The sequence below is a fragment of the Salinivibrio sharmensis genome (assembly GCF_001995985.1).
In the GTDB taxonomy this organism is placed as follows: domain Bacteria; phylum Pseudomonadota; class Gammaproteobacteria; order Enterobacterales; family Vibrionaceae; genus Salinivibrio; species Salinivibrio sharmensis.
This window is the reverse complement of the sequence record NZ_MUFC01000009.1, coordinates 1-115,343: the sequence shown is the minus strand read 5'-3', so window position 1 is coordinate 115,343 and position 115,343 is coordinate 1. Positions and strand designations below refer to the sequence as shown.

Annotated in this window: 110 protein-coding genes (1 of these 110 running past the window's edge); 49 read left to right on the top strand and 61 right to left on the bottom strand. The window is 49.5% G+C overall.

From position 1 onward, the window contains the following. The 3 genes from BZG74_RS10295 to BZG74_RS10285 form a co-directional block, all read left to right on the top strand. Positions 1 to 224: the 3' end of a hypothetical protein gene (locus BZG74_RS10295; RefSeq protein ID WP_077772508.1), read on the top strand. Its footprint begins 1,342 nt before the window's first position; 224 of the gene's 1,566 nt are visible here — the last part of the coding sequence; its start codon lies off the left edge, out of view; its stop codon occupies positions 222 to 224. Positions 225 to 348: 124 nt separating this feature from the next. After that, positions 349 to 1,350, top strand: coding sequence for a response regulator (locus BZG74_RS10290; protein WP_077772507.1), 1,002 nt, complete (start codon positions 349 to 351; stop codon positions 1,348 to 1,350). Positions 1,351 to 1,354: 4 nt separating this feature from the next. Beyond that, positions 1,355 to 1,822 (top strand): PAS domain-containing protein, encoded by a 468-nt coding sequence (locus BZG74_RS10285; RefSeq protein ID WP_077772506.1) that lies wholly within the window; start codon positions 1,355 to 1,357, stop codon positions 1,820 to 1,822. Positions 1,823 to 1,850: 28 nt separating this feature from the next. Here the strand turns inward: BZG74_RS10285 and BZG74_RS10280 are convergent, their stop codons facing one another. Then, the gene (locus tag BZG74_RS10280; protein ID WP_162274014.1) at positions 1,851 to 3,401 is read right to left on the bottom strand and encodes a diguanylate cyclase domain-containing protein; all 1,551 of its coding nucleotides are present in this window, start codon (positions 3,399 to 3,401) and stop codon (positions 1,851 to 1,853) included. Positions 3,402 to 3,545: 144 nt separating this feature from the next. Then, on the bottom strand, positions 3,546 to 4,364 hold the full coding sequence (locus tag BZG74_RS10275; protein ID WP_101494695.1) for a M48 family metallopeptidase: 819 nt from the start codon (positions 4,362 to 4,364) through the stop codon (positions 3,546 to 3,548). A gap of 190 nt (positions 4,365 to 4,554) precedes the next feature. Between BZG74_RS10275 and BZG74_RS10270 the strand changes: the two genes are divergently transcribed. Together BZG74_RS10270 and BZG74_RS10265 are read left to right on the top strand one after the other, a co-directional pair. After that, positions 4,555 to 5,007, top strand: a complete 453-nt coding sequence (locus BZG74_RS10270; protein WP_077772532.1) for a hotdog fold thioesterase — start codon at positions 4,555 to 4,557, stop codon at positions 5,005 to 5,007. Continuing rightward, on the top strand, positions 5,007 to 5,231 hold the full coding sequence (locus BZG74_RS10265; RefSeq protein ID WP_077772503.1) for a DUF3389 family protein: 225 nt from the start codon (positions 5,007 to 5,009) through the stop codon (positions 5,229 to 5,231). Before BZG74_RS10270 ends, BZG74_RS10265 begins: the two co-directional genes overlap by 1 nt. A gap of 107 nt (positions 5,232 to 5,338) precedes the next feature. Here BZG74_RS10265 and BZG74_RS10260 read toward each other — a convergent pair whose 3' ends face one another. From BZG74_RS10260 to BZG74_RS10250, 4 genes are all read right to left on the bottom strand, one after another. Further along, the gene (locus tag BZG74_RS10260; protein ID WP_077772502.1) at positions 5,339 to 6,166 is read right to left on the bottom strand and encodes a DUF2797 domain-containing protein; all 828 of its coding nucleotides are present in this window, start codon (positions 6,164 to 6,166) and stop codon (positions 5,339 to 5,341) included. A gap of 100 nt (positions 6,167 to 6,266) precedes the next feature. Beyond that, the gene (locus tag BZG74_RS10255; protein ID WP_077772501.1) at positions 6,267 to 6,584 is read right to left on the bottom strand and encodes a hypothetical protein; all 318 of its coding nucleotides are present in this window, start codon (positions 6,582 to 6,584) and stop codon (positions 6,267 to 6,269) included. 92 nt (positions 6,585 to 6,676) lie between these two features. After that, on the bottom strand, positions 6,677 to 6,820 hold the full coding sequence (locus BZG74_RS15610; protein WP_158020643.1) for a hypothetical protein: 144 nt from the start codon (positions 6,818 to 6,820) through the stop codon (positions 6,677 to 6,679). Positions 6,821 to 6,936: 116 nt separating this feature from the next. After that, positions 6,937 to 7,788: an endonuclease/exonuclease/phosphatase family protein gene (locus BZG74_RS10250; RefSeq protein WP_158020642.1), complete on the bottom strand. Its 852-nt coding sequence runs from the start codon at positions 7,786 to 7,788 to the stop codon at positions 6,937 to 6,939. 351 nt (positions 7,789 to 8,139) lie between these two features. Here BZG74_RS10250 and nrdD point away from each other — a divergent pair, with 351 nt between their 5' ends. The 3 genes from nrdD (at position 8,140) to BZG74_RS10235 (ending at position 12,052) form a co-directional block, all read left to right on the top strand. Further along, entirely contained in the window at positions 8,140 to 10,281 is a 2,142-nt protein-coding gene (gene nrdD / locus BZG74_RS10245) for an anaerobic ribonucleoside-triphosphate reductase (protein ID WP_077772499.1), read from the top strand. Between the two features lie 8 nt (positions 10,282 to 10,289). Beyond that, on the top strand, positions 10,290 to 10,787 hold the full coding sequence (gene nrdG, locus BZG74_RS10240) for an anaerobic ribonucleoside-triphosphate reductase-activating protein (RefSeq protein WP_077772498.1): 498 nt from the start codon (positions 10,290 to 10,292) through the stop codon (positions 10,785 to 10,787). A 74-nt stretch (positions 10,788 to 10,861) separates the two neighbouring features. Next, positions 10,862 to 12,052 (top strand): amino acid aminotransferase, encoded by a 1,191-nt coding sequence (locus BZG74_RS10235; RefSeq protein ID WP_077772497.1) that lies wholly within the window; start codon positions 10,862 to 10,864, stop codon positions 12,050 to 12,052. A gap of 75 nt (positions 12,053 to 12,127) precedes the next feature. Here the strand turns inward: BZG74_RS10235 and ylqF are convergent, their stop codons facing one another. Beyond that, on the bottom strand, positions 12,128 to 13,072 hold the full coding sequence (ylqF, locus tag BZG74_RS10230; RefSeq protein WP_077772496.1) for a ribosome biogenesis GTPase YlqF: 945 nt from the start codon (positions 13,070 to 13,072) through the stop codon (positions 12,128 to 12,130). 330 nt (positions 13,073 to 13,402) lie between these two features. Next, the gene (locus BZG74_RS10225) at positions 13,403 to 14,299 is read right to left on the bottom strand and encodes an NAD(P)-dependent oxidoreductase (protein ID WP_077772495.1); all 897 of its coding nucleotides are present in this window, start codon (positions 14,297 to 14,299) and stop codon (positions 13,403 to 13,405) included. 116 nt (positions 14,300 to 14,415) lie between these two features. Here BZG74_RS10225 and BZG74_RS10220 point away from each other — a divergent pair, with 116 nt between their 5' ends. Further along, on the top strand, positions 14,416 to 16,164 hold the full coding sequence (locus BZG74_RS10220) for a bifunctional metallophosphatase/5'-nucleotidase (protein ID WP_077772494.1): 1,749 nt from the start codon (positions 14,416 to 14,418) through the stop codon (positions 16,162 to 16,164). A gap of 229 nt (positions 16,165 to 16,393) precedes the next feature. Here the strand turns inward: BZG74_RS10220 and BZG74_RS10215 are convergent, their stop codons facing one another. After that, complete coding sequence (locus tag BZG74_RS10215) at positions 16,394 to 17,326, bottom strand: hypothetical protein (RefSeq protein WP_201247378.1); 933 nt, start codon at positions 17,324 to 17,326, stop codon at positions 16,394 to 16,396. A 347-nt stretch (positions 17,327 to 17,673) separates the two neighbouring features. On the opposite strand from BZG74_RS10215, the gene BZG74_RS15705 reads away from it, so the two are divergent. The 10 genes from BZG74_RS15705 to BZG74_RS10170 all read left to right on the top strand — a co-directional run bounded on the left by BZG74_RS15705 (position 17,674) and on the right by BZG74_RS10170 (position 26,795). After that, complete coding sequence (locus tag BZG74_RS15705) at positions 17,674 to 17,847, top strand: hypothetical protein (RefSeq protein WP_167369488.1); 174 nt, start codon at positions 17,674 to 17,676, stop codon at positions 17,845 to 17,847. 140 nt (positions 17,848 to 17,987) lie between these two features. Further along, positions 17,988 to 18,269 carry an HlyU family transcriptional regulator gene (locus tag BZG74_RS10210; RefSeq protein WP_077772493.1) on the top strand — a complete coding sequence of 94 codons (282 nt, stop codon included), beginning with the start codon at positions 17,988 to 17,990 and terminating at the stop codon, positions 18,267 to 18,269. A gap of 312 nt (positions 18,270 to 18,581) precedes the next feature. Then, positions 18,582 to 20,135 carry a Re/Si-specific NAD(P)(+) transhydrogenase subunit alpha gene (pntA, locus tag BZG74_RS10205; protein ID WP_077772492.1) on the top strand — a complete coding sequence of 518 codons (1,554 nt, stop codon included), beginning with the start codon at positions 18,582 to 18,584 and terminating at the stop codon, positions 20,133 to 20,135. 9 nt (positions 20,136 to 20,144) lie between these two features. Further along, positions 20,145 to 21,521: a Re/Si-specific NAD(P)(+) transhydrogenase subunit beta gene (pntB, locus tag BZG74_RS10200; RefSeq protein ID WP_077772491.1), complete on the top strand. Its 1,377-nt coding sequence runs from the start codon at positions 20,145 to 20,147 to the stop codon at positions 21,519 to 21,521. Between the two features lie 141 nt (positions 21,522 to 21,662). Next, positions 21,663 to 23,102: an ATP-binding protein gene (locus tag BZG74_RS10195; RefSeq protein ID WP_077772530.1), complete on the top strand. Its 1,440-nt coding sequence runs from the start codon at positions 21,663 to 21,665 to the stop codon at positions 23,100 to 23,102. Continuing rightward, positions 23,074 to 23,739 (top strand): response regulator transcription factor, encoded by a 666-nt coding sequence (locus tag BZG74_RS10190; RefSeq protein ID WP_046075870.1) that lies wholly within the window; start codon positions 23,074 to 23,076, stop codon positions 23,737 to 23,739. The genes BZG74_RS10195 and BZG74_RS10190 overlap by 29 nt, the downstream gene beginning before the upstream one ends. Then, on the top strand, positions 23,739 to 24,653 hold the full coding sequence (locus BZG74_RS10185; RefSeq protein ID WP_077772490.1) for a DUF2861 family protein: 915 nt from the start codon (positions 23,739 to 23,741) through the stop codon (positions 24,651 to 24,653). Before BZG74_RS10190 ends, BZG74_RS10185 begins: the two co-directional genes overlap by 1 nt. Before the next feature lie 124 nt (positions 24,654 to 24,777). Beyond that, on the top strand, positions 24,778 to 25,908 hold the full coding sequence (locus BZG74_RS10180; RefSeq protein ID WP_077772489.1) for a conjugal transfer protein TraF: 1,131 nt from the start codon (positions 24,778 to 24,780) through the stop codon (positions 25,906 to 25,908). A gap of 88 nt (positions 25,909 to 25,996) precedes the next feature. Next, positions 25,997 to 26,155 carry a YoaH family protein gene (locus tag BZG74_RS10175; RefSeq protein ID WP_077772488.1) on the top strand — a complete coding sequence of 53 codons (159 nt, stop codon included), beginning with the start codon at positions 25,997 to 25,999 and terminating at the stop codon, positions 26,153 to 26,155. 85 nt (positions 26,156 to 26,240) lie between these two features. Continuing rightward, positions 26,241 to 26,795 (top strand): HD domain-containing protein, encoded by a 555-nt coding sequence (locus BZG74_RS10170; protein WP_077772487.1) that lies wholly within the window; start codon positions 26,241 to 26,243, stop codon positions 26,793 to 26,795. A 43-nt stretch (positions 26,796 to 26,838) separates the two neighbouring features. Here the strand turns inward: BZG74_RS10170 and nadE are convergent, their stop codons facing one another. Beyond that, positions 26,839 to 27,678 (bottom strand): ammonia-dependent NAD(+) synthetase, encoded by an 840-nt coding sequence (gene nadE, locus BZG74_RS10165; protein ID WP_077772486.1) that lies wholly within the window; start codon positions 27,676 to 27,678, stop codon positions 26,839 to 26,841. Between the two features lie 197 nt (positions 27,679 to 27,875). Here nadE and BZG74_RS10160 point away from each other — a divergent pair, with 197 nt between their 5' ends. Then, positions 27,876 to 28,394 carry a nicotinate-nicotinamide nucleotide adenylyltransferase gene (locus BZG74_RS10160; protein WP_077772485.1) on the top strand — a complete coding sequence of 173 codons (519 nt, stop codon included), beginning with the start codon at positions 27,876 to 27,878 and terminating at the stop codon, positions 28,392 to 28,394. Between the two features lie 51 nt (positions 28,395 to 28,445). Here the strand turns inward: BZG74_RS10160 and BZG74_RS10155 are convergent, their stop codons facing one another. Then, positions 28,446 to 29,117, bottom strand: a complete 672-nt coding sequence (locus tag BZG74_RS10155) for a cupin domain-containing protein (protein WP_131825632.1) — start codon at positions 29,115 to 29,117, stop codon at positions 28,446 to 28,448. 194 nt (positions 29,118 to 29,311) lie between these two features. Between BZG74_RS10155 and BZG74_RS10150 the strand changes: the two genes are divergently transcribed. Further along, positions 29,312 to 30,475 carry a lysophospholipid acyltransferase family protein gene (locus BZG74_RS10150; RefSeq protein ID WP_077772483.1) on the top strand — a complete coding sequence of 388 codons (1,164 nt, stop codon included), beginning with the start codon at positions 29,312 to 29,314 and terminating at the stop codon, positions 30,473 to 30,475. Between the two features lie 5 nt (positions 30,476 to 30,480). Here BZG74_RS10150 and BZG74_RS10145 read toward each other — a convergent pair whose 3' ends face one another. Then, on the bottom strand, positions 30,481 to 31,401 hold the full coding sequence (locus BZG74_RS10145) for a LysR family transcriptional regulator (RefSeq protein ID WP_077772482.1): 921 nt from the start codon (positions 31,399 to 31,401) through the stop codon (positions 30,481 to 30,483). Positions 31,402 to 31,868: 467 nt separating this feature from the next. Between BZG74_RS10145 and chrA the strand changes: the two genes are divergently transcribed. Next, positions 31,869 to 33,014, top strand: a complete 1,146-nt coding sequence (gene chrA, locus BZG74_RS10140; protein WP_077772481.1) for a chromate efflux transporter — start codon at positions 31,869 to 31,871, stop codon at positions 33,012 to 33,014. 138 nt (positions 33,015 to 33,152) lie between these two features. Here the strand turns inward: chrA and BZG74_RS10135 are convergent, their stop codons facing one another. The 3 genes from BZG74_RS10135 to BZG74_RS10125 form a co-directional block, all read right to left on the bottom strand. Further along, positions 33,153 to 34,187 carry a Gfo/Idh/MocA family oxidoreductase gene (locus tag BZG74_RS10135; RefSeq protein WP_077772480.1) on the bottom strand — a complete coding sequence of 345 codons (1,035 nt, stop codon included), beginning with the start codon at positions 34,185 to 34,187 and terminating at the stop codon, positions 33,153 to 33,155. A 555-nt stretch (positions 34,188 to 34,742) separates the two neighbouring features. Then, positions 34,743 to 35,282: an RES family NAD+ phosphorylase gene (locus tag BZG74_RS10130; RefSeq protein ID WP_077772479.1), complete on the bottom strand. Its 540-nt coding sequence runs from the start codon at positions 35,280 to 35,282 to the stop codon at positions 34,743 to 34,745. Next, positions 35,275 to 35,637 (bottom strand): hypothetical protein, encoded by a 363-nt coding sequence (locus BZG74_RS10125; protein ID WP_046075841.1) that lies wholly within the window; start codon positions 35,635 to 35,637, stop codon positions 35,275 to 35,277. The genes BZG74_RS10130 and BZG74_RS10125 overlap by 8 nt, the downstream gene beginning before the upstream one ends. A 232-nt stretch (positions 35,638 to 35,869) precedes the next feature. Between BZG74_RS10125 and BZG74_RS10120 the strand changes: the two genes are divergently transcribed. Continuing rightward, on the top strand, positions 35,870 to 36,760 hold the full coding sequence (locus tag BZG74_RS10120) for a TPR end-of-group domain-containing protein (protein ID WP_235605744.1): 891 nt from the start codon (positions 35,870 to 35,872) through the stop codon (positions 36,758 to 36,760). A 64-nt stretch (positions 36,761 to 36,824) separates the two neighbouring features. Here the strand turns inward: BZG74_RS10120 and yciH are convergent, their stop codons facing one another. Together yciH and BZG74_RS10110 are read right to left on the bottom strand one after the other, a co-directional pair. Then, a complete protein-coding gene (gene yciH, locus BZG74_RS10115) occupies positions 36,825 to 37,148 on the bottom strand; it encodes a stress response translation initiation inhibitor YciH (RefSeq protein ID WP_077772478.1) in 324 nt (107 codons plus the stop codon). An 89-nt stretch (positions 37,149 to 37,237) separates the two neighbouring features. Continuing rightward, positions 37,238 to 37,606, bottom strand: coding sequence for a DUF3319 domain-containing protein (locus BZG74_RS10110; RefSeq protein ID WP_077772477.1), 369 nt, complete (start codon positions 37,604 to 37,606; stop codon positions 37,238 to 37,240). 213 nt (positions 37,607 to 37,819) lie between these two features. Between BZG74_RS10110 and BZG74_RS10105 the strand changes: the two genes are divergently transcribed. Beyond that, on the top strand, positions 37,820 to 38,773 hold the full coding sequence (locus BZG74_RS10105; RefSeq protein ID WP_077772476.1) for a tyrosine-type recombinase/integrase: 954 nt from the start codon (positions 37,820 to 37,822) through the stop codon (positions 38,771 to 38,773). Here the strand turns inward: BZG74_RS10105 and BZG74_RS10100 are convergent, their stop codons facing one another. Continuing rightward, positions 38,774 to 39,778 carry a D-alanine--D-alanine ligase gene (locus tag BZG74_RS10100; RefSeq protein ID WP_077772475.1) on the bottom strand — a complete coding sequence of 335 codons (1,005 nt, stop codon included), beginning with the start codon at positions 39,776 to 39,778 and terminating at the stop codon, positions 38,774 to 38,776. Between the two features lie 231 nt (positions 39,779 to 40,009). Further along, complete coding sequence (locus tag BZG74_RS10095; RefSeq protein WP_167369487.1) at positions 40,010 to 40,495, bottom strand: SPOR domain-containing protein; 486 nt, start codon at positions 40,493 to 40,495, stop codon at positions 40,010 to 40,012. A gap of 283 nt (positions 40,496 to 40,778) precedes the next feature. Between BZG74_RS10095 and BZG74_RS10090 the strand changes: the two genes are divergently transcribed. Next, positions 40,779 to 43,484 (top strand): bifunctional acetate--CoA ligase family protein/GNAT family N-acetyltransferase, encoded by a 2,706-nt coding sequence (locus BZG74_RS10090; protein WP_077772474.1) that lies wholly within the window; start codon positions 40,779 to 40,781, stop codon positions 43,482 to 43,484. Positions 43,485 to 43,563: 79 nt separating this feature from the next. On the opposite strand, the gene BZG74_RS10085 is transcribed toward BZG74_RS10090, so the two are convergent. After that, complete coding sequence (locus BZG74_RS10085) at positions 43,564 to 44,475, bottom strand: LysR family transcriptional regulator (protein ID WP_077772473.1); 912 nt, start codon at positions 44,473 to 44,475, stop codon at positions 43,564 to 43,566. Between the two features lie 198 nt (positions 44,476 to 44,673). Here BZG74_RS10085 and BZG74_RS10080 point away from each other — a divergent pair, with 198 nt between their 5' ends. Continuing rightward, complete coding sequence (locus BZG74_RS10080) at positions 44,674 to 46,305, top strand: DUF2813 domain-containing protein (protein ID WP_077772472.1); 1,632 nt, start codon at positions 44,674 to 44,676, stop codon at positions 46,303 to 46,305. 26 nt (positions 46,306 to 46,331) lie between these two features. On the opposite strand, the gene BZG74_RS10075 is transcribed toward BZG74_RS10080, so the two are convergent. Genes BZG74_RS10075 through BZG74_RS10025 form a run of 11 tightly spaced genes read right to left on the bottom strand, consistent with a single transcriptional unit; the run spans position 46,332 to position 55,544 of the window. After that, on the bottom strand, positions 46,332 to 46,880 hold the full coding sequence (locus BZG74_RS10075; protein WP_101494694.1) for a DUF3833 domain-containing protein: 549 nt from the start codon (positions 46,878 to 46,880) through the stop codon (positions 46,332 to 46,334). Then, positions 46,877 to 47,410 (bottom strand): chalcone isomerase family protein, encoded by a 534-nt coding sequence (locus BZG74_RS10070; RefSeq protein WP_235605743.1) that lies wholly within the window; start codon positions 47,408 to 47,410, stop codon positions 46,877 to 46,879. Before BZG74_RS10070 ends, BZG74_RS10075 begins: the two co-directional genes overlap by 4 nt. Next, complete coding sequence (locus BZG74_RS10065; protein ID WP_077772471.1) at positions 47,407 to 47,925, bottom strand: DUF2878 family protein; 519 nt, start codon at positions 47,923 to 47,925, stop codon at positions 47,407 to 47,409. The genes BZG74_RS10070 and BZG74_RS10065 overlap by 4 nt, the downstream gene beginning before the upstream one ends. A gap of 3 nt (positions 47,926 to 47,928) precedes the next feature. Then, on the bottom strand, positions 47,929 to 49,170 hold the full coding sequence (locus BZG74_RS10060) for an SAM-dependent methyltransferase (RefSeq protein ID WP_077772470.1): 1,242 nt from the start codon (positions 49,168 to 49,170) through the stop codon (positions 47,929 to 47,931). A 2-nt stretch (positions 49,171 to 49,172) separates the two neighbouring features. Next, entirely contained in the window at positions 49,173 to 49,919 is a 747-nt protein-coding gene (locus BZG74_RS10055) for a DUF1365 domain-containing protein (protein WP_235605742.1), read from the bottom strand. Continuing rightward, complete coding sequence (locus BZG74_RS10050) at positions 49,916 to 51,175, bottom strand: NAD(P)/FAD-dependent oxidoreductase (RefSeq protein WP_077772469.1); 1,260 nt, start codon at positions 51,173 to 51,175, stop codon at positions 49,916 to 49,918. Before BZG74_RS10050 ends, BZG74_RS10055 begins: the two co-directional genes overlap by 4 nt. A gap of 3 nt (positions 51,176 to 51,178) precedes the next feature. Further along, positions 51,179 to 51,904 carry an SDR family NAD(P)-dependent oxidoreductase gene (locus tag BZG74_RS10045; protein WP_077772468.1) on the bottom strand — a complete coding sequence of 242 codons (726 nt, stop codon included), beginning with the start codon at positions 51,902 to 51,904 and terminating at the stop codon, positions 51,179 to 51,181. Further along, on the bottom strand, positions 51,901 to 52,341 hold the full coding sequence (locus BZG74_RS10040; RefSeq protein ID WP_077772467.1) for a nuclear transport factor 2 family protein: 441 nt from the start codon (positions 52,339 to 52,341) through the stop codon (positions 51,901 to 51,903). The genes BZG74_RS10045 and BZG74_RS10040 overlap by 4 nt, the downstream gene beginning before the upstream one ends. Continuing rightward, on the bottom strand, positions 52,338 to 53,780 hold the full coding sequence (phrB, locus tag BZG74_RS10035) for a deoxyribodipyrimidine photo-lyase (RefSeq protein ID WP_077772466.1): 1,443 nt from the start codon (positions 53,778 to 53,780) through the stop codon (positions 52,338 to 52,340). The genes BZG74_RS10040 and phrB overlap by 4 nt, the downstream gene beginning before the upstream one ends. After that, positions 53,771 to 54,601 (bottom strand): MerR family transcriptional regulator, encoded by an 831-nt coding sequence (locus tag BZG74_RS10030; RefSeq protein WP_077772465.1) that lies wholly within the window; start codon positions 54,599 to 54,601, stop codon positions 53,771 to 53,773. Before BZG74_RS10030 ends, phrB begins: the two co-directional genes overlap by 10 nt. Next, positions 54,591 to 55,544 carry a YbgA family protein gene (locus BZG74_RS10025; protein WP_077772464.1) on the bottom strand — a complete coding sequence of 318 codons (954 nt, stop codon included), beginning with the start codon at positions 55,542 to 55,544 and terminating at the stop codon, positions 54,591 to 54,593. The genes BZG74_RS10030 and BZG74_RS10025 overlap by 11 nt, the downstream gene beginning before the upstream one ends. Positions 55,545 to 55,822: 278 nt before the next feature. Here BZG74_RS10025 and BZG74_RS10020 point away from each other — a divergent pair, with 278 nt between their 5' ends. Beyond that, positions 55,823 to 58,066 carry a putative bifunctional diguanylate cyclase/phosphodiesterase gene (locus tag BZG74_RS10020; protein ID WP_077772463.1) on the top strand — a complete coding sequence of 748 codons (2,244 nt, stop codon included), beginning with the start codon at positions 55,823 to 55,825 and terminating at the stop codon, positions 58,064 to 58,066. Here the strand turns inward: BZG74_RS10020 and BZG74_RS10015 are convergent. After that, positions 58,063 to 58,341 (bottom strand): GIY-YIG nuclease family protein, encoded by a 279-nt coding sequence (locus tag BZG74_RS10015; RefSeq protein WP_077772462.1) that lies wholly within the window; start codon positions 58,339 to 58,341, stop codon positions 58,063 to 58,065. The genes BZG74_RS10020 and BZG74_RS10015 overlap by 4 nt on opposite strands. Positions 58,342 to 58,346: 5 nt before the next feature. After that, positions 58,347 to 58,985, bottom strand: a complete 639-nt coding sequence (locus BZG74_RS10010; RefSeq protein WP_077772461.1) for a YceH family protein — start codon at positions 58,983 to 58,985, stop codon at positions 58,347 to 58,349. A gap of 219 nt (positions 58,986 to 59,204) precedes the next feature. Between BZG74_RS10010 and BZG74_RS10005 the strand changes: the two genes are divergently transcribed. Both BZG74_RS10005 and BZG74_RS10000 read left to right on the top strand, forming a co-directional pair. Then, on the top strand, positions 59,205 to 59,645 hold the full coding sequence (locus tag BZG74_RS10005) for a bactofilin family protein (protein WP_077772460.1): 441 nt from the start codon (positions 59,205 to 59,207) through the stop codon (positions 59,643 to 59,645). Between the two features lie 12 nt (positions 59,646 to 59,657). Continuing rightward, a complete protein-coding gene (locus BZG74_RS10000) occupies positions 59,658 to 60,083 on the top strand; it encodes a DUF3069 domain-containing protein (protein ID WP_077772459.1) in 426 nt (141 codons plus the stop codon). 78 nt (positions 60,084 to 60,161) lie between these two features. Here the strand turns inward: BZG74_RS10000 and aroG are convergent, their stop codons facing one another. Continuing rightward, positions 60,162 to 61,244 carry a 3-deoxy-7-phosphoheptulonate synthase AroG gene (aroG, locus tag BZG74_RS09995; protein ID WP_077772458.1) on the bottom strand — a complete coding sequence of 361 codons (1,083 nt, stop codon included), beginning with the start codon at positions 61,242 to 61,244 and terminating at the stop codon, positions 60,162 to 60,164. Positions 61,245 to 61,521: 277 nt separating this feature from the next. Here aroG and BZG74_RS09990 point away from each other — a divergent pair, with 277 nt between their 5' ends. Together BZG74_RS09990 and BZG74_RS09985 are read left to right on the top strand one after the other, a co-directional pair. Further along, a complete protein-coding gene (locus tag BZG74_RS09990; protein ID WP_235605741.1) occupies positions 61,522 to 62,061 on the top strand; it encodes a hypothetical protein in 540 nt (179 codons plus the stop codon). 199 nt (positions 62,062 to 62,260) lie between these two features. After that, positions 62,261 to 62,458, top strand: coding sequence for a hypothetical protein (locus tag BZG74_RS09985; RefSeq protein WP_131825352.1), 198 nt, complete (start codon positions 62,261 to 62,263; stop codon positions 62,456 to 62,458). A gap of 672 nt (positions 62,459 to 63,130) precedes the next feature. Here the strand turns inward: BZG74_RS09985 and BZG74_RS09980 are convergent. Further along, a complete protein-coding gene (locus BZG74_RS09980; RefSeq protein WP_077772524.1) occupies positions 63,131 to 64,450 on the bottom strand; it encodes a DEAD/DEAH box helicase in 1,320 nt (439 codons plus the stop codon). A gap of 133 nt (positions 64,451 to 64,583) precedes the next feature. Between BZG74_RS09980 and BZG74_RS09975 the strand changes: the two genes are divergently transcribed. Together BZG74_RS09975 and BZG74_RS09970 are read left to right on the top strand one after the other, a co-directional pair. Then, positions 64,584 to 65,129 carry an NUDIX hydrolase gene (locus BZG74_RS09975; protein ID WP_077772456.1) on the top strand — a complete coding sequence of 182 codons (546 nt, stop codon included), beginning with the start codon at positions 64,584 to 64,586 and terminating at the stop codon, positions 65,127 to 65,129. 92 nt (positions 65,130 to 65,221) lie between these two features. Beyond that, positions 65,222 to 65,704, top strand: a complete 483-nt coding sequence (locus tag BZG74_RS09970; RefSeq protein WP_046075817.1) for a PaaI family thioesterase — start codon at positions 65,222 to 65,224, stop codon at positions 65,702 to 65,704. A gap of 308 nt (positions 65,705 to 66,012) precedes the next feature. On the opposite strand, the gene BZG74_RS09965 is transcribed toward BZG74_RS09970, so the two are convergent. The 5 genes from BZG74_RS09965 to BZG74_RS09945 form a co-directional block, all read right to left on the bottom strand. After that, a complete protein-coding gene (locus tag BZG74_RS09965; RefSeq protein ID WP_077772455.1) occupies positions 66,013 to 69,078 on the bottom strand; it encodes an efflux RND transporter permease subunit in 3,066 nt (1,021 codons plus the stop codon). After that, positions 69,075 to 70,169 carry an efflux RND transporter periplasmic adaptor subunit gene (locus BZG74_RS09960; RefSeq protein ID WP_077772454.1) on the bottom strand — a complete coding sequence of 365 codons (1,095 nt, stop codon included), beginning with the start codon at positions 70,167 to 70,169 and terminating at the stop codon, positions 69,075 to 69,077. The genes BZG74_RS09965 and BZG74_RS09960 overlap by 4 nt, the downstream gene beginning before the upstream one ends. Beyond that, positions 70,166 to 71,203, bottom strand: a complete 1,038-nt coding sequence (locus tag BZG74_RS09955; protein ID WP_077772453.1) for an efflux RND transporter periplasmic adaptor subunit — start codon at positions 71,201 to 71,203, stop codon at positions 70,166 to 70,168. The genes BZG74_RS09960 and BZG74_RS09955 overlap by 4 nt, the downstream gene beginning before the upstream one ends. A 123-nt stretch (positions 71,204 to 71,326) precedes the next feature. Then, entirely contained in the window at positions 71,327 to 74,791 is a 3,465-nt protein-coding gene (locus BZG74_RS09950) for an ATP-binding protein (RefSeq protein WP_235605740.1), read from the bottom strand. Positions 74,792 to 74,793: 2 nt separating this feature from the next. Next, the gene (locus BZG74_RS09945; RefSeq protein ID WP_077772452.1) at positions 74,794 to 76,002 is read right to left on the bottom strand and encodes an EAL and HDOD domain-containing protein; all 1,209 of its coding nucleotides are present in this window, start codon (positions 76,000 to 76,002) and stop codon (positions 74,794 to 74,796) included. Between the two features lie 183 nt (positions 76,003 to 76,185). Here BZG74_RS09945 and BZG74_RS09940 point away from each other — a divergent pair, with 183 nt between their 5' ends. Beyond that, on the top strand, positions 76,186 to 76,374 hold the full coding sequence (locus tag BZG74_RS09940) for a restriction endonuclease subunit S domain-containing protein (protein ID WP_077606591.1): 189 nt from the start codon (positions 76,186 to 76,188) through the stop codon (positions 76,372 to 76,374). A 168-nt stretch (positions 76,375 to 76,542) separates the two neighbouring features. Here the strand turns inward: BZG74_RS09940 and BZG74_RS09935 are convergent, their stop codons facing one another. Together BZG74_RS09935 and phhA are read right to left on the bottom strand one after the other, a co-directional pair. Then, positions 76,543 to 76,884, bottom strand: a complete 342-nt coding sequence (locus tag BZG74_RS09935) for a 4a-hydroxytetrahydrobiopterin dehydratase (protein ID WP_077772451.1) — start codon at positions 76,882 to 76,884, stop codon at positions 76,543 to 76,545. Next, positions 76,877 to 77,749 carry a phenylalanine 4-monooxygenase gene (phhA, locus tag BZG74_RS09930; protein ID WP_077772450.1) on the bottom strand — a complete coding sequence of 291 codons (873 nt, stop codon included), beginning with the start codon at positions 77,747 to 77,749 and terminating at the stop codon, positions 76,877 to 76,879. Before phhA ends, BZG74_RS09935 begins: the two co-directional genes overlap by 8 nt. A gap of 221 nt (positions 77,750 to 77,970) precedes the next feature. On the opposite strand from phhA, the gene BZG74_RS09925 reads away from it, so the two are divergent. After that, entirely contained in the window at positions 77,971 to 78,276 is a 306-nt protein-coding gene (locus BZG74_RS09925; RefSeq protein WP_077772449.1) for a DUF6482 family protein, read from the top strand. 17 nt (positions 78,277 to 78,293) lie between these two features. Here BZG74_RS09925 and BZG74_RS09920 read toward each other — a convergent pair whose 3' ends face one another. The 4 genes from BZG74_RS09920 to BZG74_RS09905 form a co-directional block, all read right to left on the bottom strand. Beyond that, positions 78,294 to 79,028 carry an SDR family NAD(P)-dependent oxidoreductase gene (locus BZG74_RS09920; protein WP_077772448.1) on the bottom strand — a complete coding sequence of 245 codons (735 nt, stop codon included), beginning with the start codon at positions 79,026 to 79,028 and terminating at the stop codon, positions 78,294 to 78,296. A gap of 87 nt (positions 79,029 to 79,115) precedes the next feature. Continuing rightward, positions 79,116 to 81,083 (bottom strand): Fe(3+)-hydroxamate ABC transporter permease FhuB, encoded by a 1,968-nt coding sequence (gene fhuB, locus BZG74_RS09915; protein ID WP_077772447.1) that lies wholly within the window; start codon positions 81,081 to 81,083, stop codon positions 79,116 to 79,118. After that, positions 81,080 to 81,943, bottom strand: a complete 864-nt coding sequence (locus BZG74_RS09910; RefSeq protein WP_077772446.1) for an iron-siderophore ABC transporter substrate-binding protein — start codon at positions 81,941 to 81,943, stop codon at positions 81,080 to 81,082. Before BZG74_RS09910 ends, fhuB begins: the two co-directional genes overlap by 4 nt. Beyond that, a complete protein-coding gene (locus tag BZG74_RS09905) occupies positions 81,940 to 82,719 on the bottom strand; it encodes an ABC transporter ATP-binding protein (RefSeq protein ID WP_077772445.1) in 780 nt (259 codons plus the stop codon). Before BZG74_RS09905 ends, BZG74_RS09910 begins: the two co-directional genes overlap by 4 nt. Before the next feature lie 239 nt (positions 82,720 to 82,958). Between BZG74_RS09905 and BZG74_RS09900 the strand changes: the two genes are divergently transcribed. Together BZG74_RS09900 and BZG74_RS09895 are read left to right on the top strand one after the other, a co-directional pair. Further along, entirely contained in the window at positions 82,959 to 84,551 is a 1,593-nt protein-coding gene (locus tag BZG74_RS09900) for an FAD-binding domain-containing protein (RefSeq protein ID WP_077772444.1), read from the top strand. Continuing rightward, positions 84,541 to 84,702: a DUF2256 domain-containing protein gene (locus BZG74_RS09895; RefSeq protein WP_077772443.1), complete on the top strand. Its 162-nt coding sequence runs from the start codon at positions 84,541 to 84,543 to the stop codon at positions 84,700 to 84,702. The genes BZG74_RS09900 and BZG74_RS09895 overlap by 11 nt, the downstream gene beginning before the upstream one ends. Here the strand turns inward: BZG74_RS09895 and BZG74_RS09890 are convergent. Next, on the bottom strand, positions 84,638 to 85,570 hold the full coding sequence (locus BZG74_RS09890) for a LysR family transcriptional regulator (RefSeq protein WP_077772442.1): 933 nt from the start codon (positions 85,568 to 85,570) through the stop codon (positions 84,638 to 84,640). The two genes, BZG74_RS09895 and BZG74_RS09890, sit on opposite strands and share 65 nt — an antisense overlap. 99 nt (positions 85,571 to 85,669) lie before the next feature. Here BZG74_RS09890 and BZG74_RS09885 point away from each other — a divergent pair, with 99 nt between their 5' ends. From BZG74_RS09885 to BZG74_RS09875, 3 genes are read left to right on the top strand one after another with little or no spacing between them, the layout of a single operon-like run. Beyond that, positions 85,670 to 87,037, top strand: coding sequence for an NADH-quinone oxidoreductase subunit L (locus BZG74_RS09885; protein WP_069589408.1), 1,368 nt, complete (start codon positions 85,670 to 85,672; stop codon positions 87,035 to 87,037). Next, positions 87,037 to 89,484 carry a DUF2309 domain-containing protein gene (locus tag BZG74_RS09880; RefSeq protein WP_077772441.1) on the top strand — a complete coding sequence of 816 codons (2,448 nt, stop codon included), beginning with the start codon at positions 87,037 to 87,039 and terminating at the stop codon, positions 89,482 to 89,484. Before BZG74_RS09885 ends, BZG74_RS09880 begins: the two co-directional genes overlap by 1 nt. An 8-nt stretch (positions 89,485 to 89,492) precedes the next feature. After that, the gene (locus tag BZG74_RS09875) at positions 89,493 to 90,464 is read left to right on the top strand and encodes an L-threonylcarbamoyladenylate synthase (protein WP_077772440.1); all 972 of its coding nucleotides are present in this window, start codon (positions 89,493 to 89,495) and stop codon (positions 90,462 to 90,464) included. On the opposite strand, the gene BZG74_RS09870 is transcribed toward BZG74_RS09875, so the two are convergent. The 7 genes from BZG74_RS09870 to BZG74_RS09840 all read right to left on the bottom strand — a co-directional run bounded on the left by BZG74_RS09870 (position 90,457) and on the right by BZG74_RS09840 (position 96,957). Next, the gene (locus tag BZG74_RS09870) at positions 90,457 to 90,876 is read right to left on the bottom strand and encodes a PaaI family thioesterase (protein ID WP_077772439.1); all 420 of its coding nucleotides are present in this window, start codon (positions 90,874 to 90,876) and stop codon (positions 90,457 to 90,459) included. The genes BZG74_RS09875 and BZG74_RS09870 overlap by 8 nt on opposite strands. Then, positions 90,869 to 91,378 (bottom strand): NifB/NifX family molybdenum-iron cluster-binding protein, encoded by a 510-nt coding sequence (locus BZG74_RS09865; RefSeq protein WP_158020641.1) that lies wholly within the window; start codon positions 91,376 to 91,378, stop codon positions 90,869 to 90,871. Before BZG74_RS09865 ends, BZG74_RS09870 begins: the two co-directional genes overlap by 8 nt. Positions 91,379 to 91,718: 340 nt before the next feature. After that, positions 91,719 to 92,000 carry a DUF134 domain-containing protein gene (locus BZG74_RS09860; RefSeq protein ID WP_021023566.1) on the bottom strand — a complete coding sequence of 94 codons (282 nt, stop codon included), beginning with the start codon at positions 91,998 to 92,000 and terminating at the stop codon, positions 91,719 to 91,721. Positions 92,001 to 92,127: 127 nt separating this feature from the next. Then, positions 92,128 to 93,576, bottom strand: a complete 1,449-nt coding sequence (gnd, locus tag BZG74_RS09855; protein WP_077772437.1) for a decarboxylating NADP(+)-dependent phosphogluconate dehydrogenase — start codon at positions 93,574 to 93,576, stop codon at positions 92,128 to 92,130. An 11-nt stretch (positions 93,577 to 93,587) separates the two neighbouring features. Continuing rightward, on the bottom strand, positions 93,588 to 94,313 hold the full coding sequence (gene pgl, locus BZG74_RS09850; RefSeq protein ID WP_077772436.1) for a 6-phosphogluconolactonase: 726 nt from the start codon (positions 94,311 to 94,313) through the stop codon (positions 93,588 to 93,590). After that, positions 94,310 to 95,812, bottom strand: coding sequence for a glucose-6-phosphate dehydrogenase (gene zwf / locus BZG74_RS09845; protein ID WP_077772435.1), 1,503 nt, complete (start codon positions 95,810 to 95,812; stop codon positions 94,310 to 94,312). The genes pgl and zwf overlap by 4 nt, the downstream gene beginning before the upstream one ends. A 221-nt stretch (positions 95,813 to 96,033) precedes the next feature. Continuing rightward, complete coding sequence (locus BZG74_RS09840; protein ID WP_077772434.1) at positions 96,034 to 96,957, bottom strand: LysR family transcriptional regulator; 924 nt, start codon at positions 96,955 to 96,957, stop codon at positions 96,034 to 96,036. Between the two features lie 223 nt (positions 96,958 to 97,180). On the opposite strand from BZG74_RS09840, the gene BZG74_RS09835 reads away from it, so the two are divergent. Then, on the top strand, positions 97,181 to 98,812 hold the full coding sequence (locus BZG74_RS09835) for a glycoside hydrolase family 13 protein (protein ID WP_077772433.1): 1,632 nt from the start codon (positions 97,181 to 97,183) through the stop codon (positions 98,810 to 98,812). A gap of 109 nt (positions 98,813 to 98,921) precedes the next feature. On the opposite strand, the gene BZG74_RS09830 is transcribed toward BZG74_RS09835, so the two are convergent. From BZG74_RS09830 to BZG74_RS09810, 5 genes are all read right to left on the bottom strand, one after another. After that, the gene (locus tag BZG74_RS09830) at positions 98,922 to 99,443 is read right to left on the bottom strand and encodes a GNAT family N-acetyltransferase (protein WP_077772432.1); all 522 of its coding nucleotides are present in this window, start codon (positions 99,441 to 99,443) and stop codon (positions 98,922 to 98,924) included. Between the two features lie 159 nt (positions 99,444 to 99,602). Next, positions 99,603 to 100,247 carry a Type 1 glutamine amidotransferase-like domain-containing protein gene (locus BZG74_RS09825; RefSeq protein WP_077772431.1) on the bottom strand — a complete coding sequence of 215 codons (645 nt, stop codon included), beginning with the start codon at positions 100,245 to 100,247 and terminating at the stop codon, positions 99,603 to 99,605. 22 nt (positions 100,248 to 100,269) lie between these two features. Beyond that, positions 100,270 to 100,506: a hypothetical protein gene (locus tag BZG74_RS09820; protein ID WP_077772430.1), complete on the bottom strand. Its 237-nt coding sequence runs from the start codon at positions 100,504 to 100,506 to the stop codon at positions 100,270 to 100,272. A 349-nt stretch (positions 100,507 to 100,855) separates the two neighbouring features. Further along, on the bottom strand, positions 100,856 to 101,353 hold the full coding sequence (locus tag BZG74_RS09815; protein WP_077772429.1) for a hypothetical protein: 498 nt from the start codon (positions 101,351 to 101,353) through the stop codon (positions 100,856 to 100,858). A gap of 159 nt (positions 101,354 to 101,512) precedes the next feature. Then, the gene (locus BZG74_RS09810) at positions 101,513 to 102,604 is read right to left on the bottom strand and encodes a DUF485 domain-containing protein (protein ID WP_077772428.1); all 1,092 of its coding nucleotides are present in this window, start codon (positions 102,602 to 102,604) and stop codon (positions 101,513 to 101,515) included. 891 nt (positions 102,605 to 103,495) lie between these two features. Here BZG74_RS09810 and BZG74_RS15835 point away from each other — a divergent pair. Both BZG74_RS15835 and BZG74_RS15830 read left to right on the top strand, forming a co-directional pair. After that, positions 103,496 to 104,062 (top strand): hypothetical protein, encoded by a 567-nt coding sequence (locus tag BZG74_RS15835; protein WP_235605739.1) that lies wholly within the window; start codon positions 103,496 to 103,498, stop codon positions 104,060 to 104,062. A gap of 47 nt (positions 104,063 to 104,109) precedes the next feature. Next, positions 104,110 to 104,958 carry a hypothetical protein gene (locus BZG74_RS15830; RefSeq protein ID WP_235605738.1) on the top strand — a complete coding sequence of 283 codons (849 nt, stop codon included), beginning with the start codon at positions 104,110 to 104,112 and terminating at the stop codon, positions 104,956 to 104,958. A gap of 69 nt (positions 104,959 to 105,027) precedes the next feature. On the opposite strand, the gene BZG74_RS09800 is transcribed toward BZG74_RS15830, so the two are convergent. Further along, positions 105,028 to 105,333, bottom strand: a complete 306-nt coding sequence (locus BZG74_RS09800) for a hypothetical protein (RefSeq protein WP_077772427.1) — start codon at positions 105,331 to 105,333, stop codon at positions 105,028 to 105,030. A gap of 16 nt (positions 105,334 to 105,349) precedes the next feature. Beyond that, complete coding sequence (locus BZG74_RS09795) at positions 105,350 to 105,829, bottom strand: GNAT family N-acetyltransferase (RefSeq protein ID WP_077772426.1); 480 nt, start codon at positions 105,827 to 105,829, stop codon at positions 105,350 to 105,352. 257 nt (positions 105,830 to 106,086) lie between these two features. Here BZG74_RS09795 and BZG74_RS09790 point away from each other — a divergent pair, with 257 nt between their 5' ends. From BZG74_RS09790 to BZG74_RS09765, 6 genes are all read left to right on the top strand, one after another. Further along, positions 106,087 to 108,090, top strand: a complete 2,004-nt coding sequence (locus BZG74_RS09790; RefSeq protein ID WP_077772425.1) for a hypothetical protein — start codon at positions 106,087 to 106,089, stop codon at positions 108,088 to 108,090. Between the two features lie 465 nt (positions 108,091 to 108,555). Next, positions 108,556 to 110,385 carry a M4 family metallopeptidase gene (locus BZG74_RS09785; protein WP_077772424.1) on the top strand — a complete coding sequence of 610 codons (1,830 nt, stop codon included), beginning with the start codon at positions 108,556 to 108,558 and terminating at the stop codon, positions 110,383 to 110,385. Between the two features lie 348 nt (positions 110,386 to 110,733). After that, on the top strand, positions 110,734 to 111,393 hold the full coding sequence (locus BZG74_RS09780; protein WP_392397591.1) for a substrate-binding periplasmic protein: 660 nt from the start codon (positions 110,734 to 110,736) through the stop codon (positions 111,391 to 111,393). 66 nt (positions 111,394 to 111,459) lie between these two features. Beyond that, positions 111,460 to 113,010: a methyl-accepting chemotaxis protein gene (locus BZG74_RS09775; RefSeq protein ID WP_077772422.1), complete on the top strand. Its 1,551-nt coding sequence runs from the start codon at positions 111,460 to 111,462 to the stop codon at positions 113,008 to 113,010. A 27-nt stretch (positions 113,011 to 113,037) separates the two neighbouring features. After that, positions 113,038 to 113,769 carry a substrate-binding periplasmic protein gene (locus BZG74_RS09770; RefSeq protein WP_077772421.1) on the top strand — a complete coding sequence of 244 codons (732 nt, stop codon included), beginning with the start codon at positions 113,038 to 113,040 and terminating at the stop codon, positions 113,767 to 113,769. A gap of 72 nt (positions 113,770 to 113,841) precedes the next feature. Continuing rightward, complete coding sequence (locus BZG74_RS09765; protein ID WP_162274013.1) at positions 113,842 to 115,197, top strand: diguanylate cyclase domain-containing protein; 1,356 nt, start codon at positions 113,842 to 113,844, stop codon at positions 115,195 to 115,197. Positions 115,198 to 115,343 lie beyond the last annotated feature (146 nt).

Here is a 115,343-nt window from a genome sequence, read left to right as displayed (position 1 = left end):
GCCTGGTTAAACAAGACGTCGATGTGAGCATGATTGATGAACTCGCACAAGATTGGCGCGCCTTGCTCTCTGGCGAGTTTGACGCCCCTCCTGAAATTGTTAGTGAAAAAGTGTACGCCTGTGTTCAGCTTTGCTTAACGTGTTTGCATCATTTCTATTTGACTGCCCCCGAACTGATTAGTCGCGCCGATCGTCTTACCTATTTGTGTCAGGAACAAAGCTAGTCCGCTGACGTGAAAAGAATCATTAGATTTTGACTGGTTTGCCCTCATTCCTCGCGATATTGGTTTATGCTTACAGTGTTTACCCAGCCATACTCTCAGTAAAGATGTAGGAAAGGAGAGGCTTTTGACCACACAAATTCTGATCACTGACGACTCTGCGCTCGCGCGTAAGCAATTAGCGCGAACCTTACCCAACGATTTGGATGCCGATGTACACTTTGCTGAAAATGGCAACGTGGCGTTGGACGTTTTAAGTAGTCAGTCGATCGACATCATGTTCCTAGACCTCACTATGCCCGAACTTGATGGATACCAAACGCTCGAAGCAATGCAAGAGGCTGGCATGACGGTACCCGTGGTGGTGGTATCTGGTGACATCCAACCGCTTGCCCAGCAGCAGGTCTTAGAGCGTGGCGCCAAAGACTTTGTTAAAAAGCCCATCAGTCGTGAGCGCGTCGATGCATTGATCAAGGCGTATTTACCTACTGCTTCTGCGTCAGAGACCGAGCGTTCACACGCGCCCAAAGAAAAACTCAGTCGCCGAGACATTTACATGGAAGTGGTGAACATTGCGATGGGGCAGGCAGCAGATAAACTTGCCCGACATTGCGGGGTGTTTGTGCACATGCCACTGCCACAGGTCAATGTGTTTGAAGTGACAGAGTTGACCATGACTATCCGGCACTTGGCCCAATCAAATACCATGAACGGTGTGTGTCAGGGTTTTAGTGGGGAAGGGATCGCTGGCGAAGCGCTGATGCTGATTAGTGATTCCAGTATTACCGAGATGGTGAAATTGTTGGACTATCCCGAGGATGGGTCGGTCGACAACGAGCTCGAATTGCTGGTCGATATTAGCAATATTCTGATTAGTGCCTTTTTAAAGGGCTTAGGCGATCAAGGCGCGTTAGAGTTTTCGCAAAGCTATCCGGCGCTCTTGGGTCAGCACGCTGAAGTGGATCAGTTGATTGCCGCGATGAAAGGGTCATGGAAACGTACAGTGACCATTGAAGTCAGTTATCAAATTGATGGGACAGATATAAAATGCGATTTGTTACTATTGCTACTGGATGAGTCTTTGCCGCTGCTCGATGCGAAGTTGGCCTACCTAATGGATGAGGAGTAATGCGATGAGCACAGAAGATTTTGACCAATTCCATTGGATGCTCGACATGGTACAGCACATCGACATGGGATTGATTGTGTTAGACAGAGATTTCCACATTCAAATGTGGAATGGCTTTATGGTTCACCATAGCGGTAAACACGCTAAAGATGTGCAAAACCGCTCGTTATTCGAGGTGTTTCCGGAGATCAATGAGCCTTGGTTTCGTGCCAAGTCCCAACCCGTGTTCGATCTCCGTTGTCGCAGTTTTATTGTCTGGCAGCAACGCCCGTATTTGTTCCGTTGTCGTCATGTTCGCCCGATCACCGGTCAGCTCCCCTTTATGTATCAAAACGTCACCATGCACCCAATGGCGAATACGCGCGGGGAGGTCAATCACATGTTTATCTCCATCCAGGATGTGACTAATGAGGCGTTGGCGAGCCAAACGCCGCGTGCCACCGCATCATCACAACAAGCCGCGCAAAAATAAGCCTCTCAAAATAGCCAACCGTGAGTATCTAGAGTGATTGTTTCCCGCGGTTGTTACTCGTGGTTGCATGATTATCAGGGTCACAGACGGCATAAGTGCCGCCTTTTAGCGATTTCTTCGCATAATACATGGCGGCATCTGAGCAATTGAGCAGCTGTTCGACCGATTCTCCATGATCTGGATAGCAAGCGATGCCGATGCTGGCGGAAAGGTGTGCGTGTTGCTGGTCATCTATTGCAAATGGCTGATTGAGACTCGAGATAATTTTCTCAGCGACGCGTGCTGCGTCTTCTGAGTGGCTGGTATACTCTAAAATCACCGCGAATTCGTCGCCGCCCAGGCGAGCGAGGGTGTCTGAGTTACGGATGCTTTGGCCCATCCGCTTAGTCGTTTCCACTAACACACTGTCTCCAGCGTCATGGCCATAGGTATCGTTTATTTTCTTAAAGCCGTCGAGGTCGATAAACAGTAGGGCAAAATGTGCGCCTTGCTGACGTGCTTGCGCCAGCACAATATCCGCACGCTGATTAAAGGAAACGCGGTTAAGCGCGCCTGTCAGGGTGTCGGTATGCGCCATATGCTCAAACTGAAGGTAAAGCCGCTTGGTTTCGTTGATATCTTGGTGCGTGCCCGCCATGCGAATTGGGTTTTGGTCGCGATCCCACTCCATGATTTTACCCTTGGCCAAGATCCAAACCCAAAACCCATCTTTATGTAGCATGCGAAATTCACATTCATAAAAAGGATTGGAGTCGTTAAAGGCGGCATCAATTTCTTTAGACGCGTGCGCAAAGTCTTCGCTATGGCAAAGCTTTTTCCAGGTTTCAAATGAGGCAGGTATCAGCTCGTGTTTTTGATACCCTAAAATTTCTGCCCAGCGCTCGTTGATAACCAGTTCTCCGCTAGGAATATGCCACTCCCAAGTGCCGACATGGGTGCCGCGGATTATTTCATCTAGGCGTTTACGCTCCAATTGCAGCTCATATTCGGTACGTCGTGATTTAGTGAGAACAAACCACATTGTCGCGAGCCCTGCACCGAGCACAATGATAATCAAGGATGTAATAATCAGTTGGTGATTTTTTTGCGTGGCGATTTGCTCGGTCTGTTGTGCCACCATTTGCTCGAGCCGGTTTTGATAGTGCCACAGTGATGCCTGTGTGGCTCGATAATCACTGATATCGGTGATAATTGAAAAAAGGGTTGGTTCATCGCGGTAGATAATGGGTATCGAGGATACCCTTACGGTTTTGGTCGTGCCGTCCGATAATATATGGCTAAAAACGAAATAGTTTCGATCCTCTAATGCCGCCAGCTTACGTTCTTCAGCGACGGCATCAGGGGGCAGGGCATTAATGCTGGCGATATTCATTTGGGTCAGCGTCTGCCGTGAATAGCCGTAAAAGTCACTAGCTGCTGGGTTGGCGGCTTTGATTTCACCGGTATCTGGGTCAAGGAGAAGCATGACTAGTGCATGTTCTTCAAATAGCTGTTCGAAAAGATCGTTTGACTCTTGTGTCGTTGCGAACGCAAACGGCACCTGCAGTATAAAAAAAAATAAGATGAAAAACGGCTTCATCACGCGTGTCGTCACTCGTCCCCAATCAAAACTTAAGCGTAACATATAGGTGAAGTTTTTGTGTGACGGCGACGAGCTGTTCTCACGCGACGACGCTTTGTCCTTGTTTGTATGAAGGCTTTGTGATGATGCTCACTATGTTATTTAAATGTTTTTACTCTGTTTCTGTGATGGCGGTCGAGGGCACGACGACGTCAAGCGATGGGGCACGTTAGGCAGTTGATTGACACCTGTTTGTAACGCAATAATACGCGTATCGGGTGATGGATGGGTTGAAAGCAACTCCGGCGGCGCGCCTTTGGACGCTTTTGCCATATTTTGCCACAAGGTAACGCTGGCGCTTGGGTCAAATCCTGCTTGATGCATTAGCTGCAGACCAATCTTGTCGGATTCTGATTCTTGAGCGCGGTTGTAAGGAAGCAGTATCCCCACTTGGACGCCAAGCCCAAGCCCTGCGAGGGCGATATCGCCATAGGGGTTATCAGAAAGAGTGATGCCGGTGATGGTCAGCCCTAAAGCCGTGAGCTGTGAGCGGGATAAGCGCTCATTACTGTGATCGGCGAGGACGTGCCCAATTTCGTGACCGATCACCGCAGCCAATTGATCGGGCGTTTGTGCCACATCGAGCAGTCCGGTATAAACGCCGATTTTGCCGCCGGGAAGCGCAAAGGCGTTGACTTGATCACTGTCGAATACCACCACTTCCCATTCTGAGACGTCAGCTTGTGGGGGAACCACTTTTAAAATCGCGTGAGTGACGCATTGAACGTAGGCGTTGATGGCTTTGTCGTCGCTGATAGGTTGTGACTGTTTCATCTCTTCAAACGAGCGTTGTCCGAGGTTCGCCATCTCATCACCGGAAAAGAGCAACAGCTGGTTTCGTCCCGTCGGTGAGTGAGAGCATGATGAGAGGGTAGCCGTCATACACAAGGACAGAATGACTGTTTTAACAGTGCGTAGCATGGTCATTTCCTGTATCGTTTTGCGCCACAGTCGCAGTGAATATAAGCAAAGATATCAGAGTGCTAATGTACTGGCTTCTTGGCTTAACGTCTACTGGTGCGAGCAGGCAGCGTTAGGCGCGGTGTGATCGTCACTGTTTCGTGTAGCGACTTTCTTTCCATCGGGACAAGTAGCAATGGGTGAGAGTATTGTGAGTATTTGGAAAAAAGATATGTCATTAGTGGGGTTAAATGCCTCTTCAGCCAATACATTGGTCGCGCATTTGGGTATTGAATACACCGCATTTGACGATAACAGCTTAACGGGCACCATGCCGGTTGCCCCGCATACTCATCAGCCGCTTGGCATGCTCCATGGTGGGGCGTCAGTTGTACTTGCTGAAACACTGGGCTCCTTGGCGGCAAACATGTGTGTACCAGAAGGAAAATATTGCGTTGGGTTAGACATCAATGCAAATCACCTGCGTGCGATGCGAGAAGGCACGGTCACCGGTGTGGCAAGCCCTATACATCTCGGAGCGACAACACAGGTGTGGAATATCACCATCCAAGATGAACGAGGCCGGGATGTGTGCGTGAGCCGACTTACGATGGCGGTGCTCAGCGATAAACGCGCCGATAAGTCTTTGGAGGAACGCGCTTAATGGTGGTTGATATCGAGCAGGGCAAGTTGATCGTGACCGCCCATGAGGTGGTGATCAAATTGCCCGCAATGAAATTGAGCATGCAGGTTCAATCTGACTCGCTACAGATTATCGCCGACGCCAATGTGCTGGTGGCTGATGCCGGTGACGTGCGTTGGTCACTGCCGTTAAGTGCACAGCATATCGCGCTGATCTCAGATATTACGGGTATCCAACCGCAATAAGCTGACTGAAACGAACAGACAGTATCGTCCTGTGTAGGTCGCGAGAAAGATGCACCGTGCAAGTGTTAATCATCACTTGCACGGTGGGTGGCGGACTGGGCGCGCGGTTAACTGTGCGACGCACTGATTTCGTAGCTGGTAAACTTACGCACGTTGATCACGCCTGTATCAAATATCAGATACTGACCTTTAATGCCTTGCAACACTCCACCCACTTCCGGATTTTTATCAAAATTGTGTGAGTTTATCTTGGTAGGGTGTTCAGTGACAGGGTAACTAAAGCTCAGGGCGTCCAGCTCGGCAGGCAAAACAGCATCGCTACCATACTGTAGGCGAATATCAGCGAGCTCTGACTCAATGGCTTGGGTCAGACGCGTCGCTTCAGCGTGGAGATCAAGCTGACCATTATCGCCTTTTAAAAGAGCACGCCAATTGGTTTTATCCGCCACATGTTGTGCGATTGCCACTTCAACTAATCCTGATATGTGGCGAGTCTTAACCCGAAACAAAGGGAGAGCTTGCGTCGCCCCTTGATCATGCCAACGTGTTGGCATTTGGTTGGCGCGAGTAATGCCTACTTTCAATCCCGATGTGTTGGCAAGATAAACAATATGATCGGTCATACAAAATTGTTCTCCCCACTCGGGCTCGCGACAGGTTCCTTGCGCATAGTGGCAGGTTTCCGGCTTCATTATGCACATATCGCAGCGCGCGAGTTTTTTCATGCAAGGGTAGCAGTGACCTTGCGAATAGCTTTTCTTGGTTTTTCGCCCACAGGCATCGCAAAAGATATTGCCAGTGTGGGTCAGGGTTAGTGTTTGTCCAAGAAGAGGGTTGAGATGCAGCTCTTCGTCACCGACACGCAGAAAGTATTGTACCTCTGCGCCGGCTTCTGTGCGCATCTTATCTAAGGTTCCAATCACGGCATTGCTCATTCTAGTTTTATTAAGAGCGGCAAGTGTAGCAAATGGGAGAGAGCGGAGTAAGGCAGAGAGGAAAACAGGCAAGCGACAACCTGCCTGTTACAGAACGAGATTAGCCTAGACGCGCTTCTATGCTTTTTTGTGTGTCAGTGGTGCGTTCACGGTATAGGGTTACCGATACGACGAGAAGATCGTTTTTAGTGTCTTCGCTAACCTGATCAATCACGAAATAATCCGCTTGTTCTTTTTGCACCCCGCGCTCGGCTAAGCGCAAAACATCTTCTTGAATATCACCTTGTATCTCCACGTTGGTAGTTTCTTCAAAGTCGCCAAAATCGAGTGTGGATTTGGCGATAAGTTCAGGCGCGGCAGAGGCGTGGAATGATAAAAAAGAAAGAACAAATAGCGCAGTAGAAAGACGTTTTTTCATAGTGCATCAGGTATGTGGGTGAATGTACTAACAACCTACTACGGCACGAGAGTGTGGTTGTCAGCGTGATGTTAGAAACGCAGCATCGATGCCTATCGTGTGGCGTCCTCGATGTCGTCGCTGAATACGTCATTGTGACACAGCGCATCTGGCTGAGGATGTGCGCCTGTATCGCCGAGGTAATCTGCTAATAAATCGTCATCGGTTGGGATCACTTGATGTTGTAAAATATCCATTTTTTCTCCTAGGGTAATCTGAAACGCCCTTATGAGATAGGAGGCTAACGACCCTTTCTGTCATCACCATGACAGTACGCTAGCCTCTCGCAATCTTTTGGGTAGGTCAATCGCTTTTAGCGCTCATTGGCTTTAAAGGTCGTCACTACCGGGCAGTGATCGCTCAGTCGATAATTCATCACCTTGTGATAAGCAAAATGGTGTTGATAACTATATTGCCACTGAGATGCCAAGTATTCAGACACCAAAATATGATCGACCAAACGGCTATACATCACTTGATTCCACGTCTGGGTGCGCCAGTTATAGCGCCTCGCTTTGCACCGTGCACGCACACTTTGAGTGACATTAACAATATCTGTTGGGGTGGAGGTATTTTCAAGGAGGGTTTGGCGAAATTGTTGCCAATAGGGATCCTGTTTGTCACTGATATAGCGATTGAAGTCGCCAGCAATGAGGATGTTTTTATCACCATGTTCACGCACCCAATCGGCTAACACACTGAATTGCTTGCGTAGCTTTGCGCAGCTTCGTGAGGCTTGAGCTTGCTTAAAACAGCCGGACTTAAGATGCACCGACAGCATATGAACCGGTTCTTGACCCGGCGGTGTGACCACAACATAGGTGCCATACCGCAGCGATGGAACACCAAAAAAGCCCGGTAGTGCGATTTGACGCAGATCCTTGGGATCTTCCACCTTCCAACCTTTGCGTACGGCAATCCCGGTGAGTTGCTGGCTTTGGGCTCGTGCTTTAAGTTCTGCATAGCGGTCGGAAAAATAGACCGTATAATCCTCTGTGGGAACGACACGTGCCAGCGCCTCAGGGCTATCAGCCTCTTGAAAAGCCAATACATCGGGGGCGAGTTGAACAAAGATCGACGAAAGCTGTTGATAATCATCTTGATGGCGAATGCCTGCACGCTGATCGTCTTTTAAGGTCAGCCACTCAAAATTCCATGTTGCCACTGTCAGTCCATAACTAGGGGCTGAAAATACCCCGACAAGCACGAGCAGACTTAAAACTCGAAGTACGATGGTGGATACCTCATTATTACGCGTTCCACTGTGATCCTACTGGAAATGTTACGCCTTCAGTGGAGCATTGTAGCAGTTTGCGGACAGTCTTTGATTTTAACTGATAACCATCACAACAAAGATCAGTCAGTTTGCGGCATAGATAGGCATTTAGTTCGCGTCGCGGTGGTTATTCGAGACTTCGATGATCTGTGTCAACACAATGGATCCCTTAATTGCTATCTAATGCCACATCTTGTGTTTTTAGTCTATTGTGTATCCTATATATGGTGTGGAGGGCATATGCCAGCGGTAATTAAGCGCGATGGAACACGCGTCCCATTTGATGCAGATCGAATCGTCCAGGCGGTGACTTGTGCGCGTGAGTCGGCGCAATCGATGCGTGATGCTGAGCAATGTCAACTGAGTGACAATGAGATTCGACAGTTAGCCGATACCATTGCGACACAGTTTACCGATGATGCCGAAGTGGATATCGATCATATCCAATATGCCGTTGAGGATGTACTGATGGCTGGGCCGCACAAAGCGGTGGCACGTGCCTATATTGAGTACCGTCATGATAGAGACATTGCTCGTGAGCGCCGTGGTCGCCTGAACCACGAAGTACAAGGGCTGGTAGGACAAACCAACACCGAGCTACTGCACGAAAACGCCAACAAAGACAGTAAAGTGATCCCGACGCAACGCGACTTGCTTGCGGGGATTGTGGCCAAACACTATGCCAAGCTACATATGCTGCCCAGTGCGGTGGTAAGAGCCCATGAGTCAGGTGAAATTCACTATCATGATTTGGACTATTCGCCTTTCTTCCCAATGTTTAACTGCATGCTGATTGATTTGGCGGGCATGTTGCAAAAAGGCTTTAAGATGGGTAATGCGGAAATTGCGCCGCCCAAATCTATCTCAACCGCGACCGCGGTGACCGCACAAATCATCGCACAAGTGGCCAGCCATATATACGGTGGCACCACGATTAACCGCATTGATGAAGTGCTGGCACCCTATGTGGAAGCCAGTTATCAAAAGCACTTGCTGGTCGCGCGTGAGTGGGCAATTAAGGAGCCCGAAGCGTATGCGCGTGCGCGCGCCGACAAAGAGTGTTTTGATGCCTTTCAATCGTTGGAGTATGAGGTTAACACCTTACATACCGCCAATGGGCAGACTCCTTTTGTGACCTTTGGCTTGGGCCTCGGTGAGTCCTGGGCGGCGCGTGCGGTGCAACGTGCTATTTTAGCCAACCGCATTGCGGGCCTGGGCGAAAATCGTAAAACAGCGGTATTCCCAAAACTCGTATTCTGTATCCGAGAGGGATTAAATCGGCAGCCCGATGACCCCAATTACGATATCAAGCAATTGGCGCTCGAATGCGCGTCTAAGCGTATGTACCCCGATATTCTTAACTATGACCAAGTGGTATCAGTCACGGGGTCTTTCAAAACACCAATGGGGTGTCGAAGTTTTTTAAGCGCCTATGAAGAAGACGGCGCACTGGTGCATGAAGGGCGAAACAATTTAGGGGTTGTTAGTGTAAACCTGCCGCGTTTGGCCATTGAAGCGGAAGGGGATGAAGAAGAATTCTATGCGCGTCTTGATGCGACACTAAATATAGCTCGCCAAGCACTTGATACCCGGATTGCTCGTTTTAAAGGGGTGAAAGCGCGCGTGGCGCCGATTCTTTATATGGAAGGCGCATGTGGTATTCGTTTGAAACCAGATGATGATGTCAGTGAGATTTTTAAACACGGGCGCGCGTCTATTTCGTTAGGCTATATTGGCTTACACGAGACCGTCAACGCGCTGTACGGCAACACGCCACACATCTATGACAGCGCGGTAAAACAGAAGAAAGCTAAGGCGATTGTTGCTTATCTACACGATGCTACTGAGTGTTGGAAAGATGAAACGGGTTACGGGTTTAGTTTGTACAGTACTCCAAGTGAAAACTTATGCAGCCGCTTTTGCCAACTCGATACACAAGCATTTGGCGTGATTGAGGGTGTGACGGACAAAGGCTATTACACCAACAGTTTTCATTTAGATGTAGAAAAGCAGGTCACCCCTTACGATAAAATTGACTTTGAGATGGATTACCCGCGCTTGGCCAACGGCGGCTTTATTTGCTACGGCGAATACCCAAACATGCAGCACAATATCGAAGCGCTCGAAAATGTCTGGGACTACAGCTACGATCGCGTGCCTTATTACGGAACCAACACGCCCATAGACGAGTGCTACGAGTGCGGGTTTACCGGCGAGTTTGATTGTACGAGCAAAGGCTTTACCTGTCCGGCTTGTGGCAATCATGATCCGGCACGTGTGTCGGTGACACGGCGGGTATGCGGTTATTTAGGAAGCCCAGATACGCGGCCTTTTAATCCGGGCAAACAACAAGAAGTGATTCGCCGTGTGAAGCACATGTAGGGGGAAGCGTGAATTATCACCAATACCTTCCCGTTGATGTGGTCAACGGGCCCGGCACACGTTGTACCTTGTTTGTATCGGGGTGTGAACATCAATGCCGTGGTTGTTACAACAAAGCCACCTGGCCGCTGAAGAGCGGCCATCCTTTCACCGATCTGATGCAAGAGCAGATTGTTCAAGACTTACTCGATTCTCGGATCCCGCGACGAGGGTTATCATTAAGCGGTGGTGAGCCGCTTCACCCTGCTAATCTTGACGACGTAAAAAAATTGTTACAAGAGGTGGTCAGCCGCGCGCCGAGCAAAGACATTTGGCTGTGGACAGGCTATACATTGGCAGAATTGTCGTCAAAACAGCGAGATGTTATTGCGTATGTCGATGTACTGATTGATGGAAAATATATCCAAGACGAAGCAGACCCCAACTTGGTGTGGCGTGGAAGTGCCAACCAATGCGTACACTTTCTGTCCGAGCGTGCGCGAAAAGGGCAAGAGAATCACTGTTGAGAGGTTGCCAATTTTCCCGCATGGGGTAGGGTATAGCGTATCTTGAGCATCCAAGCTTAAAAGGACGTAATACTATGTTAGATCTGCTCTCGCCTGCTCAGCAGGATCCGATTCTCTCCTTGTCATTGGCGTATCGTGACGATCCACGCGAGCATAAAATGGACTTGGGCATTGGCGTTTATCGTGACAGTCACGGTCAAACGCCGATCATGCAAGCGGTTAAAGCGGCGCAACAATCACTGGCACAAAACCAACAAACCAAAGCCTATGTTGGGCTGGCAGGTAATGAAAATTTCAACCAAGCCATGGTCGATCTTCTGCTCAAAGGGACAGATGCCTATGATCGCTGCGCTGCGGTACAAACACCAGGCGCAAGTGGTGCGCTGCGTATGCTGGCCGATTTGATGAACTTGGCTAAGCCGGTGACCACTGTGTGGCTGACTGATCCTAGCTATGTGAATCACAAACCTGTCATGGAAGCGGCAGGCCTGACGGTAAAATTCTATCCCTACTTTAATCGCGACACCAAAATGGTGGATACCGATGCGATGCTTAACGCCTTGTCACAGGCCGGTGCTGACGATGTGGTCTTGCTACACGGTTGTTGTCATAACCCAACCGGGGCAGATATCAGCCTGAAAGAATGGGAAGCGATTACCGAGCTTGCTAACCGTAATGGCTTTACACCGTTTGTTGATATTGCCTACCAGGGCTTCGGTGATGGGGTAGAGGAAGATGCGCGTGGTTTACGTATTCTTGCCGATAACGTTGAAGAGATGCTCATTGCCACGTCTTGCTCAAAGAGCTTTGGTCTCTATCGTGAGCGTACAGGGGCGGCGATTGTGGTGGGTAAGTCCGCCAAAGAAGCACAAAACGCAAAAGGTCGTATCCTTCAGCTTGCGCGAAGCACCTATACCATGCCGCCTGATCATGGTGCCGCGATTGTTGAAACCATCCTCACCGACGATGTCCTCACCAAACAGTGGCGTGATGAAATTGAAGCGATGAACACTCGGATCAATACATTACGTGAAGGGTTAACAGCAGCACTGCGCGACCGTACCGGCGATGGTTATTTTGACTTTATTCAGCACCACCGTGGTATGTTCTCTGTCCTCGGATTAACGGTTGATCAGGTGAATCAGCTACGAGACCGACATGGCGTGTACGCAGTGGGTGATAGCCGGATTAATATTGCTGGCTTGGCTGAGCGTCACATTGATAAACTGGCCGATGCGCTGGTGGATGTGACGCGCAACGGCTAACTGTCGTCGCGCGCGACGGGTCGAGACGGAAAAAAAAGGGGCATTGCGCCCCTTTTTTCATCCTTAATTTTTACATCACCGTTTGTTTTTGAGGTACCGCTTGCGGCGCGCCTCTTTTTTAGCGGCTTTTTCTTGCTCTCGGCGGGCGTTGTCTTCTTCAACCTGCACTAGCTCGGTTTCAATCATGTCCGGTTTCTCTAAAGTGAGGCCACCTAACGCACCGGCGCGTAAGTCGTGCAACAGCACTTCTGAGGCTTTATGCAAGTCAACCCGTCCACCCGCACGCAGACAACCGCGCTTGGCACCAATCGCTTCCATCAACTCAATATCTGTTTCGGGTAACGCATCAAGTTGATAGCGTTCTTTTAGCCGCTCGGGGTAGGCGCTAGCCAAGTATTCCACGGTATAAAAGGCGACTTCGTCATAATCCATTGCCGTGTCTTTCACGGCGCCGGTTGCCGCGAGGCGGAAGCCGCTGTGTGGGTTTTCTACCTTTGGCCACAAAATCCCCGGGGTATCGGAAAGCACCACGCCATTTTGCAGGTTGATCCGCTGTTGCTGGCGCGTCACCGCGGGTTGGTTGCCGGTTTTTGCAATCACTCGGCCGGCAAGGCTATTAATGATGGTGGACTTCCCGACGTTGGGGATCCCCATGATCATTGAGCGAATGTTTTTCCCCATGGTTTCGCGATGCGGAGCGAGAGCACGGCAGCGGTCCATAATTTGGTTCACTTCATGCTGGTGCGAAGTAGTGATTGCCATCGCTGATACGCCTTGCTCTTTTTCTAGGTGCGCCATCCACACCTCGGTCATCGCCGGATCGGCCAGATCGCGTTTATTTAGGACTTTGATCACCGGCTTTTCGCCACGCAGCGTGCGGATCAGGGGATTTTCGCTACTAAACGGAATACGCGCGTCGATCACTTCGATGATCACGTCGATCTTAGGGATGACTTCTTCGATCTCCTTGCGCGCTTTATGCATATGCCCAGGAAACCACTGGATCTTGTTGTTAACCATGTTTGTACAACCTTGCTGATGCTAATGCGCCAACACGATACCAGTCAGTGGCGCGATAATGGCGCGCATCATACCACTTAATCAGAGGGATGAGAAAAGCGAGGGCAGCCTTGAATAGTTACTTATCTTTCTTTCCCGTACTCAACTGCTTATCACACCATTTTTCAATAGAAGGTGCGTATAAGGTGAACAGGCCAATCATCATGGCGATGACGCAGATTACATAGATAGCTGTCATTGCAACCCTCCTTATTGGTTAACTTTAGTATACACCTTGTTTAGCCTTTCCTCGGCCTCAGGTGCCGAGGATTGCCGCTTTGTGGGTCAGGTTTATGAAGATGGTTTGGTATCTGTATCAAACTGCTTGATCAGGACCGAGGTGTCACAACGACCATAGCCGCGCGCTTGTAACTTGTTGTATTGTTGATCCACTTGCTCGGTTAAGGGAAGCCCCACGCCTAACTTGGTGGCTTCTTCTAAACAAAAGCCCAGATCTTTACGCATCCAATCAATCGCAAAGCCAAAGTCAAACCTGTCTTCCGCCATGGTCAAAGCACGATTTTCCATTTGCCAAGAGCCTGCGGCACCATGCTTAATGGCATTGATCATCTTTTCGATATCGAGATCAGCGGATTGCGCGAAGGTGAGTGCCTCGGATAAGCCTTGTAAGACACCGGCAATACATATTTGATTGGCCATTTTACAGCGCTGGCCACTGCCATGCGGGCCTATATGCTGGATGGCGCTGGCATAGACGTTCATTACTGGTTCAACGTCACTGAACACAGTCGGGTTGCCACCGACCATAATGGTGAGTGCGCCTTTTTCCGCACCGGCTTGGCCGCCTGAGACGGGGGCATCGAGAAAGCTCAGGCCTTGACGCTCGCATACTTGTGCCAACTCAAGGGCTAGCTCGGCAGAGGTGGTGGTGTGATCGACCAGCGTACTGCCTTTTTTCATATTGGCTAACACACCAATATCGCCATACACCACACTGCGTACGTCATCATCGTTTCCCACGCACATAAAGACGATATCAGCATCAGCCACAGCTTCGGCGGGCGTCATTCCATATGTGCCTGAATAGGTGTCGCACCACGCTTCGGCTTTGCGGGTGGTGCGGTTATAGACGCGAGTTGGGTAGCCGTGGCGTTGAAGGTGCCCGGCCATTGGAAAGCCCATCACGCCTAGGCCAATAAAGGCTACCTTGGTATTGTTGAGTTGCATGGTTATCTTGCTTCCTTGTCGTTAATTTGGGGTTAATTTATCAGAAACTTAACCTTTGTTGTATTTGTCGATGATAAGCTTGTATCATCTTCTTTTGTGTTGTGGCACGGATAATTATGACAGCACGACAACCTTTCTCGTTAACGATCGCGCATATTAACGACACCCACTCTCACTTTGAGTCCACCCCTGTCTCACTGAACCTGGACGACAAGGCGACACCGGTTTATGCCAATAGCGGCGGGTTCGCACGCATTGCATCTGCGGTATCACATTTTCGCGAGCAGGCTAAGCAGGATGATCATGCCTTCCTTTTTTTACATGCTGGGGATTGCTTTCAAGGGACTCTGTATTACTCACTATTCAAAGGTAAAGCGAATGCAGATTTGCTGAATCGACTCGGCATTGATGCGATGGCGATTGGTAATCACGAGCTTGACCAAGGGAATGGACCCGTGGCCGACTTTCTTGATGATATTCAATTCCCATTGCTTGCGGGTAATTGGCATGTGGCGGATGAATCAAAAGACAAGGATAAGCGCGTCAGTGATAAGCCTGCTTTACTGCCATACATTGCTCCGGAGGAGCGTGCGAGTACACTCATCAAAACCTATGCCGGGCACAAAGTGGGCATCTTTAGTTTGGCGGTCGAGCAAATGGCCGCATTGGCACACCCTGATCCCGATACCCCTTTCTTGCCGGCAACACGCATCGCCGAAAACACCGTGGCTTTTTTGCGTCAACAAGGCGTGAACACCATTATTTTGTTGAGTCATTTGGGTTATGACAAAGACAAGGAGTTAGCGGCTGCGGTCAAGGGGATTGATGTGATTGTGGGAGGCCATACCCATGTGTTGCAAGGCGATTTTCAAAACCTTGGTTTGGCGAAAGAAGATCCCTACGGCTATAAAGTCAACGATACCTGGATTGTGCAAGCGGGCTGCCATGCGCAAGCCATTGGACGGTTTACGTTATCTATTGATGAAAACGGTCGACCAGCTGCCTTTGATGGCCAAAACTACTTGTTGCTCGGTCGCAGCCTTGCGATGGATGCCTCGCGGGAGCAGCAATTGACCGAAGGCTCGTATCAAGCAGTGAGAGCCTATCTCAACCGACAAGACAATGTATTGATTTTACCCAGTGATCTCGCGTTGAAGCAGTATATACAGCGGACCTACCGTCCCCATGTGGCGCAACTAGAAAGTGACATTGTCACACATGTGCCGCAACGACTCCGTCATGTGCGTGTGCCTGACAGCGAGGGGGGCAGTGAAGTGGCCCCATTGGTGACAGAAAGCTTTCTGTGGGCCGCGCGTGAGCAAGGGATTGAAGCCGATTTTGCTATTCATAATGCAGGTGGCGTGAGAGTCAGTTTAAACGCCGGGCCACTCTCGGCCGCTTTAATTGCAGGCGCGTTGTTACCGTTTGCTATCGACGTGATCGCCTACCAGGTAACCGGCGCACAAATACGTTGTGCAATAGAAGGGGCGATCAATAATGCCACTGATAATGGTGTCATCGGCCTTGGCTCGGGCAGTTTTCCGTATTGCGCCGATATACGCTATCGCTACGAAGCGTGGCAGCCGATGGGCATGCGAGTAACGCAACTGGAGATAAAGCGCGGCAATCACTGGATAGCCATGGATGATGAGCGACAATACACGGGTGTGTCGTCATCTTATACCGCGCAAGGAAAAGAAGGGTACGATGCTATTCAAACCGGTGAACGTCGCTCTATTGGCCTTTCAATGGCAGAGTGCTTTATTCACTATGCACGTCAGCAGCCGGTTTTATCACTGCCCACAGCGCCTTTAGTGTGTTATCTCCCAACACCCGGTGAGATGAAAAACTGTTGGGGAGAATAACTTGGCCTACCCCTTGCTTATTGATAGTGAACTTGGTGTTGACGGCAGACAATTGCCGTTTAAGTTTTTGACAAGATTGTCGATACAAAGAGTGAACCTGAATTGTTCGACACACTATCGAAAGGTGAGGGGTTATGGAAAAACGTGACTGGTTTGATATCGGCTTGATCAGTTTTTGGTTGGTGGCTTGGGCATCGATTGTCTACTTTGTGCCGGTCATTTAACCCATTTACTGATCCGCGGATTGCGGGGGAACCTGTTTGAGCCGGGTTCCCCAACGCACTAACAACGGTTGTAAATAGATTGGCAGCTGTATCGCGCCGATTAATGGCAGAAATGCCGGCCCGAGCGCGGCACCGGCAACGGTGTACGTTAGCAGTACATTCCGATTGACCGCCGACACCGCGGCGATCATGCTCGCCTCCCGCCCCCGTTTGCGATATAGCCCATACGCAATGATGAAAAAAAGTATGCAAATTGCAACTGAAATGGCTAAAAGTTCTAACGCATAGCCAGAATCGTTTTGCCACATTGCCCCGAATGGACCGACCAGACCCAAAGGAAAACTGAATACCAGCACAATCGTAAACTGTGACAGTTTGCTGTGAATGCGTTTGAGTTTTTCTGGTTTGATCAGCGCGTGAAAAAGCGCGGCAAACAGCATGGGACCAAAAATGAAGATCACCAATCGCACGGCATAGCTTTGCAGATCCAGTGAAAATGAGTCACCGGATAGCACCGTGAGATTAATAAACAAGACCACGGGCATCAGCAACGTTGAAGCAATGGTATAGGCCATGGCGATGAGCGCATCCATCCCCAAAGAACGAATGATAGCTGGCGTTGCAAACAAAGACCCAGTGGCGCAAATTCCACTGATTGCAAGCAACAAAGGTGCAGACGCGCCGAGTAGCCACGCGAGAGAACAAGTGAGTACGGTAAGTAGCACTGAGTGAACCAATGCGTACACCCAGACCTGCCACTGAGCTAACGCTTTCACTAATAGGCCTTGATGAATGCCAAGTAGAGTAAACAGCATCAAGGCGAATAGTACATAAGGTAAAAACGGAAATAAGGCTAACGAGACGCTCGGAAAGGCAAAGCCAATCAATGCGGCAATAAAAAGACACAACGCTGAATGTTTGGCGAGAAACGCGAGCATGGTCAACACCTTGGTCACATGTGTAATCACGATGTTATCAGGTTTACACAACTAATCGAGTGAAAAATAGTCTTTTCAATGATTAATACACTGTGTCGTATAAAAAGTCAGACAGGATAAGGGAGCGAGCAGTGAATTCAAACAGACAAACTGAATTCATTGATGGTTTGTATGTCAGGTAAGTGATTAGCTTATTTTACTGCAACTTAACATAATGAATACGTGATAACCGGCAAGCACTTTAGATTAGAAAAACTAATCCACTGGTTTAATTTTCATCAGTTTAAATCTCGGGGCAGCACCTTATAATTTGCGGCGAGTGATTAAGACAACAAAGCGAGGATCTTATGACGACTGCAACGGTTAATATGCCCCGTTCTCGTCGATCTTACGCGGTAACAATCAAAGGACTGATCGCTCACGCCATGGATGTGCTGTTTACTCGCAGCACGCACGCTCCCGCTTATGATGCCAGTCGTTTACCGGCACATTTGCAGCGTGATATTGGTATAAACCGATAAGACGACTTAAAACGGATAGAACACGAAACGCCACATCACCGAGATGTGGCGTTTTTTTTATGGTTTAATCGTCCTCAAGCGTTAACTTAAAATAAGTGGCTCACCAGCCGACGAATGCGATCAATTGAGGAGTACAAAAGATGGGATGGTTCTCTGCACTGTTTTCTAAGGGAAGCGACAAACAATCACAGGCGTCAGTCACCCCGACAGAATACCAAGGCTATTTAATTTATCCTGAATCGACCGCCGAAAACGGGCAATATCGTGTTAGTGGCCGTATTTGCAAATCACTTGATGGCAAAGTGCTCACCCATACGTTTATTCGCTCAGATTTGCTGGGAAGTCAGGAAGATGCCAACAGCTTGATGGTCACAAAAGCAAAAATGATGATTGATCAAAACGGTGATCGACTATTTGATTGAGGGGCGTCAACGAATCGCGCGATAGCAAAAATAATGCATAAATATGAGCAATTAATTCGGATAAAGTGTAGCCCAGATCACATTTATGCCCCAATAGCGATCCTCGCCCTGTGGTGATTAAGGAATAAACTCGTTAAGTTAACACTGTTGCGTTGCTAAGCACGAAACACTGACAACAGACCGCAACAGTGTGATAAGCGAATAAAACCGCTTGGAATGCTTATTTTTGTCAGTGAACCTATTTCAGGCCGCGGTTTTAGCGCCTGTGATAACCAAAAAAATTTCTTATAAGCCAACATTCAGGGAATAGCTATGCAGATTGGTGTTCCAAAAGAGAGGCTCGTTAATGAAACGAGGGTAGCTGCGACACCTAAGTCGGTTGAGCAGCTTATCAAGCTCGGTTTTGACGTCGTAGTAGAGAAGGGAGCAGGCGAAAAAGCAAGCTTTGAAGACACTGCGTACGAACAAGCTGGGGCGAGCATTGTTGATACAGACGCTGCCTGGCAGTCTGACATCATCTTTAAAGTTAATGCACCAGGCGTGATTGAAGAAACTGGCCAAGATGAAGTGGCATTGCTGCAATCAGGTACCACCTTGGTGAGCTTTATTTGGCCCGCTCAAAACGAAGAATTACTCGAGCGTCTGTCAGCGCAGAACGTGAACGTGATGGCCATGGATGCGGTTCCACGTATTTCACGAGCGCAGTCATTGGATGCGCTAAGTTCGATGGCGAACATCGCCGGTTATCGGGCAGTGGTGGAAGCGGCGCACGAATTTGGACGCTTCTTTACCGGACAAATAACCGCGGCGGGTAAAGTGCCGCCTGCGAAAGTGTTTGTTGCGGGGGCCGGCGTTGCCGGGCTGGCGGCAATTGGTGCAGCCGGTAGCTTAGGGGCGATTGTTCGTGCTTTTGATGTTCGCCCTGAAGTAAAAGAACAAGTCGAGAGCATGGGCGCCGAGTTTTTAGAAGCCGATTTTAAACAAGACAACTCAGGTAGTGGCGATGGATATGCCAAAGAAATGTCTGATGAGTTTAATAAGGCGGCGGAAAAGCTGTATGCGCAGCAGGCTGAAGATGTTGATATTATTATCACAACCGCGCTCATCCCAGGGAAGCCGGCACCGAAACTGATCACCAAGGAAATGGTCGACAGCATGAAGCCGGGCAGTGTAATTGTTGATTTGGCAGCAGCCAATGGCGGTAACTGCGAGTACACAGAAAAAGACCAAGTGATCACCACGCCCAATGGCGTGAAAGTGATCGGCTACACCGACATGGTGGGCCGTTTGCCAACCCAATCGTCACAGCTTTATGCGACTAACCTAGTCAACCTCACCAAGCTGCTGTGTAAAGAAAAAGATGGCAGCATCAACATCGACTTTGACGATGTAGTTGTGCGTGGCGTTACCGTGATCAAAGAGGGTGAGGTCACCTGGCCGGCGCCACCGATTCAAGTCTCCGCGCAACCTAAAGCTGAGCCCAAAGCGGAACCTGCTGCGAAGCCGGAAGCTAAAAAAACCTCTCGTGCCACCAAATATGGCCTGATGGCCGCGGCGGCCGGTGCGTTTGGTTGGCTGGCGAACTACGCTCCCAGTGAATTCCTCTCACACTTTACCGTTTTCGTACTGGCCTGTGTGGTGGGCTACTACGTGGTATGGAATGTTACTCACGCGCTGCATACCCCGCTGATGTCCGTTACCAATGCGATCTCAGGCATCATCATCGTTGGGGCCTTATTGCAGGTAGGACAAGGCATTGGCTTTGTAACCTTCCTTGCTTTCATTGCCGTGTTGATCGCCAGCATCAATATATTTGGCGGCTTTACAGTTACAAAGCGCATGCTTGAAATGTTCCGTAAAGGGTAAGGAGAAACAATGTCTGAAGGATTGGTACAAGCTGCGTATATTGTCGCTGCGCTTTGTTTTATTCTCAGTTTGGCTGGGCTATCAAAGCAAGAGTCAGCACGCGCAGGTAACTATTACGGGATTACCGGGATGGCGATCGCATTGGTTGCGACCATCTGGGGGCCAGAAGTACAAGGTGTGGGCTGGATTATTCTAGCCATGGTCATTGGTGGCGCGATCGGTATTTATTATGCAAAACGCGTGGAAATGACCGAAATGCCCGAGCTGGTGGCAATGCTGCACAGTTTTGTGGGTCTGGCTGCGGTACTCGTGGGTTTTAATACCTATATTGACCATCCACCATTAACCGGTGCGATGTTGAATATCCATTTGGTTGAGATTTTCCTCGGTGTCTTTATCGGTGCGATTACTTTCACCGGCTCGATTGTCGCCTTTGGTAAGCTACGTGGGGTGATTTCTTCCAAGGCGCTGATGTTGCCACATCGCCACAAGCTTAACTTGGCCGCTGTGGTTGTGTCGTTCCTGTTGCTAATCAGCTTTGTCAACGCAGAAGGTTCAACGGCGGCACTGCTGATTGTGACCGTGATTGCGTTAGCGTTTGGTTATCACCTGGTAGCCTCGATTGGTGGTGCAGACATGCCTGTGGTGGTATCGATGCTCAACTCCTATTCAGGCTGGGCGGCTGCGGCTGCTGGCTTTATGCTAGCGAACGATCTGTTGATTGTCACCGGTGCCTTAGTCGGGTCGTCGGGTGCGATTCTGTCTTACATCATGTGTAAAGCGATGAACCGCTCTTTCATTAGTGTTATCGCCGGTGGCTTTGGCTCCGATGGTGCCGCATCTTCGGGTGATGATGAAGTCGGTGAGTACCGTGAGAGCACCGCTGAAGACGTGGCTGAAATGCTCAAAGACTCAAACAGTGTGGTCATCGCGCCTGGTTACGGGATGGCGGTCGCGCAGGCGCAGTATCCTGTGTACGAGGTGACAGAAAAACTGCGTAGCATGGGCGTTGAGGTTCGCTTTGCGATACACCCTGTAGCAGGCCGTTTGCCTGGTCACATGAACGTGTTGTTGGCGGAGGCGAAAGTCCCGTATGACATCGTATTGGAAATGGATGAAATTAATGATGATTTTCCTGAAACCGACACGGTTCTGGTGATCGGTGCTAACGACACTGTTAACCCAGCGGCCACAGACGACCCATCGAGTCCGATTGCAGGCATGCCGGTCCTTGAGGTTTGGAATGCCAAAAATGTTGTGGTGTTTAAGCGCTCAATGAACACAGGTTATGCCGGGGTGCAAAACCCGCTGTTCTTTAAAGACAATAGCAGCATGTTGTTCGGTGACGCGAAACAAAGTGTAGAAGCGATTTTTAAAGCGCTATAATTAGCCCTAATGCTTGATACGCTGTGGTAAAGAGCCAGTTTCGACTGGCTCTTTTTTGTTTGGTGTTATCGAGTCAACGTCCGATGATGGAACTTACACGGTACTGACATTTTGATAAAAATCGATGGTAAGCTTGCGACCATGCGAATTCTGCTGCTAATCATTCTCACACTAACTGGCTGGCCATCGTTGGCGGCAAGTACATTTTCAGAGCAGATGACTGCCTTTCGCGCGCAGTTATTGCTTGCCGATCCTATCGCTCGCTATAACCTGATCGGCATTAACCGAGCGTTTCCACGTGTATTGCTAAGCCCAGAGAGTTTGCTGCCGCAGAGTGCTAAATACCCGTTAAAAGACATCCGCCGCCTGTATCAAGCCGCCCAAAAGTGTCAAGGGCCTTGGCCAGTTAATCCGCAAGTGACAGAGCCGTTGGTGTTCACGCGAGCGATGTGTAATAACACCCAGCTCCCTGTGGCATGGTTTTCTCGATCGGGTTTTATTCATCCTGGCGGTGGTAGCTATGCGGCAAAATATGCCGAGCAGTTTCCTGAGCGCCGCAGTGAACTCATGCGCTTTTTTCATATACAGGAACGCCCTCAGGCGGAAGCCGATAGTCTATTGGGTCGTTTACAGCGCATGGAATCCGACGCCGTGGATGCCTTGAACAGTGGCGCTAAGTCGCTGATGAGCCAAAATGAAATGTGGGTGCGTGTTGGCAGCTACTATCATTTGTACAAAGCGTCGCAATGGCAGCCGTTGCTTGCCGAATTTGACCTAACCGTCACACCACGAGGAGCGCAAGATTTTTGCTTGGCACGCGTGGGTAATCTGTGTTGGAACGAAGAAAAAGCGCCCAGTTATTGGCCTTACTTAGTGGGGGCGTTAATCGTCATCAACCTTGTGGCGCTGGGAGGATGGGCGTTTAACCGCTGGACAGTCCAGCGCCGTTTGATGCAAGAGCGTATGCTGGTGTTGCAAATCCTCACTCATGAGCTTCGTACCCCGATTGCTAGCTTATCCATGACAGTGGAGGGCTTTCGGCGCAAATTTGATAGTTTACCCGATGATTTTTATGAAGAATTTCGCCGGCTTTGCGAGGATTCGCGACGTCTAAAACAATTGGCGGAGGCAAGTAAAGATTATTTACAATCCAACCAGAAGCCTCTCAGTAAAGAGACAATTCCGTCTGTTGAAGAGTGGTTGGGTTATATTTGCGATGAACACCAAGTTACGTTACACGTAAGCCAAGATGGGGCGGTGCGAGCGAATGTTTATTGGTTAACAACATCATTGAACAATTTGATTGCTAATGCGGTCAAATATGGCGTAGCACCTGTCGATGTTCATGCTCACGTGTTTGAGGATCGTTTTACGATCGCGATACGCGATCAAGGGGAACTGACGGCCAAGGACTGGAAACATATACGTAAACCGTTTGTCAGCCAAAGTGGACTTGGACTGGGGCTGACGATTGTAGAATCCATGATTGAGCGAATGGGGGGGAAGTTAATTCTATCTGGCCCACCCACCACATTTACTTTGGAGATTCATTGTGACGCAAGCGACGTTACTTCTGGTTGAAGATGATGCCAACCTGGCTGACGGGTTACTGGCAAGCTTGGAACAAGCAGGCTACCGCTGCTTATATGCAGAGAACGCGACAAAAGTGGCCGAATTATGGAGAGATGCTGATCTCGTGATCCTCGACCGCCAATTGCCAGAAGGAGATTCAATTGAGTGGCTAGCGGATTGGAATAAGCTTAAAACTATTCCTGTGATTTTACTGACAGCCATGGTCTCGGTACGCGATCGTGTTGGCGGCTTGGATTCGGGAGCCACTGATTATATCACCAAACCTTTTGCCGAAGCAGAGCTGCTCGCGCGTGTGCGTGTGCACCTTCGTCATCCCGTGGGCGAGGTAGAGGTCTCAAGCGATGACCTCATTATCAATGATGTGCGTATTGATACCGCGAGCCGAGCGGTATTTTGTGGCGAAGAAGAGATGACTTTGACACGAACTGAGTTCGACCTTTTACACTTTTTGGCCAAGAATGCGGGACGGGTATTTACGCGTGATGAACTATTGGATCAAGTGTGGGGCTATAACCATTATCCTACCACTCGCACCGTGGATACCCACATATTACAGTTGCGGCAAAAGCTACCTTCGGTCAATATCGAAACATTGCGTGGCGTTGGCTACCGTATGAAAGCATGATGAAAAAGTGGGTCGTTTCTGGAACATTACTGACGATTTTGACTGCAAGTGGCGTGCATGCAGCATGGTTTGATGGCAATGATGCATTAACCAGTGCCCATCAGCGCCTGTTGGAGGGGAAAACCGCGGCCAGTATCGAATCGATGATTGAGGCTTGGCAACAGCCTAGCCTTTCAGCGTCGCGTCAGGATCATCTGGCTCAGTTATTGGCACTGGCTATTACTGAAGATTGTGGCCGCAGTTTGAGTCGTCAGACATTGCCAGATTGGCTGAATAATGTCTCCATTCGTCGAGAAACGGTGCAGACTACCAGTCGCGTTTATTATCGCGTCCAAGTGGCGGGAGAGTCGCAGCCTGGCGTTGAGGCTTTTACATTGAAAAAATGGCCAGATGAGGTTGTCATCAGTGACGAATTAGCCGCTGAGCAACAACATCGCTGGCGTCTTGTGAAAGATGGGCTATCAGAGCCGGTTTCTGAAGGGCTTTATCAGTTAACCGCGGAATCAGTGGAGGGGGATACCTGGTCTAGCTGGCTGTTGATGACCCAACCTCAGCCGCGGCAAACGCTAAGTTGGAAAGACACTCGCAGTTGGCATATTGCACCTTTTGATGATTTTAACTCAACCTGTCAGCGTCCTTTTTTGACGCTTAATCTTTATCCGCAAAACCAAACTGATGGCGCACCGATTTGGTCGGCAGAGAAGCACAAACGACTGCCGACTCAGTTACCCATGCTGGATGTACCCAATGGACAGTATTGGTTCAGTGTTGCCTTGATTGAGCGTCGCTGGCAAGGCGCGTTATCGATAGAAGAAGTGCAACGTATCGGGCGTGCGATTGATTTACCGGACTTGGAGCCTGGTGCTTTAAATAGGATAGCGCCGAGTGACTCTGACAAACAAGGTGACGAATAAATAGACATTATCGTTGTAGTTAATTTGATAAAGTTCACACTTTTTTAGTGAGGTCGGTCTAATTATTCACTTTTACCTATACAATCGCGTGTTAAATAGCAAGTCAAAACATAAGGGTAACGCAATGACCTTTAAAACAAAAGCGCTTGTTCTAGCGTTAGCCACGTGCTCTGCCAGTGTGATGGCCGCGACCAATCCAACCGATGCGCGTGGCAATGCCATGGGCGGAGTGGGCGTGGCATCGGGCGACTATCTCTCTGCTGGCTTTCATAATCCTGCACTGGCGGCGCTCGATCCGGAGAGCGCGTTTGGTGTCCTCGTGCCTTATCTCGGCGCTGAGGTACGTGATCCCGATGAACTCGTCGATGGACTCGGTGATGTGGCAGACGCCTATGATACTAACGATGCCAATCAAATTGAACAATCATTACGAGCGGTGCAAGGTGATAAAGCGTATCTGGATGCCGGTATAGGCGCGGCGGTGGGGATTCCCACAGGCTCTGTCTCTGCCACTCTTTATACATTGGGGCTAATTGAAGGCGCGGTGTTACCTGATATCGACCCCAGTGACTTTGGCCTCACCTCCAAGCCCAATTCAAATGCGACGATCATTGCCGCCGGTATCAGTGAATTGGGCGTTGCGCTGGCCACTAATCTAGAACTGGCTGGACAACGTGTAGCCGTGGGTTTGACGCCTAAACTACAACGGTTCAATACCTATAACTATGGTGTCTCGGTTGATGATTATGATACCGATGACTGGAATGATAGTCGTTACCGTGAGGAAGATAACACTTTTAATATTGATGTTGGGGCGGTGTGGCAGACAGGTCCTTATCGCGTCGGCTTAGCCGGTAAAAACCTGATCAGTAACGATGTGGACACAGTGACAAGTAGTACAACGGGTCACAGCTTTACCTATGAGGTAGGGCCACAGTTTACGCTTGGCTCGGCGTTTGTGTCTGACTTTGTCACCTTGGCGGCAGACTTGGATCTGAACAAGAAGAAAGGTTTCAAAGGTTCCTTGGATGTGGATGATGACACCCAGTTTTTCCGCGTTGGCGCAGAATTTGATGCCTTTGGCCATGCGCAGTTACGTACTGGTTACCGTGCAGACCTTGAAGATAACGTCGATAATGCGTTTACGCTCGGCTTAGGCTTATCTCCCTTTGGTGTCGCTAACTTCGATATTGCTGCCAGCATTATCGATAGCAACAGCTATGGGGGCTCGGCACAGCTGGCGTTTACGTTCTAACGCTGCATTTGGGATGACAAATGAAAAGGCAGGCCCTAAAATGGCCTGCCTTTTTTGATCACGATTTACTACCAAGAGAGCCCCACCTATGTTTGATGGCGTCACGTTAAACCATGAACAACAACAAGAAGCGGCAGAGCGTATCCATGCGCTGATGGCGGAAGGGATGAGCAGTGGCGAGGCCATCATGCAGGTTGCCAACGAAATCAGGACACAAGCGGCTCAGGCATCTTCGTCTGAACAGTGAGACAAGCTGCAAACAAATCGCCTTTTTATTTACAATTCCTCCGATCCCTGATTTATTTAAAGGAGAGCAGTAAAAGGAGTGTCGGATGAGCAATCGGCTTGAAAAGGCACGCGAGTGGGCGAGAGTAAGGCATGCCCTTCAGCGCTATGGCGCGCAGCCTTATCGTTGTCACCTCGATCATGTTGAGCGAATTGCTGCCCCCTTTGGCGAACAGGCGTGTATTGTGGCGCAATTGCATGACATTTTGGAAGACACGGCAACACGTGTTGATGAAATCTCAGCACTGTTTGGCCCAACCGTCGCCAGAGCGGTGATGTTGGTCACTGACCCGCGGCGGCCTAGCCGTGAAGAGAGAAAGCGAGCGCTGAACCAACGGTTGATCGCGCTTGATCCAAGTGATGAAGCCGCGTGGTTAGCGTTAGTGGTGAAAACTTGTGACCGTTTAGCTAATGTGATTGCCAGCAGTGAGCATAGCCCACCACGCTTTCAACAATATCAGCGCGAGCATGGTGGCTTTCGGATTGCCGTTTATCGACCGGGACTGTGTGATCATTTATGGCGTGAGCTTGATGGCTTGATTGATGCCGGCCAACAGGCAGACCGGCATCCCGATCATCAGCTCCACGCATCTATCTCATGATACAGAGTCATAGCGATAGGCGTCCCTCTTTGCCCCATATCTATCAGCTATCAAGGTCGTAAATTGTCGGAATCGGTTGGCGCTTGTGCTGTGTGGCTTGATAAACCCGAATAATCTTCTCTTTAACCGCGTCTTCAACCGGCTTACCTTCAAGAAAATCATCGATTTGATCATAGGTCAGTTGTAGGGCCTCTTCATCGGCTTTTTGCGGCGACAGATCCTCCAGATCAGCCGTCGGTGTCTTGTTCACCAACACCTCAGGAGCCCCCAATGTGGCCGCCAGTTGGCGCACTTGGCGCTTGCTTAAGCCAAACAGTGGGGCCAGGTCACATGCACCATCACCGAATTTGGTATAAAAACCCGTGATGTTTTCGGCGGAATGATCGGTGCCGATCACTAACCCTTGGGTTAACCCAGCAATCTCATATTGGGCGACCATTCTTGCGCGTGCTTTGACGTTACCTTTGGCAAAATCGATACGGCTGTCGCTATCGGGTAAAAGCCCTACCTCAGACACGGCGTCTAATACCGATTGATGGGTACCATCAACACCCGGTTTGACGTTGACGGTGACGGTTTTACTTGGCTTGATAAAAGACAATGCCAACTGTGCTTCGTCTTCATCTTTTTGTTCGCCGTAAGGAAGCCTAACCGCGATAAACTGATAATGCTCGTGATTGGCTTCGTGATTGAGCTCTTCAACCGCTAGTTGGGCGATACGTCCACATGTTGAAGAGTCGACACCACCACTAATACCTAGCACTAGGCTACGCGTGCCTGAACGTTGCAACATGGTTTTGATAAAGGCGATACGACGGCGGATCTCCGTTTCCGGATCGATATTGGGTTGGACGCGCATTTCTTCGCGGATCTGGTGTTCCATTCTATGTTCCTCTCAATAACTCTAGCGTACGGCTTAAGTGAAGACTTTACTGTGGGTTATTGTGCATGATCTCTGTTGGCTTGGGTATAGGCCAAGCTAACTGATCGCTTCGATGGCGACGAGTTAGGTATTTGGTTTGATTCATGGCATCATTTCGTCGCAACGTTTAATCACGAAAACCTAGCAAAGAGAGCATAATGGCCGAGCAAATCGCAGTTTTTGGTAGTGCGTTTAATCCACCTACGCAAGGACATGTGTCTGTCCTGAGGCAGCTGTGTCATTTTGACCGCGTCTTGTTAGTACCAAGCTATAAGCATGCATGGGGAAAAATGATGGCACCTTATGAGGTGCGATGCGAGTGGGTTCGTGCATTCATTGATGATTTACGGTTGCCCAATTTGCAGCTGTGTCAGAGAGAGGCGTCTCTGGGTAAAAAAGGTGACGCCATCACAACTTTTATGTTGCTTACTGCGTTGCAACGAGACTATCCTGAGGCGGCCTTGACCTTCGTTGTGGGCCCAGACAACCTGGTTAAGTTTGGTCAATTTGCCCAGAGCGAGGAAATATTATCGCGGTGGTCGGTGTTAGGGGTGCCAGAAAAGGTAGTCGTGCGCAGCACCCACATTCGCGAGCGCCTGAAACAGGGTTTACCTATTAAAGAGCTCACCACACCCACTATTGCAGCGCAACTGACAGCGTCGGCTTTTGACCGCTAGTGATTATCGATTTGCCGCGAGTGCTCATGGTCTCACCATGAGTATTGAGAGTTAGCTGGCAAATGTACTGGCGTAGCGGGCGTAAAGCGATTCGGCGTCGCCAGGCGTGAGCCCAACAGCCACCGCTGCGTTTTCTCGGCTTTTCCCGGACTTTATCGCGGCCCTCAGTTGCCGAACGGTAAAATACTCTTGTAACTGCGCCATAGTCAGTTGGGTGAGTGCTTGTAATTGGTAGTGTTGCGCTGCGCTCACCGCTGGCTGACCTGTTTGGGCGCACGCCACACAGTCTGCCAGCGCTTGCGTGCGCGCATCGAGTTGTTGAGTCGGCGCGAGATGGGTGATTTGATCAAGCATCACGGCTTGAATCTGATGGGTCTGTTTTGTGGTCAACGTCGATGCGAACGGAGCCCCCAATTCGATAAAGCTGGCAGTGACCAATGGCGGCAAAGCAACATGGCCGACGTTTTCAGGGAGCAGGTGCTGTGTGCGCGGTGATATGGCCAGCTGATGCAAGCGCGTACTAGGCGTAATGGTGAGTGCATGAAGGCACTCAAAAGGCAGCCAAAAGCCCTGACCAGCGTACACAGGAATGTCCGCTTTTCCCAAGCGAACTAACACTAGACCGTCCTCAACGTACAGCAGGTTCGCTGTATACCGGCGCTTTCGAGGCGTAAAAATCAGGGGTGTTGAGTGATAAAGAGTATGTTCGCTTGTGGTCTTCATAGCCATGTCTCATCGTAATAAGGCGGCAATGGTGAGCACTTTTGCTGTTAAGGTCAAGTCAATGGCGGTAAAGGGAACTCTTAACCAGGCTGAAGGTCTGACCTCCAACCTGTGTAAAATTTCGATGGGTTCACTTTGAATCCTTTGTTGACTGCGTAGAATGGCGCGGTTTTTACTAGATATAATGGAAAAAAGTGCAGACAGTTAACGATCCTTATCAAGAAATTCGTCCTTATCATGACGACGAAGTCCCCAGTGCAATTCAGCGACTCATCCAAGATGACGAGTTTATCAATGCGATCTTATCTTATCGCTATCCGCATGCGTCTGGTCCGCTTGGTTGGCTTTTAAAGCCTGCTCTTAAATTGTATCTAACTAAAAAGTGGAACAATATTAAAACGGTGCAGGATGTCCAACTGCATGTCGCCAGCTACATGCGTAAGATGATCAAAACAACGTGCGACAAAGTTACGGTCTCTGGCGTCGAAAAACTCGATCCGAATAAAGCCTACCTATTTGTCTCCAATCACAGAGACATTGCGATGGACCCTGCACTGGTAAACTGGTGCTTGCACCAACAGGGGCTCGATACGGTGAGAATCGCTATCGGTGATAATCTGTTACGCAAGCCTTGTGCGACTGAGCTGATGAAGCTCAACAAAAGCTTTATTGTCAAACGTTCAGCCAAAGCGCCACGTGAAATGATGAAGTCATTATCACAGCTATCGGCCTATTTGCGCTTGTCCCTTGATGAGGGGCAGTCGATCTGGATTGCTCAGCGAGAAGGGCGAGCCAAGACCGGCCAAGATGTCACCGATCCGGCCATCTTAAAAATGTTCTTCATGGAAGGGCGAAAACGTAAGCAAGACTTTGACAGCTATATGGAAGCGCTGAACGTGGTGCCTGTGGCTATCTCCTACCAAAACGATCCGTGCGATCTGGATAAAGCAACTGAATTAGACGCCGTCAACCGCCTCGGTGCTTACGAGAAAAGCGAATTTGAAGACATTCAAACCATCGTGAAAGGGATTGTCGGTGACAAACGGCATGTGCACGTGGCCTTTGGCGAGCCTGTGACGTTGTCACAAGATACGCCAGAGTCGATGGCAGCGAAAATAGATGCGCAAATCCATCAGCTATACCGCCTCTATCCGGCCAACTACATTGCAGCTGGGGTGGAGCATGACAGTGTCACGCCAGCCGAGCAGCGCTTATATGAGCAAAAGCTTGCACAGGCCCCCGAAGCAGCGCGTGACTATTTACGTGAAATGTATGCAAACCCCGTGCTTAATCAGTGTGCTACGAGCTCAGACAATACCAGCCAGGATAGTCTTATCGCTGCTGAAAATAATAAGTGACAGCGTCACTCATGGTGGCGATCCCAAATCGGGGGATCGCCCACTTCGTGTAGCATAAAGTCGACAAACTCTCTGACTTTGGGGGCAAGGTGTTTGCGTCTTGGGTACACAATATATATGGGCAGCTCAAGACAAGGTTGCCATTCGGGCAGTAGCTCAACGAGTTCACCTTTCTCTATTTCCTCGTTAATAAGATACGTCGCCAAATAGGCGATACCCAACCCCGCCTTTACCGCCTCTAGCACAGCGGGCGCGTTATTTATTGTGTACTGTCCGCTTACATGCACCACCTGCTCATTGCCACTTTTCACAAACGGCCATTTATCGTAGCGGCGCTCGCGGCTTTGGTAGGTTATACAGTCGTGATGGCGCAACTCGCTCAGCTGTTGCGGTGTACCTCGAGCTTCAAGATAGCAGGGTGCCGCGACAAGCTTGAACTGACAATCCGCCAGTTTTCTTGCCACCATCCCCTCCGGAGGATGCTCATGAATAGCCACCCAGCAATCATAGCCTTCTTCGACAAGGTTAGGGCGGTGATCAAAGAGGTTAATGTTTAGATTGAGGTCGGGATAGGCTTGCCGAAATTTCGCGAAATGACGAGTCATTAATGTATTGCCAAATGACTGTGCGACGCCAATTTTGAGTTTCCCTGTCACTTCATTGCGATAGCCTGCCACCATCGCTTCCGCTTCGTCTAAGGTAGCGATCAATTGACTGCCGTATTCCGCGTATCTGCTGCCCACTTCGGTAAGCGAAACAGAGCGAGTATTGCGCTGCACTAACTGCACGCCTAAGCGATCTTCGAGATAGCGAACTTGTTTACTCACTTGAGATTTAGAAATCCCCAGTCTTTCTGCTGCGCGAGTAAAGTGTTGCTCCTGCGCGACTGCGGCCAACACCACGATTTGTTGAAGGTATTCGAGCATTTCTGAGCACATCCATATTTGTTGTAAGAAGAGATTACCACACAACACTTGCCATCAGGAATAATAGTGACGTTGTCACGCTTATCGCCACCTCCAATCCATCCTTACATGGCCCCAGGACAATATTTTATTAAATGGCTACTAACTGTGACGTAACGAGCTAGAGGAGGGTGGTGAAATCTTACCTGACTAGGGTACGGAAGTGGGAAGTCTCATTATTCTGAATAACCGACACCTATCCTTTTAACGTACTGTTTATTAGCAATTTAATTCCAATTGTTTCTTGTTATAAACGATAAATATGACAAATGGTAAGTGCTTACTTTCATTTTTGTTTTTAAGTTACAAAATGAGTTTCTGCGCTCTTTTAGCTTGCATGCGTATTAATATTATCGATTTATATAATCAAAAAGGCTTGTTTTTGTTCATTGTTAGGTTCGCTTACACTCTTCAATAGGAGGTAAGCAATGATAGAACTAATCAAACAGTTTTTTCTCTTGGGGTGTATGTCCTTTGGTGGACCTGCCGCCCATGTGGGTTATTTTGAAAGGGTATTCGTCAAAAATAAGCGATGGTTAAGCGAAGAAACATTTGCTTCAGGCCTGGCAATTAGCCAGTTTTTACCCGGGCCGGGAAGTAGCCAGTTGGGGATGTACATTGGCTATCAACGTGCCGGTTATATCGGGGCGTTGGGTGCTTTTGTGGCTTTTACCTTACCTTCGTTTGCGCTATTGACTGCGGCAGCGGTATTAAACAGTGGCGCGCAGGCAGCAGACTGGGTGGCAACCATCATCAGTGCGGCGAAGTTATTGGCGGTGGTGGTCGTGATTGATGCGACGATGTCGATGGGTAAGAAATTTATTAACTCATGGGCGACCGCCTCGATAGCGGTGATGACGACGTTATGGTTGTTATTTACCCCATCCGGCGTGTTGTATCAGGTGTTACCAATTCTGATTGCCGGTGTCGTGGGGGCGATTGGTTTTGCTAAACCACAGCAGCGCCAAGCGCCGGTCACCATTGCATGGCGTCGTAGTGGCACCATCACTGGTTTGTTTCTGCTGTTACTGACCGTACCTTGGTTATTCAACCAAACACTCTGGGTGCAAGTATTTAATCTTTTCTATCAAGCGGGAAGCTTTGTGTTTGGTGGAGGCCATGTAGTCTTACCTTTACTTGAGCCAATAGTTGGTGACGTTGTCACTGACTCGGCTTTGATTGAAGGGTATGCCGCGGCACAGCTCGTGCCTGGGCCAATGTTCACTATGGCAAGCTACTTGGGGGCGAGTATTGAGGGGCTGTCACCCGTTTGGGGCAGCATTATCGCCACGATTGCAGTTTTCTTGCCTGGCGCATTGCTGATGTTTGGCGTGTTGCCCGTTTGGGATGCAGTGAAGACGCAACCTCGTCTAGCGGGTGCAATTAGCCTGATCAACGCCTGTGTTGTGGGGCTGCTAGCTGCCGCATTGTACCAACCGGTATGGGTGTCTGCTTACACACAACCGCTTGATTTGTTGCCGATAGGGCTAGGTTTGGTTGCTCTCATCAAGTGGCGCGTCTCAGTGTTTTGGTTGCTGTTATTGATGATGATCTATCAGTTTACCATCGCCTAAATCGCACTCTGCTTCATAGCCCAGTCATGTCCTGGGCTATTTTTTAACACCATAATGCACTATAACTTTATATTCTGGAGCAAAAATACTAGTCACACCGATGATGTGACTAGGCTAGGTTTAATCTTTTAAAGGGAGTTAGTCTTGGAACTGCCAAGGTTGGCGAATGCCCGAGTCAGAGGCTGTTTGTGCCAGTTCGATGGCGTAGATGACTTTGCTGGCTGAAATGGGACAAACCGGCGAGGGCTGGTTATCAGAAATTGCCTTTGCTAGCTCATCGAATAGGCGGTGGTATTGGCCATCTTCAAGCGTGAGTGGGTCAGGTGTGACGCTGTCACCAACCTCGAGCATCCCTTGATACGCTTGTTCACCAAAATCAGAGACAGTCACCATCAGACCAGCCCGTAGTTGCTCTTCTTGAATATCTAGCCCCACAGTACTGAAGGTCGCTTTTTCACCATGAACAACAAAGCGTTCTGTGGTGCCAGATCGATAGGGGCTTGAGGAAAGAACCACCTCTTTGTCTGGGTAATGCAGAGTCACCTGAAAGTAGTCGGTCGTTTCACTGCCTGGGCGGAGTGCGCGGCAACTGGCTGAAACCGCATTCGGATCCCCTAATAAGTGCAGTGCTTGGTCAATTAAATGTGAACCCAAATCATATAAGATACCGGCGCCTTCACCTGGCATCTCACGCCAGCGTTGACGAACCTCTGGGCGGTAGCGATTAAAGCTAGAGTGCATGACTTTGATGTCGCCGAGCTCGCCTGCAAGGTGTAAGCCTTTCAGAGTGAGAAAATCACCATCCCAGCGGCGGTTATGGTAGGGGCACAATACTAAACCTTTTTGCTTGGCTAGCGCGGCGAGCTTAAGGCCATCACGGCTATTGGTAACAAAAGGCTTTTCCACTAAGACATGACAACCGGCTTCTAAAGCTTGTTTAACATGCTGATAGTGGAGATGGTTGGGGGTGGTGATCACCACTAAGTCCGGGGTTTGTTGCGTTAGTAATGTGCTGAGATCATCAAAGCAGGCAGCTTTAGGCAATCGCTGTGCAACTTGATCGGGTTTACTGGACACAACGGCTGAAATCGCAAACTCAGAAATTGCACTCAGAAAAGGGACATGAAATGTGTTGGCAGAAAAGCCAAAACCCACCAAAGCTGTTTTTATCATAAAGCTCACTCGCATTGACGACGTATTATCAGCACTTTATCGGACATCGACATGCCAATCAATCCAAGCGAGGTGTGGTGTGATAACTCATCACTATTTAATGCATAAAGGCATACAATGCGGTTATATCAACAATAACTCAGTGCGAAATGAAGGAAGGATTTGGAACGGGAAAGAGATTAGTCAGGTTGAGAAGATTTACGCAATGGGCTAGTCGATATGGCGGTATGTTAACAAATCAACCATTGGTGCGCATTATGTATGTTATGTTAAATAAAGTGTTTGATAGGTGAATATTGGCATCGATAAGACAAGCAGCTTGATTCCTCACCTCCATTTTCTCTCCCTCTTCAGTATTCTGACGCGACGATTCAACATAACTTACTATTTACCATAAAGTAGCTAATCACAACTTTCTTTAGTCAACTCAGCTCAAGTGCTCCGCTTGACCTAAGGTGCTTCAAGCGCGCGGTGATAAGCCAGACGGGACTGCTTTGTCGGCAACGGCAAGCCACCTTGGGCACCCGCTGGCTTCACTTAGCTCGGCGGGTGCCGCTAGTAAGGTGATGGCGGCAGGCGTTCGAAGTCATCAATCACTTTAACCATGTTGGGTGGCGTATCACTCCATCGCCAAAATACGATGTTTTTCATCTCTCGGGTGGCACCACGTGCAAAACTGGGCACAATAATGGCGTTGACCTTTGCACTGATAAGCTGTTTCGATAAGTGCCAACTATCGGGGATTTGGTTCTGGGTCACTTGATCTAACCAAGCACCGCTTAGCGTCGAGGGCTTGATGCCACAGTTTAGCAGCACTGTCTCATCGGTCAGGTCGAGTACATTGTCACAGTCGACATCATACTGACATATTGTCAAAGGCTGGGCTTTAAAACGAAATCCCTGCTGAGCCTCTACCCATGCGCCCGATTGAGACAATGAGGTGTACAGCGCGGCAACACCTTTGGGGTTAAAGCGCCCACCATTGCGTCTTGCTCCCTCCCCACTGTTAGGCGCGTATGACCAGCGAGGGTTATGGCCACGAAATACCGCACCTTCAAAGCGAAATAGGTATTCCTGTAGCTTTTCTTTACGCATAACCGCCTTCGCTCGTATGGTTGAGGTAGGCTCTCAGCGCGTCCATTCGATCATGTTTAACCAGTTGCTCTGCGGTTAATCCGCCAAACTCTGGTAGCCCTTCGCTCCGATACCATGCGTAGGCATGAAATTCATTTCCCGTCCACGGAAGGATTCGGTTGATCACTTCTGTGCAGTTACGCAGTTGTTGCTGTGCCTTGATCGTTGAGTATCGCTCTGTGCGGCTTAACGTGGAATAAGGTAATCCAGACAAAGACGCAATTTCTTTCAAATTGGTATGGAAGAACGCCGCCATTTTGCTGGGTTCGACGATACCTTCTGCGTTCATGACTGCATCTAAAATGGATTGGTTCATTTGGCTCACCATGTCAATAGTATTTGACCTATATACATCCAATATGATTGTCACTATCGTTATTGTCAAGGCGAGTATCCGCTGTGCGTAGCGTATCAATCATGGCACGTGTGGGGCGACGGATTGCGAAACGTCATCTTATCGGCGATTTCCACTCGTTAGCCTTTTTAGTCTGCAGAAGGTTTGCTACAGTCTCGCTAGTTTTAAACTGATTCGTTACATAAGGATAACCATGAAAGCGCACATTTGGGCTTGTTTGCTCGTGGCGTTGGCAAGCTTCAGTGCTAGTGCTGAAGATGAAAACGATGTCAAGCATACCAAAGCGGCAAAAGAGCCGACCTCGTATGCTGAGCAAAGCATTTACGATAAGCCGTTGATGGAAAGGTATGTTTTGGATGAAATCCGAAACTTAAGAACAGATTTCCAGGCGCTAGAAAAGCGAATGGTGACGGAAATTACCGATCGTGAGTTAGATGTAGCGGATAAGTCACTGAACTATGCCAATGTGACGGTCACCTACTTCTTTTATCTGATTGCCGGCGCGGCTTCATTGATTGCGTTGGTGGGTTGGCAATCGTTGCGCGATATAAAAACCAATACCAAAGAGTTGGCGGATCAGCAGCTATCAGAAATTGCAGAGCAATATGAACGCAAGTTCCAAGCCTTGGAGCGCGACTTGAAGCGTAAAACGCGCATTATTGCAGAAAACAACAAAGAGATTGAGCGTATCAACGAGATCCATAACTTATGGCTACGCGCTCAGCACTCGCAGACGCCTGAACAGCGGATGGAAATTTACAATGAAATCCTGAAAATCCGCCCTGGTGACCTCGAGGCGCTCACCCATAAAGCGGATGCGGCAATGGAAATGGGCGAATATCACTGGGCGCTGAGTATCAGTAACCGTGTGCTGGAAGTGGATGAACGCAATGCCAATGCCCTCTTCCAGCGTGCGTGCGCCTATGCGCGATTGGGGGCTGAAGATCAAGCGGTGTCTGACTTAGAGCTGGCGGTTGCAGAAAGTGCATCGTTGCGCGAAGCGGCGCGCGAGGAAGCGGACTTTGAATCATTGCATGGTAATGAGCGCTTTGATGCCTTGATTGACTCTGAAGGTCATGTCTAAGCACTGAACACAAAAAGGCAGCCTACGCTGCCTTTTTACTTGCTGTTGTGACGCCTTCGAAAGCTTAACCACCCGCCAGCTTCACCGTATGACCTTTCTTTTCTAGATGCGCCTTGAGGGTATCTCGCTTATCCCCTTGGATTTCAATGACTCCCTCTTTGACTGCGCCACCACAACCACACACTTTTTTAAGCTCAGCGGCGAGCAGTTTCAGCGCACTGTCATCAAGGTCGAGGCCCGTTACAAGGCTGACACCTTTGCCTTTGCGCCCTTTTGTTTGTCGCTGAATACGAACGATACCGTCGCCTTTAGGGCGACTCGGTTTTTCTGGCTCGGCTTTAATCCTGCCCGTTTCGGTTGAGTAGACTAGATGATTATCGTCAGACATAAAGTTAGGTCGTTAAAAAGTTTCTCTCACTATATCAAAGGCCGCAGCACTTCGCAGCTGGTGACGCTGCTCGAGGATATCGTGGAGCGTTAAGCACGTAATTGCTCTGCATTTTTATCAATAAATTGTTTGAGCGCAGGCAGCGAGCCTTTCATCAAGTTACCGCGTACAATCATGTACCAACCCTTGTCATCTTTATCCGGGTTGTCGTTCATGATGCGAAAACCTTTATATTCCTCGACCTGACGCGTTCCGGCACCGTCTGCATCGTCCTCCTCGAGATCCGCAGGGTCAACCAACGTGCTGGTATCGGCCCACCATTCAATTGATTTCTTCACTGCTTGTAGGCTGCCTGATATCACCTTTCCACCCAACCTAGCGCGGTATTCTTCTGTGATATCTCCACTGCCCTCGGTTTTTTCAATCGCATATCCGCGATGAAAAAGGCGTCGAGTCATACCTTTCTCCTTTCCCGAACAATAATCCGCTAGCTATATATGCAATGGATTACGAACATTCTTCATTTTTAGACTATTATCACGCGTTGTTCGAGCAATTTCATCAGCCTAATCCGCTGATAGACCAAGTGATAGGCAAACTGAGATATATTTCAAACAATTTTCATCGATGTCTAATATACTGTATTATTAGTAAACAAGTTATAGTGCGTTATGAAAAGACTATTACCATTAGAACCAAGTGAGATTGAAACCAGTCAAGCTCGCTTTAACACCGGTATATTGAGCATTGAAGAATGGTCGTCCATCACACAAGACGCCTACAGCAAAAACTCGCTATTGAGTTATCGCAACGACTGGCGCGTGTTTGTTACCTTCTGCCAGGAGCAAAACGTGACGCCACTCCCTTGTGCTGTCACCACACTGCGCCGCTTTGCTGAAATCACAGCAAATCGACGTAAGATTTCGGCCGTTCGTAGGATGGTTATCACCGTTGGCTTGGTTCACAAGCTTCACCAATTCAAAGACCCGAGCAAGCATCGAGAAGTGAAGTACGCAATGGCGCGTTTACTCCACGCGAAGTTACCAGAAAGCCGAGAAGCCACACCTTTTCAATCTCATCATTTGACGGCGTTAAACCAACAGCTTGCAAGTTCAAAACGATTAAAGGATATACGCGACCGTTTGGTTTGGTCTCTCTCATACGAAGGGTTATTAAAGCGAAGTGAATTAGCCGCCCTGTCGGTGGATGACCTGATCACGGCCGAGGAGCAAGCATTCATTATGGTGAAGGACCAGCGCGTGCCACTGTCTGAATCCGTCGCGAGGCTATTGATGGATTGGTTAGACAAAACAGGGATTCGTCAAGGTCCCCTACTGCGGCGAATCAACAAGCACGGCCACTTAGGAGAAGCGCCCCTTGACCCCTCATCGATTTATCGTGTCTTTCGGCGAGCCAGTACACTTTTAGACGAGTCGGTTACCTTTTCTGGTCAGTCACCCAGAGTGGGAGCAAGTCGGTCGCTCGCGAAAAAAGGCATGACGATAAAACAAATCCAACACATGGGACGTTGGAAGAGCCCAGCGATGCCCGCACAGTATGTCGGTAACACGGTGGCCAGTGAGCAAGCCAAGTCGCGTTACCGACGTAAAAAGCTGAGCGAGTAATTAGTTCACGCGTCGCCCTGTGGCATACGTGATGCACGATGCTAGGTATTCATGGAATGCCAAGCCATGGTGCTCCATCAGTTTGGGGAACATTGAAATAGGCGTCATACCAGGAAACGTATTGATTTCATTAACTAAGATGTCGTTGTCTTCCGTTAAGAAGAAATCGATACGCGACATGTCTTTTAAACGCAGTTGTTTGAACGCTTGGTGGGCATAGGTACGGATTGCCTCAACCTGATCTTCGGTCAGATCTTCCGCCTCGATGTAGGTATTGCTGTGGCTGCCATCGCTATACTTTTCTTCGAATGTGTAAAAACTCCCTTCAGGGCAGCGGATTTCCCCAGGGCGTGTCACGATTATTTCATCGCCGACTTGAAACGCTGCCACTTCTAATTCACGCGGCTTGATGGCTTTTTCGATCAATACTTGGTCTGAGAAGGTGAATGCATCGGTAATGCGTGCCTGTAACTGCTCTTCTTCTGTTACGCGGTAACAACCAACACTGGAGCCCTGACTGGCCGCCTTAACAAACACGGTTTGGTGCTCAGCAAAAAATGCTGATGCGCTCGCCTGACTGTGTTCACCTTGGTCAGTAATAAATACGTAAGGGGTGTTTGGGATCCCCAGCGCATCAAACCACAACTTGGAGGTGATCTTGTTAAAGCAAATCTGGCTTCCTTCGGCATCACACCCCAAATAGGGTAACCCTGTAATCGTGAGTAATGACTGAATATCACCTGTTTCCCCAGGGAAGCCATGTAAACAAGGAATGACATAGTGAATTTGCGTGTGTTCCACTTTACTACACAGGTTCCCGTCGGTATCAAGATGGCAGCGCATACCATCATCAAGGCGCCAACCGTCTTGGGTCATTTCAACTTTGTGTACCTTGATACGCGGTAATTTTGCCAGCTGTGACTCAATATATCGTGCAGACACGAGGGAAATATCGTGCTCTGCACCGCCACCGCCGCATAACAAAAGCAGGTTAAGTTTGGTCATTTTCTTCTCTCATCACGCGCTTACAGGCGCTATCTGGACTCTATCGCCATAGTAGACAAATGCTGACAGGCTTTCATCTATCAAACGTCGTTTATGCAGTGATTAGAAACCATTTGCTGCAGGTTTGTTCAATCTCGGCAGCCAAATTATCCAAGACAATGCGGGCGACGAACATCACTCAACAAAAAAGCTGGCATCAGCCAGCTTTTGTCCGCACCCTTTTCCCGTTTATTAATTTATACGGGTCATTTCAGGTGTGGAAGAGCGTTTAATTTTACCAATATCGCGTACAAAAGGACCATATTGCTGAATGGTTTGTGGTAGCGCTTTAATCGCACGTTTTGCAGCATCACGGCTTGGATATTCCCCGTATAACAAGGTGTACCAAGGCAAGCCATCTACCATTTTTTTGTTACTCCACAATGGCTGGTCACTGGGCAGGCGTTTAGCGTAATCACTAAACCCTCGATCATGACTCAGCGCCACCACTTGGATGGTGTAGCCAGGGCCTTGCGTCGCCGCTTTCACCGTTTGCTTTTTCGGTGCCGGCTTCGGCTCAGGCTTGGCCGTGTTCATCATTGGCTCGGCGTCTGCCGTTTGCGCGGTATCGCGTTTGTCGGTTGATTCAATCGTCTGACTGTAGATTTCAGTGGTAACGCCACCGCTACTGCACCCAGTCAACAGTATAGCGATAGCCAGTAAGCCCAATTTTTTCATTGTGATTCTGTCAGTTATCCAAGTTTGTTTCATTGTGCCCCCGACCTTATAGCCATTCAACCAAAAGTTACCCTCTCGCACGAGGTTTCCGGCTACAGCTCACAGATAGTCACGTGGAAAGACGCTTTTTAGTCTATCTCAGACTCTACTTTCTGCCATGTCGAGATCACATTGCGTTAAAAAAAACCGTTGAATTCAAGCGTGAACCGATAAACTGGCGTGTAAAGACGCTTGCGCCATTTCGCACCACAAGCAAGCACTCGTCAAACCAACGGAGGGCATCATGGCCGGTATCGATCAACTCCTCAAGCCAAAGTCCATCGCGGTGGTGGGCGCCTCTGATCACAGTGGTCGAGCAGGCTACGTTGTTACGCGTAATTTGCAATCCGGCGGCTTCCAAGGCCCTATTATGCCAGTGACACCCAAATACCAAGCGGTCGCCGGTATCTTGGCCTACAAAACAGTGGCTGATCTCCCCTTGGTGCCTGATTTAGCCATCCTCTGTACGCGTGGCGAGACCACGCCCCCTCTTATTGAGCAGCTTGGCGAGCGCGGGGTAAAGCTCGTGATTGTGTTAGCAGCGGGAATGCGGGGGCAATTAAATGCTGAGGGGGTGAGTCAGTACGACGCCATGCAACAGATTGCGGAAAAATATACCATGCGCGTTCTCGGGCCCAATAGCCTTGGCATGATCTTACCTTGGCTCAATCTCAATGCGTCGTTTGCGCCAGTACCCGCCAATAAAGGCAATATTGCGTTTGTCTCTCAATCAGCCGCGGTATGCACCACTATCCTGGATTGGGCACGCAACAAGCGCATTGGGTTTTCTACTTTTATTTCACTGGGTGAAGCAAGTGATATCGACTTTCCCGAATTACTCGACTTTCTTTGTCGCGACAGTAAAACCGATGCGATCTTGCTCTATGTTGACTCAATCCGCGACGCGCGCCGGTTTATATCAGCCGCGCGGGCCGCTGCCCGTAATCGGCGGATCCTGGTACTAAAAAGCGGCCGCACACGGGGTGGCTCGGTGGCGCTTGAACAACTCAGTCATATCAACATAGGCTTAGATGCCGCCTACGATGCGGCGATTCGTCGCTCTGGTATGCTTCGCGTTAACAATACTCATGAACTGTTTGCGGCCGTGGAAACCCTTTCTCACTCGGTACCACTTCGCGGAGAACGCCTTGCGATTATTACCAATGGGGGTGGGCCGGCGGTGATGGCTGTCGACACCCTGATGGATGCTGGCGGCAAGTTAGCGACGCTCAGCGAGCAAACGCTCGAGGCCTTACATCAAGTACTCCCCAAAAGTTGGTCGCAAACTAACCCCATTGACATTGTTGGTGACGCCGACACGCAACGGTATCAAGCAGTGATTGATATCGTGCTAAACAGTGACGATGCCGATGCCGTGCTCATCATGCACTCTCCTTCTGTCACGGCACCAGGACTGGCGACCGCTAAGGCGATAATCCATTCACTCAAAGAAAATCCACGCGCGCGACGATTTAACATACTCACCAACTGGCAAGGTGAAGGCGATGATGCCACGGTTGCGCGTCTCGCCTTTACTCACGCTGGGTTTCCGACCTATCGCACCCCCGAAAGTGCCGTCACTGCCTATATGCACCTTGTAGAATACCGGCGCAACCAAAAGCAATTGATGGAAACCCCCACCTCTACTGGGAGTATGGACTACGACTTACCCGCTGCTCGCGCGTTTATCGACCAAGCAGAAGACATTGAGCACTTAACCCTAACCACCCACGAAGTGCGTCCGTTACTCGAAGCCTATAGCATGCAGGTAATATCAACCTGGTTGGCTACCGATTCGGTCGAAGCCGCGCAAATAGCTGAACAGGTTGGCTACCCGGTAGCGGCAAAATTGCGCTCACCTGACATCCGCCATAAATCGGATGTACAAGGGGTAATGCTCAATTTACGCACTGGCGCTGAAGTTGCCAATGCCGCCCAAGCAATCTTGGATCGTGTCGCCGTGACGTTTCCAGAAGCACGTATTGAGGGCTTGTTAGTCCAATCCATGGCCTCTCGCGCTGGCGCGCAAGAATTGCGGGTGACGATCAGCAATGATCCCGTGTTTGGCACCATTATTCTGCTGGGTGAAGGGGGATCGGATTGGGATGTCACTAAAGATGCCGCGGTCGCGATCCCGCCATTGAACATGGCATTGGCGCGCTATCTCGTCATTGGTGCGATAAAAAGCGGTAAAATCAAACAACGTGGCTTTCCCATATCGATCGACATTCCCAGTTTATGCCGTTTTTTAGTGACCCTGTCACAGATGATCATCGACTGCCCGGAGATTGATGAGCTCGATATTCATCCTTTATTGGTGTCTGGCGATGAGCTCACGATTCTTGATGCTTCTTTGCGGCTACGTGATTACGCGGGCAGCCAGCAAAAACGGTTAGCGATTCGCCCTTATCCAAAAGATCTGGAGCAATCGATTAAACTGAAAAACGGCCAAACGATTTTGTTGCGCCCTATTTTGCCCGAGGACGAACCGACCCATAAAGCCTTTGTGGAAAAAGTGTCCGAAGAGGATTTGTACCGTCGCTTTTTTTCTGACGTTGGCGAGCTGAATCATGAAGCGCTGGCAAACCTGACGCAAATTGATTATGACCGTGAAATGGCGCTCGTTGCCACTTATCATCTTCCTTCAGGCCGAGAAGAAATCTGGGGAGTGGCACGTTTGCTGGCTGACCCACAAAACACCGAAGCAGAGTTCGCCGTGTTGGTGCGCTCCGATCTAAAAGGGGTTGGCTTGGGCAGTGTACTGATGCAGGCAATCATCGATTATGGTCGCCAAGCAGGGTTATCGCGGATCACCGGGATGACCATGCCTAATAACCGCGGAATGATCGCATTGGCACAAAAGTGTGGGTTTAGTATTGATGTGCAAATGGAAGATGGCATTGTCGATATGCAACTGCCTTTGCGAGCGCATCCGCCAGGTAACGATTAGGGGCGCCATAGCCGTCTTGGGCTGTGTTCATCACCGCCTCACCGGTCGCGTCTCAATGCGAGCATCGCCCCTGTATCACCTACTTGTGACCTATAGGCATGTCCCCAGCTTGCAAGTAGGGTTCAAGCAGCTTGGGAAGTTGGCGTACTAACCATGATTTAGCATTACCCATCCGGTTGCGTTTCCACGCCACCCCAAGCGTTAGCTCGAATGGTTCTCCGCCTTTCAAGCGTTTTAAACGACCTGCATTGAGATCATCTTGTATCCAAAACCAAGGCAGCGTCCCGATCCCTTGTCCGTTTAAGATCGCCGCGTATTTATCGTGCATTGAACTGACGGTGAGCCGCGGCTGGTCTTCTAACACATTAAAGGTTTTAGGTTGCATACCACGCGCAGTATCCGCCACCGCCACCCCGCGGTATTTGGCACGCACATCAGGCTCAACGGGACGCGCCTCTTTGTGAATGGGATGGTCGGGCGCGGCTACCCAATAGGCGCTCATCTCGCCCAAAGGCTGCACTTTTATACCCTGCGGCACAGTGTCGGGAATAGGTGCGACCAGTACATCAGCGCGATCTTGAGCCAGCGCTTCCCAGCATCCAGCCAAGATTTGCTCAGTCAACTTAAGGCGTGTATTGCTTTTTTTCGCCAAGCGCTCAATCAAGGGAAAAAAGAAGTGGCTTTTAAACAGGCCATCATAAGCCAAGCAAATTTCCAACTCCCACCCGTGTGCCAAGGAGGCCGCATCGGCAACCATCTCATCGGCGGCATTCAATAACATCCGTCCACGTTCAACTAATAAATGCCCCGCATCGGTAAATGTAGCGCGATGTCCGGAGCGATCAAAAATCACCAAACCCAGCTCGTCTTCTAGTTTTTGAACCTGGTAGCTTAACGATGACGGCGCACGATTCAGTGACTCAGCTGCCGCAGCAAAACTTCCTTTTCTTTCAATGGCATCCAGCACTTGTAGGGCTTCAAACGATAGCATGACTGTCTCTTGATGATCGCCCAATCGGGCTGCGTTATTAACTTTGAACACTATATCAGGGTTTCGCTCGCCACCCTATTGTAAATATACCCTAGTACCTACTTGGTTAAGTGCAATAAATCAGGCATATAGCACAAAACCACAAAGGACTTGGTTTCCTTTTTCAAGAAGGTGTCATACTGTAAAACAGAGGTGACGATGAGACTAGACCGAATTGAAATAGCAGGCTTCCGTGGTATCAATCGCCTGTCACTGCAAGTAGATGAACTGACCGTTTTAATCGGTGAAAACGCATGGGGAAAATCGTCTCTGCTTGATGCGCTAGAAATTGCATTGCACCCAAGTGGCGATAAACCCCAGTTTAAACGGTCGGACTTTCACGTTGACCATGTCTTAGGTGTCTTGCCTGAACAACAGTTTCAAATCATCCTTCGCTGGCAAGAGAGCTTTCCCGGTGAGCATAAAGCGCGCCGCTATCGTCGTTTTAAACCCGTTTGGAATGGGAACAACGCGGGGTGTCGAACCCTTGATTATTGCTTAAGCGCCACCATCCAAGAAAGTAAAGTCGCGGTACGGAGAGAATTTTTATCCTCACAAGGCGATATTATTGAGCAAGCAGACAGCGACGCGCTCGCCAGCCACCTCATGCAAATTCACCCAGTCGTTCGTGTGCGTGATGCCAGACGCATGCGCGTACCAGGGCAAGCAGTGACAAAAGATAACACCCGCCTTGAGCAGCGGCTAGACAACACCTATCGCCGCCTGTTGATGATGCCCGGCCATGTGAATAAAGGCGAGATAAAAAGTGGCCTGCATGCCATGCGTCAATTGCTCGATCACTATTTTGCCGCCTACGAGCATGACCGCGATCCTTATCCCATTCATGCCCCGGGCGCATTAGCCATCACTCATAACCAAATGCACCCGCTCGAAGCGGTGGCCGCCAATACCTCTAATCAAAGTCGGCTCGTGCTCATGGGCTTATTGAGTGCATTTGTCCGGGCGCGCGGGCCAAAACAGCTCAAACGTAATGCGCGGCCAGTGATGCTATTTGAAGATCCAGAAGGGCGACTTCATCCAACCTTATTGAATCAAGCGTGGCGCTTGATTCAGTTGATGCCAATGCAAAAGTTGCTCACCACAAACAGCGGTGATTTGCTCGCAGGCGTACAACTGGATCATATTCGCCGCCTAGTGCGGCATCCTACCGAAACCCACAGCCACCAAGTACCGTCTCATCTTCTTAGCCAGGACGAACGCCGGCGTGTCACTTTCCATGTTCGGTTTCACCGACCCAGTGCACTGTTTGCTCGCTGTTGGCTATTGGTCGAGGGTGAAACGGAGATTTGGCTGTTTAACGAGCTGGCGCGATTGCAAGGTTATGACTTAGCTGCAGAAGGTGTGCACCTGATTGAATTTGCACAAAGCGGTTTGCGACCGCTGATCAAGGCCGCCAAGGCCTTGGGCATTGAATGGCATCTGGTGGCGGATGGTGATATGGCTGGTAAGAAGTACGCCGCGACGGCGCGCGGGCAAATAGAGCATCAACCAGAGGGCGCGCGTTTAACCGTGCTGCCGGATAGAGATATTGAACACTACTTGTACAACAACGGTTATGCGCCTTTGTTTCGTGAGATGGCGGGCGTGACCAGTCAGCAGCCGCATATGAACGACAAACGTATTATCGCCAAGGCGTTAAAACGCTATGCCAAGCCTGACGCCGCGCTGGCGATAATCGCCTATACCGAGAACGAATTAAAAGCCCCGATCCCCAAATTGCTGCGCTGGATTATCCAACGCGCAATCGGTTTAGCCAGAGGGGTTGGTTAACGCCTCTGGCGCGCTCTATTCGCGAACTATTGCGCCACCCGCTCAAAGAAAAGCGTGACTTTGCCTACTTCGATTCCCCACTTGCGCATTGAGGTGACGTTAAAAAGGCGATCTTGGTCTTGGCGAAACATCCAGTCGTCGAAGTGAAGCTGATATTCGCTATCGCCGACAGGAACCACCAAATCATAGCGCCAATTAAGCGCATTACCCGCCACAATACCTGTTGCGGTTCCGACGATATCGCCAGCCGTCCCCGTGTAAGTCCCATCAGGGTGACGTTTAATCGTCCACACTCGAGTTTGTGTTTCGCCATCGGCATACACAAAGGACTCATCCAGCGTTAATGTATCCCCTTCTACCACACCTTCGATATCGACAACGAAGCGTCGGGTTTGCTCACCGGTGAAATCTTGTACCATCCCCCACGCTTTGGTTTGCCCTTCAAAGTACTCAAACAAGTTAAAATCAGGCTTCTGACCTTGGTAATCCTCAATGTCTGCCGAGCACGCTGCCAATAGCACAGCACTCACCAATACCGTTAGAATTTTGCCTATCGTCTGCGTCACTTGTCTCATGGCGTTTCTCCTAATAATGCTCGACGATGGTCTGGATAGTCAGTGTCTTCTGATAACCAGATTGCGAGAAATGCATCTGCCAACTCGATGTCCTTGACCGTCAAGGTCTCTTCCCAGTCTTTCTCTTTTGGCTGGGCGTAAAATACCCCTTTTTGTGCGTGGCGCACGAATGCCAAACGGTCACCTTCTTTAATATCCCCCCACGCTTTGTCTAGCGCTTTTTCCCAACGTGCTCGCTGAGCGCTAGGAAAGCCGAGATGCTCCCACTGATCCTGAGTCGCTTTCATCAGTCGTTGGTCACTGATATCACGCGCATAGGTAATGACTAAAGCATGAGGCGATTGCGGTTGATAGTGGCCCGATGGCGAGCGTAATGATGATTGATAAATGGTCCACCAGCCCCAGGTTAACGTTGCTTCCCCAACCTGTGGCCAGCTTTGCCATTTCATTGACGGCGACGTCGTCCCCATGGTGGCGTAAGGCGTTGCAAGAGAGAGCATTAATACAAGGTGTTTCATCCACTTTTTCATGGCTCTCTCCTTGTCGCGGCAGAACGGACATCTAATTGGTGTTGCAGCCATTGCATCAGGTTAATTAGGACGATGCTGTATACTAACCACGTCCCAATCAGCACCGCACCAGTGACCCATATTGATTGTGGGAAGCTTAATACCCCTAAACGCTCTCCTGCCCAGTAACTGCTCGCGCCTCCGAAACTGCCCAGCGCCGCCATAAACCATAATGCTCGTGCGAGGATCAGATCACGCATTAACCAGGCAAAACTGCAAAACCCTAGCCACAGTAATAGTAGCCACAGCGGCATCACAACGTACTCGGCCTCAACTGCCAACCACTGTGTGTGAAGTAATAGGCTATCTCCAATTAACCCAACAGGCGTGAGTACGGCCATTGCCCACATCACGCTGCGGTCATAAAGGATCGCGCCCAGCAACATCGCGACCATCAACCACTGAAAGCTCGGCGGACCGAGCGCCGCCGAAAACCAGTAAACATTGAACAATAAAGAAATAACGACAAAGCGCACGAATTATGCCTCTCGCCAAGCGGGGCGACTCAGGAGTAGCTGTACGGCACTGATGGTTCGTTCCTTAAAGCCTCCCTCGCAATAACAAAAGTAGTAGCGCCACAGACGTGCAAAACGTTCGTCATAGCCGTAATCACGCAGTACCTCCGTCTGCTGATTGAAGCGTGTGTGCCAGTCAGCCAGCGTTTGTGCGTAATCCAAGCCGATGTCTTTTAAGTCTCTGATCACAAAATCAGTTTGAGCGGTGAGGTGAGACAACAACACACTCACTGAAGGTAAGAATCCTCCGGGGAAAATATGCTTTTGGATAAAGTCGACGTTCCGGCTGTAGTGTTCGTAACGCTGATCAGCAATGGTGATCGCTTGGATAGCCATCAAACCATCAGGCTTAAGCAAGGCCTGACATTGACGCACAAAAGTGTCCAAGTACTCTTTCCCCACCGCTTCAATCATTTCAATCGATACCAGTTTATCGTATTCACCGGTCAGATCGCGGTAGTCTTTTTGTAGCAGCGTGATCTTATCTTCCAACCCTTCTCGCTCGACACAGGCTTTTGCCCAAGCATATTGCTCTTGTGAAATCGTGGTGGTGGTCACGCGGCAACCGTAATGCTTAGCCGCGTAGACCGCCATGCCTCCCCAGCCCGTGCCAATCTCGAGCAAATGATCGTTAGAGGTCAGCGAAAGCTGCCGGCAGAGCCGGTCCATCTTTTCCACTTGGGCCTGCTCTAGGGTCATTTCTTTGTCAGTGTAAATAGCACTGGAATACAGCATTTGCTCATCAAGAAAATGACGGTACAAGTCGTTGCCGAGGTCATAATGTGCTGCGATATTGCGGCGCGCGGTCTCTTTTTCATTGCGATTGCGCCAGTGAGCAAGCTTGTTCCCTAGTCCCACCAGCCAGCCAGTGTGCTTTTCAATTCTGTCGATAGCGGGCAGGTTGCGGGCAAAAACGCGTATCACATCCGTTAAGTTTGGAGACTCCCACCAGCCGTCGATGTAAGCCTCCGCCGCCGCGATACTGCCGCCTGTTAAAATCCTGGTGTAAAAGCGTGGGTCGTGTACCAGCACGGATGCGTGTAATTTTGCCTGTGGATCACCGCACTGCAGGGTTTGGCCCTGTTCATCCACCAATGAAATGCAGGCGTCTTTTACGTGCGCCAGCAACGTATACACCAATTGTTTCGCATAGTGCTCTTTACGTGTCAGTGTGCGTTGACTCTGAGGGACGTCCGTTGCAGACATAATTACTCCTTCTTCGCACTCGGGTGCGGATAAAACGGTGCGCCCTTTATCCAAAGTTTGAGCGCTTGCCAATAAATACCAATGAGAACTTTTACTGTCTCCATCGGCGTCCGGATCAATAACTTATTCAGTGTTTTTGATGTAAATGGGCGTCGTTGAAGCCCTAGTGTGGCGTCAAACTCTTTTTGCTGTCGATGAGCCTCAAGGTGAAGATGCACTCGCTCCCCCAAAGGGCGCAGACGCCAGTGGTAGCGTTGCTCTATCGGGTTAAAAGGCGAAACATGAAATGCTTTTTCGTGTTCATACCTTTGGCCCGCCGGCACGGCATAATAATGCCGTTCACCCCACGGGGTATTACTCACTTCGGCTAATAAGTAACGCCAGTTATGGGCTTGGTCGTATAGGTAATAGAAATTAGCTGGGCTAAAATACACGCCCAAATAGCGTAATTGGCACAGTGCGTACACTTTTCCTTCGATACGCTCTCCGGTTAATTCCTCGAGCTTGTCAAAGCACGCCGCTTTGGTATCTTTTTGACCATTGAGATAGTCGCGGTGATCGAATGCCGCTAATCCCCATTTACCCAAGCGAAAGCCCTTAACATTGAACGCCAACTGATCCAGTTCATCGAGATCAATCACGGGCATGAACACAGGGTAATTAAACGTGTGTTTTATCGGGCTAAAGCGCCGATGCCGCACTTGCCCCACATATAAGCCGCTATTCAGTGACGGTGTCGACGCACTCACGCTTTAATTCCCTCCACTACGTCAAGCGCACTGCGTACACCATCTTCGTGAAAGCCGTTGTACCAATACGCGCCGCAGAACCAACTCCGGTGCTTACCATTGACGCGGTGGCGCTGTTGTTGCGCTGCCACACTCTCGGTATTAAACACGGGGTGAGCATAGACAAATTGCTTAAGAATTTTACTCGGCTCGATCCTGTCGGTTTGATTTAGCGTCACACAAAATGTCTCAGGCGCCTGAATTGACTGCAATATATTCATATTGTAGGTCAAAGCGGCTGGTTCTGTGTCTATTTTATCTGACAACGGTAAATGATAGTTCCAACTTGCCCACGCGCCTTGACGCTTAGGCAACAGCGACGTGTCAGTGTGAAGCACGACCTCATTGTCTTGATAAGGGATCGCCCCAAGCACCTGTTGTTCCGCTTCACTGGGATCGGCCAGCATAGAGAGCGCCTGATCGCTATGACAAGCGAATATCACTTGATCAAACTGATGCTCACTCGTGTCGGTGGTGACGAACACTGCCTCCGGCGTTCGGCGCACGCTTTTTACCGGTGAGTTGAGATGAATTTTATCCTCGAAGGCAGGCGTGAGCTTTTTAACGTACTCACGTGAGCCTCCGGGGATCACATACCATTGCGGCCGATTAGTGATATCCAACAGGCCGTGATTTTGGAAAAAACGCAGAAAGAACGACAAGGGAAAACCACGCATATCCGACAAGGTGGATGACCAAATCGCCGCGCCCATGGGAAGAATATAGTTTTGACAAAAATAATCACTGAACCCATGTTGATTGAGAAAATCGCCCAGGGTGTTGAGTGCGCCTTGCCGCTCGGCCTCACCCGCGGCATGTGCTTCACGAGCGAGGCGATTGAATCGCATGATCTCCGCCAAAAAGCGGTAGAAGCGCACATTAATAACATTGCGTTTCTGCGCAAATAACGAGGACAGGCTATGCCCGTTATACTCCAGTCCATTCGCATCATTGCGAACACTAAAGCTCATTTGAGAAGGTTGGCGACCCACACCAATTTCGTTGAGTAAACGTTCATAATTCGGGTAGGTACGATCGTTAAAAACGATAAAGCCGGTATCAATCGCGTACTGTCCACTGGCGACGTCGACATCGACCGTGGCCGTATGGCCCCCCAAATAATCATTCGCTTCAAACAAGGTGATGTCATGCTGTTTATTGAGATAATGAGCACACGTCAAACCGGCAATGCCTGAGCCGATGATGGCAATTTTCATGATTTAGTTCCTTGTCATACGTCGTGCGAGGGCTCGCTGCCAGGACATAGGCAATAGCGCGAGAAACTTGAGAATAAAGGTAAATTTTCGCGGAAAATGGATTTCCGTTTTCCCTTTAGCCAACCCGTTTTGAATAGCGGCAGAGGCTTGCTCCACCGTAATGCGCATTGGCATCGAAAAGTCGTTTTGGTCGGTTAATGGTGTCTTTACAAACCCCGGTGAAATAAGTGACACCGTCACCCCTCGGTGTGCCAAGTCAGCAGATAGCGTGTTGGCGATGTAGCTGATCGCCGCCTTCGATCCTCCGTATGCCTCCGCGCGTGGCAACGGCATATAACTGGCCGACGAGCCGACAATGGCAAGGTGGGTGTTGTCAGTGAATTTTGCTTGCAACGCTTCAATACAGTTCAGTACGCCAAAAACGTTAATATCAAAAACGCGTTTAAACAGCGCCACATCGATTTCGCCATGGTCGATGTATTCACACGTTCCCGCATTTAGAATAATCAAATCGGGAAAGACGCTTAAGTTACTCAGCGCTTGATGCGTTTGTTCGCCATCTGTGGCATCAAACGCCAATGCGTCTAATGATGCGTGATCGCTAGCCATGGCGTTAAGCTTGTCTTGGTTTCGCCCACAGGCTGTCACCTGCCAACCTTGACGCGCATAGTCTCTTGCCAATTGCTCACCAATTCCCGACGTGGCGCCGGTGATCAATACGTGTTTCATTGTCCTAGCCTCGTTTTGATATGTTTGAGCAGGCGACCTATCACAGGTAGCGCTTCGTACAGCATTTCACCTAAGTCGAAGTAATCACGATGCCGAATGATTTTGCCGTCATAAAAACGTAGGTGAGAGCAGCCCTGAACTTGTCGCGTTTTCCCCCCATCCAACTTGGGGTGCGATAACATCATGGTCCAGGTCACAAAGGCATCGTCTCCGTCTACCGCGGTCGTGTGTATATGAAATTGACAATCTGTTACGTTTTCGTACAGCAGCGAAAAATACTGGATAAACGCCTCTAAGCCGGTTATCTCATGCGCTGGGTCGACAAACACAATCTTGGGGTGATAAATCGTCGCCAGTGATGACAAGTTATCTTTATTGAGCGCTTGATAGGTCGTCACAAACTGTGACACACCAGCATGGGTTGGCGAACGAGTCATGGTGTTTGCTCCTGCGGCTGATTCTTCGCCGCTTCAAAAATGGCCAGCGCCTTTTTGCGCTGAGTGGCGTGATCCACCACCGGACGCGGATAATCTAGCGCTTGGGCGTATTGATCCGCCCATTGCCAAGGCTGGTGAATATGCTTGCCCGGCACCTGTTTAAGCGCGGGGAGCCAGCGACGAATAAAGCGCCCATCACTATCAAACCGCTCTCCCTGTGTGGTCGGATTAAAGATCCGAAAGTAAGGTTGAGCATCGGTCCCTACCGACGCAGACCATTGCCAGCCCCCGTTGTTAGAGGCAAAATCGCCATCAATCAGCTTGGACATAAAGTAGTCTTCTCCCCAGCGCCAATCGATAAGCAGATCTTTAGTCAAAAAGCTGGCCACAATCATTCTCAATCGGTTATGCATCCAGCCTGTTTGATTAAGCTGGTGCATCGCGGCATCAACAATGGGAAAACCGGTTTTTCCCGTCTTCCAAGCCTCAAACAAGGAAGGGTCGTTATCCCATACCACTGATTCGCCCCAAGCTATAAAGCTATACTTTTTGCTGATTGCCGGATTTTGTGCACTCACTTCCTGATAGAAATCACGCCAAATAAGTTCCGAAAGCCAGGTAGCTGCCCCTGTATCGGGCTCGCGCCAATCGGCTTGCTCTTCTTGTAAACGCGCCAAGCATTGACGTGGAGATAACGCGCCAATGGCCAAATAAGGAGAAAGCTGACTGGTGGCATCAACCGCGGGAAAGTCACGCTGTCTTTTATAATCAGCCACTTGCTCGCGGCAGTAACGACGCATGTGCTCGAGGATCCCTGTCTCATCGGTCGCCCAGTCCGAGACATCCTCAGTCGGATAATCAAAGTGAATCGGTTTTAGCTGTGAAAAGATCGTGTCGATAGCCGCGTTTGTCTCGCGTTTGGATGGTTTTTGGCAGGGTGAAACATCCATGCCGTCTAAAGCACGTAGACAGGCTTTTTTGAAGGGCGTGAACACCTTATACGGTTCGCCTTTTCCCGATTTTATGGTGCCTGGTGCAAACAAATTGCGGTCATCATAGGCATACCATGCGATGCCTTTGTTTGCTAACGCTGCGCACACTTGTTCATCACGTTTGCTTTCATTAAGTTCATATTCCTTGTTAGCAAACACCGCTGTTGCACCAATGCGGTGGGCATAATCCGCCACTTTTTCCGCCGATTGAGGAAAATCAGCTGCACGCTCAACCACTAAGGGAATATTTCGCGCACTAAGCTCTTCACGTAACGCCTCTAGCCGAGCTTTGATAAGGCCCGCTTGTTTGGGGGCAAGCTGGTGTGACGCCCACTGTTCCGGTGTCTCAACAAATATCCCGACCACGGGATCGGACGCGTCGCTGGCTGCGCTCAACGCTCGGTTATCCAGCCCACGTAAATCGCGCCGAAACCAGACTAGATGCATAACGTTTTGTTCTCCTTAAGTTCTTCGAGCTCATCACCGTGTACGGAGCAGATAAAAGCTTGGCTCACAACGTCAATGTCATTTTGAGCAAGACAAAGGCGTACTTGATTGATTTGGGCGCGATCGAGACGACGATTAGCCATCAAGGCCAATGTTGTCACCCCCTGCTCGCGCATCACCTCAACGACCAAATTCAATTGTTGATGCGGACTGGACAATATTGTGACACTGTAACCCTTATCGTTGAGTGCCATCGCCATAAGCACGCGTTGGTATTCATTGGTGACAGTTAATGAGACAAGCCAGCATCGAGACTGGGCATGTCGTTTGGCATTTGCCGCCAGCGCCGTTCGGCATCGCTCAATCACAGCGCTATGCCACAGATCGCGCTGTAATAAACGAACCGCTTCCTCCTCGTCACCTAACCATTGGTCGACCGGTGTAAAGGCATGTTCAACTAACCAATAAAAGGGATACTCTTTTAAAATCATGTCTAGGACTTTCCCGAGCCGTTTGACTGAGAATGTATGAATACAGTCAATCAGTTCACGTGCCACGCTGTCGTCTTCCGTGTCGGCCGCCGTAGGACTGTGAGCAAGCAGAGGTTTAACCTTGCTGATCGGCACCCCCTTATCTAACCACTGGAGAATATGAGCGATAGTCTCTACATCTTCCTGGCGATAAAGCCGGTGCCCTTTTGCCGTTCTCTCCGGTGAAAGCAATCCATAGCGCCGTTGCCATGCGCGCAGCGTGACAGGGTTAACACCTGTCTGCTCAGCCACTTGGCTGATAGTCAGAGTGTGAGGTGTCTTATAGGCCATAGCGAAGCCTCAGCGCATCAGGATAAGGCTTGAGATAAGCTTGGTTAGCTAAGTACTCATCGGGGTGATTATGAAGATGATGCGAAATCAACGTCAGCGGTGCTAATAAAGGCATGGTGCCCTGACGATACGCATGGATAAGATTCGCTAACTCAGCTTTCTGATGTTTATCGAGGTTGTTTTTAAAATAGCCTTGCAGGTGCATTAACACGTTGGTGTGTTTTTTACGCGTCGCACGAATGGCAATGGCTTGCATAAACGCGGTGCGGTACTGCTCGAAAAAGCGATCCAGATCGTAATGGCCAATGTTGGCCATAAATCGCCCAAGTTCACGGTATTTTTCGGGCGAATGCGCCATCAGTACCAACTTATAGCGTGAGTGGAAATCAACGAGGGCTTTCTTAGTCACCCCTTGCTCGACACTCTTGTAAAGATCATCAAGCGCAAACAGCCGAAAAACAAAGTTCTCTTTGAGAATAGGATCGTTAAGCCGGCCATCTTCTTCAACAGGCAACCAAGGCATGCGCGCCATCAGTGCCTGAGTGTAAAGCCCTACCCCGGAAATATCTGAGGCGTAACCATTCTCGCGGTAGACTTTTACCCGCTCCATGCCACAAGTCGGTGACTTGGCACAGACTATATAGCCACGCAGTGCTTTGTGCGCCAGCTCTTCCGCTTTTTGCTCACTGAACGCCTGCATTTTGTCCGTGTAGTCTTTTTGTTGATCTTTGGTTTCGACTAACCTGACCGACAAATCTCCTTTGTCGACCAAGCGAATGGCGGGGCGCGGCACTGGGAGCCCAATTCCGACTTCGGGGCACACTGGCACAAAATCTACATACGGTGCCAACTCTTTGGTGACAAATGGGCTACGTTTATGACCACTGTCAAATCGCACTTTTTCGCCAATAACACAGGCGCTAACACCTACAGGGAATGACATGTCTCACCTCTACACTGACCGCGCAGCATTTGCTACGGAGTTGTACATTTATAATATGTTGTACAACTAAGCGTAGAAGATAGATCAAAATTGTACAAAAAAAATTAYTTGTACAAGTAAGGACCATGTCGTGTCCACGTCAGCCACTGGGTTAACGCCCAGATTTTGTTGGCAGCAAGCTGACGACCACTGTCTCAGTATTGATACGCGCAATCACCCATTCTTAGCACTACACTGGAACTATCTGGTTATCACCATTAGCCCTACGCGCAGGCCCTATGCCTTTATCGACATGCAACGAACACAACGAGGATCCACTCACACTTGCCAGGCGGCCGGCACAGCCTCGTGGACGTGCGATTATTTTCATCGCACTCGTCTGTTTTGGTGTGCTCGTCACGACGTTTTTGTTGTATCAGGCTGCCCAATCACAACAAGCGCAACGCACTGAAAAGCTTCTCAGTGTGGAAGTTCAAGCCTTGTCTAGCGCCGTCGAACGCGGCATAAACACCCAACTCACACGGCTTAGTTCATTAGCCAGTAACATTGAGTTAGATGTGCCCTCGACCTTCTCGACATGGCACGCTTTGGTGCAACAAACCCAACAAGACAGTGCCTATATTTCATCATTGTTTTGGGCGGACAGTCGAAGAGAAATAAGTTGGCAAACACACGCAGATACCAGCCATAATAAACCGCGTTTTTCATTTGACGTAGTGGGCGAGCCAGAGGGTCAGCTTGAAGCGGATCAGCCCGATCTCGCCCATTGGCGAATTGCTTACCCGATTTACAGTCATAGCCGCACAGAGCCAAGCTACTATCTTGGCGCAGTCATTAATCTTGACGCGCTTGTTGACGAAGTTGCGTCCGACTACCTCAATAAACATCAACACCTCACCATGACCCGCTGGGCAAACAAAACCGTGTTGCGCGGAGACACTATTTCGCCGTTTGCCGCGGTTGGTTCGGTACCTTTAACCTTAGCGAGCACGCAACCCGCTATGCAGCTAGCGCTTTGGCAAGAGCCAGGCGCCAGTCAATTTATTTCATTACCCATTCTGATTTATATCGCCGGCATGCTTGTGGCTCTTTTATTGGGCGTTGCCTTGTATTTGGCGGAGGTGAACTTGATGTCTCGCCGGGCGGCGCAGACCACGATTGACTATTTAAAAAATGAAATTGAGCAACGCAAAGACGTCGAGCAGCAGCTACATTTTATCGCGAATCACGACGCCTTGACGTATCTGCCCAACCGTCATGCCCTTACTCGCTATATTCAGCAGCGTGTGCATGAATCTAGCGCGCATTCCCACGATCTGGCGCTGATCTGTGTGGACATTGATAATTTGAAAGAGATCAATGAGCTGTATGGGCAAGCCGTGCATGACCAGCTTTTAATTGAATTGGCACAACGCCTACAACGCGTTAGGCAAACCGATGACTATATTGCAAAAATCAGCGACGACCAATTCGCGATTGTCGGCAGCGAGCTTTCACCGCTAAAAGCGGAGATCTACGCAAAACGGATCCGAAAAGCCATTGAGCAACCCTTCTTCCACGACGCAGAGGAGATTATTGTGGCCTGCGCTGTCGGCATTAGTTATCGCTACGATGCCTCCATGCCCGCTCAGGAACTGTTGCGTCACGCAGACACCGCGGCGCATCGCGCTCGTCAACTCTCTCATCACAGAGTCGTGGTGTTCCAAATGGCAATGCGAGACCACCTGCATCAGAAAAAGGATACCGAGTACGCCATCCGCAAAGCGATTCAGGGTAACGAGTTGAGCTTACATTTTCAGCCGCAAATCGATCTAAAAGATCACAGCATTGCGGGGATTGAAGCCTTAGTACGCTGGCAAGATACAGAGGGCGCGGTGATTTCTCCCGATACCATCGTCCGCACCGCAGAAGACACTGGACTTATGCGGCAGTTAGGCACTTGGGTGGTCAATGAGGCATTAGAAACCTATGCAACCTTGCTGGCGCAGCACTGTGCTCCCCCATTTGTCGCGATAAATATCTCTGGGCATGAATTTCAAGACAGCTTTCTTGCTGATACCATTCTACGCGCCATTGAACGCCATCAAGTTCCGCCAGAACGTGTGCAAATTGAACTGACAGAACAAGTTTTCATTGAGAACCTTAGCCAAAACCAACATACCTTACATACCCTCGCGGCAGCAGGTGTTTCCTTGGCGATTGACGATTTTGGCACCGGGTACTCATCTCTGGCCTATCTTAAGCATTTCCCGGTGGACACCGTCAAAATCGATAGCAGTTTTGTCGCCGATCTGCCTCACTGCAAAGACGATATCGTGATTTGCCAAGCCGTCATTAACATGGCGCAATTGCTGAAACTAAAAGTGGTCGCTGAAGGTGTGGAACGTGAAGATCAGCGTGACTTTTTGTTTGACCTGGGGTGCCGCTACGCGCAGGGGCACCTTTATTACCCCTCAATGAATATCCATCAGTTGAGTGCGCTGCTCACGCAGTCACAACCCATCACTCGCTTATTTAATTAATCAACACCACTGTCATGCACACAACAAAAGCGTGCACATAGCGCTTCCTTACGCTGCTTCGGCCATTGCTTTATTTGCCATTCGCGCTGCATCGCCGTTCGCTTTTCCATCGGTTGCGATTGCCACGCCAGTGATAGCGGTCCTTTCCCTCGTAGCGCGCGTGCGCCTTTACCTTGGCGATGTTGTATTAATCGCCGGCTGACATCCGTTGTGACGCCACAGTAAAGCTGCCCCTGGCGCGTTCGAATCAAATAAACAAACCAAGGCGTATCCATAGGCGTTATCGCTCCAAAACAGCCTCTAACATTTGACGGAGATCCGCCACTTCTTTCTCCAACGCACTCACTCGCATCACCAAAGATGTATCGGTGGTCGGTTCTGATTCCTCTTGCGACGCGGGGATCTCCGGCGTGTCGGCGCCGTCGGAGAACAAGTGTTGATAGCGAGACTCTCGCTTTCCGGCCTCACGCGGCAATTTTTTTACCCAGTTTGACGCCATCATGTCAGCCAATGTGCTCTCGACATCTTCGACCCGATTAAAAGCATAGAGGCGCTGTGTGCGGGTTCTCAACTCTCCGGGCGTCTGAGCGCCTCGCAATAGCATGACACATAGGATCGCTTTTTGTGGCTCACTGAGGGTGAGGTCGCCAAATTGTGTATTACAGAAACGATGTTGATACTTGGCAACACGACTACCGCTGCCCTCTTGCGGGCTCACCAGCCGCATTTCGACTAGTGCATTTACGATATCTAACACCTCTGACTCCGACATCTCGTAAACAGGATCTCGGTTACTCTTTTGATTCACAGCGGTGGTCAGCGCATTGAGTGTGAGCGGGTAATGATCCGGGGTGGTGACTTCTTTCTCAAGTAAACAACCGATGACACGTTGCTGATACGGTGAGAGTGTCCTTGACATAGCGATGATCTCATTTAGTCGATTTCATCGAGTTATATCAACTGAATGTCACGCAAGCAATCACTGCGCCGATAACCGCGCAATAATCCACCCGAGGTGACGATCACCAATACTGGTAGCAGGATCACATCTTACGCATCGGGTTGTACACCAGAGCGCCACCATCTGTGCACAGCTAATGATATACTTGACCAAAATGATGTATGTGGAGTGCACGACATGGGTCTGTTTAGTTCAAAGTCTACCCCGAATCATGGCTTATCGATCGTTGCCAGAAACTGTAAGGTCGTTGGCGATATTGATCTTGAGGGTGATATTCAAATTGATGGATTTGGGGAAGGCAATATCACCCAGGCTAACGCCGTTGTTATCTCAGCAACGGGCCACTTTCGTGGTACCATCAACGCTAAGCATATCACCATCAATGGCTTGGTAGAGGGGCAATGTGATGCAGATGCTATCGATATTCTCTCTCAAGGAAAAATGAAAGGCGTGCTGAATACCGAGCAACTGACTATTGAAAAAGGTGGGCTTCTTGCCGGTGAGAACCGTGCCACTCTATCAACAGATACCGTAGTACCCTTAGCAGAACAAGCAAGATCAGACGATAAAGCAAGCAAAGACAAAAAAGTTCATCCACCCTCCTCGAAACAGTCGTAAGGAAGCCTGTGAATGTCCGACTCTAATCAACCATCGGTCAGCTTTGATAGCTTTTCTCCTGAGCTACAATGCGTGATCCGTTATGAGCAAGCCCCAGAAGCCATGTACACGATGATCGCCTCTGTACATGACGCGTCCAGTGCCAGTGTCAAAGAGGCGTGGGAAAAGCTGCCTGCCAGTGCGCAAAACATTCTCGACAACTATGATCAATTTCATGCACTCGTCGCCATAAGCCAAAGCTATGCGGGTATCGATGCATTGAGCGAACTTGAAAAAGTTGATTTAAGTGAAATGTCTGATGAAGAGCGCGACAACTACAAAGCGCAAATTCTCGATGATGTGCTCAGCTCTTGTGTCAAAGATTTATCGAAGCAACTGAAACAAGCACGCTTAAAGCCTGGATTAAAACGCGAGTTTCAAGCTATTTTCCAAAAATAGGAAAGGCCAGTGCCATGCACTGACCTCTGTGATTCGCCCCCACTCGTTGGGGGCTTTTTTGTGACCAAACAGACGCGATTAAGCGGATTCACTGAATGGCGCGGTCTTTTCGCGGCGTGCACGCACAGAGGCCGCCAACTGATGGAGTACTCTCTCGGTATCTTCCCAACCAATACAACCGTCCGTAATGCTTTGACCATAGGTAAGCGACTGATCGTCGGTTAAATCTTGGCGACCTTCGACGAGATGACTCTCGATCATCACACCAAAGATGGCTTTGTTGCCTGCAGCAATTTGTCCCGCCACATCTTCGCTGACTTCTTTCTGCTTTTGGTATTGTTTGCTGCTATTGGCATGGCTCAAATCAATCATCAATTTTTGCCGTAAACCAGCATCAGCCAGCGCCCCACAGATCTGATCGACATCCCCCGCGTAATAGTTAGGCGTTTTGCCTCCACGCAAAATCAGATGGCAATCCTCATTACCTGCGGTCGCGACGATCGCAGAGTGTCCATATTTGGTCACCGATAAAAACTGGTGCGGTGAACTCGCTGAGCGAATCGCATCCGTGGCAATTTTGATATTCCCATCTGTGCCATTTTTAAACCCAACGGGACATGATAGCCCAGAGGCAAGTTCGCGATGCACCTGAGACTCTGTAGTCCGCGCCCCAATCGCGCCCCAGCTAATTAAATCGGCCATATACTGTGGCGTGATCATGTCAAGAAATTCTCCCGCCGCAGGTAAACCAGAATCCGCAATATCTAACAGTAAGTTACGTCCTAGTCGCAGACCATCATTAATTTTGAAACTGTTGTCTAAATACGGGTCATTAATCAGGCCTTTCCAACCAACCGTCGTGCGCGGCTTTTCAAAATAAACCCGCATCACCACCTCCAAATCAGCACTCAATGTCTCACGCAGCTGTTTAAGTTTTCTGGCGTAGTCACGCGCCGCATTGGGATCGTGAATAGAACAAGGCCCCACAACGACAACCAAACGATCGTCTTGGTCGTTTAAGATTTTATGAATCGCCTGACGTGCATTAAATACAGTGTGTTCCGCCGCGTCGGTCGCTGGAAACTTTTCCAGTACAGCAATAGGTGGAAGGAGTTCTTTTATTTGGTCAATTCTAACGTCATCCGTTGGGTGTACACTCATGGGCTAATCCTGTGTTTGCGTGTCGCGGGCTCACGTAGCTGACTGCCACGTTTTCGTTGTTGGACTCCTACGCTAACCCGCCATATTCTTTTGTGCAAATATTTTTTTACGCAACAGATAAAATCTAAATCAAACAAAATGTTGACACATCAAAACCCGTAGATTAAGGCTCGTAATGTGCGTTGTGGTTTAAATATGGGCGCAAGATCGGCTAAGTTATTGCACTGACTGCGTTGAAGCTATTACACTGATGTTAAATGCAAATGGAGTAAATGCTGTGATCTCACGCCTCAGTAAAGCGGCACTATTGGCCATGACCCTGTCCGTACCCGCTGCACATGCGACCAATTTTGATTACAACCATATTCAAGTCAACGTCCTTGCAAATCCTAGTGGGATTGGCGGGCTGGGACGTTTTGCATTTACGGAAGGCGCACACTTCGTGGCGAAAGGGGATACGCAGTTCGAAGGAGACTGGTATACCTCGGGCGGTGTGGGGTTTCATGCTCCAATTAATCAGTTTGTCGATGTGTATGGCGAGCTGGAGGGCGCTTGGTTTAGGCGGCCAGACGACGACAAGCACGATACCGGTGATTTTGCCACGGTAATTGGTGCCGGATTGCGCGGCTGGGTAGCCCCACCAATTGAGGCCAACTTGTACGTCGGTTCTATCATCTTTGATCAAGACGACACCACCAGCTTAGTAGAAATTGGCGGGCGCTTTCACTCCACCGAAACCTTGTCGTTAGGCGCAACGTGGCGTGCCAATGGTTTGGAACAAAATCGCTTGATCTTTTCTGTCAGATACCTGTATTAATAGCGAGCGGTAACCCTCTACTCCCTTGTGTTACCGCCCAGTGTGACCTCTCTCACTGGTTATATTGTCAATCTAAACTAATTTTAAAGTATGGACGTAATCGCTATTACAAGGCGGGCGTCTTAGTGCGTGGTGCAACTCCCACAGCGATGCTCGCTGTGATTGTGCGTGGGAACTGTCGGAGGGTATAACGATGGTGATGACTCAACGTATTGATGAATTTGAAAGAAAAATCCAAGAGGCCTATCAAGAAGGCAATATTGAAACCGCTCATCGCTTGGAAGAGCAAGTAACGATGCTACGACGACGTCAACTCAAACCTGCTGCTGACTTTCAAGCCGCAAGCCAAGTAGAAGACTTTCATGAAGTGTCAGACGGCGACTATTACGACAACTGATCCAGAACATCGACACTTATAAGCATCTTATAAGCATAAAAAAGCCTTCTCCATGGAGAAGGCTTTTCGCTTTTGCTGAATAAAACGAGTGTATAAAAGGGCTCAATCAGCAGATTATTGTGCAGCACGTTCACGGCGAACAATCCACGCCGCAGCAGTGATAAAAGCAACGACCAGTGCAGTTTCCACAGCAAATTTCCCAATTTAAAAGATGATAGACAGAGCGATACGCGTTTTCAGCAACCCAAACTGTTCAAAGGATGAGCGCTTTCCAACAGATGGGCGTAGTTTACGGATAAATCACTGCAAAATCAGCCATAGAATCGATCTCACGCAAAGAAAAGTGAGTTTTTTGGCCAACTTGACACTTGAACGCATAAAGTTTCATCACTTAACATCTTGTGGTGCGACAAAGCGCAGCTTTCACTGCTAGCGATACGTCATGTTTAAGCGATGACGCCTCTCGTTAGGGAGATTGCCACGATATTGAGGCAAAGACAGAGATAAATCATGGAGAGAGGTTTCATACTCGGCCTATGCCTTCAAAGTAGCGTTAAAGTGGCAGAGCAATCGTTATATTGCGTAGTCGAGAGGTTCCGCTACACCATTTGGTATAGCGGAAGTGTCAGTGTTTAATGGTCAGCGCCAACACGCTCAGCCATTAGAGCTCGATTAAGACTCAGGTTTGGACTTCTTTTTTACCAAAGGCGCGTCACCAACCGGCACGTTGGTATAAAAGCTTCTATCTCGTTTTTTTGGCGCCTTTTTCTTGCTCTTAACGGGAGCTTTTTTGGGTTTAGCTGATCTTGAAGGTTTTGCTTTTTCAGCTTTTTTCTCTTTAAAGCCTTTAAATTTCCCTTCAAAGCCTTCAACCGTCGTGAACGCGAGCTCTTGCTGCAAAAACCCTTCGATGTTTTTGAAGCTACGCCAGTCTTTGGGCCCGACCAATGAATATGCCAAACCTTTTTGTCCAGCACGACCGGTACGCCCTACTCGATGAATATATTCTTCCGCATGTTTTGGCATGTCGAAGTTAATTACCAAGGACACATTCATCAAATCTAAACCACGTGATGCCACGTCCGTGGTCACCAATACCTCGTGAAACCCACGCTCAAACTCGTTCATGATTCGGCTGCGTGTGGCTTGGTTTAATTCGCCACTGAGTGCAATCGCTTGGTAGCCAGCCTGAGAAAAACGTTCCGCTAAACGCTCTGTGTCAGCACGCGTCGCGGTAAAAATCATGACTTGCTTGTGCGCATTGGCTTTGAGCAGTTGCTCAAGCAGCGCATGTTTATGGTCGAGGTGGTCACTCAGCACAAAGTGTTGTTCAATATCGCCATGTAACGCTTCAATTTCTCCCACGGCAACACGTTTGGGAGACTTGAGCATCCCCGCTGCGATGTCTGTCACTTGCTGATGATCCAAGGTTGCAGAAAACATCAGTGTCTGCCTTAAACGGTGATCAGCATGTTGGTTAACCGTATCGAGCTGCGCTTTAAAGCCCAGATCAAGCATGCGATCCGCTTCGTCCAAGATCAGCATTTCCAGTCCCGACAAAGACAGATGGCGTTGTTCAAGATGATCCGCTAATCGACCCGGTGTCGCGACCACAAAGGTTGGCGACTGGCGAAACACCTTCGCTTGCTCGTTAAAATTCTCGCCACCGAGTACCAAAGCCGGTTTATGGCTGGTACCGCTAGTCAGCATACGCAGCTGACCATACACTTGTTTTGCTAGCTCACGAGTCGGCGCCAAGATCAAAACACGCGGATCACGACGACTGAGGGGTTTAGAACGCAACACACGCTGCATAGCTGGCAACAAAAACGCCAGGGTTTTCCCCGACCCTGTTTTTGAAGAGGCCAATAAGTCTTTGCCAGCCATTACAACGGGAATGGCTTGACGTTGAATGTCTGTTGGCTGTTCAAATCCACGGTGGGCAATAAGCGACAGTAAGCGTCTATCGAGTCCCAGATCGTCAAATTGCAAGGTATCACTCCAAAGGTAAATCAAAAGCAAAAGGCGTGCACACGCCAATTAAGGCGGCGAATGCTATCATACTTTAGCAAAAAACACCGCACCAAAAATACTGATTACGCCACGAACAGAGGGCCACGCTAACATGAATGACACGATACGCTACCAGTGGAAAAAGCTCAGCTTGGTGGAAGCGCATACACAAACACCTGATGGTCTACACCACTTACACCACGTCATACGCCACCCTGGGGCCGCCGTGATATTACCCCTGTCAGAAGATGGCAATATACTGCTGCTCAAGCAATTTCGCCCTGCTATCAATCAATGGATTATCGAAGCGCCAGCAGGCACGCTGGAAACGAAAGAGCCACCGCTAGACGCCGCTAAAAGAGAGTTAGAAGAAGAGGCCGGTTATGTGGCGACTTGCTGGCATCCGCTCGGCATCGCGCATCCTGTACCTGGGTTTTGCGATGAAGTGCAGTATTTTTATATTGCCCAATCGCTCACCCCCACCCAGACACAATTAGATGACGATGAGTTTATTGCGCCTTATTGGGTGACCCCTTCCCAGTTACAGGCACTCGTTGCAAATGGACAAATCACAGACACCAAAACCTGCGCCATTATTCTCCGTGCCTTATGTGGTGGATTAATCCCAACGATAGACGTCGAATCCCTGAAAAAATAAAGCACTAGGCCACAACTTTGTTAACAAGATGTTGACGACAAATTGAACACCGAGGTAGCGTGACAGGTACGACCAGATAACAAGGAGTGTCTATGTTCTCGTCTCCGTTAGCACGCGCTAATCAACATTTGTCGTTATTCGGCTTCTTAAAAGTGCCCATGATCGGCTGGTGTCGCCCCAAGATCCTCTCCATCGACGATAAGCATGTCACGATGCGAATCCCGCTGGGGCGGCGAACCAAAAACCACCTCAACAGTATGTATTTCGGCGCGTTGGCGGTTGGCGCTGATGTCGCAGGTGGCTTTCTTGCCATGGCCATGGCCGAGCAACGCGGGGTTAAAATTAGCTTAGCGTTTAAATCCGTCAATGCTGATTTTCACAAACGACCAGAGGATGACGTGGTGTTTACTTGTCTCGATGGAGACAAGATTAACCAGATGATCAGTGAATCAATCGAAACGGGTCATCGCGTTAATCAGCCTGTCACCATTGTGGCCACATGCCCGAGCTTACACGGGGATGAGCCTATGGCGACCTTTGAATTGACGCTATCGGTCAAAAAAATCGGCGAATAATCCCCCACCACCGCACTTGTCACTTTTATTTTTTGTCACGCCTTCAGCCAGTCTGTCTCGTCAATAGACTGGCTTGGTTATCAATACACTATAATCAACCAGTTACATAACACCTAATATCATTGTGACTTTGGTTCTGAATTCTCTGTTAAATTATTGACTTTACACAACGTCGATAACAGCGCGAGATTCCGGTGAAATTCACCGAGTTATCAACCGTTTTTGTGGATGAAATTCAAGTTATGCACAGGCGCTTTTGTCTTAAGGTTGAACAAAAAAGCACCGTCAAAACGGTGCTTAAAGTGGGATTATTCAGGGTGATAACGAATTTGGTAGAAGATACGATACAGTACAGGCACCACAATCAATGTCAGTACGGTGGCAAACCCGAGCCCAAACATAATCGTCACCGCCATTGGCCGGAAGAAAACATCCGGCAACAAAGGAAGCATCCCTAAAATAGTGGTAATGGCGGTCATGCACACGGGGCGTACCCGGCTCACTGCCGCATCGACGACGGCTTGATAGCGCTGCTTACCACTGGCCACTTCGATATTGATCTGATCGATCAACACAATGCCATTTTTGAGCAGCATACCGCTCAAGCTTAAAAAGCCCAACAGCGCCATAAAACCAAACGGGGTATCCAACAACAGCAACCCTGTAGTGACCCCAACCACCGCCAAGGGAACCGTGAGCCAAATGATCAATGACTCTTTAACCGAATTAAACAGCAATATCGTGACCAGGAACATAAACAAATAACCAAGCGGCATTATGCTAAATAAGCCCTCTTTCGCCTCTTTGGAAGATTCATGCTCCCCGCCCCATTCAATGCTGTAACCTTCAGGCAGAGGAATCGACTCAATATCCGCACGCACGCGGCTTAACAAGGTGGCCGCGGTGGTTTCCCGTAACGGATCGGGATCGGCTAACACGGTGAGCATTCTCTTTCGGTTTTTACGCATGATAATCGGATCTTCCCAACGCATGTCGTAATCGAGAATGACTTGCTGTAAAGGAATGTAGTCTTTCAATACCGGGCTCCATATTTTCATGCCTTCTAAGGTATTGATGTTCACACGCTCCTCATCGGGCAACCGTGCAACGATCGGCATAAGGTTGGTTCCATCCCGATAAACACCAATCCGTTTGCCGCTGAATGTCATTGCCAGTAACTCGTCGACATCTTTTTTGGTGATGCCGTAGCGTCGTGCCTGACTTTCATTAAACGTAGGTTCAAGGACTTTGGTGCGATTACGCCAATCATGACGGATATTCACCGCATCAGGATCCTGATGCAATCGCGCTTCTACTTGTTTAGCAATCGCGCGTAACTTGGTGGGATCTGAACCAAAAATACGCGCTTCAATTTTGGAGCCGGTAGCAGGGCCCAAGGAAATAGGCTTCAGTTTAAGCTGCGCGTCTGGGTATTGGCTACGAACATGCTCGCGCACCATGCCCATAGTCGGTTCAACATGCTCGTATTGGTCAACGCGAACGATTAGCTCGCCATAAGCGGCATATGTTTTCTCCGGTGAATAGGTCAACATAAAACGTTGCGAGCCTTGTCCGGCACTGGTCGAGACATAGTTGACGCCTTGTTGTTTGCTCAGCCAGCTCGACACGTCGTCCAATGTACTTTGTGTTGCTCGAATATCGGTGCCCTCTGGCAACCAAACGTCGACCATAAACATGGGCGTGGTGGAGTCTGGGAAAAACGACTGCTTGAGGTGACCGAAGCCATAAATACTGGCCCCCAGTGCCACTACCATTACCAACAAGGTGATATAGGCGTGATGCATGCAGGCGGTAAGAAAACGCTTATACACCACAAACAAAATCCCGTTGTAGGGATCACTGCCCTCATCCCCTTCGTCGAGCGGTGTTTCTTTGAAGAACACGCTGGCAAAGAAAGGCGTTAACGTGATAGCGGTAAACCAACTTAACAATAAGGAGATTAATAACACTGTAAATAAGGTGCCGCAGTATTCGCCCGTTGCATCCTCTGACAAGCCAATCGGGGCAAAAGCCGTTACCGCGATCACCGTTGCACCAAGCAACGGCCACTTGGTTTGCGTCACAATATCATGAGCCGCCTGTAGACGAGTTCGCCCTCGCTTTAAGCCCACGAGTATCCCTTCGACCACCACGATGGCATTATCCACCAACATCCCTAGGGCAATAACTAACGCCCCGAGAGAGACGCGTTGCAGGTTAATCTCGAAGTAGTACATGAATACAAACGTACCCAGTACCGTCAGCAATAACACCAAACCAATGAGTAGTCCTGAGCGCAGGCCCATAAAGAAGAGCAGCACGATAATCACAATCGCCACCGCTTGGCCTAAACTGGAGACAAATCCGCTGACTGAGCTATCGACCTCATTGGGTTGGTTATAAACATGATGAACATTGATTCCCACGGGCTGATCACTGTTCAACGCCGCGAGACGCTTATCCACACTGTCGCCGACTTCTACCACGTTCACACCATCAGCAAACGATATCCCTACTTGTAGCGCTTGTTTGCCGTTGTACGAAATGATCTGCCGCGGTACCTCTTGGTATCCACGTTTTACCTCGGCAACGTCGCGCAAATAAATCAGCCCTTGTGACCCTGCTTCAGTGAGGATCAAGTTGCCCAACTCATCCACGGAGGAAAACTCGCCGGTTGGGTGAATGCGAATGTATTCATCACCCACACGCAATGCTCCTGCGTTGCTCACGAGGTTTTGCGTCGCCAATAAATTAAACAAGGTATCCGGTGAGATCCCTAAGCTACTTAACCGCTGAATCGAGACCTCAATAAATACTTGCTCTTGCTGCGTACCACTGACTTGCACCTTGCCAACCCCATCGACAAGTTCGAGTTCACGACGCAAAAAGTCAACGTAGTCTTTAAGTTCACTATAGCCATACCCCTCGCCGGTCACCGCGAGCAAAATGCCATACACATCGCCAAAATCGTCTTTGACCTGTGGCGGGTTGACCCCTGGAGGGAGTTCACCACGTGCATCATGCACTTTTCGTCGTAGTTCATCCCAAATCTGGGGCAAGTCATCGGCACGATATTTAGGTTTCATTTTGACCGTGATCTGGGACAGGCCACGACTGGAAATCGAACGCACTTCATCCACATAGATCAGTTGCTGAACCGCTTTCTCCAACGGATAAGTGACTTCTTCTTCTACCTGTTGGGGGGTGGCACCTGGATAACTGGTCACCACCATCGCATCTTTGATGGTGAAAGCAGGGTCTTCCAACCGCCCTAACCCCAAAAATGCAAGAGTGCCGCCAATCAGAAAAATCAGCGTGATCATCCAGCTAATGACTTTATTTTGAATAAAATACCCGGCTACGCCCTGCTTCATGATCCTTGTTCCTCTTTCGCCGCCAACTTCACTTTTTGCCCCTCAGACAAATGATTGGCACCACCAACCACGATACGCTCGCCTTTCGATAGGCCACTGATCACTTCTAGCCGCTGACCATGAATGCGCCCCATACTCACCCGCCGTTTTTTCACGGTTTGCTTACTATCGTCATAAATCCATACATAACTGTGCGCCCTATCAAGGGGATCGCCATCTTGGTTAAACACCGCTTCAATCGGCACGGAGAGGCCGGTCCGTGTCATTTGTAGTCCCTCTCTCGCGATGCTGACCTGTACGGGCATGCCATCTAAAATAAACTGCTCCTGCGGCATTGGCATGGTTAGCGTCACCACAAACGCACCACTGTTCGGATCTGGCTCTGCCGTGTATTCATCGATCGTGGCTAGGTAGGACTGTCCTTGTTGAGTCAAGACTTTCGGTTTGAGCCGTGCTTGTACTTCTTCTGCACTCGCGCCCGTATTTTGGGTGAATAACACATCCGGTACTTGCACACGAATATCAGCACGCGAGGCGTCATGGATATTCATGATCCCTTGGCCTGGCGCAATAGTTTCAAACGGCTCAGCGTTCAACTTCGATATCACGCCATCTGCGGGCGCTTTGAGCTCGACATACGACAAGCGCAGTTTTGCCAAGGCAAGTTCCGCCTGCGCAATTTCACGCTGCGCTTTTAGTTCATCAAACTGTGACTGAGCCAGCATGCCTTTTTCTACCAAAGGTGCTGAGCGGCGGTATTGTGCGTCGGCTACATCAAAGCGCGCACTCGCGTTTTCCACCGCTAAGCGATAATCGGTAGGTTCTAGGCGGGCTAACACTTGTCCTTGGCTCACACGATCGCCCGCTTTTACGTTGATCGCTTGTATTTCCCCCGGCACGCGAAAAGCCAGTGTCGCTTTGTCAGCCGCCGCTGCCACCGCGGGGAAAGAGATCCGTTCATTTAATTGTTGTTGGCTCACGGTAAACGTGGACACTACCGGTAAAGGAGCAGGTTGAGACTCACTCTGCGGTTGGCACCCAAACAGCGCCCCCACCGCAAGGACACCAATCAGTCCATGTATTGCTCTCATAGTCCTCTCTCCTTTACCCACGCTTTCACACGGTCGCCTTCTTTAAGCGCTTTCACACCGGTAGCAACAATTACATCACCATTTTCCAGACCTGAGACTATTTGCCCCTCTCGCAAGGTTACCGGCGTTAACTTAACGTTACCTTCATCATTAACGCGCCATACAGCTGTCCCCTCATTTGTATCGAGCACGGCAGATTGGGGCACTTGTGTTTGTGACTTGGTAGGGATCATGACATGCACCTTAGCCGCCATACCTGGCAAAACATTGATAGCATCAGGCCGATTTAAGCTGACAGTGACGTGGTAAGAGGCCGTTTTAGGATCCGCCTCGGTATCTATTTCCTTAAACTGCGCAGAAAACTGGCGTGATGGATGAGTATCGAATGATACACTGGGGACCAAGCTGTCTACATGCTGGTCAAAATAATGGAAATAGCGCTCTGGCAATTGGAAGCTGACATTAATGATGTCTTTGGATTGAATATGTAATACGGGCGCTTGAGCTTGCGCGAACTCATTCTGCTCTTTCACTCTCAGCGACACCGTGCCAGCGTAAGGCGCTTTGAGCTGGGTATAGTTCACATTAGTCTGTGCTTGCTCCAGCCCTGCCGCAGCTTCACTGAGAGCAGATCGGGCTTCATCAAACCTTTGTTCGGAAATCACTTTATCGTTATGCAGGCGTTCGGCACGATTAAACTGTACCTGAGCAAGCTGATATTGGGCACGCGCCTTATCTAATCGCAGCTGATACTGCTGGCTGTCTAACGCCGCCAGCACTTGCCCTTTCGCGACATCCATACCTGCTTTGATCGGCATTGACTCAATCACTCCTGACACCCGGAATGAGAGCAAGGCTTTATCATCCGCTTCAACTTGAGCTGGAAATTGGCGGGCGAGCCCATCTTGATTGGTGACTACGGTCAGTAACTTGGCGGGCCGAGGCGGTGTTTCAGACGGCGCTGACACCTGGGGTTCACCACAGCCAGCTAGGACGAGAGCGAGGCAACCGCTCAATACAAAACGCTTTATCATCAGCTTTTCCTTACAATAAAACCCAGGATCCGACAGCGTTTGCCGGCCCCTAGGTCTTTGATGGGTCGTTGTTTTTATCTTATTCCGCGCTAACTGCTATGCTAACCAGTGCCGCATAATGTATCAAGATGTTTCAGATAGATGCTCTGCCTGTTGAATCACGCGTGTAGTCTGATCCTCTATAGGCTGGAGGTAGGGGTGTAGCGCCTCCAACTCATCATGTGGTGATTTCTCCAACTCAAGACATGTTTGTGATAGCTCTTTGGCGCCAATCATTGCCGCAGCCCCCTTCATTTTGTGGGCAAGCTTTTTGATTTTACCAATATCTTGCTCTTCAAATGCAGTCTTCAAAGCCTCTAAATCATTCGTTTGGTTTTTTACGTACTTATCAAGCAGCATTTTTACCAAGTCCATGCTATCACCGATCTGGTCTTTGACATGCTGGATATCAATTGGGGGTGAGGTATCGCTCATTGTGCTCCCTCCGGATGACGGCTCTGGTTCTGGTTCTGGTTCTGGTTCTGGTTCTGGTTCTGGTTCTGGTTCTGGTTCTGGTTCTGGTTCTGGTTCTGGTTCTGGTTCTGGTAAGGAGTTTGTATCTATGGATGCATCTGTAAAGTGCTCACTGGCCAAATCATCCAAGGTTGTTTCCTCTTCGTCAGTATTCTTATCACCATAACTGACCCCATCTGGATGGGCATATAGGAGTAACAATTCAATGAGTTGATCTTTACTGAATGGCTTAGCGAGATGCCCATTCATTCCCGCCTCCACACAACGCTCTGCATCGCCTGAGAGCGCGTTAGCTGTCACAGCCAAAATGGGCGTGGTTTTGTCGAATTTTCGGATCTCTCGTGTCGCTTCAAAACCATCCATTTCTGGCATCTGACAATCCATTAAAATGATATCGAATGGCGAAGACTTGTGGAGTTCTAACGCTTCTTTACCATTGACGGCAAGCGCGCGCTGACAGCCCAGTTTGGACAAAATAATGTCAATCAATTCTTGGTTAACCAAGTGATCTTCGGCCACTAGAACGTTGAGATTGAATTGAATATGATCATACTGTCCAGCAACAGGCCCGGGCTCTGTCAATGCGTTCTCATCTTCGGTCAATACACGATATAATTCAGCGTGATAAATTGGACAGGTCAGCGTCGCCATGCCAGTGTCATGGTGGCCATCATGGCTAATAGCAACCGATTTATGCGCTTGTCCGATTAAATGCTGACAGCTTTGCATCTTGTCCTGATCGATCATCAACACTGCTTGGTTCGGGTTATCAAAAGCAATCTCACTGCCATCCGAATAGTTGATTAAATCAAACTTTAGACGCTCTAAATAGTTCGATAGTATTTCAATCAAAATGGCGTCTTCAGAAACGAGGTAAACCTTGCTATCTGTCATATTCTCGTCAAGTGCGTGGCTTGACATCAATGTCGAGTCAGTCTTAGCCACCGTCACGGGCACTTCCGCAGTGAAAGTCGTTCCCTGTTTTTCCCGACTGCGGATAGAGATATCGCCATCCATTAGACGTAAAAGTTTACGACAGACAGGTAAGCCCAGCCCTGTGCCTTGATAAGAGCGTGAATACGAATTATCGACTTGCGTAAAGTTTTCAAAAATGGCTTCGTGGCGGGCTTCTGGGATTCCGATCCCCGTGTCTTCTACTTCCATGACCAATGTTACCGAGCTATCGCTCGCTTGCCGTTGGAATAGACGCACGGCAATGTGTCCCTGCTTAGTAAACTTAACGGCGTTACCGACCAAATTTATGATCACTTGTTTATAACGCATGGCATCTAATTCAATGTCACAGGGCATATCAGGATCGATATAACAATGTAAGCGCAACTGCTTTTCTGCTGCTTTTGCAGTAAAAATACTTAAAGATTCGTGGACAAGCTCCGCCAGATCCAATGACTGTTTGGTGAGCGTCATCTTGCCGGCTTCAATCTTGGTTAAGTCAAGTACATCGTTAATGATATTCAACAGTGCAGTCGAAGAATGCTGTAAAGTATCAACAAAATAGCGTTGCTGCTGAGTGAGCGAGGTCTCCATCAAAAGATTAGACATGCCAACAATGCCATTCATTGGTGTGCGAATTTCATGACTCATCATTGCCAAGAAGTTGGTCTTTGATTCATTCGCCCGCTCGGCTTGTTCTTTAGCCCGTGCCATTTCTCGAGAAATCATGTCATTAAGTGCCTTCTGCTGCACAAAGTGCACCATGGAGCTCAAACTCGATAGTATCGGCTCAATCCACCCCTGAAGCTCTTCATTATAAGTGGTCGACTCGTCAAACAAGCACACTACCCCTACCATCTGGCTAGACATATATAGGGGCGTACCATAGACATTAATAATCATTTTCTGATTATTCCCCGCTACACTCGCCATTTGCAGACTACGTTTGCTTTGTTTGGTCTCGATAATTTCCTCAATGAGTCCTCGCACAAACTCTTCACCAATAAACTCATTTTTCACCAATCGAGTTTGTGCCAGCACTTTATAAGGCAGATTGTTGTTTATTACTTCTTCATCGTTATGCCCTACCTCAACAATAATGCCATGATTACTTTCACCTATCCTTAGCAGTATCTGCAAGACATCCTGAAAGCTCTTACCAAAGTCTTCCCTGATTAGAAATTTGTCTTGCAAGCTTTTCATGGCTGAGAAAAGCTCGGCCCCTTTAGATACCTTCTGTTTATCAAGGTGCTGCTCAGTGATATCGCGAATAATCGCCACATTAAGTGCTCTAGGGTCTTCATCTTTGATGGGGGTTGATTTGACCTGCACGATGCGGACACCTTGATCCGTATCTATCTCGTATGACCGCTGCAAATGCCCACCGAGACCATAAAGCGCTTGTGAAAAATAACCGCGTGAATTAGGGCTGACGCGAGAAATAATCGTAGATAGGCTGATCGCTTCATCGGGGACAGATTCTAACTCGAATAACGTTTTAGCCGAATCATTAATGGTAATAATACTGTGCTTGTCACCCAGCACTAATAACGCATCAGTGTAACTATGAATCACCGTATTTAAATACGCTCGACTTTGTTCCGCGCGATTGATTTGCTTGGCGTATTTCCAAATAAAAAAACCAACCAACAAGTTCAACAGAATGATTTGCGTAGCAGTGCGAATTATTTCCGTGTTGAGCTCTTTATCGATATATCGACTGTCTTGATAAATAATCAGCCTGCCAACATTCACAGGTTGTTCTCCCTGATCATAGACCAAGGGAACGTTGATTTCTTTTAGCTCATCACTTGACCGCATGCCTTTAGAGTCGGTCACATAACGAAATTGCTCATTGGTATCCGTCAGCTCAAGGCGATGGACATAGCGAGAGCCCATTTCACTGTCTAAGTCATTTTGAACATTATTAAAATCATAATTCCACATCAAAGTAGGAAGACGTTGCTTTAGGCGTTGAGTAATAGAGTTAATGTCTTGATTCATATCAGACTCAAGCCGACCTTTAGCAACATGATAATTGTAATAACCAAACACACCCAAGAGTAAGGTAGCTAGTACAATTAAAATGACAGCGAGCCGCATACCTACTTTATTCATCATGATCACACCTGCATTGTCGCCGCCAGGGTTTGGGTTTGGTATCGGGCTTTATCAAACGCTTTTAAAACCGCGCGCTCTCTTAGCGACATTTTTTCACACAGTGACCCAACCCAATCCCAATTCGCATGCTCAATATGTTTACATAGTTCCAAGAGATCACCATAAGGTCCTGACTGAGACATCAATGCGTTTTTGGCCTCTTGGTCGAGTGAAAGCTGCTTCACAACATCCTCCATGGGGATACCAAGCATCGCGTCAAGGAGTGAAAAAGCACCCACCAAGAAAGCTTCATCAGGGTCTAAATCGTTCATTAATGGGCCTGCTTGCTGCATAAAAATGGCACGAAGAATGGCCGCATTCTGCAAGTGTGAGCATTCTTGATGATTCATGTTAGACATAATCAACAGAGAAATCAGTCGCCGCAATGACTCTAACCCCAAGTACACCACCGCTTGTTTGGGATTAGTGATCGCCTTCTTTTTTGACTTCGCTAAGATATTGGCGCTTGTGACAACTTTGTAGAGCAACGAGACATCGCGAGAGATAACCTCTGTGATTTCATCGATATCATGAGGGCTGCGATTAATCACGATACACGCATCCAGTAAACTGATTACTGAGGGTGCCACATCGCTATGACTTTTAATTTGAGGTTGTTCGAAAAAATATCCTTGGAATAGGCTGAACCCGAGATGCTTGGCCAACAAAAATTCCTCATTACTCTCCACTTTCGTGGCTAAAAAGCGCATACCCGGATTACTGGAAATCGACCCCGTCCAATCGGACAAGTTCTCTGAGTCCATGCTCACACGAACAACATCGAAAAGCTGTAAGTGCCTTTGCCAGCGGCTGCTGAAGACATCGCTATCCCCCAAGATAGTAAAGCCCGCTTTGCGATAAGACTCAATTTGCTTTACCAGCATCGGTGTTGCTTCGCATTTTGCGGTGACACAAATTACTAATGATTTGACTGGAATCGAAAAGGGGATCTCATCAAGCAGTGCTGCCTCCGAAAAACTCACCACGTACCGCAAGCTGTCATCGAGTTCTTTCCCTGATAGAAAATTGGCGCTGAGAATGCGCGATGTCGCCGTATCTTCATCAATTGAAGGAAACTTGTTTTCTTGACCTTCCCGAAACAGAAGCTCATTGCCCCATTGATTCTGCGCTTCGTCAAAGATGGGTTGGCACGAAAAAAAAATTTCACTCACAACTCACTCTCCCTAAAACAATCCCTTACTACAAACGTAGACCAAAGGTATGAGTTATGGCGCCTTTTTTTTTGATGTAACTGAGTGTGTTAAGCGCGATCACAACAGCATAGCTCGTCTTTTGCTTGGGCAAAATCACGATTTTTGCTAGGCTCTGCGTTAAGCATATCACGAGGTACATTTATGGATGTTTTGAATCAACTTGCCGATGACGCGCCCGAGCATGAGCCAGAGACTTTGCCATCACTCGACGAACAAAAAGCGATTGTGGCAAAGCTCAAAGCCCTTGAAGAGAAAGGTGAGCTCACCGATGAAATCTTGGCGCAGTATTTTGCCGTTAAGCAAAAAGACGCAAGCGACGAAGAAGAGTAAGAACAACACGAAAAAGTGACCGCGTCACTTTTGAAGTTTATCTTGCTCTATTTAGAGTTATGCCAATGAAAAGCATTGGCGGCGCAAGATTGATACTTGCGTGACAGGGATAGATAGCAAGTGAGCGAAAAAGATACGCCCCGAGATCACTCTCGGGGCGTTTTTGGTTTACTCAGGGGCAATGCCGTCGGTTTTCGCCGCACAAATAAAATCATTTTTGTGCAGGCCTTTAATCTTATGCGACCACCAAGTCACGGTCACTTTACCCCACTCCAGCAAGATAGCAGGATGGTGGTCTTCTTGCTCAGCCAGCTCAGCCACTTGGTTGGCAAACGCCCACGCCAACTTGAAGTTGCGGAAGGTGAACTCACGTTCGAGCTGATCAATCCCATCTCGTGTTACTTTGCGCCACTGCGGAATGTCTTTAAGCAGCACCGGCATTTCCTCAGCGCTGACCAAAGGGGCATCAATATTACAGGCTTCACATTTCAACTCAGTTAGTTCAGACATGTTGCGTTTCCTTTTGCTGTTCTGTCTTTTTCGGTTTGGGCGGGAACAAAGGCGCATGAAGGCCCAGTTCCATGGCTTGATGCACATCAGCAATCAAATCACGTTGGCTGATGGCAAATAAATCGTCAATCGACTCAATGGTAAAGTAAATGGGTTGCATAATGTCAATCCGATATGGCGTGCGCATGACATCTATCACTTCTAAAGGCTTACGCACCGCTTTGTCGCTATTAAAGGCGTACTCGGTCTCCGCCGGTGAAGACAAGATCCCGCCGCCATAAATACTGCGATTGCCTTGCGAGTCACTGAGTAAACCAAATTCGACCGTAAACCAATATAAGCGTGCAAGATAGACGCGCTCTTTGGGCGTGGCTTGCTTACCGAGCTGGCCGTACATATGAGTAAACTCAGCGAATGCTGGGTGAGTCAGCATCGCACAGTGACCAAAAATCTCGTGAAAGTAATCCGGCTCTTGCAAATAATCGAAATCGTCTTTGGTGCGCAAAAAGGTCGCCGCAGGGAATTTCTTGTCCGCCAGCAAGGCGAAAAAATGGTCAAAATCGATCAATGCAGGCACAGGAGCCACTTGCCAACCTGTTTCTCGCATTAACACGGCATTCACATCTGGGATCTGTGGCACCGTGTCATGCGGCAAGTCGAGCATTCGTAACCCGTCGAGATATTCCTGACACGCTTTGTCTTTGATACACGCAAGCTGCCGTGTGACTAACTGGCGCCATACATCGTTTTCTTGTGCCGACCAGGCTACACGACCCCGCTCATCAACTGGTTTGGATTCGTATTTACTCTGTTTCACGTTCACCGCCTTGTGTCGTTGTCTGGCGTAAAAATCGCGCGTAAACAGCGGCCCTTAGCCTTACGCAATGTCTCCGTTACTCACAGATTACGTCGACTTTGCTGAGAAAATCATCTCCTCACCATGGTTTTGATTTTACCATTGCGTAACATTTGTTTTACATTACGCATCCGAAAGGCTATCGCTACGGGGAATGCCTCACCCTCGAGGGATCCGCGTGCTTGCATGGCTCGTAGTATCTGAGAAAGGCCTAACTGCAAGGACGAGTGATGAATTTACAACTGAGCGAACTGATAAATTGCGACAACATTGACAAGATTCAGATCCGTGGCATTGATGGCATGTTATATCAAGCCATCGCCTTTTTACGTCACGGCGAGACGGTGGAGCAGAAGCTAATTTATCAAGGCGATAAACCCTATTTATCTCGCAGCTTGCTGGCGGTAAAAGATGATTTTGAATGGGTTAATGCCGCGCAATATGTATTAGTCACTGACACGGCATATGATGAAATGATAGGGCTTGGCACGGAAAAGCCTTTGTCGACCCTCGAGCAGCCATTGCATTGGAAATAACGCAACAATGCCCCAAACTATGGGGCAATTTCTTCCCCGTCCCACGCAAACAGACGCCCAGTATGACGACTGTCGAGGCCATCCAGTACCGACAATAAGTAGCCAGCCGATTGAGCCGGGCTGAATAATTTACCGGGCTTAACATTGGCTTGGAATGGCGCAGATAAACGACTATTGACGGTCCCCGGATGCAGGCCAACCACGGTTAATGATTTGTCTTGGCGACCAAGCTCGATGCTCATGCATTTGATCAACATGTTCACCGCCGCTTTGCTTGCACGATAGGCGTACCAACCGCCCGCACGGTTATCACTGATACTGCCCACACGCGCCGACAAGATAGCGAGCTTCGCCTCAGCGTTGCGTTTCAATTTGGCCGCAAGATGTTTGCTCAACAGCAACGGCGCAACCGCATTCACATCAAAAAGCTGGTGCATGGCCTCACTGCTGCACGCCGCGAGCCGTTTTTCTGGACTAATCGCATCATCATGAAGCATGCCCGAGGCAATGATCACCGCATCTAAACGGTTGTCGTCGATGTGCTCGACCGCCGCTTGTATTGATGCTTCATCGCGAATATTCACCGCCACAGGCACCACCTTTTCACTTATTTCAGCAAGTGGTGCGGGGTGGCGCCCCAACGCAAAGACTTGCTGAATGGATGGTTTGTCGAGCAATGCGCGGCAAAAAGCTTCACCAATCGCGCCACCTGCACCGACAACCGCCACGCGCTGCATGGAATCACTGTTCATTCTCTTGGCTCCTCAAACAAAAAGAGATGCAAACTGCATCTCTTTAGTTAGGGATGAGGCGATCCTGTCGATCACCGCACGTTAAAACTATAGCTTACGTAGCACGATCATTAGGTAAAAGCCGCCTATCAAGGAAGCAATGATCCCAGCCGGCATTTCTTGCGGATACAACCATTGTCGTCCGAGCCAATCGGCAAACAGCATCAATCCCATGCCAATCAAACCGGCGGTGACCATATGCGCCCGGGCATTTTTCGCCCCCCAGCTACGCGCAATGTGCGGGGCCATTAAGCCGACAAAACTGAGCGGCCCCACCACCAAGGTGGCACTGACGGTCATCACCGCAACGAGGGCCAGCAACAGCATGCGGGCACGCCCTACCTTAACCCCCAACGATTGAGCCGTTTCGCCACCGAGCGGCAAAATATCGAGCCAACGCTGGCACATTAATCCTAGCGCCACCAGCACGGCGGCAACCAAGGCCAGTGTGGTCACCGTACTGTCAGTCACATAGTAGGTTGAGCCTGAAATCCACGCGAGCACTTGATACGCGCGAGGATCGCCACCTGCCATCAAGAAGCTTTGTACCGCTTGCATCAGTGCGGCTATGGCGACGCCTGTGAGCAATACCTTTTCTGGCTGAAAGCCGGTTTTGCGATTAAGCAACACAATCAACGCCAAGGTCGCGCCCGCACCGATTAACCCGCCGACATATAAGCTCAGCATAGATGCGCCCATGCCAGCAAAAATAGTGACAATCAGTCCCAGCGCCGTACCGGCACTGATCCCCATCACTTCAGGGCTCGCCATCGGGTTAGCACTTAAACGCTGAAGCACGGCACCGGCAACAGCAAGCACACCACCCGCCAATGCCGCGGCCAGCAACCGTGGCAAGCGCCATTCCAACAAAGACCAATCGCCGCTGAGCGCCAGCCACTGCCAGCCCTCACTTTGACGCGATACGGTGGCAAAAATCACCACACCCAACACCAGTAACATCAGCGTTCGCCCTAGTGGCCAATCCTGACGTGGTGCAGGCGTCCCGGCATGCATTTGTTGGCGTTGACGATTCCCCAGTGACACCCGTGGTAACAACCACAAAAGAAGAGGCGCTCCCAACGCTGCCGTCGCCGCCCCCGTGGGAACCATCATTGCCCGCCGTCCGGGTAACAGCTGGACAGCTAAATCGGTGGCTGCCAACATCAAGGCACCTAAAATCATCGCTAGGCTCAATCGGGTGATGAGCTTACGTGCGCCACATAAACGCGCAATCGCGGGCGCGGCGAGACCGACAAAGCCAATCACACCAATCAAGCTAACCACCCACGCGGTCAGAAGCACCGATAGCCCCAGCGCAATCACACGGATTTTCGCCAGTGATACGCCCAAGCTTTTCGCCCCTTCATCCGAAAGACTCAAGACGTTGAGCGGCTTTAATAAGGCAAGGATCAATACGACCGCCAATCCAATACGCGGCAGTAAGGCTTGCACACTGTGCCAGTCGGTTTGCACCATCGAGCCCGCGCCCCACACCATCATGCCGTGTAGCGCTTCTTGATTCATCAACAGCAGCACGGTGCTGAGCGCGCCGCAGTAAAGGTTTAAAATCAACCCCGCGATCACCACCACCGTTGGTGACAAACCGCGTCGCCATGCTAGCGCAAAGACCACCAGCATGGTCAGCACTCCGCCAGACATCGCCACCATCGCGCTCGACCAAGTCAGTAGCCAAGGGGCATAAAGCGTCGCAAGCATCAGCGCCAAGCTGGCGCCATTCGCCACCCCCAGCGTCGAGGGCGAGGCTAAGGGGTTGCGCAATACCTGTTGCATCAGGGTACCGGCCAGCCCCAAACACGCTCCCGCCAGCAATGCGGTGACCAAGCGCGGCCACCAGGTTAAATGCATCACCACCCCAATCGACGCACTGTCATCCAGCGACCACAGCGACTGCCAGAGCATGGATGCATTCACATTCCACTGCCCCAACTGAGTTGTTGCGAGGCTTAACAGTGCCGCCAGTAACGCTAAAGGCACCCATAACAAGTTAAGTTTCATGACTGCCCTCCTTGATCGGTCAATGCCGCGGTCACAAGGCGAGCAAAGCGTAACGCCGATGGAATCGCCCCAAAGCTCCATACCGGATCAATCATCAATGGCGTATGCCCCGTGCGTTTAACCAAATATTGCCAAAACATATTGGTCTGAAGAGTTTGCTCGACGCCCGCGGGAAGTGGGCGCACAATCACGAGTTGCGCATCAAGGTCAAGCAGCTCGCGGGTGGAGACCATGCTAAACCCCCAACTGTTAGTGGTGTTTTGCCACGCGTTGCTGAGCCCCAGTTCACTGATAGCGGCGTGATACAGGCTGTTCGTCCCAAACACCCGCACATGGTTGGCGTCCAGAAACTGGATCATCAGCAGCGGAGGCTGTTCGCCGGGAATAGTATCGCGCAGGCTCGCTAATTGCCGCTTCGCATTAGCAATCAGGGTTTCACCGGCCTCAGGACGGTTGGCCTCACGTGCAATCTGCCGCGTGACGGTTTTGAGCGACGCCCAGCTTAGGCCGCTTTCATACAGAGGAATTGAGCTGACCGGCGCAATGGTGCTTAGCTTGGGCTTCATCGCCTTAAAAATGGGCGAGATCAGAATTTTATCGGGGTGAAGCTCGGCCAAACGCTCCATGTTCGGCTGGGTGCGAAGCCCAATATCAACGGTTTTTTCTGGAATGGGCGGGGCTTTCACCCACGAATTGTAATCCGCCTTTTGCGCGACCGCGACGGGCGTCACCCCTAAGGCCAACAAGGTTTCAGTTTGGGTCCAATCCAGCGAAAGAATACGAGGCGATGCGCTGACGCTCGCTGACATCATGGCCGCGGTCAGCCAGACCACAAGCGTCAAAAAAGAGGACTTGATCATACCGGCGATAACTCCCCCGGCATAGCAACCGCATAGCCGGCGGTATGATCGGCAATCGGCATTTCAATGCCATAAATCGATTTGAGGGCCGACTCTTGAAACACATCGCTGACCGCGCCTTGAGTCAAGACTTGCCCGCTGTGCAGCGCGACAATCTCATCACAAAAACGCGCTGCCATATTAATGTCGTGCACCACGATAATGATGGATTTATCCAGCTCTCGGCTAAGTTTACGCACCAAGGTCATCACTTCAACTTGGTGGGCCACATCCAGCGCAGATAGCGGCTCATCGAGCAGTAAATAACGCGTTTGCTGTGCCAGCAGCATCGCAATCCACAGCCGTTGGCGCTCGCCGCCCGATAAGGTATCGACCAAGCGCTCGGCATAATCCTGAGTACCAGTGAGCGCCATTGCCTCGTTGATCGCTTGGTGATCGGCTTTGGTCAACCGCCCCAGCAAGCCATGCCAAGGATAGCGACCAAAACTGACCAACTCATACCCAGTTAAGTTATCGGTTGCCGGTAAATGCTGTGGCAAATACGCCACTTCCCGCGCAAAGGCTTTTTCCGACCATTTTGACAAGGGCTTTTGGTCTAATGTGATCTGCCCGCTGCTGGTTGCCTGTTGCTGCGCTAACAGTTTTATCAAGGTCGACTTGCCCGAGCCATTGTGTCCGACCAAGGCACAGATTTTTCCCGGCGTAAACGACAAGCTCACCTTATCGAGTAACACGTTCCCGTTGACGGCAAACGCAACGTCCTTTGCCTCTAACATATCCCGATCCTACTTCTGCAAACACAAGCGCGTGGCACTTGCCCATTATCTCTGAGAGCGGTAATTTTCCGATGCTTAAAAGGCAAATGCAAACCATTTTGATTTCGCTTTGTGCGCTTAGCGCTTGTTTATGAGAGAAATTAGACCTCAACCAAGTCACCATCAGGGATCCAAGCGTCATTCAGCCTCGTATCGCCAAAGGTAAATATAAGATTGTTGTTACTACTGTCGAGAGCCCTATGTCCGCGCCCATCAGCCTTGTGTGGCTAAAACGCGATTTACGCCTGCGGGATCATGCCCCTTTACAAGCTGCCATTGCCGCTGGGCGTCCCTTGGTGATTTTGTACCTGTTTGAGCCATTGCTGCTTAACGATCCGCACCATAGCGAGCGCCATTGGCGATTTGTCTGGCAATCGCTGTGCGATCTTAATCAGCAGCTGGCGTCGCTTGGCGGGCAGGTCACCATTTGCCAAGGTGAAGCACTCGCCGTTTTCGACGCCATCCACCAGCAGCAGGCAATTGGCGCGGTCTACAGCCATCAAGAAATTGGCGTCGACGCGACATTTTCTCGAGATAAAGCGGTGGCGAACTGGCTGGAGACCCATCAGATCCCATGGAATGAATATCCCACTGGGGCGGTGATCCGCGGCGCGAAAAATCGGGTTGATTGGGACGCAGAATGGCAAAAAGTGATGCGTGCCCCTCTTGCCGATCCCGATTGGCAACAAGCGCGCTGGCTAGACACATCACTCACGCTACCCACGCTCGATCACCACAAGTGGGATTCTCCCGCGCCACGCTCTCAGCCCGGCGGCCCGAGTTGGGCGTATAAAACCTTACAGTCTTTTTTCCGCGAGCGCGGGCAAAGCTATCAACGTCACATCTCTAAACCACTCGCCAGCCGCAAAAGCTGTACCCGACTGTCACCCTATCTTGCATGGGGTAACATCAGCTTGCGCGAGATGTATCAAATTACTCTCCTCCATTGGCAGAAAAAGGGTTGGCGGCGTGCGCTGGTCGCTATGGTGTCGCGTTTACATTGGCACTGTCATTTTATGCAGAAATTTGAAAGCGAGCACCACATGGAGCATCGCCCCGTCAATCGAGGCTACTTACATTTTGAGTACGCGAACGGCCCGCAGAGCGATGCTCACCTACTCGCATGGCAACAAGGTCATACCGGTTATCCGCTCGTCGATGCCTGTATGCGGTGCCTACACGCCACCGGCTATATCAACTTTCGGATGCGGGCGATGCTGGTCAGTTTTTTAACCCACCATCTACTGATTGATTGGCGCCGCGGTGTGCATCATTTGGCGCAGTTATTTCTCGATTTTGAGCCCGGTATTCATTACCCCCAATTTCAAATGCAGGCTGGCGTGACGGGCGCCAATACCCTGCGCATTTATAACCCAGTGAAACAATCGCAGGAGCAAGATCCGGAAGGGGCATTTATTCGTGAATGGTTACCCGAGCTTTCTCCCTTGCCCGACAGTTTGATCCACACCCCGTGGCAAATGACCGATATGGAAGCGATGATGTACGGGGTGGTGCTTGGTGAAGACTACCCGAGACCCATTGTCGATATCGAACAAACCGGCAAACGTGCGCGTGATATTTTATGGTCGTTTCGTCAACAAGACGCGGTTCGTATCGAAAAAGCACGGATCCTCGCCACCCATGTGCGCCCAAACAGCCCTGAGCCAACAAACAGCCCTGAGCAAACAAATAGCCCTGAACGACGAAAAAGCCCGAGGCACGCAGACAAGCGCACTAAAAAATCACGTTTACCTGCCACTCAATCCACTGGAGGCAACCCAGATGGCGCATAAAAAGCCGCATCTCCCCAGCAAGATATGTTTGATGTGCGAACGCCCCTTTACGTGGCGTAAAAAGTGGGCGCGCTGTTGGGACGAAGTTAGGTATTGCTCTGACCGTTGCCGTCGCGAAGGTCGTCGCCATGCGCGAGCGGTGAAGATCTAAACGCTTCGAGCAGCGAGCTAAGTTGCGGATGTACCCACTGACGTTTAATCGATACCGCATAGAACGGCTCATACACACTCGGCAGTAAGGCATAACGGGTGAGCATGCCACTATCTAGCTCATCGCGAACCACCACTTCGGGCATCACCGCCAACGCGTCATTGTCTCGGGTTAATAGGCGCAACATCGCCATATCATTGGCTTCTGCCATGATGTAAGGCTTGAGTTGATACTGCGCAGAGATGGCATCAAACCCCGAGCGAATCGGATTATCGCCATAAGGCAACACCCACGCTTGGTGCTGGTAGCTGGCATCTAAGGTCGGCGACAAGGCTTTACCCGGCCAACCAATCACGGCCACCGGCTGGCGTGCCAGTTGCTGATACTGCCAAATTTGTTTATTGGTCCCCCGCACCGCGATATTGGTTAGCGCCAAATCCAACTGGTGATCAGACAGCGCATGAAGCAAGCCGGTTTGATCCATCGACTGCAACACATAACGGCACTCCCGTTGATTGACCAGTGGCTGAATAAACTGCTCGATAAAGTTCCGCGACATGGTTGATAAGGTGCCAATGCGAATCGTGGCACTGGACAGCGCCCCGCCGCTGGATAGCAACTGCTCTAACTCTTCCCCCTGGCGGAATATTTCTTCGGCATAGTTCATCGCTTGATAGCCACTTTCGGTCAACGTCAATGCACGACCTTGCCGCTCAAACAATTGTACCTGCATCGCCTGCTCAAGCTGCTTGATTTGTGACGACAGCGCCGACTGCGAAATATGCAGCTGACGGGCGGTCTGGGTCAGGTTGCCGTGACGCGCCACCTGCCAGAAATAATACAAATGATGGTAGTTGAGTCGGCTCATTGTTCTCTAAAACAGAATGAAAAGTGATTTATTATGTATTTTACTTAACTGTAGTAAGTTTTCACAATGGTTCGCATAACTATTGCTGTGAGGTAAGTCATGTTATCCCTATTTCTCGTCACTCCGCTCAAACTGGTGCTGCTCGCGCTGGTTGCTCTTCTTGGCGGTGTTATATGGCGATACAGTGCCACTGCGTTTGCGGGCGAAGCCGACAAACACCGTTTTCTTTCATCCTTACTGCTCACCTTGTCGGCAGTCTTGTTGGTTTTAGTCAGTAATCACCTGTTGCTGTTTTGGCTCGCTTGGGTGGCAGTTAGCCTCTCATTGGGCCGCTTAATTCTTTTCTATCCGCATCGGCCTCGCGCCCAACTCGCGGCACACAAAAAAATGCTGCTCGCCCGCTTTAGCGAATTGCTACTCGGTGGCGCATTTTTACTGTTGTTTTTCCACTACCAAACCGCGCAGATTGACCAATTGATGTTTCAAGTCAGCCAGCAGCCTCACACGCTGACTGTAAGCATCGCCGCCTTTATGTTGGTGGGCGTGGCGATTATCAAGTGCGCTCAACTGCCCTTGCACGGTTGGCTCATTCAAGTGGTGGAAGCACCAACGCCTGTCTCTGCCTTATTGCATGCAGGCATTGTGAATCTTGGCGGGATCTTATTGATGCTATTCGCGCCAGTGCTCGCGGCAAGCCCCAGTGCAAGCCTAGCCCTGCTGGTTATCGCAGGCATCAGTACGCTGGTGGCGGGACTGGTGAGCCTGACACGCGTGAGCATTAAGGTAAAACTGGCGTGGTCGACCGTCGCACAAATGGGTCTGATGTTAGTCGAAATCGCCCTAGGTCTTTACGAGTTGGCATTGCTTCACTTGCTGGCGCACTCTTTCTACAAGGCGTTTTCTTTCCTCAACAGCGGCAATGGCGTGAATCATTGGCTCGCCACCCAACTGGCTGACGCCTCAGTTCCGCGTCGCTGCCATTGGCTTGCCGCGATGGCCACCGCCGCCGGTTTGATTGTCGCCGTGCATCTAAGTGTTGGTATTTTAAATAGTTTGGCCGCCGGTTGGTTGCTGTGGATGGCGATGACCATGCTGCTATTGCCGGCCTTTACCCGCCCAGGCGCTGCTCGCCCGACACGTGTGCTGCTCAGTAGCATGTTTGCCCTTGGCCTGCTCGGGCTTTACGCCGCCATTAAACATAGCTTGATTGTGTTTGTCGCGGGCGGAAATGCCACCTATTTATTTGCCGATGCCTTTGCGCTGGTGCTGTTTATCGCGCTGTTTGCTCTGTCACTGGCGGTCCAGTACTGGCCTCACAAAGCATGGGTCAACCGCCTGTTTATTTGGCTGAACGCCGGGGCTTACCTTGATGAGTGGGCGACGCGCCTAACACTCAAATGGTGGCCAAGCGCCTCTTTAATCCAACTACAAACGACCCAATGGCAACCGCATAAGGAGACGCGTTAATGATTGCGAAAACGCCCAACGTATCTGCACACCCTGAGTCCCTCGATGTGAGCGATTTTCGCGATGCCACCCAGCAAGCAGTCGCAGCGATTGCGCCAAGCTGGCCGTTGGATCAAATGATTGCAGTGAACCCATGGTGGCCGCAACGCTTTACCCCCATTGAGCAAGTCTTTGCTGAGCAAGCGGTGTTAAGCGGGCACTGTCCGCTAATGCCGTCGGCGTACTATCTGTCGCATTGGCAATCGCCCATTAGTGAGGCACATCTTGCCGAGGCCATTTCAACCTCTGACAGCGCATTGACGGTCAGTGATTGTCTGCGTGCGCTGCGTAGCCATAGCAGTGACCTCCCGCGTTGGAAACCACTGGCTGAGTTGTGTGACCGCACTCGAGAAGCACAAGAAGGCTTATCGTGGCAGCAAGAAATCCAGCAGCAAGTGAGCCAGTTTCTCGCGCTTTATCACCAATACCCACAGCGCTTTGATGCCCAAGGCCAAGGCGGTGAACACCTTTATCAATGCTGGTTGGATGTGGTGAGCCAAGATAAAGGCATTAAAACCCTCACTGGCGTGGATTTGCTTGCCGATTTCGCCGCTCTGCCCACTCAAATGGATGCACTGATCGCTGAAGCGGCCACCTTTTGGCAACCGATCCTTCACGACCAAAACGGTAACTTGGCCTATTGCCACGCGCTGATGCATGGCTTATCGGGTTGGGCAAGCTGGCAGGCTTGGTTAGATTGGCAGCAACAGCTCAGTGACAGTGAACAACAAGATCATGGCATGGGCCTCTTCGCGATTTTACTCGCTTGGGATACAGTGCTGGCACGTTGGCTTGCCAAACACCGTGAAGCGGCGTGGGCGAGCATTCGTCAGTCCATGCACCACCAAGCGGTGAATGTGCGCCATTGGTATCACCAAGCACAACAACAGCTCGCGCCACTGTGGATTTGGCAGCAAGCGCTGGAAATCAGTCAGCAGCGCCCTTGGGCGCACGCCTTGTCCGCGCAGGCCAGTGTCGACACCCTCGCCACCTCGCCCACGCTGCAAGCTGTGTTTTGTATCGATGTGCGCTCTGAACCGATGCGTCGCGCATTAGAAGCGCAATCCGATCGGATTCAAACTCTTGGCTTTGCTGGCTTTTTTGGCTTGCCGATCGCCTATCAACCTACTGATAGCCAAATTCATCGGCCACAACTGCCCGGCTTATTGGCACCGGCGGTCACCGCCTCACAAACTCATGCTACCCCCGAACGCTGGTTGCGAATGACCAAGCTCGGCTGGCAGCGTAGCCTCGATGCGCCTGCCGCCAACTTAGGGATGGTCGAAGCCGGTGGCATGCTGAAGCTGGTGAGCCTATTAAAACGCGCATTACGCATTTCTGGCACCGAAAACCCGTTAAATCGACTCAGCCATACTGACAGTGATTGGGCGCTCACCCGTGACAATACGCCGTTAAGCGCAGCAGAAAAGGCGGAGCTAGGCGCTGGTATCTTGCGCGCAATGGGCATTGCTGATCAACTGGCCGATGCCGTCTTATTAGTGGGTCATGGCAGTGAAACCTGTAACAACCCTCATGCAGCAGGGCTTGACTGTGGTGCTTGCGGTGGGCAAACCGGCGAGGTAAATGTCCGCGTACTCGCACAGCTTCTTAATGATGCCGACGTGCGCGATGCCATGGCAAAGCAAGGCGTGACGATTCCCGCCAGCACCCGTTTTTATGCCGCCATGCACAACACCACCACCGACGCACTCGATGTCTTTCACGCTCCCGAGCATACCGAGTGGCAAACTTGGCTGGCCGCTGCAAGCGAGCAAGCACGTGCAACCCGCGCCAACCAGTTTGATCAAACACCAACCCAGCCATCCAAACTCAAACGGTTCTTTGCAACTCGGGCCAAAGACTGGGCACAAATGCGTCCTGAGTGGGGACTGTGTGACAACGCCGCGTTAATCGTAGGCCCGCGCACCCTGTCTCGACAGATTAATTTGCAAGGTCGCAGCTTTTTACACGACTACGACATGCATAAAGACAGTGACTTTAGCCAGCTTGAAACCATACTCACTGCACCCATGGTGGTGACCAATTGGATCAATCTGCAGTACTTTGCTTCTGTCGCCGCACCGGAAAAATTCGGCAGCGGAAACAAACTGCTACACAACATCGTGGGTGGCCACATTGGGGTGTTTGAAGGGAATGGTGGCGACTTACGAATTGGTTTATCGCATCAATCCGTGCACGATGGCCGTCGATATCGCCACCAGCCAGTGCGATTAAGCGTATTTATCGCTGCCCCTCGGGAGGCAATTGATAGTATACTTGCACGCCATGACGATATAGCCGCGCTGGCGAATCACGGCTGGCTGTACTTGATGCAAATTGATGCGCAGGGTGCAGTTTGGCAACGCGATCGCTCGGGTCAGTGGTATCACCTGAACGTAGCAACATAAAACGGAGCATGTCGTTGAAAACGCAACTTCTCTCAGCGCAGTGTTCAACGGACCTAACACAAGCCGCCGAGCTACTGAAAGCCGGCGAACAAGTCGCGGTGCCCACAGAAACCGTGTACGGTTTGGCAGCGGATGCCAGCAATCCAGACGCCGTCGCGGGCATTTTTACCGCCAAAGGGCGACCCGCCAATCATCCTTTGATTGTTCACCTCGGTGACGTCGCATCGATCACCGAGTGGGCAACGCAGATCCCGGATGAAGCTTATAAGCTGGCGAATGCCTTTTGGCCAGGGCCGATGACGCTGCTGTTGCCACGTGCCGAGCATATCTCATCGGTGGTCACAGGTGGATTAGATACCATTGGGCTTCGCGTGCCCGCGCAACCTGTGTTATTGAACCTGCTTACCACTCACCAACTTGCCGTTGCCGCCCCGTCAGCGAACCCGTATAAAAAGCTCAGCCCCACCACGGCAGAGCAAGTGATGCATGGTTTAGGCGGAAAAATAGCCGCAGTGATTGATGGCGGCCCTTGCCAGCATGGGCTGGAGTCGACCATTGTCGATCTTACTAAGCGTCCTTTCCGCGTTCTTCGCGCCGGTCCAATCACCGCCAGCGAGCTAAGCGCCGTGCTGGGTGAAACAGTCGACGCCCCCGAGCAGCACGACACCGTGGTGCCCGGCAATGTGGGAAGCCATTACCAACCCAACACCCGGTTGCAGATGGTGGCTGCGGACTTGTCTGATCTCCCTGCGCTCCATCCGGAAAAACGCGCGGCCTTGCTTCACTTTGGCGAAGCCCCAACACGGGATGATCTGGTCTGCATTGCCATGCCGGATGACGCCGCACGCTACGGGCAAGCGTTATATCACCAACTCGCCCAAGCCGACCAACTCGGCGTCGATGAAATCTGGCTCGCCCAGCCTCCTCATGGCGAAGCATGGCTTGCCGTGCATGATCGCCTACGCCGCGCCGTTAGCTAGTTTTTGACGCACGCATTCGCATAAAGCTTGCCGTTGCGCTGGCACACACAGTGCCTGCAACGGTAAGCGTTGCCTCCAACCGACTCATGCCGTGTTTCGTTTTCACACACCAGGCACGTACCTCAGCCACAACCGCAACAGGCACCGGATGGTGGTAGCGAATATTAAGTGACGCTGTCACACTTTGCGGGGCAAACAAAAAGGTACAATGGGTCAACGCCGCATCAATAAGGGTAGCGATTACCCCACCGTGCAGCTGATCTTGATACCCTTGCCAAGCGCTTTCTAACCATACGCTTGCGGTCACGGCGTTATTATCGTCTTGATAAAATTTAAGGTTGAATAGCCCGTTATCACTGCAAGCCACACACTGATGATGCGACCGTGGCGGCATCACACGTAATTCAGTCATGGCAACCGCAACCCTTTCCACTATCGCGACCGTCTTTACCTTGCCTCTTTCCACATCCGCGATGCGCAGAACCTAACCCACTGCGTTTAGAACCACACCCGCACATTTGATCAGCGCGACACGCTCCTTTCCGAGGCTGGGATTGCTGCTTCATTCGCTGTAACGCAGGTCGTCCTTGACTGGCATTCGTAAGTGGTTGCCAATATGCAGGCGACAGCCACTGAGTGGGATTTAGGCGACCATTGGTTAACCGATACACATGTAAGCCAGCATCAAGTAATCCCGCTAACGCATGCTCGCCAATATGACGGGTCACCACGCGCGTTACTTGGTTGGCTTTCAGCATCGCTATCAAGGCGTTTTTGGCACCACAACCCTCCGTTACACGTGGGTTGGCGAATTGAGCGAGTACTTGGCCATCGTCGTCAAACAGCGCGAAATGTTCTGCTTTCATAAAATGTCCCGCAGGGCGGTCTTGGTTCATCGCAATAGCAATTGTCATCTTCCGTTCTCTCTTCATTAAAAATGGTATATGCCAAAAATACGCCTCATTTATAGCATATGCAATATATTCTGTGAGAGAAAAATGAGGAAAGTTACGTCAAGACATGGAGAGTGTTCGCGTCAAGCTGCAACGTCGCGCGACAAAATGCTTTTTCGAACACGCGCGCATCCTTGCTAATTCGCATGATGAGTGACAATAACTAAATGGAAGTACTGGTTTAAAAATACCTATTTTCACGGCAATCATTGACGTGAAATTACAGTTTAGTAAACCATACAAGCACCTTGGTGAGTCACACGCAGCACAGATCTTGTTTTTGTAGATGGCTAACCTAACACTACTCTTCTGACTCAAACACCAGTGCTTTGCCTTCTACGAGGCAGGCGGTGGTTTTGGCGCGGGCGCGTTTAACCAGGTTGGCTAACGTTTGACGAGATACGCCCATGACTTCCGCGGCTTGCAGTTGCTGCATCCCTTGATGGTCAACAAGGCGCATGGCTTCGAACTCATCCAAACCTATGGTCACCGTCTCTAGTTCACTGAGTGGAATGGCGTTGGGTTTAAAACAGTTGGTATGCGGTTTCCCGCAAATACGGCGGGGCATTTTAGGACGCGGCATAGGGTCTCCTTTTTTGCCTATGCTAAGTGAGTTTATTGCTTATGCCAACAAAAAGGGATGCCAGCGCATCCCTTTTCTATTTATTGCTATGGACAGTGACTTAGTCTGCCACGTTACACGCCGTACGTTACACGTCGTACGTGGTCGAGGCGGTGTTACCGCCGGTGCCTGTCCAGTTGGTGTGGAAGAACTCACCACGTGGCTGATCAAGGCGCTCATAGGTGTGCGCGCCGAAGTAGTCACGCTGCGCTTGCAGCAGGTTCGCCGGCAAGCGTGCTGTGGTGTAACCATCCAAGAAGGTCAGCGCCGATGTGGTACATGGCATTGGGATACCGGTTTCCATCGATTTCGCCGCCACTTTACGCCATGCCGCCAAGCAGTTATCCAAGATCCCTTTAAAGTACGCATCTGAGCCCAAGAAGGCCAAGTTAGGATCTTTATCATACGCATCTCGGATATTACCCAAGAAGGCCGAGCGGATAATACAGCCACCGCGCCACATCAGCGCGACGTTACCGTAGTTGAGATCCCAGCCGTTCTCATCAGACGCTTCACGCATCAGCATAAAACCTTGCGCGTAAGAGATGATTTTTGACGCCAGCAGCGCTTGACGCAGCGCATCAACCCACTCGGCTTTATCGCCATCAACCGGCTGGATGTGTTTTTCAAACAGCTTCTCTGCCGCGACACGCTGATCTTTAAGTGCCGACAAGCAACGTGAGAAGACCGATTCAGAAATCAGGGTCAGCGGAATACCAAGATCCAGCGCGTTGATGCCGGTCCATTTACCGGTGCCTTTTTGGCCTGCAGTGTCGAGAATTTTCTCAACCAATGGCTCACCGTCTTGGTCTTTATAGCCCAAGATATCCGAGGTGATCTCTACTAGGTAGCTATCCAGCTCGGTTTTGTTCCAATCGGTAAACACCTGCTGCATCTCGTCATGGCTCATGCCAAGGCCGTCTTTCATGAACTGGTACGCTTCGGTGATCAGCTGCATGTCGCCATACTCGATACCATTGTGCACCATTTTCACAAAGTGGCCGGCGCCATCACGTCCAACCCAATCACAGCATGGCTCACCGGCGTCAGTTTTCGCGGCAATACCTTGGAAGATAGGTTTAACGGCTGGCCACGCTTCTTCAGAGCCACCCGGCATAATAGACGGTCCAAAACGGGCACCCTCTTCACCGCCAGAGACACCGGCACCGATAAAGTGAATGCCTTTTTCACGCAGTGCTGCCACGCGACGGTTGGTATCTGGGTAGTTGGTGTTACCGCCATCAATAATGATGTCGCCCTCGTCAAGCAGTGGCGTCAGTTTGTCGATAAAGGTATCCACGACGGCGCCTGCGCGAACCATCAGCATCACTTTGCGTGGTTTTTCGAGCTTCTCAACCAGCTCTTCTAACGAGTAAGCGCCAACAATGTTGGTGCCCTTGGCTGGACCTTCCAGAAATTCATCGACTTTGGCCGCGGTACGGTTATGTGCCACGACTTTAAAGCCGTTGTCGTTCATGTTGAGGATCAAGTTTTGGCCCATGACCGCCAAACCAATTACGCCGATATCACCTTTCATCGTGCTCTCCATTAATTCTGTTCTGGTAATTTTTTTGCTGCCGCGGCATCGAGTACCCATTCCGTGGTGCCTTTGACACTGCGGATATTGGCGGCAGGATATGGCAGTTGGGTAGGCTCGTGTGTGGCGATCTCATGCACGATCGCTTGTTTGCCTTCACCCAACACCAGATAACTGATTTTCTTCGCCGCGCGCAGAACACGGGCGGTTTTTGATACACGCTTTTGACCCGATTCAGGATGCGAGGCCACCAGCGCGAGCGCGGTATTGTCATACTGAGGATCGTGCGGGAACAGCGAGGCCGTATGGCCATCGCCACCGACGCCCAGCAAGATCCAATCAAACACAGGTGTGCCGTTTTCGCTTGGGATCAAGGCTTGCATTTCCGCACTAAAGCGCGCCGCTTCCACGTCCGGGTCGTCTTCACCACGAATACGGTGAATGTTCTCTTCCGGAATGCGAATGTGGCTAAACAGCAGCTTATTGGCTTCACCAAAGTTACTCTCAGCGTCATCCGGTGCGACACAGCGCTCATCGCCCCACCAAAAATGCAGCTTTTGCCACTGAATCGCATTGGCATAGTCGCCACTGGCTAAAAGCTTAAACAGCATTTTGGGCGTGCTGCCGCCAGAAAGCGAAATGTGTACGGCACGATCTTGCTCACTGAGTGCTTGCATCGTATCCGCTAAATGATTGACCACCGCGTCGGCATCATCAAAAATTCGAGCATTTATCATAATTCGCAGTATTCCGTGTCAGTCAGGTTTTTGCAGGGAAAGCGCCAAGCATGACCATCACGCTCAAGCAACTGATCCGCTTCTTTCGGTCCCCATGTTCCGCAGGCATAGCCAAACAAGGCTTTGTCATTTTCTTTGTACTGCAGAATAGGCTCAACAAACTGCCAACAAGCTTCGACCGCGTCACTGCGCGCAAACAAGGTGGCATCGCCTTTAAGCGCATCCAGCAACAAACGTTCATAAGCTGTCAGCATCTGGGTTTCTTCCAGTGAGGTATAGTGGAAGTCCATATTGACCGCTTTGGCGTTAAAGCCAGCACCCGGCTCTTTAAGACCAAAGCTCATTTGAATGCCTTCATCCGGCTGAATGCGGATCACCAAACGGTTCTCGGGCGCATTTTTGCCAAATACAGGATGCGGGGTTTGTTTAAAGTGGATCACCACTTCGGTCACGCGTGTTGGCAAGCGTTTACCGGTGCGCACATAAAAGGGCACCCCATTCCAACGCCAGTTGTTGATAAACATCTTCAGGCCAACATAAGTCTCGGTACGCGAGTCTTCGGCGACACCTGGCTCATCACGGTAACTGGGTAGTGGTTTGCCCCCAACTTGCGATTCAGTGTACTGACCCAGCACCAAGTTATTGTGCAAGTCGTCTTCAGAGAGCGGTTCGAGTGATTGCAGTGCTTTAAACACCTCATCACGCATGGCGTCAGCATTGATTTGAGCGGGCGGCTCCATCGCCACCAGCGACAGCACTTGCAGCAGATGGTTTTGGAACATATCACGGACTGCGCCCGATTGGTCGTAGTAACCACCGCGACCTTCCACACCAAGGTTTTCAGCCCCCGTAATTTCCACATAGTCAATGAAGTTACGGTTCCAAAGCGGCTCAAACATCGCATTAGAAAAACGGAAAACCAGCAGGTTTTGTACCGTTTCTTTACCTAAGTAATGGTCAATGCGATAGATCTGGTGCTCGGCAAAGTAAGCATGAATGTCTTTGTCGAGTTGGCGTGCGGAGGCAAGATCGTAACCAAAAGGTTTTTCGACCACCAAGCGCTTCCAACCGTTACTCTCATCATTGAGGCCATGCGCTGCTAAGCAGGCAGGAATAAAGTTATACAACTTTGGCGGTGTCGCGAGGTAGAAAAGCGTATTGCGCTGTGCAAAGCCGTATTGGTCAGAGAGCTCATCTAGGCGGCTTGTCAGCGCACCGTACTCGTTGGTGTCAGAGATATTAAATGATTGATAGTGCACGTGCGCCATAAAGGCGTCGAGCGTGGCAGGATCGGTTTCTTCAAGCTCTTGCATGGAGTGACGTAATTTATCGCGAAATGACTCGTCACTGTAGAAGGTGCGGCTTGCGCCAAGAATCGCGAAAGACGCAGGCAGTTGTTTGTTCGCATACAAGTGGTACAGGGCTGGGATCAGCTTACGGAAGGTCAGATCGCCAGATGCACCAAAAATAACAATACTGCTGTTTTCTGGAATTACCATCATCTTTCCTTTGATAATAAAGGTACTGCATGTGATTTGCGCCACAAATTAGCAGCGCTAAGGCCAAATTGGTAATTGGCGCTACCTATTGATTTCATCGATGTCACCACTGGAACACGCTGAATCGGCTAGCTAATCCCTACATTCGCAGCCAGCACGACACAGACAGTGTGCGACAAAGGCGGCCTAGTCTAGCACTTTCTCGTTCAATAAGCTTCACCCTAACTGGTATGACATGGTGAGGTGTTTATCTGCTGAGCAGCGTCACACAGTTGCTGGATTAGCGCCTCGACTTTCTCATGCCGCGCATTACGCAAGGTATATAAACCAACATTACCCATTTTATGAGGCTGGGTTGTCAGCACGCTCACGCCCTGACTAGCAAGGTATGTGTGGGCTTTGCTGGTATAGGGCATCACCGCCTGGGTGTCGTGTAATAAGTCGATACCGGGACTGAGGGCATCAACATCAAACACCAGGGTGTGCGCACAGATGGCAGGTGTAATCGGATTGGCAAGCAAATGCGCATGCCGGGCATGATCAGGCGTGACACGCATCAACGGCCAATCACTCAGGCACAGAGGAGCGATGCAGGTCGATGTGTCTGCGAGTAGCGGATGGTTGTCAGCCACATAATAGCTTTCCGCGTCCTGAAACAAGGGCATAAAGCGAACTTGCTGGCTCGCAACCAGATCGTCAATTTCATGACCGATAAACACATCCACATCGCCACTGAGCAGCGACGCCATTAATGCCAAGCGATTACCAAATTCGATGTGGACCGCACACTGGCGCTCTGCTTGATACTCAAGCACTGCCGGTTTGACAAACAAGGGCCACCACGCCTCCCCAGTGCCAAGCTTTATTTGTCCCGCTTCCCGCGCTTGCAAAGCATGAAGCTGGGCATGAAGGCGTTGGCGCGCGGCATGCTGTGCCGTGGCATGCTGATAATAAAGCTCTCCCGCGGCTGTCATACTGACGCCACGAGGATGGCGCACCAATAGCTGACATGCAAGACGTTGCTCAAGCTTTTGGATCTGTGCCGTCAATGAAGGTTGGCTAATCCCCAACTGCAACGCGGCCGCTTTAATACCACCTGCCTCAACCACCGCAATAAAGTAGCCGGCGACTTTTTCTACATCCATACCGCACTCGCTCACAATCTAACAGCTTACTTTATAGCCTAATAGGGATACACAACTCAATGATACCGCCTACTTTTCATTCATTACCACCTTATCTATAGCCAATAGGTTATATCAATCAGCGTCACGCCTATTTTTCTTGGCACTGCTCGCGCGCTAGGCTGTTTGCCACATCTCAAGCTAAGGCTTTGAGGATTTTTATTGTCGATAAGAGGTAATCGGTATGCAAAACGCTTGGTGGCATGATGCCGTTGTTTATCAAATCTACCCTCGCAGTTTTTACGACACCAATGGTGATGGCATTGGCGATCTTAATGGAATTATCGAGAAACTCGATTACTTACATTGGCTCGGCGTCAATGTGTTATGGCTATCACCGGTGTATCAATCGCCGATGGATGACAATGGCTACGACATTTCCGATTACTGCGCGATCGCGCCTGAATTTGGCACCATGGAAGACATGACGCGCTTGATTGATAAAGCCGGCGCGCTCGGCATCAAAATCGTGATGGATTTGGTCGTCAATCACACCTCCGACGAACACCCTTGGTTCCAAGCTGCGCTTCAAGACAAAAACAGTCCCTATCGTGACTTTTACATTTGGCGCGATGCCAAACCCGATGGCAACGCACCCGATGATCAAGGCTCAATTTTTGGTGGCAGTGCATGGCAATGGGAGCCAAACACCGAGCAATATTACTTTCACTTGTTCTCCAAACGTCAGCCCGACCTGAATTGGGAAAACCCTGCCGTCCATGACGCCGTGTATAAAATGATGAACTGGTGGATTGATAAAGGCATTGGCGGATTCCGCCTCGATGTGATTGATTTAATTGGTAAGGAAATCGACAAAGGCATCACCGGCAACGGGCCGCGCCTTCACCCTCTGCTACAGGCAATGAATCGAGCCACATTTGGCGAAAAAGACTTGCTCACCGTCGGCGAAACATGGGGCGCAACGCCGGAGATCGCCAAGCTTTATAGCGCACCGGAACGCAATGAACTCTCCATGGTATTCCAATTTGAACATATTACCGCTACTTGGAAAGACGGGGACAAATGGCAGCCCGTACCGCTGGATGTCGCCGCCCTGAAACAGGTACTGTTCAAATGGCAACAAGAGCTAGCCGATAGCGGTTGGAACTCACTATTTTGGAACAACCACGATTTGCCGCGTGCCGTATCCAAGTTTGGTCACGACGGCCAATACCGAACCCGCTCGGCAAAAATGCTCGCCACAACCTTGCACTTAATGAGAGGCACGCCCTATATCTACCAAGGGGAAGAGATTGCGATGACCAATGTCACCTTCCCGTCTATCGGCGATTATCAAGACATCGAAACCCGCAATTTTTACGACTTGCGTGTTGCAGAAGGCGTTGATCCCGACACCATGATGGAGGCGGTCTACCAAAACAGTCGCGATAACGCCCGTACTCCAATGCAATGGGAGGACGCACCGCAAGCAGGCTTTACCCAAGGAACACCATGGTTACCGGTTAATCCTAACTACACCACCATCAATGTGGCACGGGCAACTGAAAATAGCGGCTCTGTACTTTATCACTACCGCGAACTGATCAAGCTCCGCAAGCAATACCCAGTGATCGTACACGGCCAGTTTGCACCTGTGGAAGAATCACACCCTAACGTGATGGCTTACGAACGCTTCGACGATACCCAGCGTATTTTGGTGGTCAGCAACTTTAGCGAGCAAAAACAAACCATCACCCTCCCCGCACACTGGCACGATAAGGCCTTAACTTGCCTTAGCTACAATATGGATCCGGTCAAACAGTTAAGCACCACCTACAAACTAGCCCCTTACGAGTCGTTTGCGGTGATGCTGTAGCAAAGACGTTTAGTCGCCGATATCATCACGCGCCTGCAGATAGCTGCAGGCGCCCAGCCAAAGGCGACTCACCCCTCTTACACGCCATAAACGACGTCTACCGAAGGCATTAATACATATACCCAAGCCAATCCATATGCCCTACTGGCCATGATTTGTCTTTCATCGGTTTTACATACAATTCATTGACATACTCGACCGCTACGCCATAGTTGGTATGTTCATGGATGCGTAGCCAAGAGGCATATGACTCGACAAGCTGAAAGCCATTAGCCACATAAAAATCGAGCAGCTCAGAGATGAGAATAATGAAGTCAACGTCTTTATCGCTGGCATAGTCAGTCAGTTGCGCCAGCATACTCGAGCCTATCCCTTTTCTTTGCCAAGCGCTGTCGATGCAAAAATCACTCACCCCTAATACTTTGTATACCTCACCACCGACATTCACTGCCCTATAATCCAGCCCCATATAACCAATCAGTTGATTATCTTGGTACTGCAATGCCCGCATGTGGAGAAGCTGCTTATAGTAAGAACGGGCAACTTGATGGTCAGGAAATGCCTTGTTTCTAAGGGCTTGAATAGCCTCATGCTGCGCGTTCGACACTTCGATTTCTGGGAGAATTTCCATATTTAAGCTATTGATAATAAATCCATTTATTCAATTATTAACCAGTTCGCCATACTAATAGGGTTCCAATCATCTTGTCTTATCGGTGACGGGCAAATGTGTTTTAGTTCACACAATAAAAATGGCGGCTTCTATGTGGGAGCCGGAAAAACACTTGGTCTAATCAAGATTCTTGACGGTAATCTTTGCCCCTGTTTGACTGGTAATCGTCTTATGGTGCCGACCATTAACGAAATGTAGTGCTGAATAATCACTTATCCCGTAGCAAGGCATGTTTACGTGATGGCTAGCAAACTGAGAAAACAGCTCAGCTTTCGCGTCACTCTCCGTAAAGTGTGCTGATGCTAAGCCTTGCACAAAACCAAGCCCCTCGATAACGGAATACTTCTCAGGATCGCTATCTGTGATCCCGTAGTCGAACCAACATATTGCGCCCGCACTCATACCACACAATATGATGCCACTTTCATAGCAATCTTGAAGTATTCTATCTATCCCCCACGCTTTCCATACTGCGAACATAGAACGTGTATTACCACCGCCGACATAAATAACATCTTGCTCTTGCAGATGTGTGCGCCAGTCTAGGTTGGGTTTAAATAATGGAAAATGACTTAAGCGGCGACTGAGTTTAGACTGATAAAAACGATCGATTGCTTCCTCAGCATCCCCAGTGGCAGTGGGAATATAGCAAACTTTCGGATCGCTTTTCTCAGTTAAACGGAGCGCATATTGATCTAATTCGCTTTGTTGTTCTCCCATCATCCAACCACCACCGCCTAACGCGACAATATGTTTATCCATTACGTGGCCTGTTTTTTAATTACTATTGAAATTCGCCACCCTGATTTTTTAAGGTTTTATGCCCGCACCTTGTACAAACTTCATATCGATCGATTAAGTCCAACGATGCACCAACAGGACTGGCAGCACCACCAAAGAAACCGTCGAGAAAGGCCTTAAATTGTTCTTTTTTACTCTTACCATATTTCGAAGGCTTTTGCTTTATGATTTCTTCATGTTCAGTTTCTTTCCCGCATTTATCACAAAACCGAGTGTTCACTTTATACCTCTGACCAACTGATAGATTCGGTTGAAATTACCATATAACGGCATAGAAAAGGTTGACCGATTTCAAAGTGAACGTATAGATAATTCGTCGCGGGCGCAAGGCGAACAGAATAAGGAGAATGGCGTTCACCTAAACACAGGAGAGCAAACCGACAAAAACCGCATCGTTAACGTAACGTATTGAAGTGAAGTCTTATCTCTTCACTTCCTGGTTACGCTCGCGCTGAAAAAAGTGCCAGACGCAGCGCCTACCTATCTGCATTCGAGCTATTTACTTATAAATCAACGGGCTTGTTCAACACCCAAATAAGTATCGGCTGCGCGACACTTATTTTTATTTGTTAGGTTTGTGCCCCTTGACCTTTCATTAAGCCAAGTAACTCTAGCACTTGCCTCCCATCGCTAGGCATACCCTCATACGCACCAAAGTAGCTTGGATAGTACATTGGTATTGCTGTAAATAAAAATTGAAACAGTGTAAAGTACAGTCCAAAATTTACCAAATATTGAGGTAGATGCGGTAATTCATAGCGACTAAGTAAATATAAGCCGACACATGAAATTAGAGATACAACAGGTCCCATTAAGAACGAAACAACTTGCAAATTTTTGCTCACATCTCTTTCTATTGAAGCAAAGCCAACATTCATCGACAATGGTGTGATTAAGAGCTTTAATTTACCAACCCGAAATTCCTTAGCATTACTTCCACTTCCCAATCGAATTTCTACCGACTGACCTGTCATTAATTGAGGAGTTGCATGCCCTAACTCATGAAGTAGCACGGCCAATGGCATTACCAACACAAAACCCAAGACTAGACCTATTAAATTGCTCACACACAACCTCCTTATTACGGATACGGATAAGCAACAAGACTAATATACGTCTTTTTGAAGTTTGCACCAAGTCCTGATAAAAAGCCTAACGCTTGGCTTTGCGGCGTGACGGAGCGTAGCGGAGTAACGTCCGACAACAGCCACTTGTTAGGTGAATACTCATTTAGCACTCAAAGCTTTTGCAAGTTTGTCTGAAAAAGTAGAGAGGCTCTGTTGCTCAACCTTCGATTTCTCTATCTCTGCCGTAGTTTGACCTTTCTCTATGATTGCATTGCGTTCAGTTTCGGAAAGAACCTTTATTACATTAGAGGTAGCTTCAGAGTCATTAGCCATAAGAGAGCATTTCAAGGCTGCGAGCTTCGCCTCTGAATTTGTCATTTCATTTTGAAAATATTTTATTTCACTAAGACTTGATTTATAAAGTTTCAAGAAAAAATAGGCGAATATTTCGATGAGCACTACCAAGGATAGTCGGGGGATGAAGTAGGCAATAAATGCAATCTTGTCTTCTGGGACAGTGTCTATTTCAATAACGAAATAACCAAGAATTGCGAGACCTACAATTGTGGTTAAAATTCCAAGACTAAGATTCAAATTCCCTCTTCTTCCAAGAGCGCTCGTTTCAGTATACAAGCGCTCCAGGGTTCTGGAGAAAACCTTCTCTATCTCTTTTGTTTGATCAGATGTTGCTGCTTCTTTCTTTACCTTATCTAAAAATTCTTGAGACGCCAGACTTGTTGACTCATCTTGAATCTCTCTCTTGAGCAATGAAACTAATTCATTCTTATTTTCAGCACCAATTGCAGCGGTAATTGAGCTATTACTATCTAGCTCTGATTTAAGCCTTGAAACTTCCTTTTTCAGCAATTCAAGTTCTTTATTGCTGGCGCTGTCGCCATGCTCAATTCGATTTCTTAGCCTTCTGAGTTCGTCCTCATAGCGCAGATACTCACTAGTTGCATCGGCCTTCTTGGAAAATCCGGTTTGCAAATAGATCATTAGCACACCGAGGCCAGAAACAAGAAACATAAACGGCGTGATCAAGCCAAATATATCTCTATCTAACCCAGGTAATATCATGAGCTGATCATAGTTAGGCAAAAATACCGCGAGAAGCCCGAAAGTTACCCCAAGCATTGCTGGTACTGCCGCCAAAACAACCCTGAATCGTCTCTGACGTTCCGCCCGCCACTTTAAATACTCTTCTGACGGCTCTTCCATAAAATCATCTTTGCTTGAGTGTTCATTCATCTAACCCTTCCCTTATGGGTAACTCGGCCACCTAACATTGTATTAGCACGCGCACTCGATTTCCCAAAATCGTTATACGCGGCCTTTCTTATCTAACTAACTGTTATAAATAACATTTACCGCTTTTGGGGTCTATCTCGTTTCCGAGAAAGTGTGCATGCCGCCTATCTCTGGTGACGCGTTCACACTATCTCCGCGCCTACTCGCCTAATCTATTGATTATACTTACTTYCTTCTTTCGTATTCTGAGATAGTGTGAATGAGCGACGACAAAGCGTGCACTCAATTGGCGTGCTTCCACCGATAAGCTGGTTGTCTATCTAGTCTTTCCCACGCTACCGCCGATCAGTTCTCGGTACCTAACACACCTTTTCCGTCAGCGTTGTCCGGTTAGCTTATCAAAGCCATGCTGATTTTTTCGTGCTTAATTGTCCAAAATGTTAGCGATGGCAGGTTTTGTGTGGGGGCGTGGCTGAAATGGCTTTGCCTGCAAAAATAATAAGATCAGGGGGTTATCGCAGTAATTTTATGAAACCAATTTAATATATGGCGGGTATTGGTCTATTTACCCACACAACACGGAGACGTTGTTATGCGACATCACGCCATATACAAGCAGGGATGGCGATCCCTTTTCGCACTTTTATCCACCACCGTCGCGCTATCGGCAACAGGCGCTGAGGGCACTCAAGATACCATTCATGATCCTTGGCTTAAAAATGTTGTCGCGTTAACAGGAAACCACAAGCCCGGCGAACCAGACCCGACTAGCTATGGCATGGACCCAAAACGGGTCAGTTTATTCATCCTCAGCGGACCTACCATGCCTACTCACCCAAGCCTTTTGACGGTTTACTCGATTATTGGGATGACAAAACGTATAGCAAAAATATGACGGTCGAGGCCTATTACCCCATTACGGTTGAACCCTTCCACACTTGGCAAAATATTGTCGATTTTGATGGCAGGCGGTATCTGTATCAGTATGTACGGCGCGATCTAAAGATCTTTGATATTACAAACCCAAAAGATTTGAAGTTGCTGTATACCCGCGGTAAGCAATGGGGGCCAAATGGGCCTCAAGGGGAAGAAGTGAACCCCTATCCCACTGGTGATATGTTTGGCGCGGCCAGTATACAGTGGAGCGAGGCTCGGCAGAATTATGTGATGGTGCAGGCCTTTGAGATCCGTCGCTTCGGGCTGTTGAAAGATAAATTCACCCAGCCGGAAAAAGTCGCACAAATCCGTCATGCCAAGCATTTAAAAGGCTTTAAGGTGTATGACATGCATGGCCCATTTCCGGACCAGTGGACATTAATCGCAGAGCGAAGCACCGATATTAACCACCCAGACGCTAAGGTGGGTGAACAACAAGGGTCGGGCGTGCGCGATATTCCCACCTGGTTTGGAGGGAAGACCATGATTGTTGCGGCCGCACCCGATGCCAGTATGCATTAACCGAATATGGCAATGATTTATATTCCGCGGGTTATCAATCTTGGGATATGTCTGATCCTGCCAACCCAATATTTATGGATCAATTGGCAGTGCCGGGGCAAATTCTTAACAATCCCGCGCATCAAAAAGCATATCTCGACAACCCACGGGCAGGGAATCGTACCTCTTGGATGGGCGCACGTATGTCGCTGTTTATTCCGACACCGGTCGAAGAAGGTGGGAAATATGGCTATGCCGCGATGGGCGGGCTTGGTTTCTATGTGGTGGATATTTCCAATCCAGCGCAGATGAAAGTGGTCAGTCACCTCGAGTTTGAGCCCAGTGTCGCGGGGACGGAGGGCGACTTTATTGATGTATCACAAGTCGAACAAACAGGCCTCGTCTACTTTAGCGGTTACCCGCTTAATGAGGAGTGTTTTGAACCCTATAAAGACGTGCATATTATTGATGTGTCGGATCCCGCTCAACCGAAAAAAGTCAGCGTTTTACCACGTCCAACCCCACCAAAAGAGGCTGCTTTTGCGGATTTTTGTCAACGTCGCGGCAGCTTCGGGCCGAAACGTACCGGTGCTTATACCCAGCCCGGTATCGGTCGCCAAGGTATTCTTCCCTATAATTTTTATAACGCTGGCCTGCAGGTGTTCGATGTTCGTGACCCACAACAACCTACGATTGCGGCGTACTTCGTGCCCCCGTTCAAGGAAGATGACGTTGCCAGTTATGCGATGGGGAATTTGTCACACAGTGTCTATGTGGAATATGACCGTAACTTATTTTGGCTATTCACTAATCATGGGATCTACGTGCTCTCTTCGCCGGTATTAGGCCAGCCATCCTTTGCACCGCCTAAGCAAGCCTGGCCACCTCGTCCTGCGGGTGCGCGTGATTCCCAATAAATGCTTTTTTCAAACATAACGGAGTGAGATGTCGCCGGTCCGCCAGCGACATCTTTCTGACTTTAGAGGTCAGAAAAAACTGAGCATAAAGCTTGCCAGAATCGGTAGAAGCATAGAAAGCTGAGCCCACCAAGTATTTGTCGCCTTTCTGATAGTTAAAACCATCACGGTGACTAGCCAAGCCCCTGCGGCAAGATAACCAAGGGAGTCCTCAATACCGCTGTAATGTTGAACACGGTAGAGTATCGTATGCAACTGAGCGTCAGCTGCGGTTGATATGTTTTGTATTTCACGGCTTGCGATACCACCGTAATAGTGTGAAAAACCAATCAACACCAGTTGTACGGTCAGCAGGATTATCGACAATGCTTTCATATTCTGGGTCAAAATTTTATAACCATTTGTACATAACGTAACTATCAACAAGCCCCAGCCGTGCATGCTTATACGCCTTAGGAATATTGCCAACAATCGAAAAGCCGAGAGCTTGCCAAAGCTTAACCGCCACTTCGTTGGTCGAGACGACGCTATTAAACTGCATCGCCTTAAACCCTAGTTCGAGCGCCATTTCCTGCGAATGTTGGCAGAGTAGACGGGCTATTCCCTTTCCTCTTGCCTCACTTGCCACCATATATCCACAATTACAGATATGCCGGCTTGGCCCCATGCCATTAGGCTTGATGTAGTAAATCCCCAAAACGGCGTCATTTTCGACATACGCGTATGCATTTAAGGTTGAGCCACACCAAAGTGAAAAAGCGTCTTGCTGCGTCATGTTGGGATCTAAGGCGTAGGTTTCTTGCGCTTGAATAATCGCCGAAAACGTCGGCCAGAATGCCGCAAAGTCAGGTCGGGTCATCTCTCTGATCATGGCTCCCCCTTAGAGGCCTCTTCAGTTGGCTCAGCCGATAGCATCGACTCATGATGGTGCATTTAAGGCACCTTTTCCAAAGCATTAATAAAAAGGTTTTTTTATTAAACGAGGGAAGTGTAGAGATAAAATTCATGCTTGTCGCCTCCAAGTCAGGGCATTGCAGGTGTGATCTAAATACACTTTTACTTCCCCCTATTCACTCCCTCTTGTAGACTACGCGCGCGTTGACTATCTACTGATAAGAAAATTGATATATGCCTGCAATTACACCGGCCTTTAAAGTGATAGACGGTTTCTCACTCTGTGCCAGCGACACAGAGCGCCTTGATATATTTTTTACCTATCTTCGTGAAGGTGAACCCGAGCTGGCAGAGCTGCGTCTTGAACAACTTGTCTTAGCCTTAGCCAACTCCCCTTCTCAAGCCGCACTCTTTGCCAATAGCGTGTGCAATGAAGCAAAGAAAATAAAACTGTCACCGGCATTTGTGCAGTTGGGGATCTTTTCTAAAAACGGGCTCGTTACCGAAATTTTTCGCCGCCTTTACAACAAAGTCAATCCGCCACCAAAACGCTGCAACGATATCAATGACTTGCTCAGTTACTTTGTCGGTGGTGAAGACAAAGCGTGGGTCAAAACCATTTCCCATAAATGTTGGTTTAAACTTTATTGTCTACTCGTTAAAAGTGCTTCTACTGACGCTATTCGCACAACAGGCGCTTATATCAAAAGCGAGCTTTGCTATTCGCTAGAAATGCTATCTATCTGGATTGCCGCAGAAGAGCTAGACCCTGAGCTGCTTCGCATTGACCGCCGTTTGAGTGAAGTCGATTCACCGTTTATTGCGCTTCAGCGTGAAACCAGCCACTTAGTGGCGGCGATCAAAGCCGATGACATGTCTGGCCAAGACACAGCCCATTTCTGGGTGATGATTGAGCAGTGCCAACAACAGGTAAAACGGATCCGCGCTCGCGGCATCAGCCAAATGGGCTTCTCCGCACACGCGTCACATATGCTCGAGCGTCTTGATCAAACGTTAAACCGCATGGTGCTCCTGATTCAAATCTTGGATTTTCGCCACCCACATCAAAAAGCGCGTTGTGTACTTAACCTTTGGCGTCAATTACTTACCTCGGTGACCGAGCGCAATAGTGTGCGAGCCATTTACCGCAAAAGTACACGTACCTTTGCGCAAAGTGTTACTCAAAACAAAAGTAACCACGGTGAGCACTACATCGCCAAAACGAAAAAGGATTATTTTAAAATCCTACGTGGTGCCTGCGGTGCTGGGGTGATTATCTCGCTATTGGCGTGGGTAAAGATGTATATCGAGAGCCTGCAGCTTGCGCCACTCAATAGTGCGCTATTAGTCAGCCTAAACTACGGCGTCGGCTTTATGCTGGTGCACATTTTGCACTTTACTATTGCCACCAAACAGCCGGCGATGACAGCAGCAAACTTTGCCGCGCACGTTGAAAAAAACAAGCAAGGGCGTACAAGAAGTAAAAAGCTCGCTCGCCTGCTGATTAATGTAAACCGCTCTCAATGGTTTGCGGTGTGGGGCAACATTACCGCCGCAATTACCGTGAGTGTGCTAGTGAGCGTGCTTTTTAGCCACTTTTACCACAGCCCGTTGCTCACCAGTGAGCAGGCAGCATATCAAAAAGCAGCCATCCACCCATTAAGCGGCCTAGCTTGGCTGTATGCGGGCATCGCCGGTGTGTGGCTGTTCTTGTCGGGCATTATTACTGGCATATTAGATAACCGAGCGGATTACATTGAGCTAAAAGATCGATTGGTCGCCCATCGATTGTTTCGGGTTATCCCCGTTAAACATCGTGAGAAAGCCGCTTTTTATATTCATGAGAATTACGGCGCCTTGGGTGGGAATTTTATATTTGGGGTGTTACTGGGTATGACTAGCTATGTTGGTTATCTCATCGAGGTCCCATTAGACATCCGCCATGTGGCGTTTTCGTCGGCACACGCTGCTTACGCGCACATTAGCGATTTTCAGTCTTGGGTGTCAGCCTTATCCAGCCTGTTTTTGGTATTGATGATAGGGTTTATTAATCTTTGGGTCAGCTTTGGTTTAGCGTTGTTCGTGGCATTGCGCTCACGAAACTGTGAGTTAGATATTAGATCGGTGAGAACCGCGGTACTGACACAAATCAAGCAGCATCCCTCTAGCCTATTTTGGCCTAAAGATCCGGTGCCTGCGGTGAAGGCGCAAGGTGCAAATCAACGCCGTACGCCATAACACCTAACGCGTTTGTCACTGGCCAACGGACGGCCGGTGAGCGTCAATAGCCAAAGTGATTCTCTTGACGTGTGGGCCTGGCATTATTTCGGCTCATTACTCGATCCACCTCAGCATAGTATCAGACACAATGTGAGCACGGTTCATGTTTTCATAGACATGGATATTCATTAATACTGCGGTCAATCTCTCATAAATCAACAGTCATTTATTCTGTAAAGAATAATGGTCACTCATTAGTAATTAAGCCGCACTATTGTAAAACAAACTAGTCACGCCACATTTTCTATTTGATTAGCGTTTGAAACACGCCTATGTCGTAATTCTCTGTTTACGCGACAAATTGTAACACACTTGTAAATGATTCTATTGATAGGCCACGTTAAAGGTGCGAGCCGAGATGTTCGCCTTCCTATTGTGCAGTTGGGAAGAAAGGAATCTTTCAACAACAATTAGGGCAATAAAATGAAACTCTCTAAATTGACATGGCTTATCGCCTCTAGTGTTATCGCTAGCACACCAGCACTGAGTGCAGAACTGATCAATGTTACTGATGATGCCATGCTAAGTCAGGTACTCGATCAACCCGCTGGCGTTTACGCACCATCAGGCTCACAGGCTAATCCGCTAGGGTTTAAAGAAGTGAAGCGCGTCACCTTGCCAAATGGCAAAGTGAAAGTGCGTTATCAACAAACCTATCAAGGCGTACCAGTCATCGATACCGCGGTCGTCGCGACGGAAAAACAAGGTCAGCGTAGCGACGTCTACGGCACCATGGCACAAGGCGTCGCGAACGATATCGCCTCAATCTCACCCGCGCTTACTAGCCAGTCTGCCCTTGAGGCTGCTAAGGCCGCTTTCACGCAGAGCCAGCAAACCATCACCACTGCGCCATTTGAAAACGAGAACACTCGCTTGGTGGTGAAGCTGGATGACGAGCAGAACGCGCAGCTCGTCTACATCGTTGATTTCTTTATCGCTACAGACGATCCGAGCCGTCCTTTTTATATGATTGATGCCAACACTGGTGAGATTCTGAAACACTGGGATGGTATTAACCATGCTGCTGCCGTTGGTACAGGCCCTGGTGGGAACGAAAAAACGGGCCAGTATGTCTATGGCACGGACTATGATGGCTTACCTATCGACAAAACCGGCACCACGTGTACGTTAGAAAACGACAAAGTGAAAACGGTCGATTTAGAGAACGGGACCACAGGCAGCACTGCCTTCACCTACCCATGTACAGATAGCAGCAATTACAACGACGAAAGATATGTTAACGGCGCTTATTCTGCACTGAACGATGCGCACTACTTCGGTAACGTTGTTTTTGACATGTACCAAGATTGGATGAACACCGCACCTCTGACTTTCCAGCTCACTATGCGCGTCCACTACGGCAACGACTATGAGAATGCATTCTGGAATGGTACCTCAATGACATTCGGGGATGGCAAATCGACCTTTTACCCACTCGTCGATATCAATGTGAGCGCCCACGAAGTCAGCCACGGTTTCACTGAGCAAAACTCTGGCCTTATTTATGCCGACATGTCGGGCGGGATCAATGAGGCGTTTTCTGATATTGCTGGTGAAGCTGCAGAATACTACATGCATGATGAAGTCGATTGGGTGGTCGGTGCCGACATCTTTAAAGGCACTGGTGGTCTGCGCTATTTTGACCAACCTTCACGCGATGGCAAATCAATTGATGACGCCAGCCAGTACCGTGACGGCATGAATGTGCACTATTCAAGCGGCGTATATAACCGTGCTTTCTACCTCCTCGCTAACAAAGCAAACTGGGATGTTCGCAAAGGCTTCGAAGTATTCACCACCGCGAACCAACTGTACTGGACCGCCAGCAGCACATTTGACCAAGGTGCATGCGGCGTAGTCAAAGCCACGCAAGATTTGGCTTACAATGCGCAAGACGTAATCGATGCATTCAATACCGTGGGCGTCGATGCAAGTTGTGGTGACAACGGTGGAAACGTGCTTCAGCCCAACCAGCCGATTACCGGTTTAAGTGGTGGCAGCGGCAGTGAAACCTTCTTTGCCTTCACTGTTGATAGCAGCCGCAACGTCAATGTGGTGATGAGCGGTGGTACGGGTGATGCCGACCTTTACGTGAGAGCTGGCAGCAAACCCACGACTGATAACTGGGACTGTCGCCCGTACAACTATCGCAATGACGAAACCTGTCGTATTAGCGCACAAAAAGGTACCGAGTACCATGTGATGGTCCGCGGTTACCGCAGCTACTCTAATGTTAGCCTTGAGCGTGATTAATCAGTCCCTAACAAGCCGCTGTTTCAAACAGCGGCTTTTTTGTCTGGAAAAAAGCCGCTTTTCACCAGATATACAGACACCTTGTCAGCCTCTAACATTTTTTGTCACCTACCCTAGCTAACACACAATCTGGACAAACCAGAAAAACCTTAATTTTCATCACATTATTACGGTAAAACTCTAGGAATGCTCCAAGTTATCTAGATCACAACACCCATCTGTTTTTATCTCGTCTACGCTTAAGAGAATTGTCACTTATTTGGAGGCGCTATGCTCAAGTACCTGTTCACAATCATTTTCTCAACGGTTTTATTTCTTGCAGCGCCAGCCCGGGCAGATGTCCTTACAATGCCGTCGCTCGAGTGGCCCCCTTACTCTGGCAAGAACTTGCCCGATCAAGGCGCATCGGTTGCTGTGGTGCGTGCTGCGGTGCAAGCCATGGGGCACGAGCTTAACGTCGAATTCTATCCTTGGTCACGTACCGTCTATTTGGTCAAAAATGATGCGCAGTACGCTGGCTATTTCCCAGAATATCACTACGAAACCGACGAACTACTCTTCTCTGATCCCATAGGTACTGGACCGTTGGGGTTCGTTGAAAACGTCAACAAGCCTATCGAATGGTCAACCCTTGATGATCTTACTCAACATACCATTGGTGTGGTGCGTGGCTATGTCAACACACCAGAACTAGATGAGCGCATTGCCAATGGCACACTCAAATCGTCTGCGGTCACCAGTGACACTCAGAACCTGCAAAAGGTGGGACGAGCGCGTATTCCTCTCGCGGTGGTAGATGCCAATGTGCTGGACTACCTTAAAGAAAACGATCCAGCCCTTAACGCGGTAAAAGCGAACCTACAAATGAATAAAAAGCTCTTGGTCGATAAAAAGCTATATATTGCTTTCGCTGATAATGCTGAAGGACAAAAATGGCGTGAGATCGTCAATCAAGGGCTCAAGAAAATCGACATTGAACAGATAATGAAAGAACACCTCGGTGAATAAAAACTGACCGTGGGAAAAAGTGGCCGCAGTTGGGTCGCATGACAATGTAAATGGAAGAGTAGCGCTATGTTTAAGAGTCTAAAGGCAATATTTGTCACTCAAGTGGTTATTGCTGTTTCTGTGGTGTTAGGGATATCAAGCTATATTGACTATCAGAACACCAAACAGGAACTGAATAGCGCGCTTGAAACTACGGTGGAAAATGCCACCACCCGAATGAACCTAAGCTTGCCCAAAGCAATTTGGGACTTCGATCTGGAAGCGGCCAAGCTGTCGATTTCCGCCGAGCTGAAAGCGCCCGATATTAAAGCCGTTCGCGTGCTCGATAATCAAGGCTCGGCGATCGTCTTTTTGCGCCTAGGGCCACCCAATGACGAAGGACAGCGGCAGCCGAAAGACATTGGCGACGGCGAAAAGTCGATGTACGAGTCCATGCCCAACGAAGAAAGCGAGCTTTCATTTACCGAGTATGGCGAAACCAATAAGGTAGGGACACTTCAGGTTTTCTATAACACAGACCGGCTAGAGGCAGAATTGGCCGAGACTCTGACTCGAAGCCTGATTGAGCTGCTAGTGCTCGACCTCGTAATCATCGTATTCCTAATTTTGGCTTTAACCGCCACCGTCGTTAAACCACTCAACGACTTAACTGGTCGAGTCCGAGAACTTGCCAGTGGCGATGGTGATCTCTCTACTGTTATCCCTGCGCCGAAATACAAAGAATTCGCCCAGATCACCGAGCATATTAACCACTTCACCGCTTCGTTGCGTGAAATCGTCAATGAAGTGACGCAAGCATCTATCAATCTCGCTGAAGTCTCAGCGGAGAGTGGACAAATGGCTCGCACCAACGCGGAACGCTTGGAGCAGCAGAAACAAAGCCTCTCTACCGTTGCTGCCGCCGCTACGCAGATGAATCAATCCATTGCCACTGTTGCGGATACGGCGAACGATGCGGCTACCCGTGCGGCGGGTGCCACGGATCTGGTTAACCAAGTGTACGGCACCATTGAGAGCTCCGCGTCTGAAATCATCAATATGCGTTCAGAGATGGAGAACGTGAATGCTGAAATGCATAAACTGCTTGAGGAAGGTGAGAAAATTTCAGATGTCGTCAATGTGATTAATGATATCTCTGAACAAACCAACCTCTTGGCGCTGAACGCTGCGATTGAGGCGGCGCGTGCGGGTGAACAAGGCCGAGGCTTTGCGGTGGTGGCTGACGAAGTACGTAGTCTTTCAGTCAAAACCAGTGAGTCCACCGAGCAAATTCAATCCAACATCAAGTCGTTGAGTGAAGCCACTGAGTCGGTAGAAAAAGAGATAAAACGCATTGGTAGTATCTTAGAAAACACCGCCGGTCGTGTCTCTGAGTCGCAAGAGTCTGTCAGTCAGGTACGCGAGACCATCACAGATATCTCCGAGCGCAGTGGTCAGATTTCACAAGCCACCGATGAGCAACGTCAAGCTATTGATGAAGTCAGTCAAGCCATCAATGAAGCGTCGGAAGCAACTAACTATGTCACTGAGGGTGCACAAGAAAACGCCGCCCGAACCGACAAAGTGCTCACTCTCAGTGAAGACATCAAAGCACAAATGGGGAAATTTAAAACCTAATAGTTAATGCAAGTCTAGGGAGAGGACATGAAGAAACTATTTACAGTTGGCTTAGCAATTTTATTAATGGCGCCTAGCGCAATGGCCAGGACACTAACAGTCGCGCAAGATCCGTGGCCACCCTTTGTGACCACAGATCCCGATCGGCCGGGAATTTCTGTCGAGCTTGTCAAAGCCGCGATGGCAACCCAAGGCTATGAAGTCGAGTTTAAAAACATGCCATGGGCGCGTGCGCTCGATGCGGTTCGCAAGGGAAGTATCGACTTGCTTCCCGCCACTTGGCACACTGACGCACGCACTGAGTTCCTGCGTTACAGCAACCCTTATATGAGTAACCAGCTTACCTTCATTAAACGCGCAGATGACACTTTTAAGTTCTCGAGTTTGAATGACTTGCAAGGAAAAGTGGTTGGTATTGTGCGCGATTACGGCTATGGCGATGCGTTTTTGGAGGCGACGCATTTTGATAAACCCGCTGCCAATAACTTAGCAACCAATTTGAAAAAGCTGCTCGCCGACCGTATTGACCTGACCTTGGAAGACAAGATCGTCGCCCAATCAGTGATGCAAGAAGAAGGGCTTGATAGCAACCAGTTTGCCTTTACTGACCGGGCACTCTCAACCAACCCTTTACATGCCACGAGTGGCAAAGCCAACCCCGACAGCCAATTGTTCATCAATGCCTACAATAAAGGCCTGGATGAGATCAAAGCCAATGGTACGTTTGAAAAAATCCTGAAAAAATATGGCATAAACTAATCGAACGTCGAAATATCAAGTATGATTAAAGGGAAGAGAAGCGTTCTTTTCCCTTTTTTAGCTTGGAGCAATATGGTTTTACCTCGCCGCCTTTTAACTTGGTTTATCCTGTTTACGCTCGCGTATGTGGTCGCTGCGCTAGGCGTAACGGCTCTCATTGGCGACACGATCGTCAACCGAGTCATCCAACAAGAGCAAGAGGACATTAATCGTAAAGCCTCCTTGATACGGTCCCGGATTGAGGCGGCGATATATCACGATACCTATGTTGCTGATAGCTTAGCGACCGTGGTCACCATTGATCCGGAATTCGCCATGACCAATTGGGACAGTGTGGCGCAAAAACTCCTCGACAAGGCAGATTATGTCCGCAATGTGGGCTTATCACCCGATAATATTATCAGCCATGTTTACCCTCTCGAAGGGAACCAAGCTGCAATCGGATTAGACTTTCGCTCTCGTCCAGACCAGTACCGTGCGGTATTAAAAGCGCGAGATCTTGGCGATGTTTACATCGCTGGGCCCGTTAACCTCGTTCAAGGTGGTCAAGCGATCATTGCACGATTTCCTATCTTCGCCTCCCCGACAGATGCGTCGGACTACTGGGGAGGAGTTAGTGTTGTCATTGACCATGTCAAGATGCTCGGTGAAGTCGGATTATACGATCTCAGTGGCGCCAATGTAGCCATCAAAAACAGTGAAACACTGGCTTACTTTTATGGCTCCCAATCGACAGTTGTCAATGCCGACTTTACGGTCCCGATTTCTCTGCCTAGCGGCGAATGGTCACTCGCCGTCGAATACACACTTAAACACTCACCCGAAATCGTGCGCCTAGGTATTATGATTTACGCGGTGAGCGCAGGCATTTTTATCGTTATTTATGGCCTGATATTACTTTTCTATCGCAGTTTTCTTATCGCGAAAAAGCAAGCACTCGTCGACGAGTTAACCCAACTTCCTAACCGACGGTTCGCGATCGAGAAACTTGATTCACTCACAAAAGAGAAAAAAGAGTCCTTTGCGCTGCTCAATATCGACTTAAATGATTTTAAGAAGGTTAATGACGCATACGGTCATGAAGCTGGCGATGCACTGCTTAGCCATGTAGCCTCAGCGCTAAACCAAAGCACCCGCTCATCAGACTTGGTCGCAAGAATAGGCGGTGACGAGTTTATTGTTGTATTGCGAGATGTACACCCTAGCGATGTCAACAAAGTGCTAAAGAGCCTGAAAGAAACGGTCGAGGCCTCCGAATGTCGATGGCAACGCTACCATATCTACCCATCGCTCAGTATTGGCTGTGCCCTCTTTAATCATCGGTCCCCTCGTGATTTAGATGAGCTGATGGCCTCGGCAGATCAAGATATGTACAAAGCAAAATCAGAGAGAAATACATCTGGGCTGTCCGTTAACGCCATCGGTTGATCGAAAGAGAGCGCAAACTGTTTTTAATGCTATAACCTGGGTTTAAACCCATTTATTAAGACGATTGTCTGTTGGTCTTTCTACTACAATGTTTATCAACAATAAAAAAGAGGTGACGCATCACCTCTTTTTTATTTTTTAATAAC

Coding starts and splice junctions, on each gene's coding strand:
- BZG74_RS09975 (WP_077772456.1), top strand. CDS start 64,584: ATGAATGACACGATACGCTACCAGTGGAAAAAGCTCAGCTTGGTGGAA.
- BZG74_RS09840 (WP_077772434.1), bottom strand. CDS start 96,957: ATGGATGTAGAAAAAGTCGCCGGCTACTTTATTGCGGTGGTTGAGGCA.
- BZG74_RS09905 (WP_077772445.1), bottom strand. CDS start 82,719: ATGTTAGAGGCAAAGGACGTTGCGTTTGCCGTCAACGGGAACGTGTTA.
- chrA (WP_077772481.1), top strand. CDS start 31,869: ATGATAGAACTAATCAAACAGTTTTTTCTCTTGGGGTGTATGTCCTTT.
- nadE (WP_077772486.1), bottom strand. CDS start 27,678: ATGGAACACCAGATCCGCGAAGAAATGCGCGTCCAACCCAATATCGAT.
- BZG74_RS10090 (WP_077772474.1), top strand. CDS start 40,779: ATGGCCGGTATCGATCAACTCCTCAAGCCAAAGTCCATCGCGGTGGTG.
- BZG74_RS09825 (WP_077772431.1), bottom strand. CDS start 100,247: ATGGATAAACATATTGTCGCGTTAGGCGGTGGTGGTTGGATGATGGGA.
- BZG74_RS09965 (WP_077772455.1), bottom strand. CDS start 69,078: ATGAAGCAGGGCGTAGCCGGGTATTTTATTCAAAATAAAGTCATTAGC.
- BZG74_RS09780 (WP_392397591.1), top strand. CDS start 110,734: ATGCCGTCGCTCGAGTGGCCCCCTTACTCTGGCAAGAACTTGCCCGAT.
- BZG74_RS10100 (WP_077772475.1), bottom strand. CDS start 39,778: ATGACCAAACTTAACCTGCTTTTGTTATGCGGCGGTGGCGGTGCAGAG.
- BZG74_RS10155 (WP_131825632.1), bottom strand. CDS start 29,117: ATGAAGACCACAAGCGAACATACTCTTTATCACTCAACACCCCTGATT.
- BZG74_RS10000 (WP_077772459.1), top strand. CDS start 59,658: ATGTCCGACTCTAATCAACCATCGGTCAGCTTTGATAGCTTTTCTCCT.
- BZG74_RS15835 (WP_235605739.1), top strand. CDS start 103,496: ATGACGGTCGAGGCCTATTACCCCATTACGGTTGAACCCTTCCACACT.
- BZG74_RS09895 (WP_077772443.1), top strand. CDS start 84,541: ATGGCGCATAAAAAGCCGCATCTCCCCAGCAAGATATGTTTGATGTGC.
- BZG74_RS10015 (WP_077772462.1), bottom strand. CDS start 58,341: ATGGATACGCCTTGGTTTGTTTATTTGATTCGAACGCGCCAGGGGCAG.
- BZG74_RS09795 (WP_077772426.1), bottom strand. CDS start 105,829: ATGATCAGAGAGATGACCCGACCTGACTTTGCGGCATTCTGGCCGACG.
- BZG74_RS10095 (WP_167369487.1), bottom strand. CDS start 40,495: ATGAAAAAATTGGGCTTACTGGCTATCGCTATACTGTTGACTGGGTGC.
- BZG74_RS10040 (WP_077772467.1), bottom strand. CDS start 52,341: ATGACTCGTTCGCCAACCCATGCTGGTGTGTCACAGTTTGTGACGACC.
- pntB (WP_077772491.1), top strand. CDS start 20,145: ATGTCTGAAGGATTGGTACAAGCTGCGTATATTGTCGCTGCGCTTTGT.
- BZG74_RS09900 (WP_077772444.1), top strand. CDS start 82,959: ATGTCCGCGCCCATCAGCCTTGTGTGGCTAAAACGCGATTTACGCCTG.
- BZG74_RS10265 (WP_077772503.1), top strand. CDS start 5,007: ATGGTGGTTGATATCGAGCAGGGCAAGTTGATCGTGACCGCCCATGAG.
- BZG74_RS10180 (WP_077772489.1), top strand. CDS start 24,778: ATGACCTTTAAAACAAAAGCGCTTGTTCTAGCGTTAGCCACGTGCTCT.
- BZG74_RS10210 (WP_077772493.1), top strand. CDS start 17,988: ATGGGATGGTTCTCTGCACTGTTTTCTAAGGGAAGCGACAAACAATCA.
- BZG74_RS10125 (WP_046075841.1), bottom strand. CDS start 35,637: ATGAACCAATCCATTTTAGATGCAGTCATGAACGCAGAAGGTATCGTC.
- BZG74_RS10130 (WP_077772479.1), bottom strand. CDS start 35,282: ATGCGTAAAGAAAAGCTACAGGAATACCTATTTCGCTTTGAAGGTGCG.
- BZG74_RS10030 (WP_077772465.1), bottom strand. CDS start 54,601: ATGGCCTATAAGACACCTCACACTCTGACTATCAGCCAAGTGGCTGAG.
- BZG74_RS10170 (WP_077772487.1), top strand. CDS start 26,241: ATGAGCAATCGGCTTGAAAAGGCACGCGAGTGGGCGAGAGTAAGGCAT.
- BZG74_RS09970 (WP_046075817.1), top strand. CDS start 65,222: ATGTTCTCGTCTCCGTTAGCACGCGCTAATCAACATTTGTCGTTATTC.
- BZG74_RS09790 (WP_077772425.1), top strand. CDS start 106,087: ATGCCTGCAATTACACCGGCCTTTAAAGTGATAGACGGTTTCTCACTC.
- BZG74_RS09890 (WP_077772442.1), bottom strand. CDS start 85,570: ATGAGCCGACTCAACTACCATCATTTGTATTATTTCTGGCAGGTGGCG.
- BZG74_RS10060 (WP_077772470.1), bottom strand. CDS start 49,170: ATGTCTGCAACGGACGTCCCTCAGAGTCAACGCACACTGACACGTAAA.
- BZG74_RS09860 (WP_021023566.1), bottom strand. CDS start 92,000: ATGCCGCGTCCTAAAATGCCCCGCCGTATTTGCGGGAAACCGCATACC.
- BZG74_RS09765 (WP_162274013.1), top strand. CDS start 113,842: ATGGTTTTACCTCGCCGCCTTTTAACTTGGTTTATCCTGTTTACGCTC.
- BZG74_RS09955 (WP_077772453.1), bottom strand. CDS start 71,203: ATGATAAAGCGTTTTGTATTGAGCGGTTGCCTCGCTCTCGTCCTAGCT.
- BZG74_RS09880 (WP_077772441.1), top strand. CDS start 87,037: ATGATTGCGAAAACGCCCAACGTATCTGCACACCCTGAGTCCCTCGAT.
- BZG74_RS09910 (WP_077772446.1), bottom strand. CDS start 81,943: ATGATCAAGTCCTCTTTTTTGACGCTTGTGGTCTGGCTGACCGCGGCC.
- BZG74_RS10225 (WP_077772495.1), bottom strand. CDS start 14,299: ATGCAACTCAACAATACCAAGGTAGCCTTTATTGGCCTAGGCGTGATG.
- pgl (WP_077772436.1), bottom strand. CDS start 94,313: ATGATAAATGCTCGAATTTTTGATGATGCCGACGCGGTGGTCAATCAT.
- phrB (WP_077772466.1), bottom strand. CDS start 53,780: ATGCATCTAGTCTGGTTTCGGCGCGATTTACGTGGGCTGGATAACCGA.
- gnd (WP_077772437.1), bottom strand. CDS start 93,576: ATGAAAGGTGATATCGGCGTAATTGGTTTGGCGGTCATGGGCCAAAAC.
- BZG74_RS10260 (WP_077772502.1), bottom strand. CDS start 6,166: ATGAGCAATGCCGTGATTGGAACCTTAGATAAGATGCGCACAGAAGCC.
- BZG74_RS09830 (WP_077772432.1), bottom strand. CDS start 99,443: ATGGAAATTCTCCCAGAAATCGAAGTGTCGAACGCGCAGCATGAGGCT.
- pntA (WP_077772492.1), top strand. CDS start 18,582: ATGCAGATTGGTGTTCCAAAAGAGAGGCTCGTTAATGAAACGAGGGTA.
- BZG74_RS09935 (WP_077772451.1), bottom strand. CDS start 76,884: ATGTCTGAACTAACTGAGTTGAAATGTGAAGCCTGTAATATTGATGCC.
- BZG74_RS10085 (WP_077772473.1), bottom strand. CDS start 44,475: ATGCTATCGTTTGAAGCCCTACAAGTGCTGGATGCCATTGAAAGAAAA.
- BZG74_RS10080 (WP_077772472.1), top strand. CDS start 44,674: ATGAGACTAGACCGAATTGAAATAGCAGGCTTCCGTGGTATCAATCGC.
- BZG74_RS10280 (WP_162274014.1), bottom strand. CDS start 3,401: ATGAAGCCGTTTTTCATCTTATTTTTTTTTATACTGCAGGTGCCGTTT.
- BZG74_RS09940 (WP_077606591.1), top strand. CDS start 76,186: ATGGATGTTTTGAATCAACTTGCCGATGACGCGCCCGAGCATGAGCCA.
- fhuB (WP_077772447.1), bottom strand. CDS start 81,083: ATGAAACTTAACTTGTTATGGGTGCCTTTAGCGTTACTGGCGGCACTG.
- BZG74_RS10005 (WP_077772460.1), top strand. CDS start 59,205: ATGGGTCTGTTTAGTTCAAAGTCTACCCCGAATCATGGCTTATCGATC.
- BZG74_RS10020 (WP_077772463.1), top strand. CDS start 55,823: ATGCCTTTATCGACATGCAACGAACACAACGAGGATCCACTCACACTT.
- ylqF (WP_077772496.1), bottom strand. CDS start 13,072: ATGGTTAACAACAAGATCCAGTGGTTTCCTGGGCATATGCATAAAGCG.
- BZG74_RS09870 (WP_077772439.1), bottom strand. CDS start 90,876: ATGACTGAATTACGTGTGATGCCGCCACGGTCGCATCATCAGTGTGTG.
- BZG74_RS10075 (WP_101494694.1), bottom strand. CDS start 46,880: ATGAGACAAGTGACGCAGACGATAGGCAAAATTCTAACGGTATTGGTG.
- BZG74_RS10025 (WP_077772464.1), bottom strand. CDS start 55,544: ATGTCATTCCCTGTAGGTGTTAGCGCCTGTGTTATTGGCGAAAAAGTG.
- BZG74_RS09885 (WP_069589408.1), top strand. CDS start 85,670: ATGTTATCCCTATTTCTCGTCACTCCGCTCAAACTGGTGCTGCTCGCG.
- BZG74_RS15830 (WP_235605738.1), top strand. CDS start 104,110: ATGTCTGATCCTGCCAACCCAATATTTATGGATCAATTGGCAGTGCCG.
- BZG74_RS09785 (WP_077772424.1), top strand. CDS start 108,556: ATGAAACTCTCTAAATTGACATGGCTTATCGCCTCTAGTGTTATCGCT.
- BZG74_RS09950 (WP_235605740.1), bottom strand. CDS start 74,791: ATGATGAATAAAGTAGGTATGCGGCTCGCTGTCATTTTAATTGTACTA.
- BZG74_RS09835 (WP_077772433.1), top strand. CDS start 97,181: ATGCAAAACGCTTGGTGGCATGATGCCGTTGTTTATCAAATCTACCCT.
- BZG74_RS09810 (WP_077772428.1), bottom strand. CDS start 102,604: ATGAATGAACACTCAAGCAAAGATGATTTTATGGAAGAGCCGTCAGAA.
- BZG74_RS10045 (WP_077772468.1), bottom strand. CDS start 51,904: ATGAAACACGTATTGATCACCGGCGCCACGTCGGGAATTGGTGAGCAA.
- BZG74_RS10070 (WP_235605743.1), bottom strand. CDS start 47,410: ATGAAAAAGTGGATGAAACACCTTGTATTAATGCTCTCTCTTGCAACG.
- BZG74_RS10105 (WP_077772476.1), top strand. CDS start 37,820: ATGAAAAGACTATTACCATTAGAACCAAGTGAGATTGAAACCAGTCAA.
- BZG74_RS09770 (WP_077772421.1), top strand. CDS start 113,038: ATGAAGAAACTATTTACAGTTGGCTTAGCAATTTTATTAATGGCGCCT.
- nrdD (WP_077772499.1), top strand. CDS start 8,140: ATGCCAGCGGTAATTAAGCGCGATGGAACACGCGTCCCATTTGATGCA.
- BZG74_RS09920 (WP_077772448.1), bottom strand. CDS start 79,028: ATGAACAGTGATTCCATGCAGCGCGTGGCGGTTGTCGGTGCAGGTGGC.
- BZG74_RS09865 (WP_158020641.1), bottom strand. CDS start 91,378: ATGACAATTGCTATTGCGATGAACCAAGACCGCCCTGCGGGACATTTT.
- BZG74_RS09875 (WP_077772440.1), top strand. CDS start 89,493: ATGTCGTTGAAAACGCAACTTCTCTCAGCGCAGTGTTCAACGGACCTA.
- aroG (WP_077772458.1), bottom strand. CDS start 61,244: ATGAGTGTACACCCAACGGATGACGTTAGAATTGACCAAATAAAAGAA.
- BZG74_RS10220 (WP_077772494.1), top strand. CDS start 14,416: ATGACAGCACGACAACCTTTCTCGTTAACGATCGCGCATATTAACGAC.
- BZG74_RS10050 (WP_077772469.1), bottom strand. CDS start 51,175: ATGAAAATTGCCATCATCGGCTCAGGCATTGCCGGTTTGACGTGTGCT.
- BZG74_RS10160 (WP_077772485.1), top strand. CDS start 27,876: ATGGCCGAGCAAATCGCAGTTTTTGGTAGTGCGTTTAATCCACCTACG.
- BZG74_RS10135 (WP_077772480.1), bottom strand. CDS start 34,187: ATGATAAAAACAGCTTTGGTGGGTTTTGGCTTTTCTGCCAACACATTT.
- BZG74_RS15705 (WP_167369488.1), top strand. CDS start 17,674: ATGACGACTGCAACGGTTAATATGCCCCGTTCTCGTCGATCTTACGCG.
- BZG74_RS10285 (WP_077772506.1), top strand. CDS start 1,355: ATGAGCACAGAAGATTTTGACCAATTCCATTGGATGCTCGACATGGTA.
- BZG74_RS10110 (WP_077772477.1), bottom strand. CDS start 37,606: ATGACTCGACGCCTTTTTCATCGCGGATATGCGATTGAAAAAACCGAG.
- BZG74_RS10175 (WP_077772488.1), top strand. CDS start 25,997: ATGTTTGATGGCGTCACGTTAAACCATGAACAACAACAAGAAGCGGCA.
- BZG74_RS09800 (WP_077772427.1), bottom strand. CDS start 105,333: ATGAAAGCATTGTCGATAATCCTGCTGACCGTACAACTGGTGTTGATT.
- BZG74_RS10145 (WP_077772482.1), bottom strand. CDS start 31,401: ATGCTCGAATACCTTCAACAAATCGTGGTGTTGGCCGCAGTCGCGCAG.
- BZG74_RS10195 (WP_077772530.1), top strand. CDS start 21,663: ATGCGAATTCTGCTGCTAATCATTCTCACACTAACTGGCTGGCCATCG.
- BZG74_RS09925 (WP_077772449.1), top strand. CDS start 77,971: ATGAATTTACAACTGAGCGAACTGATAAATTGCGACAACATTGACAAG.
- BZG74_RS10235 (WP_077772497.1), top strand. CDS start 10,862: ATGTTAGATCTGCTCTCGCCTGCTCAGCAGGATCCGATTCTCTCCTTG.
- BZG74_RS10120 (WP_235605744.1), top strand. CDS start 35,870: ATGAAAGCGCACATTTGGGCTTGTTTGCTCGTGGCGTTGGCAAGCTTC.
- BZG74_RS10275 (WP_101494695.1), bottom strand. CDS start 4,364: ATGCTACGCACTGTTAAAACAGTCATTCTGTCCTTGTGTATGACGGCT.
- zwf (WP_077772435.1), bottom strand. CDS start 95,812: ATGGTAATTCCAGAAAACAGCAGTATTGTTATTTTTGGTGCATCTGGC.
- BZG74_RS09985 (WP_131825352.1), top strand. CDS start 62,261: ATGACTCAACGTATTGATGAATTTGAAAGAAAAATCCAAGAGGCCTAT.
- BZG74_RS10255 (WP_077772501.1), bottom strand. CDS start 6,584: ATGAAAAAACGTCTTTCTACTGCGCTATTTGTTCTTTCTTTTTTATCA.
- BZG74_RS10215 (WP_201247378.1), bottom strand. CDS start 17,326: ATGCTCGCGTTTCTCGCCAAACATTCAGCGTTGTGTCTTTTTATTGCC.
- BZG74_RS10185 (WP_077772490.1), top strand. CDS start 23,739: ATGAAAAAGTGGGTCGTTTCTGGAACATTACTGACGATTTTGACTGCA.
- yciH (WP_077772478.1), bottom strand. CDS start 37,148: ATGTCTGACGATAATCATCTAGTCTACTCAACCGAAACGGGCAGGATT.
- BZG74_RS10010 (WP_077772461.1), bottom strand. CDS start 58,985: ATGTCAAGGACACTCTCACCGTATCAGCAACGTGTCATCGGTTGTTTA.
- BZG74_RS09960 (WP_077772454.1), bottom strand. CDS start 70,169: ATGAGAGCAATACATGGACTGATTGGTGTCCTTGCGGTGGGGGCGCTG.
- BZG74_RS09775 (WP_077772422.1), top strand. CDS start 111,460: ATGTTTAAGAGTCTAAAGGCAATATTTGTCACTCAAGTGGTTATTGCT.
- BZG74_RS15610 (WP_158020643.1), bottom strand. CDS start 6,820: ATGGATATTTTACAACATCAAGTGATCCCAACCGATGACGATTTATTA.